The 113255-nt window shown below is 55.0% G+C and carries 109 protein-coding genes, 5 tRNA genes, 1 pseudogene and 1 riboswitch (2 of these 116 only partly in view); of the genes and pseudogenes, 52 read left to right on the top strand and 63 right to left on the bottom strand.

Annotated features, from left to right (window positions below):
• From ACR6JA_RS04240 to ACR6JA_RS04225, 4 genes are all read right to left on the bottom strand, one after another.
• Positions 1 to 699: the 5' portion of an ABC transporter permease gene (locus tag ACR6JA_RS04240; protein WP_213717050.1), read on the bottom strand. It extends 147 nt beyond the left edge of the window; the window shows 699 of its 846 coding nt (coding positions 1-699); its start codon is at positions 697 to 699; its stop codon lies beyond the left edge, outside the window.
• Positions 700 to 701: 2 nt separating this feature from the next.
• Positions 702 to 1655, bottom strand: a complete 954-nt coding sequence (locus ACR6JA_RS04235) for an ABC transporter permease (RefSeq protein ID WP_008453857.1) — start codon at positions 1653 to 1655, stop codon at positions 702 to 704.
• Positions 1656 to 1713: 58 nt separating this feature from the next.
• On the bottom strand, positions 1714 to 3303 hold the full coding sequence (locus ACR6JA_RS04230) for an ABC transporter substrate-binding protein (protein WP_494492942.1): 1590 nt from the start codon (positions 3301 to 3303) through the stop codon (positions 1714 to 1716).
• A gap of 233 nt (positions 3304 to 3536) precedes the next feature.
• A complete protein-coding gene (locus ACR6JA_RS04225) occupies positions 3537 to 4688 on the bottom strand; it encodes a methyl-accepting chemotaxis protein (protein ID WP_494492940.1) in 1152 nt (383 codons plus the stop codon).
• Positions 4689 to 5010: 322 nt separating this feature from the next.
• Between ACR6JA_RS04225 and yecR the strand changes: the two genes are divergently transcribed.
• The 3 genes from yecR (at position 5011) to ACR6JA_RS04210 (ending at position 7222) form a co-directional block, all read left to right on the top strand.
• Positions 5011 to 5370, top strand: a complete 360-nt coding sequence (gene yecR / locus ACR6JA_RS04220) for a YecR family lipoprotein (RefSeq protein WP_349773477.1) — start codon at positions 5011 to 5013, stop codon at positions 5368 to 5370.
• Positions 5371 to 5510: 140 nt separating this feature from the next.
• A complete protein-coding gene (locus ACR6JA_RS04215; protein WP_494492939.1) occupies positions 5511 to 6785 on the top strand; it encodes an MFS transporter in 1275 nt (424 codons plus the stop codon).
• A complete protein-coding gene (locus ACR6JA_RS04210; RefSeq protein ID WP_213717053.1) occupies positions 6785 to 7222 on the top strand; it encodes a DUF3574 domain-containing protein in 438 nt (145 codons plus the stop codon). Before ACR6JA_RS04215 ends, ACR6JA_RS04210 begins: the two co-directional genes overlap by 1 nt.
• A 46-nt stretch (positions 7223 to 7268) precedes the next feature.
• Here the strand turns inward: ACR6JA_RS04210 and ACR6JA_RS04205 are convergent, their stop codons facing one another.
• Positions 7269 to 8450: a NupC/NupG family nucleoside CNT transporter gene (locus ACR6JA_RS04205; RefSeq protein ID WP_039296928.1), complete on the bottom strand. Its 1182-nt coding sequence runs from the start codon at positions 8448 to 8450 to the stop codon at positions 7269 to 7271.
• 351 nt (positions 8451 to 8801) lie between these two features.
• Here ACR6JA_RS04205 and ftnA point away from each other — a divergent pair, with 351 nt between their 5' ends.
• The gene (gene ftnA / locus ACR6JA_RS04200; protein ID WP_494492938.1) at positions 8802 to 9299 is read left to right on the top strand and encodes a non-heme ferritin; all 498 of its coding nucleotides are present in this window, start codon (positions 8802 to 8804) and stop codon (positions 9297 to 9299) included.
• A gap of 42 nt (positions 9300 to 9341) precedes the next feature.
• Here the strand turns inward: ftnA and ACR6JA_RS04195 are convergent, their stop codons facing one another.
• From ACR6JA_RS04195 to uvrY, 8 genes are all read right to left on the bottom strand, one after another.
• Entirely contained in the window at positions 9342 to 9917 is a 576-nt protein-coding gene (locus tag ACR6JA_RS04195; RefSeq protein ID WP_008453841.1) for a UPF0149 family protein, read from the bottom strand.
• Between the two features lie 73 nt (positions 9918 to 9990).
• Positions 9991 to 10734, bottom strand: a complete 744-nt coding sequence (locus ACR6JA_RS04190) for an alpha/beta hydrolase (RefSeq protein ID WP_494492937.1) — start codon at positions 10732 to 10734, stop codon at positions 9991 to 9993.
• Positions 10735 to 10856: 122 nt separating this feature from the next.
• Positions 10857 to 10942 (bottom strand) — tRNA-Leu (locus ACR6JA_RS04185).
• 12 nt (positions 10943 to 10954) lie between these two features.
• Positions 10955 to 11028, bottom strand: a tRNA-Cys gene (locus ACR6JA_RS04180).
• Between the two features lie 49 nt (positions 11029 to 11077).
• Positions 11078 to 11153 (bottom strand) — tRNA-Gly (locus ACR6JA_RS04175).
• A gap of 167 nt (positions 11154 to 11320) precedes the next feature.
• Positions 11321 to 11869, bottom strand: coding sequence for a CDP-diacylglycerol--glycerol-3-phosphate 3-phosphatidyltransferase (gene pgsA, locus ACR6JA_RS04170; protein WP_008453839.1), 549 nt, complete (start codon positions 11867 to 11869; stop codon positions 11321 to 11323).
• A 57-nt stretch (positions 11870 to 11926) separates the two neighbouring features.
• A complete protein-coding gene (uvrC, locus tag ACR6JA_RS04165; protein ID WP_008453838.1) occupies positions 11927 to 13759 on the bottom strand; it encodes an excinuclease ABC subunit UvrC in 1833 nt (610 codons plus the stop codon).
• Positions 13752 to 14408 (bottom strand): UvrY/SirA/GacA family response regulator transcription factor, encoded by a 657-nt coding sequence (uvrY, locus tag ACR6JA_RS04160; RefSeq protein ID WP_008453836.1) that lies wholly within the window; start codon positions 14406 to 14408, stop codon positions 13752 to 13754. Before uvrY ends, uvrC begins: the two co-directional genes overlap by 8 nt.
• Before the next feature lie 481 nt (positions 14409 to 14889).
• On the opposite strand from uvrY, the gene ACR6JA_RS04155 reads away from it, so the two are divergent.
• Positions 14890 to 15114, top strand: coding sequence for a DUF2594 family protein (locus ACR6JA_RS04155; protein ID WP_008453834.1), 225 nt, complete (start codon positions 14890 to 14892; stop codon positions 15112 to 15114).
• A gap of 68 nt (positions 15115 to 15182) precedes the next feature.
• On the opposite strand, the gene sdiA is transcribed toward ACR6JA_RS04155, so the two are convergent.
• A complete protein-coding gene (sdiA, locus tag ACR6JA_RS04150; RefSeq protein ID WP_213717058.1) occupies positions 15183 to 15905 on the bottom strand; it encodes a quorum-sensing transcriptional regulator SdiA in 723 nt (240 codons plus the stop codon).
• Between the two features lie 153 nt (positions 15906 to 16058).
• On the opposite strand from sdiA, the gene ACR6JA_RS04145 reads away from it, so the two are divergent.
• Positions 16059 to 17420 (top strand): CoA transferase, encoded by a 1362-nt coding sequence (locus ACR6JA_RS04145; protein WP_494492936.1) that lies wholly within the window; start codon positions 16059 to 16061, stop codon positions 17418 to 17420.
• A gap of 19 nt (positions 17421 to 17439) precedes the next feature.
• Here the strand turns inward: ACR6JA_RS04145 and tcyN are convergent, their stop codons facing one another.
• From tcyN to fliA, 6 genes are all read right to left on the bottom strand, one after another.
• Positions 17440 to 18192, bottom strand: a complete 753-nt coding sequence (tcyN, locus tag ACR6JA_RS04140) for an L-cystine ABC transporter ATP-binding protein TcyN (protein WP_213716408.1) — start codon at positions 18190 to 18192, stop codon at positions 17440 to 17442.
• On the bottom strand, positions 18189 to 18857 hold the full coding sequence (tcyL, locus tag ACR6JA_RS04135) for a cystine ABC transporter permease (protein ID WP_008453825.1): 669 nt from the start codon (positions 18855 to 18857) through the stop codon (positions 18189 to 18191). The genes tcyN and tcyL overlap by 4 nt, the downstream gene beginning before the upstream one ends.
• Before the next feature lie 34 nt (positions 18858 to 18891).
• Entirely contained in the window at positions 18892 to 19878 is a 987-nt protein-coding gene (gene dcyD / locus ACR6JA_RS04130) for a D-cysteine desulfhydrase (protein WP_213716410.1), read from the bottom strand.
• A 118-nt stretch (positions 19879 to 19996) separates the two neighbouring features.
• On the bottom strand, positions 19997 to 20797 hold the full coding sequence (gene tcyJ / locus ACR6JA_RS04125) for a cystine ABC transporter substrate-binding protein (RefSeq protein WP_213716412.1): 801 nt from the start codon (positions 20795 to 20797) through the stop codon (positions 19997 to 19999).
• A gap of 85 nt (positions 20798 to 20882) precedes the next feature.
• A complete protein-coding gene (fliZ, locus tag ACR6JA_RS04120) occupies positions 20883 to 21428 on the bottom strand; it encodes a flagella biosynthesis regulatory protein FliZ (RefSeq protein ID WP_008453818.1) in 546 nt (181 codons plus the stop codon).
• 38 nt (positions 21429 to 21466) lie between these two features.
• The gene (gene fliA / locus ACR6JA_RS04115) at positions 21467 to 22186 is read right to left on the bottom strand and encodes an RNA polymerase sigma factor FliA (RefSeq protein ID WP_008453816.1); all 720 of its coding nucleotides are present in this window, start codon (positions 22184 to 22186) and stop codon (positions 21467 to 21469) included.
• Positions 22187 to 22573: 387 nt separating this feature from the next.
• Here fliA and ACR6JA_RS04110 point away from each other — a divergent pair, with 387 nt between their 5' ends.
• Positions 22574 to 23530: an ATP-grasp domain-containing protein gene (locus ACR6JA_RS04110; protein WP_494492935.1), complete on the top strand. Its 957-nt coding sequence runs from the start codon at positions 22574 to 22576 to the stop codon at positions 23528 to 23530.
• A 4-nt stretch (positions 23531 to 23534) separates the two neighbouring features.
• Positions 23535 to 24251 (top strand): methyltransferase domain-containing protein, encoded by a 717-nt coding sequence (locus tag ACR6JA_RS04105; protein ID WP_166991536.1) that lies wholly within the window; start codon positions 23535 to 23537, stop codon positions 24249 to 24251.
• 72 nt (positions 24252 to 24323) lie between these two features.
• Here ACR6JA_RS04105 and ACR6JA_RS04100 read toward each other — a convergent pair whose 3' ends face one another.
• The 4 genes from ACR6JA_RS04100 to ACR6JA_RS04085 all read right to left on the bottom strand — a co-directional run bounded on the left by ACR6JA_RS04100 (position 24324) and on the right by ACR6JA_RS04085 (position 31347).
• On the bottom strand, positions 24324 to 25451 hold the full coding sequence (locus tag ACR6JA_RS04100; RefSeq protein ID WP_213716416.1) for a DegT/DnrJ/EryC1/StrS family aminotransferase: 1128 nt from the start codon (positions 25449 to 25451) through the stop codon (positions 24324 to 24326).
• A 40-nt stretch (positions 25452 to 25491) separates the two neighbouring features.
• Complete coding sequence (locus ACR6JA_RS04095; protein ID WP_494492934.1) at positions 25492 to 28845, bottom strand: O-linked N-acetylglucosamine transferase family protein; 3354 nt, start codon at positions 28843 to 28845, stop codon at positions 25492 to 25494.
• A 39-nt stretch (positions 28846 to 28884) separates the two neighbouring features.
• Positions 28885 to 30312: a hypothetical protein gene (locus ACR6JA_RS04090; protein ID WP_494492933.1), complete on the bottom strand. Its 1428-nt coding sequence runs from the start codon at positions 30310 to 30312 to the stop codon at positions 28885 to 28887.
• 198 nt (positions 30313 to 30510) lie between these two features.
• Complete coding sequence (locus tag ACR6JA_RS04085; protein WP_213716420.1) at positions 30511 to 31347, bottom strand: flagellin N-terminal helical domain-containing protein; 837 nt, start codon at positions 31345 to 31347, stop codon at positions 30511 to 30513.
• A 400-nt stretch (positions 31348 to 31747) separates the two neighbouring features.
• Between ACR6JA_RS04085 and fliD the strand changes: the two genes are divergently transcribed.
• The 4 genes from fliD to amyA all read left to right on the top strand — a co-directional run bounded on the left by fliD (position 31748) and on the right by amyA (position 35508).
• Positions 31748 to 33169: a flagellar filament capping protein FliD gene (gene fliD / locus ACR6JA_RS04080; RefSeq protein WP_205246345.1), complete on the top strand. Its 1422-nt coding sequence runs from the start codon at positions 31748 to 31750 to the stop codon at positions 33167 to 33169.
• Between the two features lie 9 nt (positions 33170 to 33178).
• Positions 33179 to 33589: a flagellar export chaperone FliS gene (gene fliS, locus ACR6JA_RS04075; protein ID WP_008453801.1), complete on the top strand. Its 411-nt coding sequence runs from the start codon at positions 33179 to 33181 to the stop codon at positions 33587 to 33589.
• On the top strand, positions 33589 to 33951 hold the full coding sequence (gene fliT / locus ACR6JA_RS04070) for a flagella biosynthesis regulatory protein FliT (RefSeq protein WP_008453799.1): 363 nt from the start codon (positions 33589 to 33591) through the stop codon (positions 33949 to 33951). The genes fliS and fliT overlap by 1 nt, the downstream gene beginning before the upstream one ends.
• Before the next feature lie 69 nt (positions 33952 to 34020).
• Positions 34021 to 35508 carry an alpha-amylase gene (amyA, locus tag ACR6JA_RS04065; RefSeq protein ID WP_494492932.1) on the top strand — a complete coding sequence of 496 codons (1488 nt, stop codon included), beginning with the start codon at positions 34021 to 34023 and terminating at the stop codon, positions 35506 to 35508.
• A gap of 714 nt (positions 35509 to 36222) precedes the next feature.
• On the opposite strand, the gene yedD is transcribed toward amyA, so the two are convergent.
• Positions 36223 to 36642: a lipoprotein YedD gene (gene yedD / locus ACR6JA_RS04060; RefSeq protein WP_494492931.1), complete on the bottom strand. Its 420-nt coding sequence runs from the start codon at positions 36640 to 36642 to the stop codon at positions 36223 to 36225.
• Positions 36643 to 36838: 196 nt separating this feature from the next.
• Here yedD and yedE point away from each other — a divergent pair, with 196 nt between their 5' ends.
• Both yedE and yedF read left to right on the top strand, forming a co-directional pair.
• A complete protein-coding gene (yedE, locus tag ACR6JA_RS04055; protein ID WP_494492930.1) occupies positions 36839 to 38053 on the top strand; it encodes a selenium metabolism membrane protein YedE/FdhT in 1215 nt (404 codons plus the stop codon).
• A complete protein-coding gene (yedF, locus tag ACR6JA_RS04050) occupies positions 38050 to 38286 on the top strand; it encodes a sulfurtransferase-like selenium metabolism protein YedF (RefSeq protein WP_008459977.1) in 237 nt (78 codons plus the stop codon). Before yedE ends, yedF begins: the two co-directional genes overlap by 4 nt.
• A gap of 29 nt (positions 38287 to 38315) precedes the next feature.
• On the opposite strand, the gene ACR6JA_RS04045 is transcribed toward yedF, so the two are convergent.
• The gene (locus ACR6JA_RS04045) at positions 38316 to 39170 is read right to left on the bottom strand and encodes a MurR/RpiR family transcriptional regulator (RefSeq protein ID WP_494492929.1); all 855 of its coding nucleotides are present in this window, start codon (positions 39168 to 39170) and stop codon (positions 38316 to 38318) included.
• 871 nt (positions 39171 to 40041) lie between these two features.
• Between ACR6JA_RS04045 and ACR6JA_RS04040 the strand changes: the two genes are divergently transcribed.
• The gene (locus tag ACR6JA_RS04040; RefSeq protein ID WP_494492928.1) at positions 40042 to 41757 is read left to right on the top strand and encodes a rhamnan synthesis F family protein; all 1716 of its coding nucleotides are present in this window, start codon (positions 40042 to 40044) and stop codon (positions 41755 to 41757) included.
• Between the two features lie 427 nt (positions 41758 to 42184).
• Here the strand turns inward: ACR6JA_RS04040 and fliE are convergent, their stop codons facing one another.
• Positions 42185 to 42502: a flagellar hook-basal body complex protein FliE gene (gene fliE / locus ACR6JA_RS04035; protein ID WP_494492927.1), complete on the bottom strand. Its 318-nt coding sequence runs from the start codon at positions 42500 to 42502 to the stop codon at positions 42185 to 42187.
• A 229-nt stretch (positions 42503 to 42731) separates the two neighbouring features.
• On the opposite strand from fliE, the gene fliF reads away from it, so the two are divergent.
• From fliF to lpxO, 15 genes and pseudogenes are all read left to right on the top strand, one after another.
• Positions 42732 to 44423: a flagellar basal-body MS-ring/collar protein FliF gene (gene fliF / locus ACR6JA_RS04030; protein ID WP_008458145.1), complete on the top strand. Its 1692-nt coding sequence runs from the start codon at positions 42732 to 42734 to the stop codon at positions 44421 to 44423.
• Positions 44420 to 45412, top strand: coding sequence for a flagellar motor switch protein FliG (fliG, locus tag ACR6JA_RS04025; RefSeq protein ID WP_008458144.1), 993 nt, complete (start codon positions 44420 to 44422; stop codon positions 45410 to 45412). The genes fliF and fliG overlap by 4 nt, the downstream gene beginning before the upstream one ends.
• Entirely contained in the window at positions 45405 to 46100 is a 696-nt protein-coding gene (gene fliH / locus ACR6JA_RS04020; RefSeq protein ID WP_008458143.1) for a flagellar assembly protein FliH, read from the top strand. The genes fliG and fliH overlap by 8 nt, the downstream gene beginning before the upstream one ends.
• Positions 46100 to 47458, top strand: coding sequence for a flagellar protein export ATPase FliI (gene fliI / locus ACR6JA_RS04015; protein ID WP_008458141.1), 1359 nt, complete (start codon positions 46100 to 46102; stop codon positions 47456 to 47458). The genes fliH and fliI overlap by 1 nt, the downstream gene beginning before the upstream one ends.
• A gap of 12 nt (positions 47459 to 47470) precedes the next feature.
• The gene (fliJ, locus tag ACR6JA_RS04010) at positions 47471 to 47914 is read left to right on the top strand and encodes a flagellar export protein FliJ (protein ID WP_008458139.1); all 444 of its coding nucleotides are present in this window, start codon (positions 47471 to 47473) and stop codon (positions 47912 to 47914) included.
• Positions 47911 to 49152 (top strand): flagellar hook-length control protein FliK, encoded by a 1242-nt coding sequence (locus tag ACR6JA_RS04005; protein WP_494492926.1) that lies wholly within the window; start codon positions 47911 to 47913, stop codon positions 49150 to 49152. The genes fliJ and ACR6JA_RS04005 overlap by 4 nt, the downstream gene beginning before the upstream one ends.
• 121 nt (positions 49153 to 49273) lie before the next feature.
• Positions 49274 to 49741 carry a flagellar basal body-associated protein FliL gene (fliL, locus tag ACR6JA_RS04000; RefSeq protein WP_008458135.1) on the top strand — a complete coding sequence of 156 codons (468 nt, stop codon included), beginning with the start codon at positions 49274 to 49276 and terminating at the stop codon, positions 49739 to 49741.
• Positions 49742 to 49745: 4 nt separating this feature from the next.
• Entirely contained in the window at positions 49746 to 50750 is a 1005-nt protein-coding gene (gene fliM, locus ACR6JA_RS03995) for a flagellar motor switch protein FliM (protein ID WP_166872879.1), read from the top strand.
• Positions 50747 to 51157: a flagellar motor switch protein FliN gene (gene fliN, locus ACR6JA_RS03990; RefSeq protein WP_008458131.1), complete on the top strand. Its 411-nt coding sequence runs from the start codon at positions 50747 to 50749 to the stop codon at positions 51155 to 51157. The genes fliM and fliN overlap by 4 nt, the downstream gene beginning before the upstream one ends.
• Entirely contained in the window at positions 51158 to 51538 is a 381-nt protein-coding gene (fliO, locus tag ACR6JA_RS03985) for a flagellar biosynthetic protein FliO (RefSeq protein WP_166872876.1), read from the top strand. It begins immediately after the preceding gene.
• Positions 51538 to 52278: a flagellar type III secretion system pore protein FliP gene (gene fliP / locus ACR6JA_RS03980; protein ID WP_008458126.1), complete on the top strand. Its 741-nt coding sequence runs from the start codon at positions 51538 to 51540 to the stop codon at positions 52276 to 52278. Before fliO ends, fliP begins: the two co-directional genes overlap by 1 nt.
• Before the next feature lie 12 nt (positions 52279 to 52290).
• On the top strand, positions 52291 to 52560 hold the full coding sequence (gene fliQ, locus ACR6JA_RS03975; RefSeq protein ID WP_008458124.1) for a flagellar biosynthesis protein FliQ: 270 nt from the start codon (positions 52291 to 52293) through the stop codon (positions 52558 to 52560).
• Positions 52557 to 53349: pseudogene (gene fliR, locus ACR6JA_RS03970) on the top strand (flagellar biosynthetic protein FliR); the annotation flags it as partial. The gene fliQ and the pseudogene fliR, both read left to right, overlap by 4 nt.
• Positions 53350 to 53691: 342 nt before the next feature.
• Positions 53692 to 54315, top strand: a complete 624-nt coding sequence (gene rcsA, locus ACR6JA_RS03965) for a transcriptional regulator RcsA (RefSeq protein ID WP_008458120.1) — start codon at positions 53692 to 53694, stop codon at positions 54313 to 54315.
• A gap of 182 nt (positions 54316 to 54497) precedes the next feature.
• On the top strand, positions 54498 to 55406 hold the full coding sequence (gene lpxO / locus ACR6JA_RS03960) for a lipid A hydroxylase LpxO (protein WP_213716432.1): 909 nt from the start codon (positions 54498 to 54500) through the stop codon (positions 55404 to 55406).
• 106 nt (positions 55407 to 55512) lie between these two features.
• Here the strand turns inward: lpxO and dsrB are convergent, their stop codons facing one another.
• Positions 55513 to 55701: a protein DsrB gene (gene dsrB / locus ACR6JA_RS03955; protein ID WP_166863116.1), complete on the bottom strand. Its 189-nt coding sequence runs from the start codon at positions 55699 to 55701 to the stop codon at positions 55513 to 55515.
• Between the two features lie 129 nt (positions 55702 to 55830).
• Between dsrB and yodD the strand changes: the two genes are divergently transcribed.
• Positions 55831 to 56064, top strand: a complete 234-nt coding sequence (yodD, locus tag ACR6JA_RS03950; protein WP_008458114.1) for a YodD family peroxide/acid resistance protein — start codon at positions 55831 to 55833, stop codon at positions 56062 to 56064.
• Positions 56065 to 56501: 437 nt separating this feature from the next.
• Here the strand turns inward: yodD and dgcQ are convergent, their stop codons facing one another.
• The 3 genes from dgcQ to ACR6JA_RS03935 form a co-directional block, all read right to left on the bottom strand.
• On the bottom strand, positions 56502 to 58169 hold the full coding sequence (dgcQ, locus tag ACR6JA_RS03945) for a cellulose biosynthesis regulator diguanylate cyclase DgcQ (RefSeq protein WP_494492925.1): 1668 nt from the start codon (positions 58167 to 58169) through the stop codon (positions 56502 to 56504).
• A 186-nt stretch (positions 58170 to 58355) separates the two neighbouring features.
• The gene (locus tag ACR6JA_RS03940; protein ID WP_008458110.1) at positions 58356 to 58535 is read right to left on the bottom strand and encodes a YodC family protein; all 180 of its coding nucleotides are present in this window, start codon (positions 58533 to 58535) and stop codon (positions 58356 to 58358) included.
• A gap of 92 nt (positions 58536 to 58627) precedes the next feature.
• The gene (locus ACR6JA_RS03935) at positions 58628 to 59545 is read right to left on the bottom strand and encodes a DUF808 domain-containing protein (protein ID WP_494493253.1); all 918 of its coding nucleotides are present in this window, start codon (positions 59543 to 59545) and stop codon (positions 58628 to 58630) included.
• Between the two features lie 169 nt (positions 59546 to 59714).
• Between ACR6JA_RS03935 and yedA the strand changes: the two genes are divergently transcribed.
• Entirely contained in the window at positions 59715 to 60632 is a 918-nt protein-coding gene (gene yedA, locus ACR6JA_RS03930; RefSeq protein WP_494492924.1) for a drug/metabolite exporter YedA, read from the top strand.
• Here the strand turns inward: yedA and ACR6JA_RS03925 are convergent, their stop codons facing one another.
• The 8 genes from ACR6JA_RS03925 to drpB all read right to left on the bottom strand — a co-directional run bounded on the left by ACR6JA_RS03925 (position 60633) and on the right by drpB (position 70061).
• The gene (locus tag ACR6JA_RS03925; RefSeq protein ID WP_494492923.1) at positions 60633 to 61133 is read right to left on the bottom strand and encodes a very short patch repair endonuclease; all 501 of its coding nucleotides are present in this window, start codon (positions 61131 to 61133) and stop codon (positions 60633 to 60635) included.
• Positions 61134 to 61145: 12 nt separating this feature from the next.
• Positions 61146 to 62555: a DNA cytosine methyltransferase gene (locus tag ACR6JA_RS03920; RefSeq protein ID WP_166872854.1), complete on the bottom strand. Its 1410-nt coding sequence runs from the start codon at positions 62553 to 62555 to the stop codon at positions 61146 to 61148.
• Between the two features lie 97 nt (positions 62556 to 62652).
• A complete protein-coding gene (locus ACR6JA_RS03915; RefSeq protein ID WP_494492922.1) occupies positions 62653 to 63348 on the bottom strand; it encodes a phosphohydrolase in 696 nt (231 codons plus the stop codon).
• 49 nt (positions 63349 to 63397) lie between these two features.
• The gene (locus ACR6JA_RS03910; protein WP_494492921.1) at positions 63398 to 64936 is read right to left on the bottom strand and encodes a fructose PTS transporter subunit IIA; all 1539 of its coding nucleotides are present in this window, start codon (positions 64934 to 64936) and stop codon (positions 63398 to 63400) included.
• A 12-nt stretch (positions 64937 to 64948) separates the two neighbouring features.
• A complete protein-coding gene (locus ACR6JA_RS03905) occupies positions 64949 to 67537 on the bottom strand; it encodes a glycoside hydrolase family 38 N-terminal domain-containing protein (RefSeq protein WP_494492920.1) in 2589 nt (862 codons plus the stop codon).
• A 142-nt stretch (positions 67538 to 67679) separates the two neighbouring features.
• The gene (locus tag ACR6JA_RS03900; protein WP_494492919.1) at positions 67680 to 68762 is read right to left on the bottom strand and encodes a PTS fructose transporter subunit IIC; all 1083 of its coding nucleotides are present in this window, start codon (positions 68760 to 68762) and stop codon (positions 67680 to 67682) included.
• Positions 68755 to 69069: a PTS fructose transporter subunit IIB gene (locus ACR6JA_RS03895; RefSeq protein ID WP_494492918.1), complete on the bottom strand. Its 315-nt coding sequence runs from the start codon at positions 69067 to 69069 to the stop codon at positions 68755 to 68757. The genes ACR6JA_RS03900 and ACR6JA_RS03895 overlap by 8 nt, the downstream gene beginning before the upstream one ends.
• A 719-nt stretch (positions 69070 to 69788) precedes the next feature.
• On the bottom strand, positions 69789 to 70061 hold the full coding sequence (gene drpB / locus ACR6JA_RS03890) for a cell division protein DrpB (RefSeq protein WP_213716457.1): 273 nt from the start codon (positions 70059 to 70061) through the stop codon (positions 69789 to 69791).
• Between the two features lie 1492 nt (positions 70062 to 71553).
• Here drpB and mgtA point away from each other — a divergent pair.
• The 4 genes from mgtA (at position 71554) to ACR6JA_RS03870 (ending at position 76623) form a co-directional block, all read left to right on the top strand.
• On the top strand, positions 71554 to 74247 hold the full coding sequence (gene mgtA / locus ACR6JA_RS03885) for a magnesium-translocating P-type ATPase (protein ID WP_494492917.1): 2694 nt from the start codon (positions 71554 to 71556) through the stop codon (positions 74245 to 74247).
• Between the two features lie 75 nt (positions 74248 to 74322).
• On the top strand, positions 74323 to 74559 hold the full coding sequence (locus tag ACR6JA_RS03880) for a hypothetical protein (protein ID WP_008458080.1): 237 nt from the start codon (positions 74323 to 74325) through the stop codon (positions 74557 to 74559).
• A 2-nt stretch (positions 74560 to 74561) separates the two neighbouring features.
• Positions 74562 to 76214: a Na/Pi cotransporter family protein gene (locus tag ACR6JA_RS03875; RefSeq protein WP_494492916.1), complete on the top strand. Its 1653-nt coding sequence runs from the start codon at positions 74562 to 74564 to the stop codon at positions 76212 to 76214.
• 67 nt (positions 76215 to 76281) lie between these two features.
• On the top strand, positions 76282 to 76623 hold the full coding sequence (locus ACR6JA_RS03870) for a DUF2493 domain-containing protein (RefSeq protein ID WP_213716463.1): 342 nt from the start codon (positions 76282 to 76284) through the stop codon (positions 76621 to 76623).
• 44 nt (positions 76624 to 76667) lie between these two features.
• Here ACR6JA_RS03870 and ACR6JA_RS03865 read toward each other — a convergent pair whose 3' ends face one another.
• A complete protein-coding gene (locus ACR6JA_RS03865; protein WP_494492915.1) occupies positions 76668 to 78200 on the bottom strand; it encodes an amino acid ABC transporter permease/ATP-binding protein in 1533 nt (510 codons plus the stop codon).
• 24 nt (positions 78201 to 78224) lie between these two features.
• A complete protein-coding gene (locus tag ACR6JA_RS03860) occupies positions 78225 to 79052 on the bottom strand; it encodes an ABC transporter substrate-binding protein (RefSeq protein WP_081946134.1) in 828 nt (275 codons plus the stop codon).
• 531 nt (positions 79053 to 79583) lie between these two features.
• Here ACR6JA_RS03860 and ACR6JA_RS03855 point away from each other — a divergent pair.
• From ACR6JA_RS03855 to ACR6JA_RS03820, 8 genes are all read left to right on the top strand, one after another.
• On the top strand, positions 79584 to 80507 hold the full coding sequence (locus ACR6JA_RS03855; RefSeq protein ID WP_494492914.1) for a LysR substrate-binding domain-containing protein: 924 nt from the start codon (positions 79584 to 79586) through the stop codon (positions 80505 to 80507).
• A gap of 176 nt (positions 80508 to 80683) precedes the next feature.
• Positions 80684 to 81949 carry a flavin-containing monooxygenase gene (locus tag ACR6JA_RS03850; protein ID WP_494492913.1) on the top strand — a complete coding sequence of 422 codons (1266 nt, stop codon included), beginning with the start codon at positions 80684 to 80686 and terminating at the stop codon, positions 81947 to 81949.
• Positions 81950 to 81975: 26 nt separating this feature from the next.
• On the top strand, positions 81976 to 82404 hold the full coding sequence (locus ACR6JA_RS03845; RefSeq protein WP_045783033.1) for a RidA family protein: 429 nt from the start codon (positions 81976 to 81978) through the stop codon (positions 82402 to 82404).
• On the top strand, positions 82401 to 83075 hold the full coding sequence (locus tag ACR6JA_RS03840) for a DUF1028 domain-containing protein (protein ID WP_494492912.1): 675 nt from the start codon (positions 82401 to 82403) through the stop codon (positions 83073 to 83075). Before ACR6JA_RS03845 ends, ACR6JA_RS03840 begins: the two co-directional genes overlap by 4 nt.
• The gene (gene argE, locus ACR6JA_RS03835; RefSeq protein ID WP_494492911.1) at positions 83068 to 84216 is read left to right on the top strand and encodes an acetylornithine deacetylase; all 1149 of its coding nucleotides are present in this window, start codon (positions 83068 to 83070) and stop codon (positions 84214 to 84216) included. The genes ACR6JA_RS03840 and argE overlap by 8 nt, the downstream gene beginning before the upstream one ends.
• 326 nt (positions 84217 to 84542) lie before the next feature.
• Positions 84543 to 85172: a hypothetical protein gene (locus ACR6JA_RS03830; protein ID WP_494492910.1), complete on the top strand. Its 630-nt coding sequence runs from the start codon at positions 84543 to 84545 to the stop codon at positions 85170 to 85172.
• 114 nt (positions 85173 to 85286) lie between these two features.
• Positions 85287 to 86555, top strand: a complete 1269-nt coding sequence (locus ACR6JA_RS03825) for an MASE1 domain-containing protein (protein ID WP_494492909.1) — start codon at positions 85287 to 85289, stop codon at positions 86553 to 86555.
• Positions 86556 to 86592: 37 nt separating this feature from the next.
• Positions 86593 to 87918 (top strand): HdeD family acid-resistance protein, encoded by a 1326-nt coding sequence (locus ACR6JA_RS03820; RefSeq protein ID WP_008458056.1) that lies wholly within the window; start codon positions 86593 to 86595, stop codon positions 87916 to 87918.
• Positions 87919 to 87934: 16 nt separating this feature from the next.
• Here ACR6JA_RS03820 and ACR6JA_RS03815 read toward each other — a convergent pair whose 3' ends face one another.
• On the bottom strand, positions 87935 to 88270 hold the full coding sequence (locus ACR6JA_RS03815) for a DMT family transporter (protein ID WP_213716473.1): 336 nt from the start codon (positions 88268 to 88270) through the stop codon (positions 87935 to 87937).
• A gap of 175 nt (positions 88271 to 88445) precedes the next feature.
• Positions 88446 to 88535, bottom strand: a tRNA-Ser gene (locus ACR6JA_RS03810).
• A gap of 94 nt (positions 88536 to 88629) precedes the next feature.
• Here ACR6JA_RS03810 and mtfA point away from each other — a divergent pair.
• The 4 genes from mtfA (at position 88630) to ACR6JA_RS03790 (ending at position 91174) form a co-directional block, all read left to right on the top strand.
• On the top strand, positions 88630 to 89427 hold the full coding sequence (mtfA, locus tag ACR6JA_RS03805) for a DgsA anti-repressor MtfA (protein WP_494492908.1): 798 nt from the start codon (positions 88630 to 88632) through the stop codon (positions 89425 to 89427).
• 99 nt (positions 89428 to 89526) lie between these two features.
• A tRNA-Asn gene (locus ACR6JA_RS03800) sits at positions 89527 to 89602 on the top strand.
• 256 nt (positions 89603 to 89858) lie between these two features.
• On the top strand, positions 89859 to 90659 hold the full coding sequence (locus tag ACR6JA_RS03795) for an MBL fold metallo-hydrolase (RefSeq protein ID WP_494492907.1): 801 nt from the start codon (positions 89859 to 89861) through the stop codon (positions 90657 to 90659).
• A 185-nt stretch (positions 90660 to 90844) separates the two neighbouring features.
• Positions 90845 to 91174, top strand: coding sequence for a gamma-glutamylcyclotransferase family protein (locus ACR6JA_RS03790; protein ID WP_494492906.1), 330 nt, complete (start codon positions 90845 to 90847; stop codon positions 91172 to 91174).
• 41 nt (positions 91175 to 91215) lie between these two features.
• Here ACR6JA_RS03790 and ACR6JA_RS03785 read toward each other — a convergent pair whose 3' ends face one another.
• The 12 genes from ACR6JA_RS03785 to ACR6JA_RS03730 all read right to left on the bottom strand — a co-directional run bounded on the left by ACR6JA_RS03785 (position 91216) and on the right by ACR6JA_RS03730 (position 100841).
• On the bottom strand, positions 91216 to 92175 hold the full coding sequence (locus ACR6JA_RS03785) for a YbgA family protein (RefSeq protein ID WP_494492905.1): 960 nt from the start codon (positions 92173 to 92175) through the stop codon (positions 91216 to 91218).
• Positions 92176 to 92192: 17 nt separating this feature from the next.
• On the bottom strand, positions 92193 to 92720 hold the full coding sequence (locus ACR6JA_RS03780) for a DUF3833 domain-containing protein (protein ID WP_494492904.1): 528 nt from the start codon (positions 92718 to 92720) through the stop codon (positions 92193 to 92195).
• Positions 92717 to 93244 carry a chalcone isomerase family protein gene (locus ACR6JA_RS03775; RefSeq protein WP_494492903.1) on the bottom strand — a complete coding sequence of 176 codons (528 nt, stop codon included), beginning with the start codon at positions 93242 to 93244 and terminating at the stop codon, positions 92717 to 92719. Before ACR6JA_RS03775 ends, ACR6JA_RS03780 begins: the two co-directional genes overlap by 4 nt.
• Positions 93241 to 93726: a DUF2878 family protein gene (locus ACR6JA_RS03770; protein WP_494492902.1), complete on the bottom strand. Its 486-nt coding sequence runs from the start codon at positions 93724 to 93726 to the stop codon at positions 93241 to 93243. The genes ACR6JA_RS03775 and ACR6JA_RS03770 overlap by 4 nt, the downstream gene beginning before the upstream one ends.
• On the bottom strand, positions 93723 to 94943 hold the full coding sequence (locus ACR6JA_RS03765; RefSeq protein ID WP_494492901.1) for a class I SAM-dependent methyltransferase: 1221 nt from the start codon (positions 94941 to 94943) through the stop codon (positions 93723 to 93725). The genes ACR6JA_RS03770 and ACR6JA_RS03765 overlap by 4 nt, the downstream gene beginning before the upstream one ends.
• Entirely contained in the window at positions 94940 to 95662 is a 723-nt protein-coding gene (locus ACR6JA_RS03760) for a DUF1365 domain-containing protein (protein WP_213716490.1), read from the bottom strand. The genes ACR6JA_RS03765 and ACR6JA_RS03760 overlap by 4 nt, the downstream gene beginning before the upstream one ends.
• Before the next feature lies 1 nt (position 95663).
• The gene (locus ACR6JA_RS03755) at positions 95664 to 96923 is read right to left on the bottom strand and encodes an NAD(P)/FAD-dependent oxidoreductase (protein WP_213716492.1); all 1260 of its coding nucleotides are present in this window, start codon (positions 96921 to 96923) and stop codon (positions 95664 to 95666) included.
• On the bottom strand, positions 96920 to 97639 hold the full coding sequence (locus ACR6JA_RS03750; protein ID WP_213716494.1) for an SDR family NAD(P)-dependent oxidoreductase: 720 nt from the start codon (positions 97637 to 97639) through the stop codon (positions 96920 to 96922). The genes ACR6JA_RS03755 and ACR6JA_RS03750 overlap by 4 nt, the downstream gene beginning before the upstream one ends.
• On the bottom strand, positions 97636 to 98070 hold the full coding sequence (locus ACR6JA_RS03745; protein ID WP_213716496.1) for a nuclear transport factor 2 family protein: 435 nt from the start codon (positions 98068 to 98070) through the stop codon (positions 97636 to 97638). Before ACR6JA_RS03745 ends, ACR6JA_RS03750 begins: the two co-directional genes overlap by 4 nt.
• 227 nt (positions 98071 to 98297) lie before the next feature.
• Entirely contained in the window at positions 98298 to 99026 is a 729-nt protein-coding gene (locus tag ACR6JA_RS03740; RefSeq protein ID WP_085540480.1) for a MerR family transcriptional regulator, read from the bottom strand.
• A 192-nt stretch (positions 99027 to 99218) separates the two neighbouring features.
• Positions 99219 to 99794, bottom strand: a complete 576-nt coding sequence (locus tag ACR6JA_RS03735; protein ID WP_494492900.1) for a DUF1349 domain-containing protein — start codon at positions 99792 to 99794, stop codon at positions 99219 to 99221.
• A 24-nt stretch (positions 99795 to 99818) separates the two neighbouring features.
• A complete protein-coding gene (locus ACR6JA_RS03730; protein WP_213716379.1) occupies positions 99819 to 100841 on the bottom strand; it encodes an LLM class flavin-dependent oxidoreductase in 1023 nt (340 codons plus the stop codon).
• A gap of 163 nt (positions 100842 to 101004) precedes the next feature.
• A riboswitch (TPP riboswitch) is annotated at positions 101005 to 101106 on the top strand.
• Between the two features lie 59 nt (positions 101107 to 101165).
• On the opposite strand from ACR6JA_RS03730, the gene tenA reads away from it, so the two are divergent.
• The 4 genes from tenA to ACR6JA_RS03710 are packed head-to-tail and all read left to right on the top strand — an operon-like array spanning position 101166 to position 104308.
• A complete protein-coding gene (gene tenA / locus ACR6JA_RS03725) occupies positions 101166 to 101846 on the top strand; it encodes a thiaminase II (protein ID WP_213716380.1) in 681 nt (226 codons plus the stop codon).
• On the top strand, positions 101843 to 102583 hold the full coding sequence (locus ACR6JA_RS03720; RefSeq protein WP_213716381.1) for an ABC transporter ATP-binding protein: 741 nt from the start codon (positions 101843 to 101845) through the stop codon (positions 102581 to 102583). The genes tenA and ACR6JA_RS03720 overlap by 4 nt, the downstream gene beginning before the upstream one ends.
• Positions 102580 to 103350, top strand: coding sequence for an ABC transporter permease (locus ACR6JA_RS03715; RefSeq protein WP_213716382.1), 771 nt, complete (start codon positions 102580 to 102582; stop codon positions 103348 to 103350). The genes ACR6JA_RS03720 and ACR6JA_RS03715 overlap by 4 nt, the downstream gene beginning before the upstream one ends.
• 25 nt (positions 103351 to 103375) lie before the next feature.
• Complete coding sequence (locus ACR6JA_RS03710) at positions 103376 to 104308, top strand: ABC transporter substrate-binding protein (protein WP_213716383.1); 933 nt, start codon at positions 103376 to 103378, stop codon at positions 104306 to 104308.
• A 43-nt stretch (positions 104309 to 104351) separates the two neighbouring features.
• Here the strand turns inward: ACR6JA_RS03710 and zigA are convergent, their stop codons facing one another.
• The 8 genes from zigA to ACR6JA_RS03670 form a co-directional block, all read right to left on the bottom strand.
• Positions 104352 to 105572 carry a zinc metallochaperone GTPase ZigA gene (gene zigA, locus ACR6JA_RS03705; RefSeq protein ID WP_213716384.1) on the bottom strand — a complete coding sequence of 407 codons (1221 nt, stop codon included), beginning with the start codon at positions 105570 to 105572 and terminating at the stop codon, positions 104352 to 104354.
• Between the two features lie 141 nt (positions 105573 to 105713).
• Positions 105714 to 107258 carry a methyl-accepting chemotaxis protein gene (locus tag ACR6JA_RS03700; protein WP_494492899.1) on the bottom strand — a complete coding sequence of 515 codons (1545 nt, stop codon included), beginning with the start codon at positions 107256 to 107258 and terminating at the stop codon, positions 105714 to 105716.
• A 385-nt stretch (positions 107259 to 107643) separates the two neighbouring features.
• On the bottom strand, positions 107644 to 108588 hold the full coding sequence (gene cbl, locus ACR6JA_RS03695) for an HTH-type transcriptional regulator Cbl (protein ID WP_008458004.1): 945 nt from the start codon (positions 108586 to 108588) through the stop codon (positions 107644 to 107646).
• A 106-nt stretch (positions 108589 to 108694) separates the two neighbouring features.
• A complete protein-coding gene (gene nac / locus ACR6JA_RS03690) occupies positions 108695 to 109612 on the bottom strand; it encodes a nitrogen assimilation transcriptional regulator NAC (RefSeq protein ID WP_008458002.1) in 918 nt (305 codons plus the stop codon).
• Between the two features lie 251 nt (positions 109613 to 109863).
• Positions 109864 to 110367, bottom strand: coding sequence for a protein disulfide oxidoreductase (locus ACR6JA_RS03685; RefSeq protein WP_213716386.1), 504 nt, complete (start codon positions 110365 to 110367; stop codon positions 109864 to 109866).
• Positions 110357 to 110986: a DsbA family protein gene (locus ACR6JA_RS03680; RefSeq protein WP_494492898.1), complete on the bottom strand. Its 630-nt coding sequence runs from the start codon at positions 110984 to 110986 to the stop codon at positions 110357 to 110359. The genes ACR6JA_RS03685 and ACR6JA_RS03680 overlap by 11 nt, the downstream gene beginning before the upstream one ends.
• Complete coding sequence (locus ACR6JA_RS03675) at positions 110983 to 112869, bottom strand: protein-disulfide reductase DsbD family protein (protein WP_494492897.1); 1887 nt, start codon at positions 112867 to 112869, stop codon at positions 110983 to 110985. Before ACR6JA_RS03675 ends, ACR6JA_RS03680 begins: the two co-directional genes overlap by 4 nt.
• 48 nt (positions 112870 to 112917) lie before the next feature.
• Positions 112918 to 113255: the 3' portion of a hypothetical protein gene (locus tag ACR6JA_RS03670; protein WP_034808929.1), read on the bottom strand. It continues 28 nt past the right edge of the window; only the last 338 of its 366 coding nucleotides appear in the window; its start codon lies beyond the right edge, outside the window; it ends in the stop codon at positions 112918 to 112920.

Here is a 113255-nt window from a genome sequence, read left to right as displayed (position 1 = left end):
CATGCTGCCCCAGGAGGCATCCGGCTGCTGCACGCCGAGACCAAGAAAACTCAATGTTGACTCCATTAAAATCGCCGAGGCGATATTCAAAGTGGCCGCCACAATAATCGTCGGCAAAATATTCGGAATAATGTGCCGGGCGATAATCCTCAACGGATGCTCCCCGGAGGCCCGGGCATAAATCACGTATTCCCGCTCTTTCAGCGTCAACGTTTCTGCCCGCACCAGTCGCGACATATTCATCCAGGTCAGCGCGCTGATAATCAGAATGATGTTAGCGATGCCGGGCTTCAGGTAAGCATTGAGCACCAGTAGCAGGAAAAAAGCCGGGATCGCCATTAAAATGTCCACCAGCCTCATCAGCAGGTTATCAATTTTCCCGCCAAAGTAACCGCTGACGGTCCCCACCAGCGTGCCAATCAGCGTGGAAAACAGCATGGCTAAAAACCCGACCATCAGGGAAATTTGCCCGCCATAAAGCGCGCGGGTGAAGTAGTCCCGTCCATATTCATCCGTGCCAAACCAGTGACTGACATCCGGCGGCAGCATCCTTCCCTGAAGCGACATTTGATTAGGGTCCCACGGACTTAAAAAGGCCGATAATGACGCCAGCGCAAAAATCACCAGTACCGCCAGAGAAAGCTGCGCGGGACGGCTGCGTTTTAGGCCCTGTTTAACCTGATTCCATCTTCTGCTCATGGTTACCTCAGCGCCTTAATGCGCGGATCCGCCACGCGATACAGAAGATCGGCCAGCAGATTCCCCACAATTAGCATCAACGCTGAGAGCAGAATAATGGCCATGATCAGCGGGTAATCGAGGGAGGTGATGGCCTGGATCCCCAGCAGCCCCATCCCCGGCCAGGAAAAGACGCTTTCCGTCACGTAGGCGCCCACCACCAGCTCGCCAAAAGAGAGGCCAAACAGCGTGATCACCGGTAGCAGCACGTTCTTCAGCACATGACGGAACAGAATAGTTCGCCGGGTTGCCCCATAGGCCAGCTGGGTTTGCACATAGTCGGCTGACAGCTGACTAATGGTGTTCGACCGGATGTAGCGCACATAGCTGGAGAGGTTGTAAAACGTCAGCGCGATGCAGGGCAGAATGCCGTGACGAATCACATCGAGCCAGGAGTCCTCCGCGCCAATGGTTCGCATCCCCATGCTCGGCAGCCAGTTCAACTGCACCGAAAACACGGTAATCAACAGAATGCCAAACCAGAAGATCGGCACCGAGATCCCGACGTAAGCGAACAGGTTCAGAACATGGTCAAGCCAGCGGTGTTTGTACGCCCCTGCCAGCAGCCCCAGCGGGATCGCCAGCAGGATAGCTAACAACAAGGACGCGCCCATCAGGCCAAGAGTGGCCGGGATACGCTCGCCGATCATCGTCAGCACCGGGCGGTGGTAAATCAGGGAGTAGCCGAGATCGCCCTGCAGCAGATTTTTCAGCCACAGCAGGTACTGCACCGGCAGCGGCTTATCCAGCCCCATGCTCTGGCGGATGCGTTCGATATCCTCCGGGCTCATGCGCGGGGTAATATACGCCTGCACAGGATCGCCGGGGGCCAGCTTCACCAGTAAAAAAGAGACCAACGAGATAAAAAGCAGCATCGGGAGCAGCTGCAGTAAGCGCCGGAAAAGAAGGTTATTCATAGTTTCGCCTTCCTCCGCCCGGCCAACACAAACCGGCCGGGCGGAGTTTAACTCATTGTTATTGTTGATAAATTTTCGACAGATCCTGGAACATATACACGGGCTTAGGCTCGGCTTCTTTCGTGCCGCCAAAACGTTTGTCCACCGCCACAACCGCGTTGGTGTAGGCAATCGGGTACCAGGCCATATCGCTGGCGACGGTTTGCTGGATCTGCTTGTAGATAGCCGCGCGCTTCGCCGTATCCGTTTCCGTTGCGCCCTGCTCCCACAGCGCATCAAACGCCGGGTTTTTATAGTGCGCGTAGTTATAGGCTTCGTTGCTCATATACAGCGACTTATAGCCGTCCGGCTCAGCGCCCATGATGTAACCGCCCAGGCTTAGTTCATAGGCCGTGTTTTTCATGTCCTGACTGCGCTGGGACATCGCGTTCGCATCCAGCGGCAGCAGTTCAACGTTGATGCCTATCGCCTTCAGCTGCTGCTGAATGTACAGCCCCATGCTTTCCTGAGTTTTATTGCTGTTGATGTAGGCCAGGCGCAGCTTCAGGCCCTCCGGCTGCCCGGACGCTTTGAACAACGCTTTGGCTTTATCGAGATCGAACTTGTACGGTTCCACATCGCTGGTCTGGTAGAGGGTATCAGGGGTCAGAATAGAGGCCGCAGGTTTAGCGTAATCGAGAGAGGTGAACGCCGTTTGCACAAGGTCATCTTTATTCAGCGCGTAGGCAATGGCCTGACGAAGATCTTTGCTCTTCATGCTGTCAACGTTCTGGTTGAAAGTCATGTAGGCCAGGCGGCCTTCCGGGTAAATAACAAAATCAAACTTGCCGGTGGCTTTCAGGCGCGAAACATCCTGCGGATCGACCATCTTGAGATTGATCTCACCGTTCTGCAGCGCGAGGTTGGCAGAGTTGGCATCCTTCGCGAAGCGGTAGGTGACCGAGTCGAGTTTGGGTTTACCGTTCCAGTAATCATCAAACCGCGTCAGGGCGTAATACTGGCCTGCCCGGTACTCTTTAAACTTGAACGGACCGGAGCCGACGGGCGCATCATTGCGGGTGCTCTTTTCCAGATCGCCCGCTTCGCTGCCGAAGATATGCTGTGGGATCGGGAAGATTTGCACCAGCGTACCGGCAAAGGCGGCGCTGACCTGAGGCAGCGTAAATTTAACCGTGAGCGGATCCACTTTGCTCACGCTCAGGGGCTGGTTGCCATAAACAAACATGCTGCGGAAGAAGCTATGCTGCTTTTCATCCAGCAGTTTATTAAAGGTGAACACCACGTCATCGGAGGTAATCGGCTGCCCATCCTGCCATTTCAGGTCAGGCTTGAGTTTCAGCGTCCAGGTGAGGTTGTCGGCTGACGGCGTCAGGCTTTCCGCCAGGCCCCATTCGATCTTGTCGCCATTGTAGCTGTACAGCGGCGAGTAAAGCGCCTGCATGATGGTTAACGTAGTCCGATCGCTGGCGTACAGCGGGTTCATGGCCAGCGGATCGCCGGAGGTGATGCCGATTATCAGGCTGCCGCCCTGCTGCGCTTCTTTTGCCGGGGCGGGGGCCGCCGCGGTCTCTTTTTTAGCGTCATCACAGCCGCTTAAGGCCAGGGCCAGCGCGGCGACCAGCGCCGACAATACCAGAGGTTTACGCATTGCTTCAGAAACTCCTTGCTCAATAAGAGCCCGCATAGTGCGACACTCGCGATCGCTTGTAAATGTGCCTAAAAAGCATAAGCTTAGCCGATTTTTAACTATCCGCACGGTGCCTGACACCAATGCCTGCGGGGAATATTATTTCCCCCATCTGCGTCACATATTTTTGTTTCCGCGCCTGGTTAAGACGTAAAAAAAGCAGCCCGGAGGCTGCTTTGTCACATGCGTGGTTCTCAGACTGCGTTAAGCCGGAACATTGCCACCGCGTCATGCAGGTGGTGCGCCTGTTTCTCCAGTTCAACGGAAGAGAGCACCGACTTCTGGACCAGATTCACGTTCTGCTGCGTCACGCTGTCCATTTCCCGAACGGCGATCCCGACCTGCCCGATGCCCTGACTTTGCTCGAGGGACGCGCTGGCAATCTCCCCCATGATGTCATTCACCTGCTTCACGGCGCGGAGGATCTCATCCATTGCCTCCCCCGCTTTACGCACCTGCTGCGAGCCGGTGTGAATATTACTAACCGAATCGTTGAGCAGGGTTTCAATCTCTTTTGCGGCCCCGGCGCTTCTGCTGGCCAGATTACGTACCTCGCTGGCGACGACCGCAAAGCCTTTGCCCTGCTCTCCCGCCCTTGCCGCCTCCACCGCGGCATTTAGCGCCAGAATGTTGGTCTGGAACGCAATGCTGTTAATCACCGTGGTGATATCGACAATTTTGTTCGCGCTGCTGGCAATCACGTCCATGGTCTTCACTACCTGCTTCACCGAATCCCCGCCGTTTACCGCAGTGTTGGTGGCATTCTGTGCGAGGTGGCTGGCGTGATTTGCATTGTCGGCGTTCAGCTTCACCGTGCTGTTCAGCTGCGCCATGCTGGCGCTGGTCTGCTCCAGCGCGGCGGCCTGTTGCTCCGAGCGGGATGACAGGTCGGTGTTAACCCCGGACACTTCGGTGGCGTTGGTGCGAATAGCCTCGGCGCTGTCCCGGATGCGGCTCACTGCCCTTTGCCAGTTTTCCTGCATTTTTTGAATCGGCGGCACCATCAGGCCAATACAGTTGCGCCCCAAATCCGGCAGCGTGGCAGCCAGTTCTCCCTGCGCCAGGACGTGCATGTGGTGGCGGATCGTATTAACCGGCTTTACCAGGCAAAACCACAGGTAGCGTTCTGTAAAAATGACGATCGCAATGCTGATAGCAATGGAGATAATCAGCATCCGTTGGGCCGTGTTAATCCACGTGAGCTGATTCGGGCTCAGCGCAAGCTGTTGCTTGAGGTTATGTAATAGCCATAGCGTCGCGCCCGCCACGCAGATCCATGCCAGCGTGGAAAAGATTTGTATCAGCACCACCATCGCGCGAATTTTAATATTGCGAACAATGTTCATTTTTTGGTTCCCCGGTAAAAAATAAAATGCACTTCCTGTGCGGCTTTAGCGACGCGCGTCCTGATTTATTCCCTCGTATACCTGCATAAGTGAAATTAAATCGCGCCGTAGCGCTATTGTCGGCACGGTTCAGCAAAACTTGACGCGTTTTTGATCAAAAAATCGCCGCGTATTTTGTGGGGAATTTACGTTAGGTAAAAAGTTTTTATTTCGTAATTTGAATTAAGGGTTATTTAAAATTCGAAATTTATGGAATTTACGGCCCGCCTAATCGAACAGGCTTTTCTGCCCGCCACGCGTGCTACCATGAAGGCGGTTAAGTATGAGGTATGAATCAACGATGAAGCGCATTTATCTGGCCGTTACCGCCCTGTTACTGGGCGGATGCACCGTAAGCAAAACGCCTGTTCCGCTCAATGCCAATGAGCCTGCCGGTGTTGTTCGCCTCGCCTATAGCCTGCCGCCGCTGCAAACGGCCAAAGTGGATAAATTCCTCGCCCAGTCCACGGCATCGCGTCAGTGCCAGCAATGGGGCTATGCCAGCGCACTCCCTTACGGGAGCGATATCAAGACCTGTACCACTTACAGTGGCACCCTTTGCCTGAACACCCAGGTGGTGCTGGAATACCAGTGCCGCGGCGTGACCGGCCCACAGTATGCGGGCGTCACCAGCAACTGGTAATCTGTGAATACTCCTCTATTTTTAGAGACATCTGCACAAAGAGAAGCCTGACGCCAATGTAGCCCGTTCCTGACGATAAATATCTCGCGCTGCCGTTTTCCCACGGCGGCTTGACTCTATTTTTTCATCAGGAACTTAACATGCTTCTTTTATTGCTACGCGCCCTGCGCCAGCACCGCTGGTTCACGCTGCTCGGGCTGGCGCTGCTGTGTTCTTCCGTGGGTAATGGCCTGACCTACGTTCTGGTCTTCAGTCAGCTATTAAACAGCCACGCTACGCCCGCCTGGCTTTCTCTTGCTTACGTCCTCGCCCTTGCGCCCGGTTTACCTGCCAGCTTTGCTGGCGTGTGGTTATTAAAGCGCTGGCCGGCGTTTTCCGTCCTGCTTCTCGGTGAAGTTTTAGGCCTTACGGGTCTGATTCTGCCGGGCCTTGCGCTGCTGAGTGACCAGCCGGCGATACTGTTGTTAAGCCAGGCCGCCGCCGCTTTGAGCACAGGCCTCACGGTGCCGGTGCTCAGCCAGCTCTTCAAGCAAGGCTTATCTAAAGCGCTGATGCCCGCCGCCGCAGGCATTGAAACGCTGGTGTTTGCCGCCAACGTTATCTTCGGCGTGGGGCTTGGGACATTATTATATGGCCACGTCAGCCTCTGGCTGATGCTGCTGCTGGATGCGCTCAGTTTCATTTTTGCCATAGGGCTACTCTGGCGTGCCTCGGCGGCTTTTGTTGTGGCGGGAGAAGAAACCAACGCCCCCGGCGAAAGCGAAGTATTTAGCTGGCGGAACGTTACCCCTGTGCAAAAGCGCAGCCTGCTGTTGCTCCCATGTCTTGCCCTTGTCGGCGCCCCGGTAATGGCTTTGCTCCCGGCTCTGGCCCCAACGTTGCCGGGTGATGATACAAGCAACGGCCTGGCGCTGCTGTTTGCCCGCAGCGTGGGGCAACTTCTGGCCCCGCTCCTGCTAAGCGAAAAACAGGTGCGCAACCGGGCGGGTAAAAGCTTCCCGCTAATGCTGGCGCTGCTGCTTTTTACTTTGTGTTATTTCGCCGTGGGTTACTCAGGCACTTTGTGGCTGGCGGTGCCGCTGATCGTTATCGCTCATTTGTTCAGTAACTGGTTCTATCTGGTCGCCACGCTCAACGTGATGGACAGTTTCCCTGGCCCGCAGGTTGGCGCCGCTATGGCGGCAACCTGGCGACTGCAGCTCGGCATTACGTTAGTCGTCCCGCTGGTCACGGGAACGATTGCCGGATACTTCCCGGCGCAGTGGGTGCTACCCGGCAGCGGCATCTGCGGGATTATTATTGCCCTATTGATGCTCGGCGACTTGCGAAAAGTGCGGAATTGTAATTTTATATCGCGGCGGAATCATTCCGCATTTAATTTTAATAATGATGATGACAGCAAGACAGGTGGATAATGGTATTTTATAAAGCAACACTTGCCGGGGTATTAGCTCTGGCTCTGGCAGGCTGCGTCGCGCCAGCGAAAACCACATCAGTAGTAACCGCCCCGGCTAAGCAGTGCCAGGCAGGCGATCAGATGACGCAAACCACGCTCTATTTCGGTATCAGCCGCCCATCCGGCGCGGAAATTACCGCCAATGAATGGCGTAGCTTCGTGGATAAAGACGTGACCCCGCGCTTCCGCGAAGGGCTGACCGAATATGACGCCAAAGGCCAGTGGCTGAATGCTAAGGGTGAAGTGACCCACGAACCGAGCAAAGCGATCATGCTGATTCGCGGCAGCGATGCGGAGAGCAGCAAAAAGGTAGACGAACTGCGCTCTATCTATAAAACTCGCTTTGCGCAGGAATCCGTGATGCGCGTTGACCAGCCGGTCTGCGCCGCGTTCTGATGATTTTGCGTTAAAGAAACGGCGGGGAAACCCGCCGTTTTTATTTTTACAGAACCAGCCCGGCAAACGCTGCGGACAGCAGGCTTACCAGCGTCGCGCCGTACACCAGGCGCAGGCCAAAGCGAGAAACCACGTTCCCCTGCTTTTCGTTCAGCCCTTTAATAGCCCCGGCCACAATCCCGATGGAAGCAAAGTTAGCGAACGATACCAGGAAGACCGACAGGATCCCCAGCCCGCGCGGCGACAGCGTCGCCATGATCTTCTGCAACTCAATCATCGCCACAAATTCGTTCGCCACCAGCTTGGTCGCCATAATGCCGGCCGCTTTCAGCGCATCCGCCTGAGGAATACCCACCAGCCAGGCAAACGGATAGAAAACGTAGCCCAGAATTTGCTGGAAGCTCAGACCGAAGACTGTCGCGAACAGCGCATTAATGGCGCTGATAAGCGCGATAAAACCAATCAGCATCGCCAGAATAATCATCGCCACTTTGAAACCTGCGAGGATGTATTCCCCCAGCATTTCAAAGAAGCTTTGGGATTCGTGCAGCTTCTCAAGCTTGATTTCTGGCTCAGCGCCCGGGCGGGTCGGGTTAATGATCGACAGGATAATGAACGTGCTGAACATATTCAGGATCAGCGCCGCAACCACATACTTCGGCTCCAGCATCGTCATGTAGGCCCCGACGATGGACAGCGAAACCGTGGACATCGCCGTTGCGGCCATGGTGAACAGGCGGCGAGAGCTAAGGTCGCCCAGCACGCCTTTGTAGGCGATGAAGTTTTCGGACTGCCCCAGAATCAACGAGCTCACGGCGTTGAATGATTCCAGCTTGCCCAGCCCGTTCACTTTAGAAAGTAATGTGCCGACGATGCGAATAATGATCGGCAGAATACGAAAGTGCTGCAGGATCCCGATCAGTGCCGAAATAAAGATTATCGGGCACAGTACGCCGAGGAAGATAAAGGCCAGGCCCGCTTTGCTCATGCCGCCAAAGACGAAGTCGCTGCCCTGCCCGGCGAAGGTCAGAAGGTGGCCAAAGAAACCGGACACGCCGTTAATCACCCACAAGCCGCTGTCGGAGTGCAGGAAGAAGAACGCCAGCAGGCCTTCAATGACGACAAGTTGTAACAAATAGCGAATGCGGATGGTTTTACGATCGAAGCTCACCAGCCACGCCAGTCCCATGATGACAAAAAGTGCGAGAAGAAAATGAAGAATGTTCATGTGCAGTCTAATTTTGAAAGAAACGTATTTAGCCACAGCTCCCGCGTCAGGTAAATGGCGGACATAAGAATATTTAGCCATAAGATTTTCCAATGACAACATTGACTTACTCTTAGCAGGGTTACCATTTTGCGCGGCTAAATATGACTAATTCATGACACGTTATTTGGCAATAAAATAGCGAAGCGGAACAAGATTAATTCTCATTATTAATTCATTTCTTCACAAATAAAATAATAGTAACAACCATTCTCATTACACTAATATAATTAACAATTTCTTTGCATTATGGAAAATTAATAATTAAAGTAGCGCCATATTAACGCCCCTCAAAAAAATATGGAGCCTGTGATGCTGAAGACGGAAATGATTGAAAAACTGAACGAGCAGATGAACCTTGAACTCTACTCCTCCCTGCTTTACCAGCAGATGAGCGCCTGGTGCAGCTATCACAGCTTCGAAGGGGCTGCCGCGTTCCTGCGCCGCCACGCTCAGGAAGAGATGGAGCACATGCAGCGTCTGTTTGCATATTTAAGTGATACCGGGAGCATGCCGCGTATTAACGCCATTCAGTCCCCGTATTTAGAATACGCTTCACTGGACGAATTATTTAAAGCGACCTACGAGCACGAGCAGTTAATTACGCGTCAGATTAATGCTCTGGTCCATTCTGCAATGACCTCGCAGGATTATCCAACCTTTAATTTCCTGCAGTGGTATGTTGCCGAGCAGCATGAAGAAGAAAAACTGTTTAAATCCGTGCTGGATAAACTCAGCCTGGTGGGCAAAAGCGGCGAAGGCCTTTACTTTGTCGATAAAGAGCTGGCCACGCTGGACGCTCAGGGTTAATTGCCGTTAAGTAGCAGGCCATTGCGGCCTGCTATTTTCATTTTAGTGCAGCGCCCCGCCGTTTCGCTGGCTGTGCCAGTACCCGTATAACGCCAGTGCCGCAGGTTTAATCGCCTCAATGCTCGCCAGAAATGCTTCCGGCGTCAGGCTTTCAAACTTCGCTTCATTCTCTTCCAGCCCATGCAGGGCAATCGCCTCCAGCTCTGGCTGAAGTTCTGCCGGCAGCGCAGGCCAGCTTTCCAGTGACACACCGCGCATGTAGCCGTAGCACCACTCTTCCACGATGGTGATTTCGCGGTTATCCACTTCGCTGGTACCAAACAGAGGCTCAAACTGCCCCGGATACTCCGCCAGGCGTTCGGCAATGTCGTTCATATGCTGGAACACCAGTACGCTAAAGCGCGTCAGCTCTTCTTTGCTTTCCCATTCAGGCTCGACATCGCCGCCCCATACCGCCCGCAGCACGGTAGCAGGTTCGGTCACAGTTGGCCCTGACAGCAGCGCCGTGAGCAGCCCATCCAGCTCGGCTACATCAATCACCGAATGCGCGGTGCCGTACTTCAGCAGAATGTCATCCAACCAGATAATTTCGTCTTCGTTAAGCGGGCCCTGGGTCATTTTTGGCTTCCTCGTCTCGCGTTTTGAATAAAATTTGGCGTAGTGTACCCGTTCTACGCGCGACGAGTCATTTTCATTCCGCTTTCGTCAGGCACTCCACCAACAATTGACAGGTTTTGTCGTAGAGCGAGGGGTTGTGCTGCAGCGCCTGCCAGACGCTGTTGTGGTCGGCACCCGGCACTGTCAGCAAAGCATGTTTGCCCTGCCCCGACGCCGAATCATAAAGCCGTTGCGGGATCTCCGCCGGGATCACCCGGTCTTCAGCCGCGGCGATGACCAGAACATTACCGCCAAACTCAGTCACGGCCTGCCAGGCGTCACTTTCGGCCCAGCTTCGCGGCTGGCGGATAATGGCGGAAAATTCAGGCCCGAAGTTTACCCGGTAAGCCGAAGGGTGGTACACGCCCGGCACCATCAGGATAAGGGAACGCAGAGATACAGATCTGCTCAGTTGCAAAGCGTTGTACGCCCCCATGCTGACACCTATGCAGCCGGTCAGCTGAGAGCCTAAATGTTCGGCAACCGCCAGGGCCTGGTCTGTGCGGCTGATTAAAGAAGATTGAAAGAGATCGCCGCCAGTTTCCCCGTGGCCGATGCAATCAAAAGCCGTACTGCCAAAGCCCAGCTCAGCCATTAAGTACCGGTAGCGAAGGCTCGCCTCGCGGTCTTTTGAACCTCCGTGGATCATCAGGACGTGGCCTTTACTGGCGAAAATGCTGTCAGCCTTGAGCGCGCGGCCCTGGAAAGCGACATCAAATGGGTGTCGGGAGAAAATGTTCATCGTTACCAGATGGAATGCCAGGGAAGGGTTTAGCATGGCATGCTTTTAGCGGAACAGGCAGGATAATTTTCAGAATGGCAAATCGCAGGCAATAAAAAACCACCCGAAGGTGGTTTACACGACACTGCTTATCATTGATTTTATTCTTTTTATTCCCATGGTACCCGGAGCGGGACTTGAACCCGCACAGCCATAAGCCGAGGGATTTTAAATCCCTTGTGTCTACCGATTTCACCATCCGGGCTCGGGAAGAAATTGGAGGCGCGTTCCGGAGTCGAACCGGACTAGACGGATTTGCAATCCGCTACATAACCGCTTTGCTAACGCGCCAAAATCTTTTGCCTTTTCAGGCGGCAACAGAAATTCTATTACCTGAATTTGGAGCGGGAAACGAGACTCGAACTCGCGACCCCGACCTTGGCAAGGTCGTGCTCTACCAACTGAGCTATTCCCGCTTTTTGTACAAGTGATTGTTGGTGGCTATTAAGCTAATCACTTGATTTTATTATCTTCCGGCAAACCTCGCTGCCTTTCGATGCGTTGCATTCTACTTACCTGACGCAATGAGTCAATGAAATTTTCTAACACCACGAATCGTTTGCTGAATTTTGCGCCGGATAGATCACGGTTCGAGCAAATCACCACGTGCCGCGGCCAAATATTGGAACATTGACCAGAACGTTAGCACCGCCGCAACGAAGAAAAGCGCGATACCGGTGTACTCAATCCACATGTTTGGCCGCCAAAGCATGCCAATCAGCGCCAACATTTGCGCCATTGTTTTGGTTTTACCGATCCAGGAAACCGCCACACGGCTGCGCTTACCAATTTCCGCCATCCATTCACGCAGCGCGGAAATAATAATCTCTCGGGCGATCATCGTGGCCGCAGGCAACGTCACCCACCAGGCGTGATAATGCTCGACCACCAGCACCAGCGCCACCACCACCATCACCTTATCGGCAACGGGATCGAGAAACGCGCCGAAGCGGGTGCTTTGGTTCCAGCGACGCGCGAGAAAACCGTCAAACCAATCGGTTATGGCCGCCAGCCAAAAAATGAAAGCGCAAAGGAAAGGTGCCCAGTTGAACGGCAGATAAAACGCCAGCACAAAGAACGGGATAAGGATGACACGAAACAGCGTGAGCAGTGTTGGGATATTGAATCGCATAGTGCCAGTTAACTATCTGTCATAAGTGGAAATTGTCTCTATGTTGCTACAGAGCCCTTAATGTTTCAACGAGTAGTAGATCTTTTCTGCCAATGCCTGCGAGATGCCCGGCACTTTTGCGATCTCCTCGATGGAGGCGTTGATTAACGGTTGCAATCCGCCCATATACTTCAGCAGCATCTGACGGCGCTTTGGCCCGATGCCTTCAATCGTCTCCAGCGAACTGGTGCTTTTCACCTTCGCTCGTTTTTTACGGTGGCCGGAGATCGCATGATCGTGTGAATCATCGCGAATGTGCTGGATCACATGCAGCGCTGGAGAATCCGGCGGTAAAGAGAACCCCTCACCTTCCGGCTCAAAGAATAATGTTTCCAGCCCGGCTTTGCGGTCGCTGCCTTTGGCCACGCCCAACAATAAAGGATGGTGTTTATCCCAGGGCACGTCCAGCTCGGCAAACACCGCCTTCGCCTGCCCCAACTGCCCCTTCCCGCCGTCAATCAGGATCACATCCGGGATTTTGCTTTCTTCTATTGCTTTACCGTAGCGGCGGCGCAGCACCTGATTCATGGCGGCGTAGTCGTCCCCCGGCGTAATACCGGTAATATTGTAGCGGCGGTATTCCGCCCGAAGCGGGCCGTTACTGTCGAACACCACGCAGGAAGCGACGGTTTGCTCCCCCATCGTATGGCTGATATCAAAACACTCCATCCGCTTCACTTCAGGAAGTTTTAGCACTTCGGCCAGTGCTTTCAGGCGTTGCTGGATGGTGGACTGCTGAGAAAGTTTTGTCACCAGCGCCGTTGCTGCGTTGGTGCGGGCAAGCTTCAGGTAACGCGCCCGATCGCCGCGAGGTTTAGTCTGCACATTCACTTTACGCCCGGCCAGCTCGCTCAACGAATCCGCCAGCAGAGATTTGTCCGCCAGCGCGAAGTCGAGCAGGATTTCAGACGGCAGCGTGCGCATCTGGCTGCCCTGGAGATAGAACTGCCCGACAAACGTCTCCACCACTTCGCTAAGTTCGGTGCCTGCCGGGACTTTCGGGAAGTAGCTGCGGCTGCCCAATACTTTGCCCTGACGAATGAACAAGACGTGTACGCAGGCCATGCCCGCATCAAAGGAGACGCCAATAACGTCGAGATCGTCGCCGGTGTTGGAGACAAACTGCTTCTCGGTAATCCGCCGGACCGCCTGAATTTGATCGCGGATCCTCGCGGCCTCTTCAAATTCAAGATTTTTGCTCGCCGCTTCCATGCGGGAAATAAGCTGCGTCAGCACCTGATCGTCCTTCCCGGCTAAAAACAGGCGAACATAGTCCACCTGCCGGGCATAGTCTTCTTCTGTGACCAGACCTGAAACACAGGGGCCAAGACAGCGGCCGATTTGATACTGAAGGCAAGGCCGCGAGCGGTTACGGTACACGCTGTTTTCACACTGGCGAACCGGAAAGACTTTTTGCAGCAGCGCCAGCGTTTCCCGCACCGCATAGCCGTTAGGAAACGGGCCAAAGTATTCTCCCTTCGCGTGCTTCGCGCCGCGGTGCATCGCCAGCCGCGGATGGCTGTCGGCGCTCAGGAAGATAAAGGGATAGGATTTATCGTCTCGCAGCAGCACGTTGTAGCGCGGCTGATAGAGCTTGATGTAGTTATGCTCCAGCAGCAAAGCCTCGGTTTCCGTGTGGGTCACCGTGACATCAATGTGCTGGATCAACGCCACCAGCGCCTCAGTTTTACGGCTGGCAAGATTCGTGCGGAAGTAGCTGGAGAGGCGTTTCTTCAGGTCTTTAGCTTTGCCGACATAGATAACCGTGCCGCCGGCATCGTACATGCGGTAGACGCCGGGCTGGCTGGTTACCGTCTTGAGAAAAGCCCGGGAATCAAAAGGTTCACTCACTGCTGATTAACGTCTCCGCATTGAATAACCCGTGGCGAATCGCCAGGTGCGTCAGCTCCACGTCCCCGCTGATATTCAGTTTACTAAACATGCGGTAGCGGTAACTGTTCACCGTTTTAGGGCTGAGATTAAGCTGCTCAGAGATCTCATTGACCTTCTGGCCTTTGGTGATCATCAGCATAATCTGTAATTCACGCTCAGACAAACTGGCAAAGGGGGATTCTGCCTCGGGTGCTATCTGGCTTAAGGCCATCTGTTGGGCAATGTCGGAGGCGATGTAACGCTGGCCCGCATTAACGGAACGAATAGCATTTACCACGTCCTGAGGCGCTGCGCCTTTACTTAAATACCCTGCCGCACCGGCCTGCATGACTTTGGCAGGCAGCGGGTTCTCAGTGTGGATAGTCAACATGATAACTTTGATATCTGAAGAGTAGCGGGCAATTTTGCGGGTGGCTTCCAGGCCACCGATCCCCGGCATATTCATATCCATTAATACGACATCGACCGGATTACTGCGGCACCATTTGATGGCATCCTCACCGCAGTTCACTTCACCCGAGACTTTGATGCCTTTAATCTCTTCCAGAATGCGTCGTATCCCTGCGCGCACCAGTTCGTGGTCATCAACAAGAAGAACGTTGATCAAAGGGCTATTCTCCAGAAAGGGATAACGCTGCTGATAGCTAATTTGCCATATATTAACGTTTTTCCAGCAACATTAAAATCCAAATTGCGGTCAGCACATTCTGTTAACACTTAAGAAGGATATATCTTTACTTTCAGACCTTTTTCTGCGGCACACTTCAACATTCTAAACACCGTGTTCAGGCGATTATTCTCTGATTAAAAAACAGCTAATTATCAAAATGCGACCATCATCAAGAATAAAATCTTTCTTCTCTCTCTTTATTTAACGTTAGTTAAACGAGAGCGAAACAATTTTTTTAATTCTCATCTCTTCCTGCGGGAATAACCCTGAGCAAGGGTTGTTTATTACCATAAACATTCAGACGCATTCTCATTCATCGAACATGAATAATTCTGATGAATGTTATGGTATACTCCGCCGCCTTATGAATATCACTGTGCATAATGGCAGCGTACAAACTAAGCATTGAGGAAAGTAAATGAGCACTCCAGATTTTTCCACCGCCGAAAACACCCGTGAACTGGCACAAGAAGTCACCTGTCTGAAGACGCTGTTAACCCTGATGCTGCAGGCTATGGGCCAGGCCGATGCGGGCCGCGTTATCCTGAAAATGGAAAAGCAGATCGCTCAACTGGAAGACCCAACTCAGGCTGAAGTATTCAGCAATACCGTTAAGCAAATTAAACAGGCTTACCGTCAATAAGCCGGGGCGGCTGGCAGAATCCGGGTTCGCCAGCCGTCAGCACCTGACGCAACACTTGCCCTCCAGGTTCAGATAATCCCCATCGCCGCCGCATAGCAGGCTATCTGCGTCTTGTTTGGCGCGTTGAATTTCTTCTGCATATTCTTCTGATGGAAGTTCACCGTGTTCTCAGAAATGGATAGGATAATCGCAATTTCTGCCGACGTTTTCCCTTCGCCGGTCCACTGAAGAATCTCTCTTTCGCGCTTGCTGAGCTTCATGTCAATCATCCCGACCGACGGATCGTCCAGCCGATTTAACGTCGCCATACTCAGCTCGGCCAGGTAACTCAGCCGCAGCCCAAGTTCATCTTCCGACACAAGTTCCTTGCGAACGCCAGAGCGTGAAACAGAGAGAAAACCCGCAGTACGATTAGGGGCCATCACGCAATGTGTGCGCCCGGTCGCCAGACCGTGATCGCGCGCGGCATCCCAAAGCTCACGAGATTCAGCAAACAGGGCATCGCTCCAGATTATTTCACCCCGCATGAAATTAGACTGTTTCAATACCGGGTCAATGGCAAAATAGTTTTCAGTAACATACCACTCCAGCCATTTTTGCGGATAAGAACTCTGCAATGATAATTTAGGCCGCGTAAAAGGCACCGGGTGCCGAACACACAGCGAAAAATAATCAAACTCGAGGCGCTGAGTTTGTTGTTGAACTAAAGTTTGTAATTCGCTGGCTTGAGTAATTGACAGGAAAAGTTCGAGCGCTTCCCGTCGCCAGCTAAAAAAGTTACGTTCCAGCATTATATCTGGCGTCTCTCCTGGCGCTAAAAAGTATTTCATTAATAGAATGTAATAAGCTAACACATTTATTAAACTAATTAATGTGATTTATGGTTTTTCCGCCACAATTCTTCGGTTTTTACATATGTCAGGAAAAATTTACTGGAGCTCTGTATGGTTAAATCTTCGTTTTCCCTCCTCTTCGGATCAATGGTCCGGGATCTGGGGCTGGAAATCGCTCAGCCGTCAGTGGCCGTGACGGGTAAAGGTGAGCTCAGTTCCCGTTTTCCTGTGACCGAATTAGCCACCGCCAGCCTGGCGACGGCGGGTTGTGCCCTGAGAGCGCTTCTTGCTCGCCCGGATGCGCCGCTTTATATAGACCAGCGGCTTGCCTCATACTGGTTTTCAAGCAGCCATTTCCCCGTGAACCGCGCTCCCGCCGCACTGTGGGATGAGTTTGCCGGCGATTATGCCACTCGGGACGGCTGGATCCGCCTGCATACCAACGCGCCGCATCACCGCCGGGCAATGGAAAGCATCCTGGGTGTGAGCAAGGATAAATCAGCGCTCGCCCAGCGAGTTACCGCGTGGGGAAAAACTGAGCTTGAAGCGGCGATCGTTGCCGCAGGCGGATGCGCGGCAGCGATGTTAAGCCACGACGAATGGCTGAAGCATCCGCACGGGAAAACCGTTGCGGCAGAGCCATTGTTCTGGCAGCAACTCCACGCCGAAGCCCCTCGCCCTGCATTAGCATTGCCACCAGCCCGCCCACTGGCAGGCCTCCGCGTGCTGGATCTCACCCGTATTATTGCTGGCCCGGTTGCCACCCGACTTCTGGCCGGGCTTGGGGCGCAGGTGCTGCGCCTTGATCCCCCTGAATGGGAAGAGCCGACGCTGGTTGAGGAAGTTACTCTCGGGAAAAAATGCGCGAGGCTCGACCTCAGATCTGCCGAGGGCAGAGAGCAGTTCAAGGCCCTGCTCGCCGACGCCGATGTGCTGGTGCATGGCTACCGGGCGGATGCTCTGGAAGCCCTGGGCTTTGATGCCGAAACCCGACAGCAGCTCTCTCCCGGTCTGATAGACGTGTCGCTCAACGCCTGGGGATGGCACGGGCCGTGGCGTAACCGCCGTGGTTTCGACAGCCTGGTCCAGATGTCCAGCGGTATCGCCGAAGCGGGCATGCACTGGAAAAATACCGGGCGGCCACACCCGCTCCCCGTTCAGGCACTGGATCACGCCACGGGTTACCTGCTTGCCGCTGCATTGCTAAAAGGTCTCAAAGTCCGGCATGAACAGCGCCTGGGCTACAGCGCACGCCTGTCGCTCGCCCGAACGGCCGCTTTATTAATGTCTTGCCCGGCAGGAGGTCAATCAGCGCTTGCCGTTATCGGCCCGCATGATTACCAGCCGATGATGGAGTGGTCTGCCTTTGGGCTAGGAAACCGGTTGAACTTCCCGCTGAGACTGGCAGGCACGCCGGTTATCTGGGGCACACCACCGGCGGCACTCGGCTCCGCGAAAGCCGCCTGGGGGTGAAACCAGACCTACCTCGCGGTTACTGGGTCAAAAACTTCTCCAGAAATTGCCGCGTGCGCGGCTGCTGTGGGCTGGCGAAAAGCGCTTTTGCCGGCCCCTGCTCTACAATCTTGCCCTGATCCATGAATATCGCCCGGTCGGCCACATCGCGAGCGAAGCTCATTTCGTGGGTCACAATGACCATGGTGCGTTTTTCATTCGCCAGCTGGCGAATAGTATTCAGCACTTCACCCACCAGCTCAGGATCCAGCGCCGAAGTCGGTTCATCGAACAAAATAACTTCTGGCCGCATGGCTAACGCCCGGGCAATCGCCACCCGCTGCTGCTGCCCGCCTGACAGGCGACGTGGGTAGCTGTTCTCTTTTCCGCTTAAGCCCACCTTCTCCAGCAGCTCGCGCGCCCGGGCAATGGCTTCGGCTTTCGGCTCGCCCTTAACGATGACCGGGCCTTCGATAATATTTTCCAGCACCGTGCGGTGTGGAAAAAGATTGAAGCTCTGGAACACAAACCCCACCTGCTGGCGCAGCGCACGAATTTTCTCTTTCTGCTTTGCCAGAGACTGTCCGGCATCAATCGTGATATTCCCCACCTGAATCGTGCCGCTGTCCGGCTCTTCCAGCAGATTAATACTGCGCAATAGCGTGGTTTTTCCTGAGCCGCTTGGGCCGATGATCGCCACCACTTCGCCGGGTTTAACATCCAGATCTATGCCGTGCAGCACCGTCTGCCCGTGGAATTTTTTCACCAGTTTTTTAACGTCAATGGCGCTCATTTCGGCTCCCTGTCCTGGCGATTAAGCTGGTTTTCAAAATAGTTTTGCAGCGTGGAGAGCACCGTCGCCATCACCCAGTAGACCAGGGATGCGGCGAGATACATAGTGAACACTTCCAGCGTGCGGGAGGTGATAAGCTGCGCCTGGCGGAACAGCTCCGGCACCTGAATAGTGGCCGCCAGCGAGGTGTCCTTCACCAGGCTGATAAAGCTGTTTCCCAGCGGAGGCAGCGCCACGCGGGCCGACTGCGGCAGAATCGCGCGGCGCAGCGTTTGCCAGCGAGTCATCCCGATACTGGCCGCCGCTTCCCACTGGCCTTTATCAATAGAGGCAATGGCTGCCCGCAGCGTTTCAGAGGCGTAAGCCGCCGTGTTTAACGACAGGCCAATCATCGCCGACGGGATAGGATCCAGCTCAATGCCAAACTGCGGCAGCCCGTAATAAATCATAAACAGCTGGGCGATTAGCGGCGTCCCGCGAAAAATGGAAACATAAAAACGCGACAGCAGCGAAAAAGGCCAAAACGCCGACAGACGCATCAGCGCCAGCATAAACCCGAGGATCAGGCCAAAAAACATCCCGCCGATACTCAGCTGGAGCGTGAAAACCGCCCCTTTAAGCAGATAAGGTGCTGAATCCAGCACCAGTTGCAAACTTTCTTGCATGGTGATTCCTGATGATTAAGACCAGACCCGCGTCTTACAGATGCGGATGGTAGGCAAACAGCGCCGGCGCTCCGCCGGTATGAATAAAGGCAATGGGCCCCTGATCCTTAAATCTTTTTTGCGCCACGCCGTCAATAAGCCCGGCCATCGCTTTGCCGGTGTAGACCGGGTCAAGCAGGATGCCTTCAAGTCTGGCCAGCAGCTTCACCGCTTCCATCCCCTCTTCATTCGGCGTGCCGTAGCCTGGTGCGAAATAGTCATCCCACAGAATAACTTCGCTGGTCGCGCTAACCTCAAGCGACTTCGCCACGGCCTGCTGCAGGGCGACAACTTTGGGTTTTTGCTGCGCCACGGTTCTGGACACAGTGACGCCAATCAGCTCCACGTCCGGCATCAACTGCTCAAGGCCGACCGCCAGACCAGCATGCGTCCCCGCGCTGCCGGAGGCAACCACCACGGATGACAGGTTCACGGCGTTCTCACACTGCTGGGCAATTTCCAGCGCACTTTCAACATACCCCAGCGCACCTAACGCATTAGAACCGCCGACCGGAATAACATAAGGCCGGAATCCCTGCGCTTCCAGACGCGTAGCAACCGCCTCCAACTGCTTATCCGGGGCGTTCAGCGCCTCGCACATTTCAACTTCGACATTGAAAAGATCGACCAGCAGGCGGTTGCCGTTGGTCAGGTAGTTTTCGGCTTTTGTCCCGATAGGGTTTTCAAGCAGCGCAACGCAATGTAGCCCAAGCTTTGCGGCCACCGCCGCCGTCTGGCGAACGTGGTTAGACTGGATAGCGCCTGCAGTGACCAGCGTATCGGCCCCTTCCCGCAGCGCATCCGCCGCCAAAAATTCAAGCTTGCGCAGCTTGTTGCCGCCCATCGCCATCGGCGTCACGTCATCACGTTTAATATAAATTTCACGGCCAAGATAGTCCGAAAAGCGCGGCAAATATTCCAGCGGCGTCGGTGCGCCAATAAATTCCAGACGAGGAAAACGCGTTAGGTGATGCAGTGACATAGGGCCTCCTGAGCCGATATCAATATCCAGTTTTATTATGCACCAGAGAGACGACTTCATTCTCTGGTGTCAATAAAAAAAGGTGCTGAAATCAGCACCTTTTCACTGTGATACCGCGTTACTTAGTAACGTCCGCACCGAACCATTTATCGGACAGCTTAGCCAGAGATCCGTCTTTCTGCATCTCAGCAATAGCCGCGTCGATGGCTTTCAGCAGATCTTCATTGCCTTTACGCACGGCAACGCCAGCTTCCTGACGGGAGAACGCATCGCCCGCTACCGCCAGCGTATTGTTGGTTTTCTTAACCAGATCCAGCGCAGCGAGACGGTCGACCAGAATCGCGTCAATACGGCCCACGCGCAGATCCTGATATTTGGTCGGGTCATCATCATAGGTACGGATATCTACGCCCGGTACGTTTTCACGCAGCCACTGCTCGTAGTTAGTCCCAAGGCCAACGCCAACTTTTTTGCCCTTCAGGTCGGCGGCGGTTTTAATCCCACCTTCGTTGCCCTTCTTCACCAGTGCCTGAATACCGGAGATGGTGTAAGGGGTGGAGAAGTCGTATTTTTTCTTACGTTCTTCGGAAATGGTGACCTGATTAATCACCACGTCAATGCGTTTAGAATCTAAAGACGCCAGCATGCCATCCCATTTGGTCGGCTTCAGCGCGGCTTTAACCCCCAGGTGCTGAGCCAGTTGCTCGGCAAATTCGACTTCAAAGCCGGTCAGCTTGCCGTCATCGCCCTGGAAGCTGAACGGCGGATAAGTCCCTTCCAGCCCCACCAGCAGCGTGCCACGCTCTTTGACTTTATTCAGAAGATTTTCTGCCGCGAAGGTTTTCATGCTTGCGCCGGCCACCAGAGCAACGGCCAGGACGCCCATCAGCGCCTGACGCCCGATCATTTTTAATTTCATGTTTACCCCGATTATTTACGTTTTTTGTAGTGTAGCGGGCGGCTTCGGGATATATCAAAACCAGTCCGCTACAACTTATGCAAATTTAGTATATATCGGAGGTTGCGCTAATTTCCTGGCTCGGGATCGCATGTCCCTGCACCTGGAATTGCCAGTATTTGCGTAACGCAATGCGGTAATTATTGGTGCTGGTGCGGGGCAGCCAGGCGTCCAGCGTCTCGTCCAGCAGGCCTTGCAGCGAGCCGGGAAGCGGGACTTTATGTTCACTCAGATGGTTACCCAAGCGACGCAGACGAACCACATACTCACGGATCGTGCCATGGCTCATTTCGGTTTGCTCAAACAGATACTGTTTGAAGCCAATAATATCGAAGTAGTTGTTTTGTTCTTTGCAGTGTAAATCACCGCAAAAACGACACAGCGCCATCCACTCTTTCTGCTCGATAAGCCAAGTGGCTTCATCAATAAGCGTATCAAGTTGAGCAATGGTGGCTTTATTGATAATCACCCCGCTGCGCGTGAGCGTGATGCGGTCGAGCAGCTTACTGCAATGTGCACAATGTGTCTGGGTGTGTTTGAAATCTTTGAGATAGCGGCTTAATGGCCGTCTTTTTGACTGCTGCACCGTCATGATAATTCCCAGGTCGTCAGATAATTGTGCGGCACTCCCTACAACTTACCCAGTTTGGTGCGCAAACGCTTGATCGCCTGGCTATGCAACTGGCTAACCCGTGACTCACCCACATCAAGCACCGCGCCAATCTCTTTAAGATTCAGCTCTTCCTGGTAATAAAGCGTCAGCACCAGTTGTTCGCGTTCCGGTAAAGCCTCAATGGCTTCCATTACGCGCTGGCGAAGATTGCTGTCCAGTAATTGCTGTAGCGGGTTTGCCTGCTGGTGTTCCTCGGTGACCAGTTCAATGCTATCGCCATGCTCTTCCCGCCACTCGTCATAAGAGAAGAGCTGGCTGTTATTGGTGTCGAGCAACATCTGGCGATACTCTTCGAGCGGGATGTCCAGCCGCTCCGCGACTTCCGTCTCGGTAGCGTTACGCCCCAGCTCTTGCTCCAGTTGACCAATCGCCTGTGCCACACCGCGAGCGTTACGCCTGACGCTTCGCGGCACCCAATCACGGCTGCGCAACTCATCAAGCATCGCCCCACGGATGCGCTGCACCGCGTAGGTAGTAAATGCCGTTCCCTGCAGGGCATCGTAACGTTCGACTGCATTCAACAACCCGATGCCGCCTGCCTGTAGCAGATCGTCGAGCTCCACACTCGCCGGCAGACGTACCTGCAGGCGCAATGCTTCGTGACGCACAAGCGGTACATAACGCTGCCACAGCGAGTGTTTATCCATTACACCTTCAGCGGTATACAGTGAATTCACGATAAACAGCCCTGCGTTAGTTGAGTTATCGGCATGATTATCCGTTTCTGCAGGGGTTTTAATCGGATGAATAGTGGGTGAAATGGGGGGTTATTTGGAGGTTATGAAGAAATAAACCCCTGGAATTTTAACCATAATGTATGGCAAATCATGTTCTGGCTTACTTAAAAGTATCAATTGGTTGTTAAATATTAACGCCACATACTATAGCGAAACCGGAGAAATTAAGCCGGAGAATCTATCCTGCAAAAAAAGGATAAAATCATCTGTTATTCCAGGCCTGATCTCTGGCAGGTTTATCATACAGTGATAAATATACGCGTCGTTTCTCTGCGGCAAACTTTCCCCTGCCTTCAGGCTAAGCAGATTACAAGACAGGTCATTTACATGAACATTTTAATTACGGCTATAGGGTCGATGTCTGCGCCAGCCGTGATCGATGCGCTGAAACGCACATCCCACACCGTCATCGGGTGTGATATCTACCCCGAGCAATGGGTGTATGCCTCTCGTCTGGTCGACAATTTTGTTCAGGTTCCGCGTGCAACGAATAGCCAAGCCTTTATCGAAAGTATCAATGTGATTTGCGACCAGCATCGCATTGACGCCATCATCCCACTAACCGATGTTGAAGTTGACACGCTTTCTGATGCCCGTGGTGAACTGTGTTCGTCCGCCATGCTGGCGCTAATGGCAGCAGAATCTATCGCGGTTGCCAGGGATAAGCTAACCTGGAGCCAACGATTTTCCCATAACGAGGCGTTTCTCTCGCTGCCTACTGTCGCCCTCGCTAAGTCCCAAACGCTTTCATTTGGTTTCCCGATTATCCTTAAACAGAGGAATGGCCGCAGCAGCGAAGGGCTTCGCCGCGTAGAGACCCAAGCCGAACTGATTGAGCTACGTCAGCGGCTGAACGGCAACGACTGGATTGTCCAGCCGTTTCTGCCGGGAGATGTTCACGTCATTGATATTGTCCGGCAGCGCGAGACCGGCGAATGGGCGGGCGTTGCCCGCAAAGAGCTGTTGCGCACCGCGAACGGCGCCGGATTAACCGTTGAGATTATCCAGGATGAGGCACTGCTCGCCAAAGCGGCAGAAGTTGCCCGCCTGCTCGACCTGAACGGCTGCATCAATATTGAATTTATGCGCCATTCCACCGGGGATTACCTGATGGACATCAACCCCCGCTTCTCCGCCGGGGTCGAATTTTCGGTCATGGCAGGCTACGACATGATTACCAATCATCTTCACTGTTTCACCCGCCAGCCTATTCAACCCGCAGTTGCCGTACAAAACGCCGTCTTTACGCGCCACTACGTCGCTGAGAAATCATTCACAGGATAGAGATATGAGCCAAATAACAGAGCCTGAGAAGCTCACCACGGCCGAGGACTGGGACCATAAATGGCAGGGTATTTTCGACCATTACCAAAACGATCTTCGCCACGCCTACTATATTGATGCGGTCAGAAAAAGCCGTGAAAAGCGGGTTCTGGAGATTGCTGCCGGTAGCTTTCGCGATATCGTCCAGTTGACGAAGCGTGGCGCAGAGGGCCACGGAATAGACTTTTCGCCGGAATCCGTGAGTCTTGCGAAAAAGCTTTATCCTTCCCTGCAGGATCGTTTTTCCGTGATGAATGCCTTCGAGCTGCAGTACCCGGACAAGCATTTTGACATCAGTTACCACAATGGGTTTTGGGGGCTATTTGCGGATGAGGATATCCAAAAAATGGCGCTTGAGCAGGCCCGTATCACTCGCGGCAGAATGATCGTCACGGTACATAACGCCCATAATCAGTCATTTGCTGATTACTTTAACGTGAAAAAAGGGACCGACTCGCTATTTAACATCCGCTTCTTTACCGTCGAACAGATGCAGGAAATCCTCGGCAAAGTCGCCCGCAAAGTCACCATTATCCCGGTCGGCAAAGGCAAAAAAACGCACGAGGACTGGCTGATACGCCACGGACTGCATAATCCACTATTGATTAACGGCATGTTCAAGTTGTCCGGCCAGCGCTACCTTGAGCGCAGCGAGCGTTTGATGTGTATCGCCGAGCTATAACGACACCGTCGAAGCAGAAAAAAGGGCCTTGTCGCAAGACAAAGCCCTTTTTTATTCCCGCCAATCACCCTGTCAGGCAGCGACGCTTTGCCCCTGAGCAATCCGCCTGACTGCCGCAATAATACGCTGTTGCTGTTCTCCCTCGAGATCCGGGAATATCGGCAAACACAGCACCTTGTTAGCCAGGTCGTTGGCTACCGGCAGATGCTCCGCGGCGGAGGACGGTAAATGCCGATACATGGCGAAGGAGCTGATGAGCGGATAGAAATAGCGGCGGGTATAAATCCCCTCTTCTTTTAACGCGTCGTAAAGTGCGTCGCGGCTCACCGGGAACCGTTCATCTATCAGCACGGGATAGTATGCGTGGTTCCACTCGTAATCGCTTTTCTGGGTATAAAACTCAAGACCAGGAATATCGGCCAGACCTTCACAGTAGCGCTGATAAATGTCGGCCCGGGCGCTTAAGGCGCCGTCAATATGCTGGAGCTGCAGCAGGCCAAACGCCGCCTGCACCTCATTCATTTTGGCGTTAATTCCCGGCGCGATCACCGTGGTTTCGTCGGCAAAGCCAAAGTTTTTCAGGTAATCAATGCGTTTTTTAGTTCTGGCATCCGGGCAGATAATCGCCCCGCCTTCGATGGTATTAAACACTTTGGTGGCGTGGAAACTCAGGATAGACAAATCACCGCAGTTCAGGATGCTGCTGCCGTTCTGCTTCACACCAAAGGCGTGGGCCGCGTCGTAAATAACTTTGAGACCATAGGTGTCGGCGATACGTTGAATTTTATCCACGTCGCAGGGAATACCATAACAGTGCACCGGCATAATGGCCGTAGTTTGCGGGGTGATAAGCGCCTCAATCGCGTCGGCGTTAATATTGAACGTCTGCGGATCAATATCAGCAAAGACCGGCGTCAGGCCATTCCATAAGAGGCTGTGCGATGTCGCCACAAATGAGTAAGGCGTGGTTATCACTTCGCCACTCAACCGCAGCGTCTGGAAAGCGGTCAGCAACGCCAGCGTGCCGTTAGAAAACAGCGAAAGATATTTTACGCCCAGATAATCGGCCAGCGCCTGCTCAAGCTGCTGATGAAATGGCCCGTTGTTGGTCAGGTGCTTGTTCCCCCAGATTTGCTCGAGATAAGGAACAAATTCCTCCAGGGGCGGAAGCAGAGGGCTGGTAACAAAAATATTTTTCATAGTACACCTCGGTGTGAAACCAGTTGGCGCGGCCCGCGCCTTATTCCAATACTGTGAACGTACGGTGCGCTTCACCGGCACAGTAAATTCGCCATGCTTCACGCAATGCGCGTCCAAATGTACCGGCGACGTTAAAGCCATCTGCGGTTTCCGCCGGCATTCTTTCACGCATTGTCATGCGTATTTCATTCAGTTCAGGGAGTCGGTCGCCCCAGCTCAGCGCCTTCTGGATGTAATCCTCTTCGCTGTAGGCAATAAAGTTTTCCAGCCCATGAATGCGCATAATATCGACGCCCTGTCGGGCAGCCATCGTGGCACCGCACAGCGTCAGCGTTGGCACGCCCATCCAGCAGGCGTGGTTACTGGTGGTACCGCCAGAGTAGGGAAATGCATCCAGTAAAATGTCGATTTCATTGTGGTAAGCCAGATAATCAAGCAGCGGCGCTCTTTTCTTGAATATCAGGCGCGACGGTGCAATACCCAGCAGCTCGAGTTTCCTCGTCATCTCGGCCACCATTTTTTCATCGTTCATAAAACCGATAACAAATTTGGCGTCCGGAGACTGTGCCAGAATTGAGGCCCACACTCTGAGGACTTCATCGTTGATCTTTTTAGGGCGATTAAAGCTGCCGAAGGTGAGGTAACCGTTTTTAAGCGCCGGGAGAGTTTCGATATCAGGGCTTTGCGGATCGGGCTCAAAGAACTTACGCATCTCAATAAACATGATGCTTTCGGTCAGCTGCTGTTCAAGATCGGCTGGCTCAGCGAGCGTCGCGGTCACAATGCGGTAATCCATCGTTTTCAAACCGGTTGTGCCGGGGTAGCCAATCCAGGAGATTTGCACCGGTGCGGGGCGAAGCGCAAACGCCGGCAGACGGTTGTCAGAGGTGTGGCCCGAGAGATCAAACAGAATATCAATCCCGTCATGATAAACCTGTTCGGCAAGCTGCTGGTTGCTTAGCTTGTCCACCTGCCGCCATAGCACGGAACCGGCGGCAAAATGTTCGGTGACCTCATCATGAACATAAGAGGTGCTGTACCCCACCAGCTCGAAATGATTTCTGTCCAGCCCATCCCAGAACGGCGCCAGGAAGTGGCTCACGGGATGCCTGCGTAAATCTCCGGAAACAAAGCCTACGCGCAGTTTTTTGTCAGGATTCTTTATACCCCGATAAGGCAATTGCAGATGACAAGCCGCGGCCCATGCTCCTACCGTCTCACCGTATTGCAGATGTTTCAGGTAAAGCTGCTCTGCCGTGACCTTATGGTCGTGGGTCATTGCAAACAGCAGCGCAGTAAAGTAATCAAAATTACTCGGTTCCAACGCTATCGCTTTGTTAAGAAACCAGGCGGCCTCGTCAAGTTTTTGGCTATCGCTGAGAATCACCCCCATCGTGGCATAGTGAATCGCTTTCACCTCGTCGCAGCGCAACGAAACACGAGAACATTTTTCCGCCAGGGACATTTCACCCAGCTGATAATATGAGTACGCAAGGCTATGCCAGAAATTGACGTTTTTATCTTCCAGCCTTAACAACCCCTGCAGGAGAAGAATCGCGTAATAATGTTGGTTTGTTTTCTGTAGCCCTGTCGCCAGATCGTAATAAATATCCAGACTGGAGAAATAGTGTCCCATCAACCGACAAAGCACTTCTTTTGCTTCATCCCAACGATTGGACAGCACAAGCGTTCGCGAATAACAGCGCAGCGCGGCAATATCCTCCGGGTTCTCTTTCAGCAGCTTCTCAGCACAGGTTTTCGCATCCTGAATCTTTTTCTCACGAATTAAACGGTTAATCCGGTCGTAAGTGTCTTCCGCGTGCTCTGATTCACGCTGGGGTAAGTCATTAACATCTTTGCTAAGCAAGCCACCTCGCGATATGGAAACACTCAGCAGCAGCAAATTGTTCAACAGCGGCAGCAAAAATTGTGTTTTCCCCGTACGTAAAAAAAGCTGGTAGTGCTTTTTCCAGGCCGTCGGAGACCCCGTCAACGCGCCTTTTTTACGTAGCGACATAAAACACTGCCACGCATCGGCATCCACACCGGCTAAACCGTGTTGCAAATAGCGCCATTCTTCCGGCGTGACAGAAAATTCATCGCCCCAGAGGTTCCTATAAACTTGCGAAGCATTCCCTTCTTGCACGCCGTTTTTCAGCGATAAAATTGGCTGTAGCGTGTCATTTTCAGCCCGATCATACGCGCCTGGAGTACAGCGCCAGTAGAGTCCCGCCGGCTGAGTGAGATACAGATCTTCCAGCACTTTCAGCACTGCCTCGCGCACGTCGGTATTGTCTTCCGGCTTGCGGCAGTTAATGACCAACTGTTCAACGCTCAGGCTGAATGGCCAGGCAGCCCCAAGCAGATCCAGAATGCGTAAAGTGATCGGATTCTCACTACTGGATTGCTGCCCATCCCCGCCAATATGGCCGTTGTATATCGCCCCATTCTCGTTCATTTTGCGGCTAAAGTTTCCCGCCCAATGAAGTGATCCGAGGCGCGAACTGTCGGGCAATGCCGGGAAGTGTTCTTCGGCTCTGGTCGCACTGAGCAGACTAAAGCGTTCAGTACGCGATACCGCAAAATCAAGGTATTGTTGAGCGGTGATGCGCTGCTGCCCGGCGACGAGGGCGTGTAGCGTTGCGACCTTTTCACCATAAGCGCGCGGCAGCTCATACTGAGGCACGGCATCGCCAACGTAGTGCAATCCCAGGTCGCTGACCTGATGGCAAAACTCAGTAAAAGACAAGGCAGCCGTGGTCGGAGAGAGATAACGCAGGGTCAGGGCAAGATCGCTCTCTTTCTCAGCCTCTTCAACCTGGGCTTTAAGTGTCCCTTCCGGTAGCGTCATCGCCAGATAGCTCAGCATGCCTCGCGCAGCATTAACCTGAGACTCAGGATCGGCATTCGCGCCACGGGCGGCATGGTAGCTTAGCGCCTCGCGAATGGCCGTAGTGTCAGGTTCGCCGGTGGAGGGATACCAGTGCAGGCAGACCACACCGGAGGCAGAAAGATTTTGGCGGCACCAGAGCAAGAGTGCTTCTCGCTCCTGGCGGCCGAGTAAAGAGAAAACACCGCGAATCACGATGTAGTCAAACTGCCCGCCTTCGGTGGCGAGAATATCCCCAAGTCCGGCGGAGAACAGCTCAATATTGCTGAGCCCTAATGCCTGAGTATGGCGCTGCCCTGCGGCAATCAAGCTTTCATCAATATCAATCCCCATCACCTGGCTTTCCGGGCACGCCAGCGCGTGGGCCGTAATGCACCCTCCCTCGCCGCACCCTATTTCCAGCACGCGAGCGTGCGCAGGCTCCACCGTAGAAAGATGGTAGACGCAGGCCGCAGACTGAATAGCAACGGGCGAAATACGATGATCCGGGTAATACTGACTCACGTTATGCTTATCCATTATTTTGAAGAAATAAATGCAGACTCAACCGATTAACGCGCTGTACTTTTCCAACAGCGACGATTTGTATCGACGGTAATCCTCACTCTCAACCCCGGAGTGAGCCAGTATCCAACTAAACGCGTCCTCGCCGTGTGCCGCATCCACCAGCGTATGCGGCTGAACCCGGCCTATTGCCATTTTATCCAGTGCACTAAGCTCATTTTCGACAGCGGCCAGTGCCACTTGATCGAGAAACCGTTCAGCATTGTTGCGTTGTAAATTGCGATCGATAAACCGGGCCACGGCGGCCAGATATTTCGTCGACAGCTCGCCCCCTTCACAATAGAGACATGCCGCCAGAATCGATGCCCAGAACGGCGCGGTTTCATCCCAGGTCAGCAGTAAATCTTTCACATCTAACTGCCCTTCCATCCCGGCCCACGACTTCCTGATGAGGCTGTTCGCCTCGAGCAGCAGGACAGGCGTGGTCATTTTTTCCAGCGCATGAGATAAAAAGACCAGCCGGCGACTGGCATAGTGCACATTCGCTGCCGTTCCCGGAGTCACTGCCTCGCTGCTTAACGAAATAGCCAGCTCAGGCATCGCGTTGCGCAGCCCCGTAATCTGCTGGGTCAGGCCAGCATCACAGTTATAAATATGGAAATGAACGTTAAGCTCGTCGCGATTGGTGTCGAACAGAGAAAGCAGCAGCGGCAGGCCATGAGCGGTAAAACCGGCGCTATCGCAAGCGACCAGCGCGGTAGTTTTATTATTATTTACCGGCTCAATTAACCAGCTATAACGGCCAGCGTCAGGCTGCCAGTCAGGCACGTCTAACGGGCTAAAATCGATAAAGGAATCCGGGCGGCCTCCCAGCTTATAGATAGCCGTGACAACCATCAGCAGCGCCATAGGATCTTCCCCGATAAGCGCCATGTTCTCAGTGAGCTGCTGAATAATGACATAGGCCTGATTAAAATCTTCTTCCATCAGGCAGATGAGCAAGAGAATTTTTAGCGCAACGGGTGACTCACTGAGCTCGGAAAGATTATTGGAAATAAGGAAAACGGCGGAGTTTATTTCATTAATGCGGAACAGGATCTGAACGGCGGCAACCAGATAATTTTTATTCCCGTCAAGCTTAAGCGCTTCAACGATACATTGCGTGATTTTCTCAACATTCTCCGCTTCAACCGCCTGCGACTTTTCTCCAGACGGGCCGCAGAGCGCCGCATTTGACAGAATAATCGCCCCCATCATCAGCTTTAACGCTCTGTCTTGCTCGAGATTCAACTCCGTCTGTGCCTGGTTTAATTTATCGTCGAGGGCAGCAAAATCAGGATTGGCAAAATTAAGGACTTCGGTCACCAGCCACGCAGGTAAGGCATCGGCTTCCGGCAGGTGAATCGACCGGGTAAACAGATCGCGGTAATATTGATGCATTGCCCGAGTGCGGGAGAAACTATTCATAACTGTCCTTTAGGTTGCAATATTTTGCCAGACGGGTGATTGTCTGATGCTAGCACCCAGCCAGTAAGCATAATGCGCTGAACAAAACCGAAATTAACGGCTTAACCTTCATATTAAAAACGCCCTGCGCCTCCCCTTTTGGCAAAAACAAAAAAAGGCTGCTGTTTCCAGCAACCTTTCTTGTAGCGGTCTGCGAAATTAACGCAGCAGGGACAGCATCGCCTGTGGAACCTGGTTTGCCTGAGACAGTACGGAAGTACCAGCCTGCTGCAGGATCTGCGCGCGGCTCATGTTGGATACTTCGGTCGCGTAGTCAGCGTCCTGGATACGGGACTGAGCAGCAGACAGGTTGGTGATGGAGTTGTTCAGGTTGTTGATGGTAGATTCGAAACGGTTCTGAATCGCACCCATGTTAGAACGTGCAGTATCGATTTTCGCGATAGCAGCATCAGCAGCAGAAACAACAGCCTGTGCAGTAGAGTGGTCGGTAATAGCGGTGCTCAGACCAGTGCTCAGGCTACCGGAAGATGCGTTGATCAGAGAGTCGCTGCCGATAACGATGGTATCGTTAGAGGTGGTGTTAGCGCCAACCTGAATGTTCAAGCCAGTAGTTACGGAACCGTTCAGCAGGTTTTTGCCGTTGAAAGAAGCGCCGCCTGCGATGCGGTCAATTTCAGACAGACGCTGGGTGATTTCAGTCTGTACGGATGCCAGGTCAGTGGTGCCGTTGGTGTCGTTCGCGGCCTGCAGGGACAGTTCACGGATACGCTGTAAGTTGGTGTTGATCTCGTTCAGGTTACCTTCAGCGGTCTGAACCAGAGAGATACCGTCGTTAGCGTTACGAGCCGCCTGAGTCATACCCTTAACCTGGGAAGTCATACGGTTGGCAATCGCCTGACCAGCAGCATCGTCTTTCGCGCTGTTGATACGCATACCGGAAGACAGACGCTCGATAGCGGTACCCAGGGAAGACTGAGCTTTGCTCAGGTTGTTCTGAGTAGTCAGGGACAGCAGGTTAGTATTGATTACGGACATAGTATTAATTCCTTAAAAATTGGGTTTAGGTTCGGTGCCTAACACTCACGGCGTCTCTCACCGTCAACAAGGTTATCGACGCCCTCTGTGCCAACTTTAGAATTAATGATAAAAAAAAATCAAATGACTGAATTATAAAGAAATTAAATTTACAACCCGCGCTAGACTTAACCTTTCCTACACTTTTAAACGCGGCTTAGCGCATTCGAGAAAATATATCTTTGCCTCCCTTTACGCCATCGACCACGCTATTAATGTCACCGTCTTTTCCGACAATCGTCATATAAGGCCGATCCACTGCCTGCTATTCGGCTGATTATTTTTTTTCCCCGGCTGTAAACTTTTCATTGAGTCAGCCGATAAGTGAATGAAACTACCAGCGACTTAAAGGAAGACATCAATGGCATCGATTTCAAGCCTCGGGGCAGGTACCAGCCTGAACCTCCAGGATACTTACGATAAGCTTTACACGGCTGAACAAACAAAATTAACCATCTTTGATACACAAACAAAGACTTATCAAGCCCAGTTTAGCGCCTTTGGTCAGTTGAAAACCGCCATTTCCGGACTGGAAACGGCTACCGCTGCGTTAACAGCGAAGGGTTCTCTGGTGTCTACCTCCGTCACCAGTACCAACACCGCTTTTAGCGCGACCACGACCAGTGACGCTATCCTTGCTGACTATACAATTAACGTACAGCAGATGGCGAAGGCTCAGGTGCTCTCAACCGGCAGCATCAGCAGCAACACTGCGCAGCAGGGTGCGACCACCGGCGGTACACGTACGATAACGATTACTCAGCCTGGCACCACTAAGCCACTGAGCGTGACGCTTGCCGACGGCGATACCTCATTAAACGGTATTGCAAAAGCGATTAACGCCGCGGGCGGAAACGTCTCGGCATCCGTGGTTAAAGCTAACGACGGCGACTATCGCCTGATGATTGCCTCCAAGAGCACCGGCACGCAGTCAGATATGACCATCACCGTCACCGGTGATGACCAGCTCCAGGGCGTGATTGGGTACAACTCAACGAGCAAGACCGGGGCTTTAACAGAGCAAACGGCTTCGCAAAATGCTCAGGTGAAAGTGAACGGCGTCATGATTGAGCGTCAGAGCAACACCATCTCTGATGCCATGCCGGGCGTAACGTTGAACCTTAAGGCGAAGAGCACGGCCGATGAAACGCTGAGCGTGGCGCGTACCAGCGATGCCAGCAAGAAAGTGATTAATGACTGGGTTAAAGCCTATAACACCCTTCAGTCAACGATTGCTACCGTGACCAAATATGTAAAAGTTGACCCAGGTTCCGCCCAGGATCCAAACAACGGCGCACTCGTCGGGGACAGTACCGTACGCGGTATCCAGGCTGATATCCGTAGCATGCTGACCCAGGTACAGGGCGGCGATTACAGCATTATGGCGCAGTTGGGCATTACCCAGGATCCCGTACTGGCCCCGGATGGCTCCAGCCAGCTAAAAGTCAATGATACCCAATTAACCAAAGCGTTATCCGATAACCCGCAGGGCGTTATTAACTACTTTGTAGGCGACGGGAAAACGACAGGGTTTGCGACACAGCTGGATACCAAACTGAACAATATGCTGAGCACCAGCTCCATTAACGCTGGCGTGATTAAAAATGCGCAGGATGGCCTGACCTCAACATTGAAAACCGTGGCCGATCGTAAACAGGCGATGAGTGACAGCATCGACGAAACCATGGCGCGTTACAAGGCACAGTTTACTTCTCTGGCAAGCCTTGTTAACTCGATGACAAACATGGGGAACTATCTGGCGCAGCAATTCAACAAAAGCTAAGGATTTTGTATGTACAAGAGTTCTGGTGTACAAGCCTATCAACAGGTCGGTCTGGAAAGCGCCGTTATGAGTGCCAGTCCACACCAGCTCGTGGTGATGTTGTTCGATGGGGCACTCAGTGCCCTGGTTCGTGCACGCTTGTTTCTTGAACAGGAACAAATACCGCAAAAAGGCGAGGCGCTCTCAAAAGCCATTAACATTATTGATAATGGCCTGAAAGCCGGCCTGAATATGGATGTCGGAGGAGATTTGCCCGCTAACCTCGCGAATCTTTACGATTACATGGTCAGGCGTCTCCTACACGCTAATTTGCGTAATGACGTAGAGGCCATCGCCGAAGTCGAAAGATTACTTGCAAACATCGCGGATGCATGGAAGCAAATCGGCCCTACTTCCCCTACATTTCAGGATGCTATCTGATGAATGATTTCATCTCATCCCTCAATGGATGGCGTGCCCTGCTCGCCCTCAGTCAAACCATGCTTGACCTTGCCCATAGCGGAAGGTGGGATGAGCTGATTGATCATGAGGTTAAATATGTTCAACTGGTAGAGTCGATTGCCAGCAACCCAATTGCGCAGTCAAGCCAAAGAAGTCAGGAAGAAGCTAAGGCGCTGCTTGATCTGATTCTCGCCAATGAAAATGAGATTAAAGGGCTGCTTAACAGCCGTCTGAGCGAGCTTCGCGACCTGATTGACCAGAGCGGCCGTCAGAAATCACTGAACAACACCTACGGTTTTCTCTCCGGCAACGTGTTAACACCGAGCGATCTGAACCAGTAAACCTGCCGTATTTCGATTCTTATTCCATACTCCAGAGGTCAGCTAAATGACTTCTGGAGCACGGACAAGATGACGAACCCCACCCTGTTACAATTTTTTCACTGGTACACCCCCGGCGACGGAACGCTCTGGTCAGAAGTGGCCGACCGTGCGGCCAGCCTCAGCGACATCGGCATCAACATGGTTTGGCTTCCCCCTGCGTATAAAGGCAGCGCGGGCGGTTATTCGGTTGGTTACGACAGCTACGATCTCTTCGACCTCGGTGAATTTGACCAGAAAGGCAGCGTCGCCACCAAGTACGGGGATAAAGCGCAGCTGCTGGCAGCAATAAACGCCCTGCGGGACAACGGAGTTTCGGTGCTGCTGGACGTTGTCGTGAACCATAAAATGGGGGCCGACGAAAAAGAGCACATCCGCGTCAACCGGGTAAATGTCGATAATCGCAACGAGATCTCGTCCGAGGTTATCGACTGCGAGGCCTGGACCCGCTACACCTTCCCCGCCCGTGCCGGACAATACTCACAGTTCATCTGGGACTACAAATGCTTCAGCGGCGTCGATCATATTGAAAACCCCGATGAAGACGGCATCTTCAAAATCGTCAATGACTACACCGGCGACGGCTGGAACGACCAGGTGGACGACGAGCTGGGGAATTTCGATTATCTGATGGGCGCCAATATCGACTTCCGCAACCATGCAGTGACCGAAGAGCTTAAATACTGGGCACGCTGGGTGATGGCCCAGACGCAGTGCAACGGCTTTCGGCTCGATGCCGTCAAACACATTCCCGCCTGGTTTTATAAAGAGTGGATTGAGCACGTCCAGGACGTGACGGAAACGCCGCTGTTTATCGTGGCGGAATACTGGTCCCATGAAGTGGACAAACTGCTGGAATACATCGCCCAGGTAGAGGGCAAAACGATGCTGTTTGATGCCCCTCTACAAATGAAATTCCATGAGGCATCCCGGCTTGGGCGTGACTACGACATGAGCCAGATTTTCACCGGCACGCTGGTTGAGGCCGATCCGTTCCACGCCGTCACGCTGGTGGCTAACCACGACACCCAGCCGCTGCAGGCGCTTGAAGCGCCCGTAGAAGCCTGGTTTAAACCGCTGGCCTATGCGCTAATTCTGCTACGCGAAAACGGCGTACCGTCGGTGTTCTACCCGGATCTTTTTGGCGCAAGTTACGACGATAAAGGCGGCGACGGGCAGAACTACCACATTGATATGCCGGTCATCGAACAGCTGGATGACCTGATTCACGCCCGGGAACGCTTTGCCCACGGTGTGCAGACTTTATGGTTCGATCACCCTAACTGCATTGGCTTTAGCCGCAGCGGCACGGCAGAAGCCCCAGGCTGCGTAGTCATCATGTCCAACGGCGATGACGGCGAAAAGCACGTCACCTTAGGGGAAGATTTCGCTGAGAAAAACTGGCGTGATTATCTCGGCAATCGCGAGGAAACGATTCACACCGACGCGGGCGGCAGCGCAACCTTTACCTGTCACGGCGGCAGCGTTAGCGTTTGGGTGCTGGAGGATGTGCTGTGAATTTGACATCTTTTGGGAGATCTCTTTAATCCGGGAGCTGTTCCGTTCACCCGTAGGTCTGTTTTCCCTACAAGTTCAGAGCACGGTGAACGTGTCCGGGGGATTACGCCATCCCCCGAACAGCCCCGGCGCCCGGCGGGCTCATCGCCGCTGAAGCGGTAAACCCACCGGCCATCACCCAAACATTCGGGGTCGTTCGCGATTCGTTCCCGACAGCTCAACCCCGCCTTAATTGGGTCATCGCCGGGGGCGATGAGAGCCGGGAACAAGGGCGTGGCTGTGAGACTTGCAGCGACAGTGGCGTTCTGCATGGCTGCGGGTTTAAAGCGAGGCACGGTTCCGGCTTAAATCGCCTTCGTTTTCTCTCCGACTGGCCAGGGTCCGGGCGTCGGGAACGGCCGGAGGCTGAGAGCGTCGGGAACGCATCTCAGCCGACCCAGGACTGGGAGATAAAACGGAGGTTTGCCGCTCACGCGGTCGATTTATTTCGCCGGGACTCCGGGGTCTCAGGGGAGTAACGGTGACTCCCCTGAGACGTTCACAAGCTCAGAAGCTACATAGGAATTAGGACTTGAAGTGAACGGAAGCTTAGCCGTTCCTCCATAGAACTTATTGGTCACTACAAGACAGACCCAAAAAAGTAAGCGAATGAAATCGTAGCCACAGCGTTGAGCACCAGCCTTCTCACCTCTCTGGAGTGAGAGGCATTCTCCCTTAGCCTTTCGACAGTTGGCTATCTAAAGGATTTTTAGCCAGGAAATCAGCGCATTCCGGCGTCAAACGCTCCACACGCTTCAACGTCATCCCGGCGTACTCCAGCGTGTCGCCGTTTAGGCCGATGTCGTAAATCTCACGCTTGACGGTGACATTACGCAGATCGCCAGACAAATGCGTCAGCTTACCCGGAACCCCAATCACCCGCTGCCACTGGCGGCAATCCAGCGTATCGCCCTGCGGCGTGACCACCAGCGAAGCAATCGCCTCCGGGCTAACCAGCTCGCTCTGTGGCCCGCTGGACTGCCAGTAGCCCGCCATACCCGCCGGTGCTTCGGTACGAACGACCTGCTTATAATCTCTGATCTCGGTGCAGCCGCTCAGTGCTACCAGCGCCGCCAATACTAAAAGCTTCTTCATCGTCTATCCTGACTGCGGAGAAAAAATAATTCTGGCATTAAAGCCCGATGCCTGCCAGCAATTCCGCCTGGGGCACAAAAAATTGATCCAGATTGTTTTTTCGTCTTTTCAGCCTGTTAAGCCCAAAAGATGGGCGTATGATTGCGCCTTCTTTTGTCCTTCGCGGCACGTTCTTCTGAGTTCAGAGGCGAAAAAAATGACCTGGCACTCCTTTAAACACCAATACCTGGTAACCTTCTGGAAACCGATGCCCGCGGTGATCGCGGCCGGGATCCTCTCCACCTATTACTTTGGCATCACCGGCACCTTCTGGGCCGTCACCGGCGAATTCACCCGCTGGGGCGGCCAGCTCCTGCAACTGATGGGCATTCACGCCGAAGAATGGGGTTACTACAAGCTAATTCACCTCGACGGCAACCCGCTAACCCGTATCGACGGCATGATGATCATCGGCATGTTTGGCGGCTGTTTCGCCGCGGCCCTGTGGGCCAACAACGTCAAGCTTCGTTTGCCCCAGCACCGCATCCGCATCATTCAGGCCGTGCTCGGCGGGATCATTGCTGGCTTCGGCGCACGACTGGCAATGGGCTGCAACCTCGCGGCGTTCTTTACCGGGATCCCACAGTTTTCGCTGCACGCCTGGTTCTTCGCCCTTGCCACCGCCATCGGCTGCTGGTTTGGCGCGCGCTTCACGCTGCTGCCGATGTTCCGCATTCCGGTCAAACTGCAAAAAGTCTCCGCTGCCTCCCCGCTCACCCAGCAGCCGGACCGCGCTAGGCGCCGTTTCCGTATGGGAATGCTGGTGTTTATCGGCATGCTCGGCTGGGCGGGTTTCACCGCCATAAACCAGCCAAAACTCGGCCTCGCCATGCTGTTTGGCGTCGGCTTTGGCCTGCTTATCGAACGCGCACAGATTTGCTTCACCTCCGCCTTCCGCGACATGTGGATCACCGGCCGTACCCAGATGGCCAAAGCGATTATTCTGGGGATGGCGGTCAGCGCCATTGGCATCTTTAGCTATGTTCAGCTTGGCGTAGAAGCCAAAATCATGTGGGCAGGGCCAAACGCCATCATCGGCGGGCTGTTGTTTGGCTTTGGTATCGTGCTGGCCGGGGGCTGCGAAACGGGCTGGATGTATCGCGCGGTTGAAGGTCAGGTTCACTACTGGTGGGTCGGTCTCGGCAACGTGATTGGCTCTACGCTGCTGGCCTGGTTCTGGGATGATATTTCTCCGGCGCTGGCCACCAGCTGGGATAAAGTCAACCTGCTGAATACCTTTGGGCCGCTGGGCGGGCTGCTGGTGACTTACCTGATGCTGCTGGTCGCTTATCTGCTGATTGTCGGCTGGGAAAAACGCTTCTTTCGCCGTAAAAACCAGGCTATCGGCACCACAACAGGAGAAACCGCATGAGTCAGAACATTGTCCCGGATTACCGCCTGGACATGGTAGGTGAGCCTTGCCCTTACCCGGCTGTTGCCACGCTGGAGGCGATGCCGCAGCTGAAAAAAGGCGAGATCCTGGAAGTGATCAGCGACTGCCCGCAGTCCATCAATAACATCCCGCTGGACGCCAAAAACCACGGCTACACGGTGTTGGATATTCAGCAGGACGGCCCCACCATTCGCTATCTTATTCAGCGTTAATCATGCAAGGGGCAAAGCTGCCCCTTTTTTCAACGAACCGGCTTCACCCACGCCCCGGAATCCAGCAGGAAACGCTCTGCGCTGGCAATTTTCTGTACCGCCCTGTCTCCGTGTTTAGCCACCAGCATCGCCAGCAAGCACTCGGCAATGCCCATGGCCGACACTACGGAAGGAAAGAACGACGGGCTGTGCGCGGAGAAATAAAGCGTGCTGGCGGCGTGTTTCGCGAGTGGGGAGAGTGGAGAGTCTGTCAGCGCAACAATTTTGCTTCCGGCCTGCAGCGCCGCTCCCAGCACGTCAAGCGACTCACGCGAGTAAGGGGCAAATCCTATCATCAACACCACATCTTTTGGCGTCAGTTCGCGGGTGAAAATTTCGTAATTGCTCGCCTGGCCGTCGATAAGCGACACGTTCTTATTAAACAGGCGATAGATATAAAACAGCGTATAGGCCACCGAATAGCTGGCCCGAAAGCCGCACACATAAACATGTTCGGCCGCATCCAGGACATCAACCGCCTGTTCCATTGCCTGCGGATTTTCAGCCTCGGTATGGGAAAGATTTGCCGCATGGGCGTCAAACACTTCCTGATAGAGCGACGCCGTGCTGCCCCTATCGACCAGCTTTTCGGCCCTTGCCTGATGGGTTTCAATATTGAGGCCAAGCGCCTGAATAACGGCGGCTTTGAACTCTCCCCAGCCGACATAGCCCAGACGCTGAGCCAGGCGCAGCAGCGTGGCGGGCTTGACGCCAATGCGTGCGGCAAATGCCCGCATCGAAAGCGCAATTAAGTCCTTCATGTTATGCAGGCTCAACTCTGCGGCCCGCTGCAGCTCGGGGGTTAATGTCTCGTAATGTTCTTCTAGCTTTTGTTGCGGGGTCATAGGCTGACAGGACGCTCCCATTTAGACCGGAAATCCCTTCCGGTGTCTTGAAGGTATCGTCCTGATAGTGCAGTGAAATTACTTTTGACGTCAAATAAATACGAATCTTATTCTTTGATGGTAGATAAAACGGCAATTTACTCATTCAATGAGACTAGGACACTTCTTAGTCATAATCTGATATCAAATAATAATGCAGTTCTTTTTTAAACTATCGGTAAATGCTTACGCGACCTGATTATTTAATGTCGAATGTGGTCGTTATATTCCTTGATGTAGCGCAGAAAACAGGCTCTCACCATTAAGGGCCCCCAATGCATTGGCCTTTACGTCGTTGACGAAGTGTAAGTATCAGCCTCCTTAGCCCCCGTCAACGTGCCCGTTCAGGCCCTTGTTATCTGCTTTTAGACATCACAGACCTCTTTCATGGCCAACACGCCTACAGAGAAGATGAAAGCAAGACCAGGTGGCTTAGTTAGGACAGTTCGGGCTTTTAAGGGAGGGGGAGTGACAAAATTGGTGGTGCAGTTTAGTCTTTAAAATCTAGAAAAGTCCTATGTTTATCGGTATAGTTATTAAATAAATCTCTTGAAAACTATTGTGTCAGTCTTATAAGTGCTGTGCATAACATCGCCACGGCTTCCGTTTGCCGTCATGCTGCGTAAACGCTGCATATTGCGGGCCTGAATCGGTGCATACAGAGAAAACAGTTTCCATACATTGCTTTACTACACCTGGAAACAGCGAGTTTCACTCCTGCATTGCTATTCAGACACGGCCTGAAGTAAATAAAATTTAGTTGGTAATCAAAACTCTCTCGACAATGCGTCGTTACTTTCGAAAAAGCATAATTTGAACTATTAGGTAAAATATGGAAAATTTGTCTATCATCACGCGCCAGGCAAGTATTAAGCGGTTACTGGTCTATTTCTTTTGGGATGAGGACGGTATCGTTGATGATTACGTTATGCACTCTCTAAAGGCGCTAGGAGAGCACTCTTCCGAAATCATTGTTGTGGTCAATGGAGAGGTCAATCCTACCGGCTACAGAAAACTTCGTTCTGTTTCTAACCAGCTGATCATTCGTGAAAATTACGGTCTGGATGCCTGGGCATACAAAGCAGCATTCGAGACTGTAGGCTATGACTACTTAAGCGAATTTGACGAAGTTTTGGTCACCAACTTCACTTTGTTTGGGCCACTTTTCCCGCTTACCGACACATTCTCAAAAATGGACGCAACGCCTTGTGATTTCTGGGGGCTAGCCGGTTACAACGAAAAGGTCAAAGACCAGCGCGATATTCAGCACCTTCAATCGTATTTTGTGGTGTATCGTAAATCCCTTACCGCCTCACGAGACTTCCGTAACTACTGGCAAAACCTGCCAAAAATCGTAAGCTATGTCGACTCGGTTAACCTCCATGAATTAGCGCAAACGCCTTATTACACTGATAAGGGATACACTTTCGCGAGCCTCTCTCCGATGGAGAAATACGCGAATATCTCCCCGTATAACTTTGTCATTAGCTGCGCAGACCGTGTTCTTGTCGAGGATCTCTGTCCTTTCATTAAGCGCAGAGCCCTGTACTTCGCTAATGGGTACTTAGAGCAAGGCGCAAGCATCGAAAAACTCGAGCATATTTCGAACTTTATAAAAAGTCGTACCGACTACGACATTAATTTTATCCTTGAGAACATCGAGCGCACTCAAAAACCGAAGCCTCCTGAGCCGGTAATTGCACCCCCTATTGTTTACCCAGAACCCATAACTCGATATCGACACTATAAAAGGTTGCTTGGTTCATATATACACCCAAGGAAAGATGTCCGCGACCTCCTCAAGCACCTCCTCTGGGAGGAGGCTCAGCCGCGGCCTGTGATCGTCCCTCAAGTCGTGCCGCAGGTACACGAACCTCACCCCCTGTGGGAGCGATATCTCAATTGCTTTAGAAGACAAAAGCATTGTCCACACCCTGTGCAACCGGGTGCACCGCGAATCCAACACGTTGGGCGTTACACCTATGCCGCACCAGATACGCATGTTCAAAGTGTCAGCACGGTCATTGGCTCATTCTGCTCAATTGGACAGCGCGTAGTTATTGGTCACGGTAAGCACCCCAAAGACTACTTATCGTCATCTCCGTTCTTTTATTTTGATGAGCTTGGCTTCAAAACACGTGAAATGCCGACTTATGATGAATACTGGTACATTGAGCCAGTCATCATCGGCAACGATGTCTGGATTGGTGATGGTGCCTGGATAAAGAATGGGGTGACTATCGGAGATGGCGCGATTATTGGTGCAAGGGCTGTTGTCACTAAAAATGTCCCGCCTTACGCTATCGTTGCCGGGGTCCCTGCTGACGTCATCGACTATCGCTTCAATGAAGAGACTATTAGCGCTTTACTTGAAAGCAAGTGGTGGGATTTACCTGTTGATGTTATCCACCAGATCCCCTTCGATGATATCGAAAAGGCAGTAGAATTCCTGTCTGGCATTAAGCGTAAACTCACTGCCGCTGAAAATTCCGAACAGGCTAAGGTTTTGCCTTCTCGTAAGAAAGAAGCCGTCGTCAGCAGAATCTAAGTAGCATTCCCTGATATACCTCAGCATCTTTGCCGGCCTGTCTTTCCTACGAGGAAACAGGCCGGCAATTTCCAGAACAGAAACCACAGCCCGTCGAAAATCCCTGAAGAAAAGTTGGTGTGTCACTCAGTGAGATTAGTCGAACTGACGTTAATCTCTGGGCGTTTGTTTGCAACCGGCAGTTCGTAACGCACATTATACTTGCAGAGGTCATAATACGGTGGGGATAACGCGGGGTGGAATAATGCTAATATACTAGCTGACGCAAACTATATCGCTTCAGACCGGCTTGCATATCGTTAAAGGCAGCGACAGGCCAGAATATTGTTACCAGACAATCCGCGCATCCTGCGCCTCAAATTAAGCAAACCTGCCCCATCATGCCCATACTATCGGGCATGATAGTTGATGATTAGGGTGTAAAAATTTAAACCTGCATATTCATCACTTCCTGGTAAGCTGCAACCAGCTTGTTGCGCACCTGAATTCCCATCGCCAGTGAAACGGAAGATTTCTGCAAATCCACCATGACATCGTTCAGCGCCACGCCTGGCGTGCCGAGAGCAAATTTTTCCGCCTGGGCACGCGCGGTGTTGGAGGTTTCGCTTATCCGTCCCAAAGCGGCCTGCAGCTCGCCGGCAAAACTTACCGTTGGCGCGGAGGCAGCCGAAGTTGCGGGATTGGTCGCCGACAGCGCGGTCGCCTGAAGTTGTTGCAGTACGCCTTCGATACCCTGAATAGCCATTTTTACGCCCCATGTGTATTAAGCCGAGGAAGATTACCACCTTGTCAATAGGATAAAGGCGTTAAATAGACGTAAAAAATAGAGCTAATTCAGCCATCGAAAATTCCTGAAACGAAAATAATGACACTGCCATCCATATGGAACTTTTGTCGTGTTTGTCGACCCGGGAGTCAGTCTTGTTCACTCATTACTCTAAAAATTCTGTCAACGCTAAGCCGCGAGGTGTGGAATGACCACTGCTGCTCAGGCGCAAACGCCGCAAAACAAGACTCTTGAGTGGTTGAATCGCCTTCGTGCTAATCCCAGAATCCCGCTGATAGTGGGCGGTGCCGCCGCCGTTGCCGTGCTGGTGGCCCTGGTGCTTTGGGCAAAATCTCCCGATTACCGCGTGCTGTACAGCAACCTCGCCGATCAGGACGGGGGCGCGATTGTTACCCAGCTTCAACAAATGAATATTCCCTACCGCTTCTCAGACAACGGTAGCGCCATCATGGTCCCGGCAGACAACGTCTACGATCTGCGTCTGCGCCTGGCTCAGCAGGGCCTGCCTAAGGGCGGTGCCGTCGGCTTCGAGCTTCTGGATCAGGAAAAGTTTGGTATCAGTCAGTTTAGCGAGCAGGTGAACTACCAGCGGGCGCTGGAAGGCGAACTGGCCCGCACCATTGAAACGCTTGGCCCGGTGAAGAATGCCCGCGTGCATCTCGCCATGCCAAAACCATCCCTGTTTGTTCGTGAACAAAAGTCCCCTTCTGCTTCCGTTACCCTTAGCCTCGAACCTGGCCGCGCGCTGGATGAAGGGCAAATTAATGCCGTAGTGCATATGGTTTCCAGCGCCGTGGCTGGTTTGCCGCCGGGTAACGTCACGCTGGTCGATCAGGGTGGCCATTTGCTGACGCAGTCCAACAACGCAGGCCGTGACCTTAACGATGCCCAGCTCAAGTACGCGACTGACGTAGAGAGCCGCTACCAGCGCCGCATTGAATCTATCCTTGGCCCGATTGTCGGCAACGGCAACGTGCATGCTCAGGTCACCGCGCAGATCGATTTTGCCAACAAAGAACAAACCGAAGAGCAGTATCACCCTAATAGCGATCCGGCCCAGACCGCGGTCCGCTCTCGCCAGTTGAACCAGACCTCTCAGGTTAACGGTCAGTTCCCGGGCGGCGTGCCGGGCGCGCTTTCCAACCAGCCGGCGCCAGCGAACACGGCACCGATTTCGACGCCGCCGCAGAACAACCAGGCTAACCAGCAGGCCAACAACGGCCAGCAGAACCAGACCAGCACCACCGGTCAGAACGGCAGCAGCAACACTTCGCGTGACGAAACCACCAACTATGAAGTGGACCGCACCATCCGTCACACCAAGCTGAACGTAGGGGATATTCAGCGTCTTTCCGTGGCCGTGGTAGTGAACTACCGCCAGCTTGCCGACGGGAAACCTTTACCGCTCACCGCCGACCAGATGAAGCAGATCGAGAACCTGACCCGTGAAGCGATGGGCTATTCCGAATCCCGCGGCGACACCCTGAACGTGGTCAACTCTCAGTTCACCGCCACCGAAGACGACAGCGGCAGCAGCCTGCCATTCTGGAAGTCTCCGGCCTTCTTCGACATGCTGCTCTCTGCGGGTCGCTGGCTGATTGTGCTGATTGTAGGCTGGGTACTGTGGCGTAAAGCGATTCGTCCACAGCTCACCCGTCGCGCGGAAATTCTGAAAGCCGCCAGCGAAGCGAAAGAGAGCCTTAAAGCCGAAGAACAAGCCGTCGCCGTGTCGCTTAGCCGTGATGAACAGCAACAGCAGCGTAAAGCTAACCAGCGCCTGAGCGCCGAAGTCATGAGTCAGCGTATTCGTGATATGTCCGACAACGATCCTCGCGTAGTTGCGCTGGTGATCCGCCAATGGATGAGTACTGAAATATGAGTATTACCGGAACAGAAAAGAGCGCCATCCTGCTGATGACCATTGGCGAAGACCGCGCCGCTGAGGTGTTCAAGCACCTCAGCCCGCGTGAAGTACAGCATTTAAGTGCGGCGATGGCTAACACCCATCAAATTTCAAACAAACTGCTGACCGAAGTGTTGGCCGAGTTTGAACAAGAAGCCGAACAGTTCGCCGCACTGAGCATCAATGCCAACGACTATCTGCGTACCGTATTGATCAAAGCGCTGGGCGAAGAGCGTGCCTCCAGCCTGCTGGAAGATATTCTCGAAACCCGCGATACCACCAGTGGCATCGAAACGCTCAACTTTATGGAGCCGCAGAGCGCCGCCGATCTTATTCGCGACGAACACCCGCAGATCATCGCCACCATCCTGGTTCACCTCAAGCGTGGCCAGGCGGCGGACATTCTGGCGCTGTTCGACGAACGCCTGCGCAACGACGTGATGCTGCGTATCGCCACCTTTGGCGGCGTTCAGCCGGCCGCGCTGGCAGAACTGACCGAAGTGCTGAACAACCTGCTCGACGGCCAGAACCTCAAGCGCAGCAAAATGGGCGGCGTGAGAACGGCAGCGGAAATTATCAACCTGATGAAAACCCAGCAGGAAGAAGCCGTTATTACCGCCGTGCGCGACTTCGACGGCGAACTGGCGCAGAAAATCATCGACGAGATGTTCCTGTTCGAAAACCTTGTGGCCGTGGACGACCGCAGCATTCAGCGTCTTCTGCAGGAAGTGGAGTCCGAATCTCTGCTTATCGCCCTCAAAGGTGCAGAACAGGCGCTGCGCGAGAAGTTCCTGCGCAACATGTCCCAGCGTGCTGCCGACATCCTGCGCGACGACCTCGCCAACCGTGGCCCGGTACGTCTGTCGCAGGTGGAAAACGAACAGAAAGCTATCCTGCTTATCGTGCGTCGCCTGGCGGAAACCGGCGAGATGGTGATCGGCACCAGCGAGGATACCTATGTCTAATACGCTGCCATGGAAACTCTGGACGCCTGAAAACCTCGCCTTCCCTACGCCGGTGTTCGAAGAGATTGTGATGCCGGAAGCGACGGCCGAGCAGGAAGAGCCGGAAAGTGAGCCGGACCTCCAGCAAACGCTGGCGATGATGCAGGCCCAGGCCCGAGAACAGGGCCACAGCGCGGGCTTTGCCGCCGGGCACGATCAGGGCGTGGAAGAAGGCCGTAAAGCGGGCTTCCAGCAAGGCCTTGAGCAAGGCATCAATGAAGCCCGTCAGCAGCAGGCACCGGTTCACGCCCGGATGCAGCAGCTGGTGAGCGAATTCCAGTACACGCTGGATGCGCTGGACAGCGTGATTGCTTCCCGCCTGATGCAAATGGCGCTGGAAGCCGCGCGGCAGGTCATTGGCCAGACGCCGGCCGTAGATAACAACGCGCTGATCAAACAGATTCAGGGCCTGCTGATGCAGGAACCGCTGTTCAGCGGTAAGCCGCAGCTGCGCGTACACCCGGATGACTTACAGCGGGTAGAAGAGATGCTGGGTGCCACGCTAAGCCTGCACGGCTGGCGTTTGCGCGGCGACCCAAGCCTGCACCAGGGAGGCTGCAAAGTCTCCGCCGATGAAGGCGACCTTGACGCCAGCGTGGCCACTCGCTGGCAAGAGCTGTGCCGTCTGGCCGCGCCAGGAGTGCTCTGATGACCGCGCGCCTGACCCGCTGGCTGAACACGCTCGACAATTTTGAAGCGCGGATGGTCGAACTGCCGTCCGTTCGCCGCTACGGCCGACTGACCCGCGCCACTGGCCTGGTCCTGGAGGCAACTGGCCTGCAGCTGGCGCTGGGCGCGACCTGCATCATTGAACAGCACGATCGCGAAGTCGAATGTGAAGTCGTGGGCTTCAACGGTCACAAACTGTTTCTGATGCCGCTGGAAGAAGTGGAAGGCATTTTGCCTGGCGCCCGGGTTTATGCCCGCTCGGCGACGGCGGAAGGCCTGCACAGCGGTAAAAAACTGCCGCTCGGCCCCGCCTTGCTCGGCCGCGTGCTCGACGGCAGCGGCCGCCCGCTCGACGGGCTGCCTTCGCCGGATTCCGACCTGATGGGCGCGCTGGGTGCAGCCCCGTTTAACCCGCTCCAGCGTACCGCGATTGAACATGTTCTTGACGTTGGCGTTCGCCCGATTAATGCCCTGCTGACGGTAGGTCGCGGGCAGCGTATGGGCCTGTTTGCCGGTTCAGGCGTGGGGAAAAGCGTCCTGCTCGGCATGATGGCGCGTTATACCCAGGCTGACGTGATCGTCGTGGGCCTGATTGGCGAGCGTGGTCGCGAAGTAAAAGACTTTATCGAGAACATTCTCGGTGCCGAAGGCCGGGCGCGTTCCGTTGTGATTGCCGCCCCGGCGGACGTTTCTCCGCTGCTGCGTATGCAGGGTGCCGCCTATGCGACAAGAATCGCCGAAGACTTCCGCGATCGCGGCCAGCACGTCCTGCTGATCATGGATTCACTGACGCGTTACGCCATGGCCCAGCGTGAAATCGCCCTCGCTATTGGCGAACCTCCGGCGACCAAAGGCTATCCGCCTTCGGTCTTTGCCAAGCTCCCGGCACTGGTCGAGCGTGCGGGGAACGGCATACACGGCGGCGGTTCGATTACCGCCTTTTATACCGTACTCACCGAAGGCGACGATCAGCAGGACCCGATTGCCGACTCCGCGCGAGCCATTCTTGACGGCCACATTGTGCTGTCGCGCCGCCTGGCAGAAGCGGGCCACTACCCGGCCATCGACATCGAAGCTTCTATCAGCCGTGCCATGACATCGTTGATTACCGAGCAGCATTACGCCCGGGTACGTCGTTTCAAACAGTTGTTATCCAGCTTCCAGCGCAACCGTGATTTGGTGAGCGTAGGGGCTTACGCCAAAGGCAGCGATCCGATGCTCGATAAGGCCATTGAACTGTGGCCGCATCTTGAAGCCTTCCTGCAACAAGGCATTTTTGAACGCGCAAACTGGGAAGAAGCCAGCCTCGCACTGGAGACGCTTTTCCCCACGGTTTGATGAGAGGTGACCATGAACCAAAACAGCGCACTGGATACTTTGCGTGAACTCGCCGCCCAGGAAGTGGAAAAAGCGGCGATTCGTTTAGGGGAGATGCGCCGGGGTTGCCAGCAGGCGGAAGAGCAACTCAACATGCTGATTAACTATCAGTTTGAGTACAGCAACAGCCTGAATGACAACATGAGCCAGGGGATTGCCAGCACCCGCTGGCAGAACTACCAGCAATTTATACGCACGCTGGAAAAAGCCATCGAACAGCACCGCCAGCAGCTGATGCAGTGGTCCAATAAAGTTGATCAGGCATTGGGCGCGTGGCAGGAAAAACAAAAGCGCCTGCAGGCATGGCAAACCCTGCAGGACAGAAAGGCAGCGGAGCTGTTGCTCGCAGAGAACAGACTCGATCAGAAGCAGATGGACGAATACGCCCAGCGGGCCACATTGAGGAAAGGTGAATGATCACATTGCCAAAAATTCTGTTAAACACCGGGGCCGATACCGCTGCCACCGGGGATGCAAAAGTCGCGGACGGCAAAGGCTTCGGTGAAGACTTCCTGACTCTGCTGGGCAAAGCTTTGCCGGCAAACGTCGCTTTAGAGGACGGCAAATCGCTGCCTCTGGGCGCGGCGTTAAGCAAAGTTGCCGCGGCCAATGCGGCCAAAGGTGAGACCCAGGACGGCCAGGCAGCTCTCGCTGAACTGCTGAACTCACCGGAGCAACCTGAAGCGCTTTCCACCCTGCTCACCTCCCTCGGCAAAACAGAAACGGGTGATAAGCCAGAGGCGGAGCTGAAAGACGCCAAAACCGATAAGCCCCTGAGCGACGCGGAGCTGCAAACGCTTAGCGCGCTGTTTGCGATGCTGCCTCAGCCCGTGACCGCTGCACAGCCCGCGGCGCTAGCTAAAACAGCTACCGACACGGCATCGCTGTCCGCCCTGACCTCTACGGCAGGGAATACCCCAGGCAAAAATACCGCGGACAGCCTGCTGCCTGCTGGCGGCAGCGCGAAGAAAACCGCTCCGGCGGGGGCAACGCTTGCGGACAGTAAATCTGTTGCAGCCAATACCCCGGCAGCTGCTCAGCCGCAGGGGGATGACAAAGCCCAACTGGTCGCCAGTAACACGCCTGACAGTCGAGATAACGCTGCTCCGCAGGCAAATAACACCGCCCCAGCTACGGCGCAGATAACCCCGGCCATCAGCAGCGCCACCGTCGCTACCCCAACCACAACGCACATCGCTACCCCTACGGCACCGATGATCAGCGCCCAGTTAGGAAGCCATGAGTGGCAACAGCAGATTTCTCAGCACGTTACGCTGTTTACCCGTCAGGGCCAGCACAGCGCCGAGCTGAGATTGCACCCGGAAGATCTCGGTCAGGTGCAAATTAGTCTAAAACTAGAAGATAACCAGGCGCAGCTGCAGATGATGTCGCCGCACAGTCACGTGCGCGCCGCGCTTGAAGCCGCGCTGCCGTCACTGCGTACTGCGCTGGCGGAAAGCGGTATCCAGCTTGGACAGAGCAACATCAGCAGCGAAAGCTTCGCTCAGCAGCAGTCCGGCCAGCAGCAACAGCAGCAAAGCACCCGCGGCGGGGAACGTTTTTCCCTTAATGGCAATGACGTCGAACCGCTCCCGGTGGCCGATAGCCTGCAGCGTCTGGCCAGCAGCAACGGTGCGGTGGATATCTTCGCCTGAGCCCCGTTAAAGGGTAAACGCCAGAGCTAGCGACAATAAACGTGTGTTTTCCGGGCTTTGACCGCCCGGAGACACGGGATAATTGCTATTCAGCAGTACCGATACAGGAATAAAGCGTTCAATGACTGATACCGCTATCACGAAAGGCCGTAAACGCGCCATCTGGGTGCCGATACTGGTTCTTATCACACTCGCCGCGTGCGCCACCGCAGGCTACAGCTACTGGCGCATGCAGCAAACGCCAGCCACAGCCCAGGCTAAAACGCCTGAGCCGCCGCCTGCGCCAGTGTTCTTCGCTCTGGATACGTTTACCGTCAATCTGGGTGATGCGGATCGCGTGCTGTACATCGGCGTCACGCTGCGTTTGAAAGATGAAGCGACCCGCCAGCGCCTGAGCGAATTCCTGCCGGAAGTTCGCAGCCGTCTGTTGCTGCTGTTCTCTCGCCAGGACGCCAATCAGCTTGCTACCGATGCCGGTAAGCAGAAGCTGGTGGAAGCGATTAAAACTACTCTGGCGCCGCCTCTGGTCGCCGGGCAACCTCAACAGGTAGTCAGCGACGTGCTGTATACCGCCTTTATTTTGCGGTAAGTCCATGGGCGACAGTATTCTTTCTCAGGCCGAAATCGATGCGCTGTTAAACGGCGACAGTGAGAATAACGACGAGCCGAAGGCCGGGGCGCCGGGCGAATCCGATATTCGTCCCTATGACCCGAATACCCAGCGTCGCGTGGTGCGTGAGCGCCTGCAGGCGCTGGAAATTATTAACGAGCGTTTTTCTCGTCAGTTCCGTATGGGGCTGTTTAACCTGCTGCGTCGTAGCCCGGACATCACCGTCGGGGCCATCCGTATCCAGCCGTATCATGAGTTTGCCCGCAACCTGCCGGTACCAACTAACCTGAACCTGATTCACCTGAAACCGCTGCGCGGCACCGGGCTGTTCGTCTTTTCACCCAGCCTGGTGTTTATTGCGGTAGACAACCTGTTTGGCGGGGATGGCCGCTTCCCAACGAAAGTGGAAGGCCGGGAGTTTACCCACACCGAACAGCGCGTGATCAACCGTATGCTGAAGCTGGCGCTGGAATCCTACAGCGACGCGTGGAAGGCGATTTACCCGCTGGACGTGGAATACGTTCGTTCGGAGATGCAGGTTAAATTTACCAACATCACCACGTCGCCTAACGACATCGTGGTTAACACCCCGTTCCACGTCGAAATTGGCAACCTGACCGGGGAGTTCAACATCTGCCTGCCGTTCAGCATGATTGAACCGCTGCGCGAGCTGCTGGTGAACCCTCCGCTGGAGAACTCCCGTCAGGAAGATCAAAGCTGGCGCGACACCCTGGTGCGCCAGGTGCAGCATTCCGAGCTGGAATTGGTGGCGAACTTCGCCGATATCCCGCTGCGGTTATCCCAAATCCTAAAACTGAAACCTGGCGATGTGCTGCCCATCGAAAAGCCAGATCGTATTATCGCGCACGTGGATGGCGTACCGGTCCTGACCAGCCAGTACGGCACCATTAACGGCCAGTATGCCCTGCGCGTCGAACATTTGATCAACCCGATATTGAATTCGCTGAATGAGGAACAGCCCAAATGAGTGATATTAATCAACCGTCCGATGACAATGCAGGCTCAGTGGACGATCTGTGGGCTGATGCGTTAAACGAGCAGAAAAGTTCCGGGAAAAGTACCGCGGATAACGTATTCCGCGCGCTGGAAGGCAATGACATTGCCGGCAACGTGCAGGATATCGACCTGATCATGGACATTCCGGTCAAGCTGACCGTCGAACTGGGCCGTACCCGCATGACCATCAAAGAGCTGCTGCGCCTGACGCAGGGTTCCGTGGTCGCGCTTGACGGACTGGCCGGCGAACCGCTGGATATTCTGATCAATGGTTACCTGATTGCCCAGGGTGAAGTGGTTGTCGTCGCCGACAAATACGGCGTGCGAATTACCGACATCATCACCCCATCAGAACGTATGCGTCGCCTGAGCCGCTAAATGACAACCCAGGCCACCGTCACTCAGCCCAGCGTCAACGCCAGCTCGCCGCTTGTTCAGGTTAGCGGGGCGTTGGCCGGCATTGTTATTTTTATTCTGGTGGCCGCATGGCTGGCAAAGCGCTTTGGTTTTCACGGGGCGGGTGTCGGCGTAAAGAAGTCGCTGAACATTAGCGCCAGCGTGAGCGTAGGCCCACGCGAGCGCGTTGTGGTGGTGGACGTCGAAGACGCTCGTCTGGTCCTCGGCGTCACCGCCAGCCAAATCACGCACCTGCACACGCTGCCTCCTGCGCCGGTCACGGATACGGTTGAAAAAGCCCCCGCGCCTGCCGATTTCCAGAAACTGATGAAGAACCTGCTTAAACGTAACGGGAAAGATTGATGAAACGTTTGCTGACGCTCTCGTTACCCGGCCTATTTTTGCTCCTCCCTGCGGCCGCCTTCGCACAGTTACCGGGCCTGATAAGCCAGCCCCTCGCCAACGGCGGGCAGAGCTGGTCCTTGCCGGTGCAGACGCTGGTCTTTATTACCTCCCTGACCTTCCTGCCGGCCATTTTGCTGATGATGACCAGCTTTACGCGCATCATCATCGTTTTTGGCCTGCTGCGTAACGCCCTGGGCACACCGTCCGCCCCGCCTAACCAGGTGCTGGTTGGCCTGGCGCTGTTTTTGACCTTTTTTATTATGTCGCCGGTGTTCGACAAAATTTATACCGACGCCTACCAGCCCTTCAGCGAAGACAAGATCTCGATGGAAGTGGCAATGGATAAAGGCGCTCAGCCGCTGCGCGAATTTATGCTGCGCCAGACCCGTGAAGCCGATCTGGCGCTGTTTGCACGTCTGGCGAACACTCAGCCGCTGCAGGGACCGGAAGCCGTGCCGATGCGTATTCTGCTGCCTGCCTATGTCACCAGCGAGCTGAAAACCGCGTTCCAGATTGGTTTTACCGTATTTATCCCGTTCCTGATTATCGACCTCGTGATCGCCAGCGTCCTGATGGCGCTCGGGATGATGATGGTTCCCCCCGCGACAATTGCCCTGCCCTTTAAGCTGATGCTTTTCGTGCTGGTCGACGGCTGGCAGCTGTTGGTGGGTTCCTTGGCGCAAAGTTTTTACAGCTAGCGGAGAAAGAAAATGACGCCAGAATCGGTCATGATGATGGGCACCGAAGCGATGAAGGTGGCCCTAGCCCTTGCGGCCCCGCTGCTGCTGGTTGCGCTGATAAGCGGCCTGGTCATCAGCCTGCTGCAGGCGGCCACGCAGATCAACGAAATGACGCTGTCGTTTATTCCAAAAATTCTGGCCGTGTTTGTGACCATCGTCATTGCCGGGCCGTGGATGCTTAACCTGCTGCTGGATTACATGCGTTCCCTGCTGACCAATCTGCCGAACACCATTGGATGATCCACGTTGACAGCACCCAGTGGCTAAACTGGCTAAGCCTCTATTTCTGGCCGCTGCTGCGCGTGCTGGCGCTGATCATGACCGCCCCCATTCTGAGCGAGCGATCGATCCCCAAGCGGGTTAAGCTTGGGTTGGGGCTGATGATCACCTTTATCATCGCACCTTCCCTGCCCGCAACAGGGGTGACGATCTTTTCTGCCGCGGGTTTCTGGCTGGCAATACAACAAATTCTTATCGGTGTTGCGCTGGGTTTTACGATGCAGTTCGCTTTTGCTGCCGTGCGTACCGCCGGGGAACTTGTGGGCCTGCAAATGGGGCTCTCTTTCGCCACCTTCTTCGATCCGGGCAGCCGCCTCAATATGCCGGTTCTGGCCCGTTTTCTTGATATTCTGGCGATGCTGCTGTTCCTGACCTTTAACGGCCATTTATGGCTGATTTCGATGCTGGTCGATACTTTTCATACCCTGCCCATCGGCGGCGAGCCGATCAACAGCAACGCGTTTATGGCGCTGACCCGAGCGGGCGGTCTGATCTTTCTCAATGGCCTGATGCTGGCCCTGCCGTTAATCACTTTGTTACTAACGCTTAACATCGCCCTGGGACTGTTAAACCGTATGGCTCCCCAGCTATCGGTATTTGTTATCGGTTTCCCCGTCACCTTATCTATCGGCATGCTTATTTTTATGGTAATGATGCCGCTTATCGCCCCCTTTACCGAACATTTATTCGGCGAGATTTTTGATCTGCTCGCGGATATTGTCAGTGAAATCCCCGCAAATTAATAACCCTGATTTTCATACTGCCTCTCTGAGGATATTCCTAAAAAAATATGTTAATAACATCCGCCAAGATATATCTGGCGCGGAATATAAGTTTTTACCTTGCTCACAATACACAACATTCACTTTACTTTAAGAACATTCCTGGCAAATTATAGGCAACTTTCCGGGATAGTGATTTCGCCTTTTAAATTATTAATAATGGTTACCCATAAATAATTAGAACTGCGGAAAATGCGGCGGATTGGCTTTGCCCTGGGACTGACATTGTCACTCGCGGTACAAAACCAGTACAGCTTTCAATCTGCGCTCCTGATTATTACGGGTATAACGCGCTTAGTGAGGGTTTGCTATGTCAACGATTATTATGGACTTATGCAGCTATACCCGGCTGGGGCTTGTCGGCTACTTAGCCAGCCGCGGGGTTAGAAAACGGCATATTGCAGATGTAGAAACGGTAGAACAGCTGGCACAGGCATGCCAGTCGCAGGCACCCAGCGTGGTGTTTATTAATGAAGACTGTTTTATTCATGACCCGGAAAGCAGTCAGAGAATTAAGCAGATCATTAATCAACATCCAGGGACGCTATTTTTAGTCTTTATGGCGATTGCTAATATTCACTTTGATGAATATCTTCTGGTCAGAGAAAATCTGCTGATCAGTTCGAAATCCATCAAGCCAGAATCTTTAGACGATATTTTAGCGGAATACTTAGCAAAAAATGCACAATGTATTGGACATATTAATTTGCCGACACTTTCTCTTAGTCGCACAGAGTCCAGCATGCTAAAAATGTGGATGTCAGGACAGGGAACGATTCAAATCTCTGATCAAATGAACATCAAGGCAAAAACCGTTTCGTCTCATAAAGGAAATATTAAACGCAAAATCAAGACCCATAACAAGCAGGTGATATATCATGTAGTTCGCCTCACCGATAACGTCACCAACGGTATTTTTGTTAACCTCCGGTAGCTGACTTACGCTGCATCCCTACGCCACTGTGGCCGCACTATTTAATCTCTGACGCCCGTCAGAGATTAAATACAAGTTAAACGACACTCTTTTCCGTAACAAAACCGCAACCTTTGCAAAAAAAAGCAGAAAAATCTCACTAGACTTATGCCATACAAGTATACATGGAGAGATTTGTTGCTATGGTAGCCGTTATTGTTCTTGGCATTTTTATTATCAGCGTCTTTTACGCCCACTCCCGCGGTGTCGAAAAACAGAAGCTTTCCCGCCAGCTTTTTGACCACTCGACCTTTATGGCCCCGATCAATATGTTCATGACGCGTTTCTCGCGTCTGCCGCCTGAACAGCCGTATTTCCCGACCAGTGACTTTCCGGAACTGCAAAAGCTGACGGACAACTGGGAAATCATTCGAGAGGAAGCGCTGCGCCTGCAGGGCCACATCAAAGCGGCAGAAAGCCACAACGATGCCGGGTTTAATACGTTCTTCAAGCGGGGCTGGAAGCGTTTTTACCTGAAGTGGTACAGCGATGCACACCCGTCTGCGCATGAGCTTTGCCCGATCACCACAAAGCTGGTCAGCGAAATTCCGTCTGTTAAAGCGGCGATGTTCGCGGAACTCCCGGCAGGTTCTTACCTGGGCAAGCACCGGGATCCGTATGCCGGATCGGTGCGTTACCACCTTGGGCTTGCCACGCCCAACGACGACCGCTGCTTTATTGAGGTCGACCGGCAGCGCCACAGCTGGCGCGATGGCGAAGCGGTAATTTTTGATGAAACCTACGTACACTGGGCGGAAAATAAGAGCGAACAGACCCGTATTATTCTGTTCTGCGATATTGAGCGCCCGATGAAATGGCGCTGGGCGCAGGCCGTTAACCACTGGGTAGGCACCACACTGATGTCAGCCGCCAGCTCGCCAAATAGCGACAGCGACCGCACCGGCGGGCTGAACCGCATCTTCAAGTATGTTCACGCGCTGCGCGACAGCGGGCAAAACCTGAAGAAGCGAAACCGGAAAGTGTATTACGCGATGAAATATTCGGTGATTACGGTGATTTTTGCGGCGATTATTGTGCCTAGCGTGGTGTAAAGATTGCCGCTCCCCGAAAGCGAGGAGACTGTCCAGCGTTCACCTGATAGATTTCCCCCTCTCCCTTCCAGGGAGAGGGCCGGGGTGAGGTCATACATCCTTTACCCTACTCTTCGCGCTCCACAAAAATGCCGTCCGGGTGGCCTGACTCATTAAAGAACCAGATCCCCAGCGGATAATCCTCCAGCGATACAAGATACATCGTTCCTTCGTTAAATGGCTCCACCGCCAGAACGACCCCCGAACGCCGCGGGCCACCATCGGTCTTTACGGTCACCCGATCATTGATTTTCATGGTTATTTCCTCCAGAGATATTGCCTGCCATTGTAGATCAAAAACACCCTGGGCGCCCTTCCTCCTGGCCACCTTGCGCATTATCTGAAACAGCTATACTTAAGGGTGGTAGTCAGCGAGGGCAAAGTGATGAAGAGCGTGAAAATCAGCGGCAGCGCGGCGCATCAGACAACGGAAGTGGATGTCGACGCACTGCTTGCCGCCATCAACGAAATTAGCGAAAGCGATATCCGGCACGCCAGCAGCGAGGAGCACCCGCAGCGAGTGAGCGTGGATGGGCGAGACTGGCATAGCTATAAGGAGCTGGCGGATGCTTTTGAGCTGGATATTCGGGATTTTAGCGTGAATGAAATTAACCGCTAAGAAAAGCATCCCGGCCGGGGAGCCGGGATGAAAACTTGCTGAAGCAAGAAGCACTTGAAATTCGTTACATCAGGAAATCTGATGTGTTGACCACATTACCTTAAATTTTATTGAATACAAGGATATATTCTTTTCAGGAATGTCTATAACCGCACTCATTGACGCAATCAATTTGAATCCAATGCCTTGTTAAATCGTTTTTTTAAACCTGATGCCCGCATCAAAGGGCCATTTTAGCGCTGAATAAATTAAGATTTATCCTAAACTGAACATTCTGATTTCGCTTGCCGTACTGGGACGAATAAAAAATAAACGCGCCTCTGCCTCGCCCACTACGTGACAAAAACATTACGCTTGCTTTAGCGAGCCGCACCTTCAGTAACCGAATAAAACATCAGCAGTGCTTATATGATATAGCGGCCACGCCCGACGGGAAATCAGTCCTGGGTGCAAACCTGGTTGCGTCCATTCTGCTTCGCCTTGTACAACCGCCGGTCGGCAATGGACTGCAAATGCTCAAAATCATAATCGTGGCGCTCATGGGCGCAGCTCACGCCAAACGAGGCGCTGATTTTAAGGGTCTGCCCGGCCTGTAAAAGCAGCTCTTTGGTATTGATGCGGTGCCGAATCCGCTCGGCGACGGCTGCCGCCTCCGGAAGCTTCGTGCCCGGAAGCAGCACGCAGAACTCTTCCCCGCCCACGCGCCCGGCCACATCCTCTTCCCGAAGGGAGGAAGCAAGCAGCGCGGCGGCATGAGACAACACCTTGTCGCCGGCGTGATGCCCGTAGCGATCGTTAATGCCTTTAAAGAAATCGAGGTCCATCTGGATCACAGAGAACGGTTTTTCCTCGCGCTGGCAATCCAGCGCCATTCCGTGGGCAATATCGAAGAAGGCTCCGCGATTGTAGAGCCGGGTCAGGGTATCGTAATTTGCGCGCCAGCTCAGCGTTTGCTGCAGCGTCAACATATTGCTCACCAGCCGCCGAATCACCCGCCATGAGATGAACAACATCAGCGTAAAGAGCAGCCAGAGCAGCGTTAGCACAATGCTGATTCGTCCAAATTCCCCCTGCACACCCTCGCCGAGGGTATGCACTTTAATCAGCACGCCGTCAAAGTTCATCAGCTTCGCCCACGTCACGAAACGGCTGTCCATCCGCAGCTCGCCTTCATCTCCGCTTTCCATGGAGCGGGCAATCTCAGCCTGCTGTTTGGCGCTAAACACCGGCGCCTGCGGCGCGCTGTCCGCCGCGGTGGCAATGAGCGAGAAATGCCTGTCAAACAGCATCACGGTGCCTTCATAGCGATTGTGAGACAGCTCCTGAAGGAATGCATGCATTCCGCTGACGGGAAAATCCATCGCCAGCACGCCGTACCAGCGCTGATTCAGATCCAGCGGTACAGCGGCGGTAATAATCTGCCCATTTGGGCTGCCTGGGTTATAGGTATGCGTCCACTGCAGGCCACGGCCTGGGTTATTTTGCGGCGACTGAGCGCCAAAATAGGGCTGAGCAATGAGCCGATAATAGAGTGACACAAGGCCCGGATCGTTTTCCGGCGGCGTACTTGAGAGGAAAAAGCCCGCCCGCGAAGCGTAGAACACGCGCCTTTGCAGGTCTCGCTTGTCGTCGGCAAGCTGCATGATGTAGCTGAACTCCAGCGCCGCCTCCAGCTCAGGATAAAGCCAGCGCTCATCGCGGTCGAGCACGTGGCTGTGGCTGACAAACTCGTCGGAAACGCCGTTAATCGGCATCCCGCGATTAAGATCCAGCTTTAATTGCCAGTAAGGCTGCGTTCGCTGGACGGCAAAATCCGCCAACGCCTGACGTGAAATATCGGTGGAAATAGGAGACTGCAGCGCATAATGCATGGTGTTGCGGTAAAACAGCAGGCTATCAATGCTGTGCTGCAGCTGCCGGTCGAGCGCGGTGGCAATATTATCGAGGCTGTTACGCTGGTTAGAAATATAGGCGGACTCCAGCACCGCCACTTCACGCCAGGTCAGCAGCGTTGAGCATAGAAACACAACAATAAAACAGAGGTTTACCACCCGCTGCGGTCTTTTATAGCGGCTGATAAACCGCTCAAATGTAGTACCGATCAAGGGGGATCCTCCCTGGCGGACGACCCGGCCGCGGTTATCAGTTCCTTCCGAAAACCCCGGAAGAATGAATTCTTTACAGATTTTGCCACCGCGACAGCGCTTTGTCGAAGTTGGCCTGCAGAAAAACGCCTTATCCCAGGATAAAAAAACCCGGCATAGCCGGGTTCCGTTAAAAAACCAGACACATCACGCCTGCTGATGCTCTCTGGTTTCCGCTGGCGCAAGGTCATCCTCACGAAACGCCTCGCGCTTTACGCCGTATCCATCGTACCAACGGCACTCCACCATGCCACTGGAATAACCCGTGACAATCATGCGTGGGCCGCCGTTCTTACGCCGGACTTCATCGCTGACCACATAAACCATAGCCGCCTCCGGCGTTAGGGGTGAAAACCTCTAAAGGTATAGTCAATGGTCAGCGTTTTTTCCTGACTAAAGCGTTATTTTTCATCTCGAACTTAGTGTGAAGCGCCCTCGCGAAGGTGATTTATGCCGTTCACCACTAGCAGCACAATCCCGCCCGCAATAAAGCCGAGCACCAGGTTGGCAAGCGTCGGACCGGCAAGCTCAACCACGCCGCCAAACTGCCCCATCCATTGCTCAATGCCGTGATGAAGCGCGGGCACGCCGTGCACCAGGATACCGCCGCCGACGAGGAACATCGCCAGCGTCCCGACAAACGTGAGGATCTTCATTAGCCAGGGAGCAAGAATAAGCAGCCCTTTCCCCACCGCCTGTGCCAGCGCCGCACGCTTATCTGCCAGCCAGTATCCGAGATCGTCAATTTTCACGATCATCCCGACCAGGCCATACACGCCGATAGTCACCAGAATGGCTATTCCTGCCAGGATTAACACCTGATTTAGCAGCGGCGCTTCCGCCACAATGCCAAGCGTGATGGCGACGATTTCCGCCGAAAGAATAAAGTCCGTGCGCACCGCCCCTTTCACCTTATCTTTTTCAAAGGCCAGCGGGTCCTGGGCGGCAACGGCCTCCAGCCTAGCCTGCTTTTCCTCCGCGCTTTCTTTGTGCTTTCTCGCCTGCAGGCTGTGCAGCACTTTTTCCACGCCTTCAAAACATAAAAACGCTCCGCCCACCATCAGCAGCGGCGTAATTGCCCAGGGCGCAAAGGCGCTAATAACCAGTGCCAGAGGCACCAGGATAAGCTTATTTAGGAACGATCCTTTTGCCACGCTCCAGACGACAGGCAGTTCCCGATTCGCGCGCAGGCCAGAAACCTGCTGAGCATTCAGCGAGAGGTCATCGCCCAGGACGCCTGCCGTTTTTTTTGCCGCGAGTTTGCCCATAACCGAAATGTCGTCCAGCAGCGTGGCGATGTCGTCGAGCAAAGTGAGTAAGCTACTTCCAGCCAAAATATCTGTCCTTATTGATGTCGATACCCAAGAGTATGAAGCAAAAAGCGCGCCGCGAAAAATCGCCGCGCTTGTCAATAAAAATTAACATTACATCAACAAGTATAAAGCTCGCTATCCGCCCGCTTTTGGCGTTAACTGTCGGCCTGAAATTGGTGTCTGGTGAGGGATTATGCGAGCTCGTTCTGGTCAATTAGTGCCGCTGATAGCGGCACTGTTTGCGTTGTACATCATCTGGGGTTCAACCTATTTGGCGCTGGCTATCGGAGTAAAAACCTGGCCGCCGTTTATCCTCGCCGGAACGCGCTTTATGCTTGCGGGCTCGCTGCTGATGGGCATACTGCTGCTTCGCGGCCACAAGCTGCCCAAGCTGCGCCCAACGCTTAACGCCGCCCTGATCGGCGTGCTTCTGTTGGCCATCGGCAACGGCTGCGTCACGGTGGCCGAGCACCAGCACGTCCCTTCCGGCATTGCCGCCGTCATGGTCGCCACCGTGCCGCTGTTTACCCTCTGCTTCAGCCGCCTGTTTGGCATTAAAACGCGCAAGCTGGAGTGGCTCGGCATTGCCATTGGCCTCGCGGGTATTGTGTTGCTGAACAGCGGCGGCAATCTCAGCGGTAACCCCTTCGGCGCTGTCTTAATTCTTATTGGCTCCCTGAGCTGGGCGTTTGGGTCGGTTTACGGGTCGCGCATCGAACTGCCCGACGGCATGATGGCCGGCGCGGTGGAAATGCTGGCTGCCGGGATTGTGGCGCTCAGCCTCGCGGCGCTCACCGGCGAACGGCTGACAACGATGCCGGACACCTCCGGCTGGCTGGCGCTGGGCTATCTCGCGCTGTTTGGCTCGATGATCTCCATCAGCGCCTATATGTACCTGATTCGAAATGTCTCCCCGGCGGTGGCGACCAGCTATGCCTACGTCAACCCGGTTGTGGCCGTGCTGCTGGGCACCACCTTTGCGGGGGAAAGCCTGTCGGCGATGGAATGGCTGGCGCTGGGGATCATTATTTTTGCCGTGGTGCTGGTCACGCTGGGTAAATACCTGTTCCCGGCCAAACCGGTGATTGAGACGTGTGAAGTCGAAAAATAGTTAGTCAGTGGCCAGCCTCTGCTGGCCACTGTCGTGTCGCTGATGAATCCCGGTCACGTTAATTTCCGCGCTACGCCCGCCGCTGCAAATCCACTCTTCTAACCGTTCACACAGCGCCCGATCCTGCATTTTCTCACGGCCACGCAGCGCGCATTCCCAGACAATTAAAACTCGCCAGCCCTGCGCCAGCAAAAGCGCCGTGTCTCGCTTATCCCGCACAACGTTGCGCCCTATTTTTTCCAGCCAGAACTCGGTGCGCGTGGCCGGGACTTTAAACAAATAGCAGTCGTGATGATGCCAGAAACAGCCGTGGGTAAAGATAACGCAGCGGTATTCATCCACCACAAAATCAGGTTTGCCGGGCAGTGCGGCATCCTGCACGCGAAAGCTAAACCCGCACTCTGCCAGCAGCCCGGCCAGATGTTTTTCAATGGCGGTGTCACGCGTGGCAATCGCCCGCATGTTTTTACTGCGTATCGCCTTGCTGTGTACATCCGCCATTTCTTTCTCCGCTTAGCGCTTTTTCACCGCTTGCTTGATCACCGGCTCCAGCAGTTTAGCCACTGCGGCAAACGCGGGAACGACGACGGAGTTACCAAACTGGCGATAAGCCTGAGTGTCAGACACCGGGATGCGGAACGCTTTCCCTTTCGGCGCTTCAAACCCCATCAGCCTGGCGCACTCGCGCGGCGTCAGGCGACGCGGCCTGTTCACCTGGTTATCAGGATGGTTAAAATCTGCCTCGCCCAGCGCCATGTCCCAACCGCGATCGACCAGGATCTCCGCGCCATCTTTGAAATAACGAGCCGACAGCGTTCTTGCTACGCTTGCCGGGTTTTTCGGGTCAACCAGGCCGTAACCAAACCCGTTGCCCTTGGCCTGATGCTTCTTCGCGTAGTTATAGAGGTATTTCCACAGCGTTGGGGTCAGCACGTATTTCGCGTCAACCTCATCGTCCAGCAGCTCGCCAAAGGTCGGGCGACGAGCCGGATAGAACTCGCTCAGTTTCGCCAACGTCACCGCCGTATCCAGTTTCAAATCGCGGCGCGTGCCGACCAGCACAATGCGTTCCCGGTGCTGCGGCAGGAAATTTTTACCGTCGACAATTTTCGGATCGTCACGCCCGGAAACCGCGGCATCAGCCACGTCGTAACCCAGCTCGTCCAGGGTCTGCATAATAATGCGGAACGTATTGCCTTTGTCATGGCTCTTCAGGTTCTTAACGTTCTCCAGCACAAAAACCGGGGGACGTTTGGCGGCAATGATCCGCGCCACGTCGAAGAACAGCGTGCCCTGCGTTTCACAGGCAAAACCGTGCGCGCGCCCAAGGGCATTTTTCTTCGACACGCCAGCCAGAGAAAACGGCTGGCAGGGGAAACCGGCCAGCAGCACATCATGGTCGGGCAGCGTGGCCTGGATGTGGGCCGTCGCCTGCTCGTCCGTGACGTCGCCACGATTGCTGAGCGTTACGTCGCGGATGTCTTCATTAAACTGGTGCTGCGTCGGGTCGCAGTACCAGTTTGCCTTGTAGGTCCTCACCGCGTATTTATTCCATTCGCTGGTAAACACGCACTGGCCGCCGATGGCCTCAAAGCCGCTGCGGATCCCGCCTATCCCGGCAAACAGGTCGATAAAACGAAAAGCATAGCGCCCGTGATGTGCCGGCGGCGACGGCAGCATACTTTGCAGCATCTGCACTTCCACTTCGGTTAAACCACGAGGCGCAGACTTGCCGTTGTACCAGCGGTTCAGGGACTCACGCGTCCAGTCGCCTCCCACCTGACGCAGGCGGAGCGCAACGGTTTTTTGATCGTAGATTTCAAGTAAACGGCTGACCAGCGCATTGTCTTCTTCTTGTTGAGTTTGTTTGTGGCGCTGTGCCTGAAGGGAGAGGTGTTCTGCTATCGCGTCAAGATCGTTCATCGTGAACCAAAAATGGGAAAAGGGAGTGAAACTGTATCACCGATTTGACCCAGAAAAAATGAAAACAGCCCGCAGAATGGACTGCGGGCCGGAAGGATTAAGCCTGTGATTTAAAACGCTGCAGGACCTGCTCGTCCACCTGCATGTAGTCGCCTTTCAGCTCGGCGCACAGCTTTGCCATATAGCCGACGAGGAAATCCGCATTGTGCCGCGCCAGCGCGCGCCCGGCTTCGGTTTGCATTGACGCAGGCAGGCGCAGAAGCTTTTTCTGGAAATGGTCCACCGAATACTGCGTATCGTCCAGTTCACGGCGATCGGCCAGTGGATCGTCGCTGTCAAACAGCGAACGCCCCAGCGCGCCGGAAACATAAAACACCCGCGCCAGGCCTATCGCGCCCAACGACTCCAACCTGTCCGCATCCTGCACTACTTTCGCTTCCAGCGTTTGCGGCGCAATAGCCGCGCTGAAACTGTGGGCCCGCACCGCATGAGCTACATCGTCATAAAGCTCGCGGGGGAAGTCCGGGAAGTGCGTTTCCAGAATACGCAGCGTCTCCTGCGCGGCCTGCGTTGAGGCCAGATGCCGCTCCGGGTGGTTCTTGGGCAGGTTAACGATGTCGTGGAAGTAGCAGGCGGTCAGCACCACCAGCCTGTCCGCCTCCGTCCCTTCCATAATATGCTGGGCGGTTTTCCATACGCGCCGAAAATGCGCCACGTCATGGGCTTTGTCATCCTGCGCCCAGTTCTCAATCAAATAGTTCTCAAACTGCTGCTGCCAGCGGGCAATCGGCATACACGTACTCCCCTTCTCGTGAAAAGCGCCAGTCTGAGTATAACCAGATTTATGACAAGATTATGACTTCCTCGCGGAACACATCCACCACGGCCGGCACCGTAGCCGCGGCCAGCAGCTTTTCACGGAAAGATTCATGCATCAGCCGCCGGGCTAAAACTGAGAATATCTGCATATGCTGCGCCTGCTCCTGCTCGCTGAGCGTCAGCATAATCACCAGCCGCACCGCCACGCCGTCTCCCCAGTCCAGCGGGTCTGCCAGCCGCAGTACGGAAATACTGCTGCGGGAGATCGCGGCAGACTTACAGTGCGGAATGGCGATGGAAAAGCCCAGCGCGGTGGTAAAGACCGCTTCACGCTGCCAGATGGCCTGTTCGGCGAGCGTCGCAGAAAGCGCCCGCCCGTGAACGTCAAGGTTATCCGTCAGCCGTTTAATCACCTCATGCTTGTCATGAAGTTTTTCATCCAGAAACACCAGCGCCGGGCTGAACATGCCCGCTTCCTCGCTCACGGGTTCAGCAGCAAACTTTTTGCATTCCAGCGCGTACCAGCGCTGCGCCACGTCATCGGGTGCCGCCAGCACAAACCCGTGTCCGGCGCCCAGCAAGTATGTCCCCGCTCCTGCGGCAAATAGCGGCTTCGTTGAGGCCAGGCACAATAGCGGCGTCGCAAACGCTCGGGCGAGTATTGCGGTATGGGACGTTTCGCCGCCTGTCGGCATCACAATCCCCCGCAGAAATGGCCCTTGCAGCATGAGCAACTGGCCCGGCGTCAGCACGCCATCGCCAATCACCAGCGCGTCTTCATCCAGTTGCGACAGCCCCAGCCACGGGTCGCCGGTCAGTTCGGCCGCAATCCTCAGCCCCAGATCAAAAACATCCAGCTCCCGCTGGCGGAGATATTCACTGTCGCTTTGCCGGAAAGGCTCCCGCAGTGCGTCCAGCGCTTTTGCCAACGCGGCCAGCGTATTGCGGGCGTCATGCGCGTCCAGCAGGCACTCTTCAACGGTTTCATCCTCCAGAAGCTGACTTTGCGCATCCAGAATCTGCGCCGCTTCATCCGCTTGCTGGCTGATATCGTCCCGTAAACGCAGCCGCGCAGCCTGCAGGGCGACAATCAGCCGCTGTTGCTGCAGAGGAAAAGGTTCTTCATCGTGCCGCAGCGCCAGCGCGTGGAGATCGATCTGCTCAACAAAAACGGCCTTTGCCAGCGCCGCCCCCGGACTAACGCCCTTCCCTTGCCAAACAGGGGATGCACTTCGGGACAGGAACACCGGCAGCGTTTGCTCTTCTTCAACGGCAGCGGCCAACGGCGAATCACACTGCGCGAACTCATGCTCAATAAAATGGCCGAGCGCCTGCCAGGCCGCCTGCTCATCCGGGCCTTCAATCAGCAGCTGGCATTCATCACCAGCGGCAACATCCGCCCCCACCAGCGCCAGGACGCTCTTGGCATCCCCCTGGCGCGACTTAGTCTGGTTCACTAACGTCACCGCGGAAACAAAGCGTGAAGCATGCCGTTCAAGTGCGCAGGCTGGTCTGGCGTGCAGCCCGTTCACCAGCGGGCAACGAAATAACAATGTCTGCATAGGGATAGCGCCTTATTCAAATGAGCGAATTAGCCAGGAAACCGGCGTGCCTGCTGCAATGGAGTCCGTTGGCGTGGCCGGTATTTCCGCCAGCGTGATCTGCTGCGGCGAACCTGTTGCTACTGGTGGAATATTTTCCAGCGGTGCCAGGCCTGGGTTCCAGCCCCTGAGCACCAGCGCCTCTTCGTTTTGTGCTTTTTTCAGGGTGCTAAAATGCGCGGCGCTCTCCCAGCTCAATACGCTGAAGTGCGGTGGGAAGGTTTTCCCGTGGGGGTTGGTGCGAAAACGCGACCAGCCAGAATCCAGGTAGCCCGAAGCCGGGGTACGCCACTGCTCGACGGCCTGCCAGAACGCAGGGCTTTGCCCGTTATCCATCGGCATGACGGCCAAGTGAAACGCGTGATAACCGGGTATTTGCGAGTCAGGAGCAGGCAGCACCATGCCGGATGCCCGTCCAGGCCGCCATTCCAGCGCGGGCCGTCCGAGCCAGCCCACGCTGCGGAACAAGGTAATCGCCAGCGTATCAGGCTGCCCGACAGGAATTTCGTACTCCCGCAGCCCGGCGGTCACCACGCCGAGGCCGCGCCGCGAGTGGTGCATCATCACCAGGCTCTGCATCGGCCACAGTGAGGCAGGCGCTTCCGTCCAGTTTTCCTGCTGCCAGATCTCAAGCGCACGAGGGACATTGTCACGTTCTATCAGACCAAAAGGCTGATCGGCAAAATGGGTCGACTGATATAAACCGGTGGGCAGTTCAATCTGCAAACGGTGGTCACGCAGCGTGTTGTTAACTTCAACGGCAACATCCAGCCAGGCGCTTTCATGCGGCAGGGAGATGGTCATTACCACGTCCAGCCGGGCATCAAACCGCCTGGCCTCGCGTGCATCTGCATCAGCCGGGGCAGGCATGTGTAGCGTTAGCTGCAGGGTGTCTTTGAGCACGCCGCGCGTCAACATGGCCTGCTGCAGGCAGCCTTCGCTGTTAATCTTCCAGTCAACCGTCGGCGGCGAATAGTTATAGTTGTCCCCCGCGTCTTCGCCATCGACTAGCCGAAGGATGTGCGGGTAGACTTCACCCGTGCGTTTATCGGTCAGCGTAAGCTCTCCGGCGTTATGCTCCAGCCGCAGCCAGGCGTTTTCCAGGCAGTCAATCTCCCCGGCCGGTTTATCAAACCCGGCGGCTTCCCCTTCCTGCAGGTAAAAGGTCGTGTAGCCACAGGCCGGCAGCGCCTTCGCCTCCAGCAAAATATGGCATTTACGATACCAGGTGGTTGTGGTGCTGTTGGAAAGCTCCTGCACCACCAACGACATGTCCTGAAGCTCTTCGTGCAGCAGTTGCCAGCGGCACGGATCGCCCTCGCCATCCACGATGCGGAAGTCCTCTTCCGGGGTATAAAGCGTGAGGCTTACCTGCGTATCTCGCCGCGCGGGCAGCGGGTTAAAGACCACGATTTTTTTACCCTGCTGGCTCGCGGTAATCCCTTCCGCAAGCATTTTCATGTTCAGCTCAAACAGCTGCCCGGCACTCTCTTTGCCGGACTGCAAACGCCCCTTCACCATCTGGTTAACGCGGTCTGAATTACAGCCGCCGATGCTGTCGTGGGCGTGAGATTGCATCGCTTCCCGCCAGATGTGCTCCACCGCCTGCTGCGGATAAGGCAGCCCGTGCCGCCAGTTGAGCGCCAGCAAGGGCTCCAGCGTCTGGCTGACAAACTGTTCCAGCGAGGCATTAAGCTGCTTGATATCCATTCGGGTAGAGAAAATACCGCGATGAATGCGCATGTATTTGGGGCTGAGAAGCTCGCCGCGCAAAACAGGCAGGTTGTGCTCGTCGTCCCGCAGAGCGGCGAAGAAATCACTGAAGCTACTGCGCCTGAAATGGTATTCGCTCTGGCTAGCATTCAGTTTTTCCAGCGCAGCAGGCACCGCATATTCGAACGGCGACTGATCGTTGCCGTTGGGGAACAGAAGGTGATTCGTGGCGGAAAAACGCCCCTGTTTTTCCAGGATCGGCGGTAATTTTTCAGCCAGTTCCTGCGATGCCGTAGGCAGCCACTTCGCGCAGCCGTAGCCCCCGGGAAGCACGGCGGTGAGCACCTGCTGCCCGCCCTGCGCCTGCCAGCAAAATTCGCTGGTCGGCACATCATGCTCGCACCACCCGCGCCAGAGCACTGCGCTGTCAATGGCGAACTCGCTTAGAAACATCGGCAACTGCGCGCTTTGCCCGAAAGAGTCTGGCACATAGCCCACCGGCATATAGCCCCCCCAGGCTTTACAGTCCGCCAGCCCAAGCAGCAAATTGCGGGTTATCGACTCCGCGCCAACCACCAGGAAGTCACTTTGGGTGTACCACGGGCCAATCAGTACCCGCCCGCCGTCAATCAATTTTTGCAGACGAGCCTGGTGCTCTGGCGCCACCTGTAAAAAATCCTCCAGCATCACCGTTTGGCCATCCAGAATAAACGGCCCCAGCGCTTCGTCTTGTTCCAGCCGAGTGATTAAATCCAGCATAAAATAATAGAGCACGATTTTTGAATCGTTCTCGGTGAAATACCACTCTCTGTCCCAGTGCGTGTGCTGAATTAAATGCACAGTCTTCATAATGTCACCTTATTAGCGGCTGATGAGGCACATTTAAGGCGCAGTCATCCCCGGCATGAAATACCGTAAAAACGCAGCCCATACGGCCGGAAATAAATGAACCGGGCGGCTAGCGCCCTACTTTAAATTTAGGCACGGCAGCCTAAGGTTTATTTTCAACGACAGTTTCACCCCGAAACACTAATAACGATCCCACGGCAATAATCCCCGCACCGACAGCAATAGACAGCACATAAATGGGCCATTTATCTACCGCCAGCCAGCCGTAAAAGCCCGAAATCGGCGCATGGTTTACCGCACCCAGTCCGACGGCCAGCGCGGCCCCGGTGGCTGAGCCAACCACATTGATGACGATAATTTTGGGGTTTGCCAGCGCGAAAGGAATCGCCCCTTCAGATACGCCAATCAGGCCCATCAGCGTCGAAGCCTTGCCCGCCTCGCGCAGCGAAGCCGGGAAGCGCTTAGCCCAGATGAGCGTTGCAACCCCGAGGCCAATCGGCGGGACGATAATCGCCACCTGCGCGGCGGTGTTGGGGTCGTAAATTCCGGAAGCCAGCAGCGCCATGGCGGTGGTTACCGCCGCCTTGTTCACCGGGCCGCCCAGGTCAAAGCCCACCATCCCGCCCACGACGGCTGCCAGAATGATTTTGTTCGTCCCGGACATCGCCAGCAGCCAGGTTTCCATCCCGTGATTCAGCGCAGCCAGCGGGCCACCGATAATAAAAGCCATCACCATGCAGGTCAGCAGCGTGCCGCCTACGGGCAGGATAAAAATAGGGCCAGCAGAGGCCAGCGCAGCAGGCAGTTTGACCCAGGTTGCCAGCGCCCGCACGATGTATCCCGCAACAAAACCGGCGGCGAGCGCCCCAAGAAACCCGGTTCCGAGGCTGCTGGCCAGTAAGCCGCCCACCATCCCCGGCGCCAGCCCCGGCTTATTGGCGATGGCAAAGCTGATATACCCGGCGACCACCGGCAGCATCAGCGACAGCGCCAGGCCACCAAATCCATCGAATTTATGCAGCATCTGCACAATGATGCTCGCCGCCTGAGCATGGCTGGCATCCCAGATATTTTCGATGCCGTAGAGCGAAGCACCGATGCGCGCGATACCCATGATCACCGCCCCGGCAATGACAAACGGCAGCATCCATGACACCCCGGTCATAATGGCATTTTTGACCTCTTTGCCGGTCGACATCCCCGCCTCTGCCTTGAGTTTAGCCATTTGCTATCTCCGCCTCTATCGCCTCAAACACGGCCTCGCCAAACTTTATCGGGTCGGCCACGCTGCACTCCAGTTTCATCATGCCGTCAAAACGTTCTTTGCCGGTAATCGCCACATCCGTGGCGAGAATCACCGCATCGGCCCGGGCAAGATCGTCGGCGGTAATTTCGTTTTCGACACCCATGCTGCCCTGCGTTTCGACTTTCACTTCATGCCCACGCCGCTGACCCACCAGGGCCAGGGCCTCCGCAGCCATGTAAGTATGGGCGACGCCCGTAGGGCAAGCTGCAACACAAATGATATACATAACAACTCCTTATCTGGCTGAAGAAAGGCAATAAAAAAAGCACAATGGCTGAAAAGCGCATTGTGCTTTGGGGGCGAACATGGGCCAGCATCGCGGCGTCCCCGGCATCACCGCCGGCGTGAAGACACATCATCAGCTGATGCAGGCTGGAAATACGGCACATGAACGAAAGTTCATAGCGTTTGCGAACGGCCAGACGGCGCGGACGCACAACGGTATGTTCCCTTTTTAATGACGGAGAATGCGAATAGCGAAGCGAATGATATAAAACCTCAGCGCTACACCAGAGCCGGGACCAATTTACGGCACAAACGTTATCCAGCGAATCAGAATAAACGGCGTCGTCTTTTTCCAGTTCGCTCACGCTATTAAACCAGCAGCTATTATTCAACCAAACGCGCGCCCTGCTGCCGAACATCGGCAACATAGTGCGAACAAGCGTTATGATTCGAACAATATAAATGTGCATAGTTTTCCCCATAAATCTTCCCGCAGTGTAGACAGTTCGAAAAATAACAAACGTGACTTTACGCACAGTTATATAAATACGATAAACCCTCTTTTTAATGAGGAATAAATAGTATTGCATCGCAGAGAAAAATTAAATGATGCCGGTAAAGAGCATGAAATAAATAGGCTAGCTTCAGCGGGAGTTTTACAGCGGGAAGGTATCCAGCCTGAGCCACGCAAAAGCAGGTGGCTCATCGGGCAATCTGGTTTCAACGCAGCCGGTTTTCTCTGGCGCTAACAGGATAAGCACGCGGCCTTGTGTACCATGCTATCCAGCCCAGCACCGCCGCAACGGACCCGAGCACCAGCAACCCCATCAGCGCTCCGAGGAGTTTACCGCTAAAGGTGCCTAAATCGCCGCTGGTTACCCCGCTGACGACCCAAAAATAACGCACCATCGCCCAAACGATGTACAAACAAAAAGCATAGAACAGCCACAGCGCAATTTTACCGCCGGGGCTGCGAGTTGGTTTCGCATCCATAACGTTCGACCTAACTTTTCAACTGAAACAAAAACGGGTTGTCGACGGCAGTTCCCCCGCCGCCTGAATGTGATTTTTATCACACTCGCGCGCTAGATGAACCGCCAGAAGCGTTAAACTTTGTTTCAAATCAAAGCCTGTGGGGCAGAAATCGGCCTTGCCAGAGGAGTTTGATTTAGTTTAAGGAAAATATTAATGGTGACGATGTCTCTCGCCGGATGGGGTGTTTATGTTCTGTTTGTCTCGTAGTCCCACATATCCAGGCTTATGTGGGGTCGGCTAAGGTTCAGTTCACCTCAAGTACAGATTTATATGGAGCACCCGCACCGGTTCACGGCTCAGGCGGGGTTGAGCTGTCGGGAACAGCGAAAGAGAGCGATCGTCGGGAACGAATCGCGAACGACCCCGAATGTTTGGGTGATAGCCGGTGGGTTTACCGCTTCAGCGGCGATGAGCTCACCGGGCGCCGGGGGTTGTCAGGGGGCATGGCGTAATGCCCTCTGGCACGTTCACCGGTGCAGAGACTGCATAAAAAACAGGGCGGGAAGTGAACGGAATATTCGCCGTCCCTGCATAATGGTGACTAAGACAAAACTTTCGAATGAGAGATAAAAAATACCCTTTATTCCCTTCCCTCAATATTCCCTCACTGAAATATAAACGAACACATTTAATTTCCACTCGCGGGTTGACAATAGTACTGCCCATGGGTAGATTTCACGGGCCGAAGTTGCGGCCTTTCCTAACCTGACATAAGAGACTAATGGATACTGAATTTAGTAGCTGCCCGAACATGGCCTTAATGGCGGTTCGGGAAAGTAAACATGAAATCGATTGTGATCACTTCTTCGTTTTGGTGTGTCTCGCCGGAGCCTGATGCTCTCGTGTTGTCCCACCTCGACCAGGGTTTTCACGGTCCCGAGGTGTGTTATGAACTTCAAATCTACCCTTTTTCCTGGTGTCAAAACAGTGACATCAACGCTGCGTGTCCGGCCGCCCCGCGATCGGGTGCTGTCTGCACGCAAAAAACAGTCAAACTCAATTTTCTCCTCGAAAATCAGTGAGTTGAACCAACGCATCACTAACTGGCGTGTCAGTCCTGTCACCGGCCAGCTGGAGCGTCGTTGCAGCTTCTCTGATGGCGAAGACCCTCAAAGTCGACCCTTCGTAGCCTGATTCAGCCGTTACGCCGTAGGTTCGTCTGCGCGCTATGCCGCAGCCCGCTTCCGTGCGCCACGCTGAGTTACGTCACTGTTGGTACCTGTTTATTCGCTGATGCCTTCTGGCATATTTCTCAGCAGGCATAAACACGTCCCAAGAAAAGAAAATATAAATTTCTCACCTGTTTATTTTTAATAAATAAATAGCGAGAAACCCTGTGCGAAATTAATTTAAAACCGATCGCTCATGCGACATCGGGCTATTTTCGGCCGCCCTTAATCTGGCGTTTACCCTAAAGAGTCTGCTGCCGTCCGGCGACAGGAGCACCACCATGACTGTACAAACCAAGAACCGTAATAAAAAAAGCACGCTGTCTATGCGTGCCGCCCAGGAAGCCAAAAACGGCATCGCAGAAACCCTGGTCAACCTGAACACTACCCGGGAAGGGCTGCAGGAAGCCCACGCCAGCGCCCGGCTGGAGCGGGATGGCCTGAACGAAGTTGCCCATGACAAGCCGCCTCACGCGCTGGTTCAGCTACTGATGGCATTTAACAACCCGTTTATCTACGTGCTCGGTATTCTCGCCGGGATCAGCTTCTTTACCGATTACTGGCTGCCTACCAGCCACGGCGAAGACGGCGACCTGACGACGGTGATTATCATCGGCACCATGGTGGCGCTCAGCGGCCTGGTGCGTTTCTGGCAGGAACACCGCTCGGCGAAATCTGCCGAGGCGCTAAAAGCAATGGTTCGCACCACCGCCACGGTTGTGCGTCGTGAACACGCAGGGCAAAAAGGAACCCCGCGTGAAATCCCAATGCGCGAACTAGTTGTGGGCGACATCGTGCAGCTCTATGCAGGGGATATGATCCCGGCAGACGTGCGCCTGATTGAGTCCCGGGATCTATTCATCAGCCAGGCCGTGCTGACCGGTGAAGCGCTGCCGATTGAGAAATACGACACCCTGGGCGATGTGGCGCAAAAGTCCGCGCACGATAAGGCGATCGACAGCGAAAACCTGCTGGATATCCCGAACATCTGCTTTATGGGCACCAACGTGGTGAGCGGCACCGCACAGGCTGTGGTGGTCGCAACCGGGCCACGCACTTACTTTGGCTCACTGGCGAAAGCGATTGTCGGGAGCCGCGCGCAAACGGCCTTCGACCGCGGTGTGAACAGCGTCAGCTGGCTGCTGATCCGCTTTATGCTGGTGATGGTGCCGGTGGTGTTCCTGATTAACGGCCTGATGAAAGGCGAATGGTGGGATGCCCTGCTGTTTGCCCTGGCGGTGGCCGTGGGCCTGACGCCGGAAATGCTGCCGATGATCGTCAGCGCCAACCTCGCCAAAGGCGCGGTGGCGATGGCGAAGCGTAAAGTCGTGGTTAAGCGCCTGAACGCTATTCAGAACCTGGGCGCAATGGACGTGCTATGCACCGACAAAACCGGGACGCTGACGCAGGATAAGATCATCCTCGAGCACCACGTAGGCACCAACGGGCAGAAAAACGAGTCCGTGCTGGGGCTGGCCTGGCTTAACAGCTATCACCAAAGCGGCATCAAAAACCTGATGGATCAGGCGGTCATTTACTTCTCTGACAATGAGCCAAACTTCGTTAAACCGCAGGGCTACAGCAAAGTCGACGAGATGCCGTTTGATTTCGTCCGCCGCCGCCTGTCGATTGTGGTGAAGGACAGCCAGAGCAATCACCTGCTGGTGTGCAAAGGCGCCGTGGAAGAGATGCTGAGCATTGCCACCCACATGGAAGAGAACGGCAAGGTAGTCGCGCTGGATAATCAGCGCCGTGACGCCATGCTGGCAATGACCAATGACTACAACAAAGACGGTTTCCGCGTCCTGGTGGTGGCCACTCGCGATATTCCTAAAGCCGAGGCGAAAAAACAGTACGGCACCGACGATGAGCACGACCTGATTATCCGCGGTTTCCTCACCTTCCTCGACCCACCGAAAGAGAGTGCAGGCCCGGCAATTGCTGCTCTGGTGGACATTGGCGTAGCGGTGAAAGTGCTGACCGGCGATAACGCCATCGTCACCACCCGCATCTGCCGCCAGGTCGGGCTGGAGCCGGGTGAGCCGGTACTCGGCCCGCAGATTGAGCAACTGAGCGACGCCTCCCTCCAGCAGTTGGTGGAAGAGCGCACCGTGTTTGCCAAGCTGACGCCACTGCAGAAGTCTCGCGTGCTGAAGGCGCTGCAGGCCAACGGCCATACCGTGGGCTTCCTGGGCGACGGGATTAACGACGCCCCAGCCCTGCGCGATGCCGACGTCGGTATCTCGGTCGACAGCGGCACCGATATTGCCAAGGAATCCGCCGACATCATCCTGCTGGAAAAGAGCCTGATGGTGCTGGAAGAAGGCGTGATCAAAGGCCGCGAGACTTTTGGCAACATCATGAAGTACCTGAACATGACCGCCAGCTCCAACTTCGGCAACGTGTTCTCGGTGCTGGTCGCCAGCGCATTCATCCCGTTCCTGCCGATGCTTGCGATCCAGCTGCTGCTGCAAAACCTGATGTACGACATTTCCCAGCTCGCGCTGCCGTGGGACAAAACGGACAAAGAGTTCCTGAGCAAACCGCGCAAGTGGGATGCCAAAAACATTGGCCGCTTCATGGTCTGGATTGGCCCGACGTCATCCATTTTCGACATGACCACCTTCGCGCTGATGTGGTTTGTGTTCAGCGCCAACAGCGAGCACATGCAGACCCTGTTCCAGTCCGGCTGGTTCGTTGAAGGCCTGCTGTCGCAGACGCTGGTGGTACACATGCTGCGTACCCAGAAAATTCCGTTCATTCAGAGCACCGCCGCCTGGCCGGTACTCATGATGACCGGGCTGATTATGGCGATTGGGATTTACGTACCGTTCTCTCCGCTCGGGCCGTTGGTTGGGCTGCAGGCGCTGCCGTGGCAGTACTTCCCGTGGCTGGTAGCGACCCTGCTCGCCTACTGCTGCGTGGCTCAGGGCATGAAAACGTTCTACATGCGTCGCTTCAAGCAGTGGCACTAACGCTGCGTTAAGTAAGGTAAAAAAGTGCCGCTTCGGCGGCACCTTTCAGGCAAGTAACACAAGCTGGAAAGCATTATGGAAAAGCAACATTCCATTATTTTCCTGATTAAAAATAAGACCATCGCACTGGTTGTCTTATTTTTAATGAAAATAACCCGCACCCTTCGCGTCCACGCCCTGGCCTGGTTCGCCGGAGGGAAAATCAACTATCGACACGCGAAAGCGTTACTGAACCTCGCCAGCGCCATACATCGTTTTTCGATCAGGTTACTGCGTTTTGTTACACCACCCGCCCTGAAGAGGGGGAATTGATTATGTCCGGAACTACTCTGTTAATTAACCTGGCTGGCGCCATCGCTTTGCTGCTCTGGGGCAGCCATATGATTTCAACTGCGCTGCAGCGCGGCTTCGGCACGCCGCTGCGCAACTGGATGGGACGCCACCTCACCAGCCGCTGGACGGCCCTGCTCGCCGGGATAGGTATTACCGGCGTTCTGCAAAGCAGCACCGCGGTAAGCATGATGGCGACGTCGTTCACCGCCGCCGGGACGCTGAGCCTTGCCCCAGCCCTGGCGGTGATGCTCGGCGCTAATATCGGCTCCACGCTGGTGGTGCAGCTGATGAGCTTCAACATGGAAATGGCCATCCCGCTGCTTCTGCTGACCGGGTTTGTGGTCTTCAAGCTGCGCGACCATTCCAACTTTGAGAGCGTGGGCTGCGCCCTGATTGGCCTCGGCCTGATGCTGCTTGCCCTGCATTTACTGAGCGGCACGCTGGCGGAAATCGAAGTCACGCCGGTGTTTCACGCCGTGATGCAGGGGCTACAGGGAGACGTATTAATCGCCCTGCTGGTGGCCGCGATCCTGACGCTGCTGTGCCACTCCAGCGTGGCGATCATTTTGCTGATCGCTTCCCTCGCGGCCACCGGCGCGATGGGGCCAGAAACAGCGCTGATCCTGGTGATGGGAGCCAATATTGGTGGGGCGCTGCCGCCGGTGCTAAACGCGGGCTCCGCCGTGGCACGTCGCCTGCCGGTTGGCAACCTGATGGTTCGCCTGGTCGGCTGTGCGCTGGCGCTGTTACTGCTCCCGCTGCTGACTGATCTCGCGCAGAAGTCCGGGCTGAGCACGCCGCAGCTGGTGGTGTGGTTCCACACGGCCTTTAGCGCCCTGCTCGCGCTGTTGTTTATCGGTCTGACCGCGCCGATGGCTCGTTTCCTGGAGCGTTTGTTCCCAGAAGAAGAGCGCGTGGGCGACCCTGGGATGCCGATGTATCTGGACGATGCCGGCCTCGAAGTGGCTTACATCGGCCTGTCTAACTCAGTCCGTGAATCGCTGCGCGCAGCCGACATGCTGAGCATCATGCTGGACCGCCTGCTGGTGTTGTTTGTCACCCAGGAAAAGCAGGCCGCCGATGAGATTCGCCAACTTGATCAGTCGGTGGATCTGCTCAGCGCGGCAGTGCGTGCTTACCTGGCCGATATCAGCCATGACGGGCTGAATGACGCGGATGCCGATCGCGCCCAGGAGATCCTGATGTTCATCATCAACTTCGAGCATGCTGGGGACATTCTTTCCAGCAACCTGACCCAGTTAGCTACGCGCCGCGCTCGCCGTGGTGAACTGTTCAGCGACTTTGAATTACACAATATTCGCCTCCTGCACGCGGAGATCCTCACCAGCCTGCGCCTCGGCATCGCCGCGTTTATGCGTGAAGACTTATCCGCTGCCCATCAGCTGGTGCAGCGCAAGGAAACTATTCGTCAGCTCGAGGCATCCGCCAGCCGCGAGCACTTCAAAAAACTGCGAGAGGACAAAAATGCCTGGGCGGAATCCGGCGACATTTTCCAGCGAGTGCTGCGGGACTACCGTCGTGTACATCACCACATCGCGGCCGTGGCCTACCCGGTGATCGACCGCCTTGGCGATAAGTCGCTGCGCTTTATCGAAACGCCGCCGGACGCTTAAAAAACAATAACCGCCGCAAGGTGGACGAAGCATCTTTTCAAGGAAAGCAACGTTAAGGTACAGAAAAGTGAGAGTTTTAATTTGCGCAGGTCGGTTTTACGCCGACACCCATACCCTCACCCGCGTGCTGGATTTATATGCCAGCACGCAGACAATGAATGTGCTCATCCATGGGGGGCATCAGTCGCTCGGCGGCACCATTGAAACCTGGGCACGCGGCACCGACGTGCACGTCATTCGCTACCCGGCCAACTGGGCGCTGCACGGCAAATACGCGGAAACCCGCCGCAATCTGTTTATGCTGGAGGACAGCCGTCCCGACGTGCTGCTGGCCTTTCCTGGAGGAGAAGATACGGCGGAGTGCGTACGAATGGCGCGCAGCTCCGGCGTGAAGGTAATAGAGATTTAATCCACCAGGGCTGCGGCAGGATAATGTTACCGCAGCCCGTTTTTTTAGGCCGTAACAGGGGCCAGGTTTACGTCTTTCAGGAATTCGGTAATACGTGGGTTCTCTCCGCTGCGCAGCGCCTGAGGAGAGTCATCGCAAACGACTCGCCCTTTTTCCATAAACACAATTCTGTCCGACACGCTGAACGCGAAGTTCATCTCGTGGGTGACAATCACCATCGTGATGCCCTCCTCCGCCAGGTTCTCAATCACCTGCAGCACCTCATTCACCTTTTCAGGATCCAACGCCGAGGTAGGCTCATCGAAGAGCATGATTTGCGGACGCATCATTAAAGCCCGGGCAATCGCCACCCTTTGTTGCTGCCCGCCGGAAAGCTGGTGCGGGTACTTGTGGGCGTGCTCGAGCATGCCGACTTTGCGCAGCAACACGCAGGCCTCGCGCTTCAGCTCTGCATCCGTCGCCAGGCGATGGTAGTGCGGGGCCAGCATCAGGTTTTTCATCACCGTTAAGTGCGGGAACAGGTTAAAGCCCTGGAACACCATGCCGATGTTCAGCCGGTGCTCGGCGTTTTCCACATACTGCGGCTTCTGGGCCCCGTGTTTTTCCAGGCGAATAAACGGCTGGCCATTGATCAGGATCTCGCCGTTATCCAACTGCTCGAGGCCGTTCAGCAGACGAATCAGCGTGGTTTTGCCGGAGCCCGACGGGCCAATGACGGACACCACTTCACCGGGCTTGATGTCCAGGTTCACCGCGCCAAGCACCTCCACATTGTTGTAGGCCTTGTGCAGCTTGCGGGCCTGCAGCGCGGGAACATTCACTGCCAGAGCCGGGCGAGCAATCAGCCCGCTTTCCTGTGCCACCATCGCTTCCAGTTCGGCTTCCGGCAGGCGTGCGGTTTTGCGCTGGGTGACATCCAGCCGTTTTTCCAACAGCTTCAGCAAGAAATCAAAAACGGTCACGATAAACACATAATAGAAAGCCACCGCCGCCATGGTCTCCATCACCAGGAAGTTTTGCGAGTAAAGCCGCTGCCCAACCATCAGGATCTCGGTCAGTGAAATCACCGAAACCAGCGAGCTAAGTTTCACAATGGAGATGTATTCGTTCGCCAGCGACGGCAGCGCCACCCGCAGCGCCTGCGGCACAATGACCAGCCACTGAATGCCCGCGTAGCGCAGCCCCAGGGCATGGGCGGCCTCACGCTGCCCGCGAGGGATAGCCAGCAGGCCACCACGGTGAATCTCGGCAATATAGGCCGTTTCACTCAGCACCAGCGCGATAAGCCCGGCCCAGAACGGGTCGCTTAACAAGGCCGAGCTGCCGGGCAGCGCCTGAGGCAGGTTATAGACAAAAATCAGCAGCACCAGCAGCGGCAGGCTGCGGAACAGCCAGATATAGGCCCGCGCCGGTAAAGAGAGCCAGGGAGACGCCGCCTGTTTGCCCAGCGCCAGAAGAAAGCCAAAGCCAATGCTGATTACCCAACTCAGCAGGCTCAGCTTAATCACGGTCCAGGTTGCCTGCCAAAAATCGGCATTGCTAAACAGGCTGAATAAATAGTTCCAGTCAAAAGACATATCTGTACTCCCCGGCGGTAATGATTACAAACTGCTGGCCTGAATTTCGGCTTCGGACGGCTCCGCCAGGTGATACTTTTTCACTAATGCCGAGTACTTGCCGCTCGCTTTAAAGGCCGCAATGCCATCGTTCAGCGCTTTTTTCAGCTCCGGGTTGGTTTTACTCACCCCAAGCCCCACCAGCACCGGGTACAGCAGTTCGGTCGAGGTCACCGCCAGCCGCCCTTTCATTTTGTCCACCACCTGACTTGCCACGGCGGCATCGGTCATCTGCACTTCAACCGCGTGGGAAAGCAGCGCCTGGGTTGTTTGCGGGTCGGTTGAGAATTCGCTGACCGTAATCGGCTTCAGCCCCTGCTTCACGCAGTAATCCGCCGACAGCGTGTGCAGTTTTTCCAGCCAGTAAGTGCCCTGCATCGACCCGACTTTATGCCCGCAAAGTTCTTCCGGCTTGGTTGGCTTGAAGCTGGCATTGCTCAGCGTCAGCAGCGACTCGCCGGTTTTCAGGTAAGGCACCATGTCGATCACCTTCTGGCGCTCCGGGGTGATAAACAGCGCGGAGGCAATCAGCTCGAAGCGCTTTGCCTGCAGGCCGGGGATCAGGCTGGTGAAACGGGTATCCACGTAATTGGGCTTCAGCTTCATCGCCTCGGCCACGCCGTTGATAAACTCAATGTCGAAGCCCGCCGGGGTTTTGCCGTCCAGGTATTCGTAAGGCGGGAAGGTAATATCGCTGCCCACCGTAAGCTGACCGGGGGTCATCACGGCCGCCTGAGCCCCGCCGCTGAGCAGTAAAGGCAGCGCCGCCGCCATGCAGGAAAATAACGCCTTGCTGTGTGAGGATGTAAACATGCGATGACTCCAGTGCAGGTGGTTAATCATTTTTATGGATGCCCAAACGGCGGCACCTTAAACAACGTATGATTTTCACGCCGGGGAATACCTTGCAATATATTCGCCAGGACGATAATCACTCGATGAACGTTTGCGATGAGGCCATGCTGCAGGAGAAGCGCGTCGGGATAAAGGACGAAAAATATGACTTACCTCTATAAAAAATTGTTTTAATGCAATGGTTATTTTTTTGCACCAGCGCAGCGCAAGATATTAATCCCCCGAAGAAAAGCCAATAAAGACATATTTCAGGCAGATAATAGCGACTCAAAATACTCACCTGCACCATAAAGGTGCGAATTATTTTTCCTCTGCAACTTTTTGGGGATAATTCGTGGCTAATAAAAATAAAAATATTTTTTCAGGGCATAATTTTTACCGTTTGTGTCTACCTCTATTACACCTGGCATGGGCCTTGCTGCAAACTGACTGAATAGCCTGAAACTCTCTTCAAGGCTGCATTGACAATAAAAAAGCGGGGTTAGCGCCATGACACATTTCACGCTCAAGCAGCTCAAGTACTTTGTCACCGTCGTGGAGGCGCAGAGCATCGCTGAAGCCTCAAGGCAGCTGCATATCGCCCAGCCTTCCGTTTCCATTGCCATCAAAAACCTGGAAGACACTTTTGAGCAGCAGTTTTTTATTCGCCACCACGCGCAGGGCGTTTCGCTCACGCCCGGCGGGCTGCGGTTTTATGAAAAAGCCCGCGAACTGCTGCGGCTTTCATACCAGTTTGAGCAAAATGCCAAAGCGGATAACGACCTGGTTTCCGGCACTATCGCCATCGGCTGCTTCGAGTCCGCGGCCCCGCTTTATCTGCCTCGCCTTATCGCCGGGTTCCGCAAGCTTTACCCTGACATTACTATCCGGCTGTACGACGGCGAGCAAAATGAGCTGACCCACGGGCTGCACCGCGGGCGCTTCGACCTGGCGTTTATGTACAACCTGGAGTTAGAGAGCACGCTGCACACCGAAAAACTGAACGCCCCGCAGAAGCCTTACGCTCTGCTGCCTGCAGACCATCCGCTGGCGAAAAAAACCACCGTGACGCTCAAAGAACTCAGCCGTGAGCCGATGATCCTGCTGGACGTCATCCCCAGCAAAAGCTACTTCATGAACATTTTCACCGACAAAGGGCTGCACCCGGAGGTGGCCTACAGTTCGCCGTCGATTGAAATGGTGCGCTGCATGGTCGGCCAGGGCATGGGGTTCTCGGTGCTGGTGACCCGCCCCTGCACAGACGTAACCTATGACGGCCAGCGCGTTAAACAGGTGGAAATCATTGATGATATGGCAGCCTCCACGCTGGTGATGGCTTATTTACGCAATAACGAGCCGACCCGGCCGACGCGCTTATTTATGGATTACTGCCGCACCTTTGAGCTGATGCCGAAAACCCTGACCGAAAATTAAAAAGTGGTGTTTCACCGTATTAAAATACAGGAAATTCATAGCCCGTAGCTGGAGGCTACTTTATTTATACCTTATCCCTAGATTTATAATATTTTACGGAATGTCTGCCGCTTAATAACCTTGTGCCATAGCGAAGTTGCTCTGAATCATATTTCCCAGGCACCAAGGAAACAGACATGACCGAAATAAAAACACTGACAGATACCCTTGTGATTGGCGCCGGCCAGGCCGGGATCGCCATGAGCGAGCACCTGACGCGCCTAGGCATTCCCCATCTGGTGCTGGAGAAAAATCGCATCGCCGAAGCCTGGCGCAGCGGCCGCTGGGATTCGCTGGTCGCCAACGGCCCGGCCTGGCACGACCGCTTTCCTGGCCTTGAATTTGACGCCGCCGACCCGGACAGTTTTGTCCCCAAAGACGAGGTGGCGGACTACTTCCAAAACTACGCCCGGAAATTTGAAGCACCGGTAAAAACCGGCGTGGAAGTGAAAAGCGTGACGCGCAATCACGGCAGGCCGGGTTTCACGGTGGAAACCAGCGACGGTATTGTCGAAGCAAAGCATATCGTGGCTGCCACAGGGCCTTTCCAGCGCCCCGTCGTCCCGGCTATTGCCCCGGCAGATGACGGGTTGCATCAGATTCACTCTGCCGCCTACAAAAATCCTGCCCAGCTTCCGACTGGCGCGGTGCTTGTGGTGGGGGCAGGCTCTTCCGGGGTACAAATCGCCGATGAGCTACAGCGTGCTGGCAAGCAGGTTTACCTTTCCGTAGGTGCCCACGACCGCCCTCCCCGCGCTTACCGCAACCGGGACTTCTGCTGGTGGCTGGGGGTGCTTGGGCTGTGGGATGCGGCGGCCAATCAGCCTGGCAAAGAACACGTCACCATTGCGGTGAGTGGTGCTCGCGGCGGCCATACCGTTGATTTCCGGGCACTCGCACACCAGGGCATTCACCTCGTCGGCCTGACTCAGCGCTTCGCCGAGGGGAAAGTCTTTTTTGAAGATAATCTGGCACACAACATCCGCCAGGGGGATGAAAGTTACCTGGCCCTGCTGGACGCCGCCGATGCGTGGATTACCCGCAACGGGATCGATCTGCCCGAAGAGCCGCAGGCCCGTGTCTTCCCGGCCTATCCGCTTTGCGTCACCCAGCCCACGCTGGAATTGAACCTCGCCGAAGCGGGCATCACGTCGATTATCTGGGCGACCGGATACGCCCCGGACTACGGCTGGCTCAACGTGGATGCTTTTGATGCTCAGGGCAGACCACGCCACCAGCGCGGCGTTTCCAGCGAGCCGGGCGTCTATTTTCTCGGCCTGCCGTGGCTTTCCCGCCGGGGGTCAACGTTTATCTGGGGCGTGTGGCATGACGCGAAATACGTCGCCGACCACATTGAAACCCAGCGCAAGTACAGCCGCTATCTCGACGCTTCCCAGCGCTAACCTTTTTGCCAACAAGGAATTAACCGATGCCCACGCATACCCGTATTCGCATGTTTAACACCAAAGAGACTTACCCTAATCAGTCGCTGAACAACGATCTCTGCCAGGCCGTACGCGCCGGGAACACCGTGTATGTGCGCGGCCAGGTCGGGACGGATTTTGAAGGGAATTTGATTGGGCTGGGCGACCCGCAGGCGCAGGCTGAGCAGGCCATGAAAAACGTTAAGCAGCTGCTGGAGGAAGCCGGGAGCGATCTCTCCCACATAGTGAAAACCACGACTTACATTATCGACCCGCGCTACCGCGAGCCTGTGTATCAGGAAGTCGGCAAATGGCTGAGAGGCGTCTTCCCGATCTCCACCGGGCTGGTGGTTTCCGCCCTCGGCCAGCCGCAGTGGCTGATGGAAATCGACGTTATCGCAGTGATCCCGGACGATACTCAGGGGGAGAAATGACCTTTTCCATCGCCGCACGCTGCCGGGACACCGGCCAGCTTGGCATCGCCATTAGCTCGTCCAGCATCGCGGTCGGCGCTCGCTGCCCGTGGCTGCTGCCGGGCGTCGGCGCGGTGTCGAGCCAGAATATTACCCTGCCCGCGCTGGGCCCGATGGTGCTGTCGAAGCTGGGCGAAGGTGTCGCGCCGCAGGAGGCACTAAAGCTGGTCGCCAGTGAACATCTGCACGGCGACTACCGGCAGGTGACGGTCATCGACAGCAACGGCAAAACGGCCTGCCACAGTGGCGTTAATTCACTGGGCATTTACCATGCCGTGGAGGGGGACAACTGCGTGGCGGCGGGCAATATGCTGGCCGATAAGTCAGTGATTAACGCCATGATCGAACGCTTCGTACAATGCGCCGGCCCGTTGGCAGACAGGCTGATGGCCGCCCTTGAAGCGGCGCTGGAAAAAGGGGGTGAAGCCGGGCCGGTACACTCGGCGGCGTTAAAGGTAGTGGACACCGTCGCCTGGCCGGTTGTCGACCTGCGCGTGGACTGGGCGGACGAAAACCCGATTGCCGCGCTGCATTCGCTCTGGCTGGCCTATAAACCACAAATGCAGGATTACCTTATTCGGGCGCTCGACCCACGCGAAGCCCCCCGCTACGGGGTACCCGGCGATGAATAGCCAACTGATTCCTTTATTGCAGAAGTTGCTGGCACGGGACACCACCAGCCGCGAGTCCAACCTGGCGCTGATCGAGGATATTCGTGATTACCTAACCGAATGGGGTATCAGCGCGGAGCTGTTTCACAGCGCAGACGGGCGTAAAGCCAATCTTTATGCGGTGTTTGGCCCGGCAGGTGGCGGTGGCGTGATGCTCTCCGGCCATACCGACGTGGTGCCGGTGGACGGGCAACAGTGGAGCGTCCCTCCTTTCGACATGACTTACCGGGAGGGCCGCTACTACGGGCGCGGCGCGGCGGACATGAAGGGCTTTATTGCCTGCGTGCTGGCCTCCGTCCCGGCGTTTCTTGCACAGCCGCTGAGAATGCCCCTACACCTCGCCTTCTCCTACGACGAGGAAGTCGGCTGCCTCGGCGTGCGCAGTCTGGTGGAGCACCTCCGTGCCTCCAAAGAGAAACCCGCGCTTTGCATTGTCGGAGAGCCAACCGAAATGCGCCCGGTTTACGGGCACAAAGGGAAAATCGCCATGCGCTGCGAGGTGCACGGCCATGCCTGCCATTCTGCCTATGCGCCAGAAGGGGTGAACGCCATTGAATATGCCGCCCGGCTTATCGGCAAACTGGGAGAAGTTCGCGAGGCTCTGACCCAAAAGACGGATGCCCGCTTTGATCCCCCGTTCAGCACGCTCCAGGTTGGCACCATTCAAGGCGGCAGCGCGCTGAACATTGTGCCGCAGGAATGCCAGTTTGATTTTGAAATCCGCTACCTGCCGGGTGTCGAAGTCACGGCGGCGATCGCCGACATTCAGGGCTATGCGCAGCAAAACCTGGTGCCCGCCATGCAAAGCATCTCCCCGGCAAGCGCCATCCGGTTTACTCCCCTGAGCCACTACCCCGGCCTGCTGACGAACGCCCAGTCCGAGTTTGCCCGATGGCTGGCGCAGTGGTGCGGCAGCGATGACTACAGCACCGTGGCGTTTGGCACCGAGGGCGGACTTTTTGACGAAGCCGGGATCGCCACGCTGATTTGTGGCCCCGGCAGCATGGACCAGGGGCACAAGCCCGATGAGTTTGTTGCCGAAGAGCAGCTGCAAAAGTGCATGGCGATGCTGGAAAACCTGCGCCAGTGGATGCGCGCCTGATCGCTGCGTAGCGTCTGCAGGGAAAAAAAAACAGATAATTTATGCCAATCAAAAGCAAACCAACAGAACATCCCACTTAAATACATCACCATTTAAATCATTAACTCCAGGAAAGGAAAGGACAGCGGCAAATAACCAGTATAAATCTGGGTTTATTCCTTATCGTTGAGCCATTATTTACTCTTAAGGAGGATGATCGTGGAGGATTAATAGTAATAACCCTCTGCTTTCAGAGCATTTTATTCACAATAAATTAATCTAATTTTTACATAAAGGTTTTGCTGTTTCGCTTATTAAATTCGGGTTAGATGAGGGGCATTTTCTTGTTGGAAACGACCGATTCAGCCCTGGAGTTGGTTGGGATGTCCGGGTTCAAAACACGCTTATTTTTGCTTAAAAAAAACAGCCAACACCTGCTGTTATTGTGCAGTGGCTTACTGCTTAGTATGCTGGCCGCACTGATTGTCATCGGCATTTTTAAACCCACGGTAAAGCCGCTGAATGACCGAAGTGATACTGTTGCCCTGCTGGTTTATAGCTGGGAAGCTGAGGCCAGCTCGCACCTGACATCCGCGAAAATTTATCATTCGACCGATGCAGGGACCCGCAAGGATATTTTATTGATGGTCTGGAACGTGAAGCCCTGTCTTTTGGCGGGGAAAATGTCCGTCTCAGCGATGCCAAATCAGGCCATGAAATGGGTGCAACGCGAACTTCGGGAATCTCTGCGTACCGCTTTGATCCCCTCTCCCGCTTCCCACTGCGTATGCCCGGGAGCCGAAGAACGCCCCGATCTTTATAAGCAAAGCATCGTGGCAGAAACCGGGTCGCATGGGCAGACCCACGAGCAAGATATAGAAGACAATCATCAACATGAAGGGCAAATACAACCTTCAGCGGCTAACGTCAGGGCTATTTTCTCAGCAGAGAAAGTCGATGCGCGGCATGCAGTCTGAAGTCTAGTAAATGGCCCTATTTTGTGTTTTCAGCCAAGGATTGTTAGCCTTTACGTAAAATAACGCCCGACAGCGGAATGCTGCGCGCTTTCCTGAATTAAAAATGGACGAGAAATGAAAACGTATTTCCCTTCCTGGCTGCAGCAAACCGCTATCCTGCTTTTGTGGGGGCTGGTCTATTATCTGTCCGGGCTTATCTCGCTAAAATTTGACGACCCGAACTCCGCAATAGCGATTGTCTGGTTCCCATCGGGCGTTGCCGTAGCGGCTTTATTGTCTGCCCGCTGGCGTGACTACCCTGCTCTTATCCTTATCTTCGCGGTAGCAAGCATCCTGCAGGACGAAGCCTGGCACAGCCTGCCTCTTTTTTTAACCACGCTGGGTTATTCGCTGCTGGCGATGCCTGCCAACGTGCTTATTGCCTGGCTGGTACGCCGTTTCTCTCGGCCCAATGACGACCTGCACGTCATCCTGCTGTGGATCTGCGCCACCTTTATTGTCAGCCTGTTCGATGCGCTAATCGTCGGCGGAGGCTACGCGTATTTCACCGACCAGCCGATAACAAAGACCATCTGGAATGGATTCGTTGCCGACGTGACCGGGATTTTCTTCGCAACGACCATCGTCATGGGCTTCGTGAATAAGCGTGGCCTCCAGGCCGCTCTTACCTGGTCTTCCCGTCTGACAGGTCTGGCGCTGTTACTGCTGATTTGTGCCGCAACGGTGTTTATTTTCGACTACAGCGGGACCTGGCTCAGAACCGAAGCCGCCGCGCTCTATTTTGCCCTTTCTTGCTTACCGATTGTGCTGACGCTAATGCTTTCCCTGGTCTGGGGGAATCGTGGAGGCTCGATTGGCCTGCTGACACTGGGGGCGATTGTTATCCACTTTACCGACCAGCATCAGGGGCCCTTCTTTCTCCACGGCCTTAGCTTCACCGAATCCCTGCTGCTGGCGCTGAGCTATCTCTCTGCGACCGCCTTACTGGTCGTCTTTGTGCGAGTGTTAAGCCGCTCTACGACGCGTTTCAATCCGGACACTGGCCGACTGGCGGGTAATGGCATACTTTATCGACTGGAGCCTGAAACCGGTATTTTCAACTGGGAAAACGATCTCTCTTCACTCCTGGGTTCAACTTCCCCCCAAGCGTTCGACACCATCGAGCGAGTCCTGGCGCAGGTACATCCCTCAGATCGGGAAAAACTTCGGCAGCATTGGCTCTCTCCTGTTCCGAACCAAAGCAAACCCCTGATATTTCGTATCAAGGTGAATGAGGATGAATGGCTCACGCTGGTTGACAGCGGCGGCGTTGCTATGTCCAACGGCGGGACAAGCATTATTGTCGGAAACTGGCAGGTCAGCCATTATGATCTGGCTATCTAAACACGGACGTGAGCACTTTTTAAGGAGAGACAAACTTGTGATTCAGATTGCGTTGTTACTGTTCGGCGTCGACTTTATGCGCTCAAGGGTTAAATATCTGATCCTGCTGGGGAGTCTTTGGAGCCTGCTCGGACTGGCTATTTTCCTGGACGGTCTGGACGGCGTGACGTATTTCCCGTTGCGCTTTTTTGGCCTGCTTTTGCTGCTGGAAAGTCTGGTAACGCTGAGCATCGCTTCCGGCGGAGTCGGAGCGCAAAAAGCCGTGCTTTACTTTAAGGGGGGGATTTTTTGTTTCGTCTCGCTGCTTATCTTATCCAATCAGCCCTACAGCAATTTGCTGCTGGCCATCGTGTTTGGTTTTGCTTATTTCGTCATTGGCCTGTTCGTTATTTTCTCGGCGTGGATTGTACGTTTCCCCCACTGGAAGGGCACCCTGATCACCGGTTTAGCGCAAATTATGTTCGCCTTTTTTATGTTCAGCCCCTGGCCTACGCATTATAAAGCTACGGTATCGTTCTTCCTGGGAACACTGATGATTTTCAGCGGGATCCATACCGTACGTCTTGCACTTCGCGTTGCAAGGCTGCGAGAAGGTATCTCGGTCTTCGACCTTTTAGTGCCTGCAGGAATAGGTGTTGAAGTGAAAAAAGGCACGAATATCAAGCCTAACCTCGCCGAACCCGCGAACGTTGATTTTCGTGAACCGCTAACCGTACATATCTGGACCCCGGAAGGTACAGCCAGCGCGTCAACAATTCCACGGCCGGTCATCAACCGCTATATCGCCGCAGTAGACTCCGAAGGTGTTATATCAACGGGCCACGCCGCGCTTGAAGTCCCACCTGATCTTTACATCAGCCTTTATCCTGCAGAAGACATTGATAGGTCGCCAGCCGAGTTTTTGAATACGCTTAAGGCCACACGCGATAATGATGTGCCGGGAACGTATCAGCCTGACTATGCCACTGAATCCGCAGAGTGGTGCCAGTCAGATCGCAAGATCTATTTCCATCATTACAATGGCAAAGCCTTACAGCGTTTCTGGAGTGCCTACAAGCTGACAAAAACTTACAACCTCACCTACCGTAATTGCTCGAGCAGCGTTGCTTACGCTCTTGAAGCGTCGCTGGATGGCGTGCTTTCAAAACATACGCGAAGCTGGTTGTCCATACTCAGAACGCTCGCGATGCCCGAGCTCTGGATAGCCGCCCAGGTGCGTAAACGTGCCACTTCTATGGCCTGGACTCCGGGGCTGGTGATGGATTACGCCAGAGCACTACGCAGCATCGTTCACCCTGTCCCCGAGCCATGGTATCAGCGCGTCACATTCAAGTGGCGCGACAACAGTAAGGCCGGGGAATAGCCGTTATTAACGGCGGTCAGTGGGTAACAGACTTTGAGAAAAGCTGAATAATCATGATGCCCACGGCAATAAACAACATGCCTGCGATAGCCGGAAGATCGAGTTTTTGTTTATAAAACAGAAATGACATCACCGAAACCAGGAAGATCCCCATCCCCGCCCAGATCGCATAGGCGATACCAATATTCATGGTCTTCACCACTTGGGAGAGGCCATAGAATGAAATTGCGTAGCCCACAACCACCACCACGCTGGGAGCCAGACGGCTGAACCCGTCAGAGGCTTTCATCATGGTGGTCGCCAGCGTTTCTGCACATATAGAAATGGCAAGGATAACGTAAGTATTAAGCATATTTTTTCCCGTTGTACAAAATCCTCGGGAGAGTATAGAACTTAATGCGCGGCGGTATTTCAACAACAGGGAAATCGCAGCCGATGCCAGGCGTTACTGTTACATATAAGGTTATCTGTATTGCGGGAGCGAGAGATTGGTCACTGAAATGAAATGCGATAAGTGCTTGAATAATTGGCGGAGAGAGGGGGATTTGAACCCCCGGTAGAGTTACCCCTACTCCGGTTTTCGAGACCGGTCCGTTCAGCCGCTCCGGCATCTCTCCGTTCTGGTGGTTGCCATCATGCCAGGTTATGCGGCATTTTAACAGTCTGGGTTCTTTCGTTTCAGTTCAAACGATGACTTTGCGAGCAAGTAACATGATTAAGTGGCCCTGGAAAGCAAGTGATTCAAGCGCCGCCCCCGCGTTACCGTGGGAGCAAGCGTTAGCCATTCCCGTGCTGGCATCACTCAGTGAAACCGAGCAGCAGAAATTAATTGGCCTTGCGGATCGTTTTTTACAGCAAAAACGGCTGGTGCCGCTGCAGGGTTTTGAGTTGGACGATCTGAAGCGCGCCCGTATTGCGCTCCTGTTTTGCCTGCCGGTGCTGGAACTGGGCATTGAATGGCTGGACGGTTTCCACGAAATCTTGCTCTACCCCGCGCCGTTTATTGTGGATGACGAATGGCAGGACGACTTCGGCCTGGTGCATAGCCAGCGGGTGGTGCAGTCCGGGCAAAGCTGGCAGCAGGGCCCTGTCGTTCTGAACTGGCTGGACGTGCAGGACTCCTTCGACGCCTCCGGGTTCAACCTGATTGTTCATGAAGTTGCCCACAAGCTGGACAGCCGCAACGGCGACCGCGCCAGCGGTGTGCCGTTAATTGCGCTGCGGGATGTGGCCGGCTGGGAACACGACCTCCACGCCGCGATGAACAGCATCCAGGATGAAATCGACATGGTGGGCGAAAATGCCGCCAGCATCGACGCCTATGCCGCCACCGATCCAGCTGAATGTTTTGCCGTGCTTTCCGAATATTTCTTCAGCGCGCCGCAGCTTTTCACGCCGCGTTTCGCCTCGCTTTACCAGCGCTTTTGCCAGTTCTACGGGCAGGATCCGCTCCAGCGGCTGGTTGAGCGTGAAAACTCCCCCGGCACTGCCGGAAATACGGTGCATTAATCAGCAACGAGATGTAAATTTAACCATATGAATTAATACGTTACTTTTACTGTTGACAGGTTTTATGGCTAACGCTAATATTCGCCCCGTTCACACGATTCCTCTGTAGTTCAGTCGGTAGAACGGCGGACTGTTAATCCGTATGTCACTGGTTCGAGTCCAGTCAGAGGAGCCAAATTTAAGAAGCCCGCTTAAGGAAACTTAAGCGGGCTTTTTGCTTATCATACATCTCTGAATCGGGAAAAATTTGTGGTCATTAAAGCATCCCAGCTTTAGTTAGGCCCTGCCTTCCTCCTCATACATTGCTTTCAGATAAGCAAATGCTGCCTGTATATAAATCGTGTTCCCCTCCAGGAATGAAGTATTATTGACTGCGTCTCACAGAGTTATCGCCGCCTGGCGGTAACGAATCACTTCAGGGAAGAGCGAACATGTCCATAACCGTCAGCGTCCTGCTGGAAAACCGACTTAAGCCCGGAGCTAAAAATTTGCTGCGTGCTAAGGCCGGACTTAGTCTGTTGATACAGGATGAAAATGATTCAATTCTGTTTGATACCGGCCCTGATGATAGCTTCATGCACAACGCAGGTTTAATGGGCGTCGATTTGACAAACCTGACCGCGGCTGTACTTTCCCATGGTCACTATGACCATTGTGGCGGTGTTCCGTGGCTCTCAGATACATGCCGGATAATATGCCATCCCATGGTGGCGAATGAGCGCTACTCGGCAGTAAGGTTTTCAGGCTATACCGCCAGAATAAAAAAATTATCACTGGATAATGATTTTTCACGTTTTCGTATGGAGTACAGCAGAACCCCACTACATATCGGGGAACGTTTTATGTGGTCAGGAGAGATCCCTGTGGCCAAACCGCATGCCTACGGTGTTCTCGGTCGTAAAAATACGGAAACGGATTATGTAAAAGATGAAGGAGTTTTAATTTATAAATCCGACTTTGGGCTGATCATTTTTATCGGCTGTGGTCACCGTGGATTGATTGATATCGTACGCCACTGCCAGAATATAACCGGGATAAATCATATTCATGCTATTTTCGGTGGCTTTCATCTACGCTGTGCGTCACCCCTTAAGCTCTGGAAGGTAAGGAAATTTCTACATCGCCATAAACCAGATAAAATACTGGGTTGTCATTGTACGGGTAAATGGGGCAGCTTGTGGTTGCCAGAAGCAGTCTCTCCGGCAACGGGTGATGTTTATGTTCTTGGCTAGGGTTTTAATAAACAGAGTGACTATCACGACACCGCCACTGAACAGTACCAGTATGCCGACGATTTTCATCAGCATGCATCCCTTGAATTAATCCCCCTGCTTTCCCGTTGCCAGCCGCCGCAATACGCCGTATGTTGAATCCCCTGCTCTGGTCCTGATTTAGTGGCGTTACGCGTCGAGGAAAAATGGAATCACTGTTTGTTTACGGCACGCTTCGTCCCGGCCACGTTAACGTCCATATTATGGAAAACATCGGCGGCGAGTGGCTGCCGGGCTATGTGCGCGGCACTTTCTACGAACGCGGCTGGGGCGCTGCCGCCGACTTTCCCGGCATCGTGCTGGATAAAAATGGCCCGGAGGTTCACGGCTATCTGTTTTTATCCCAAAACCTGAGCGAAAACTGGCCGATGCTGGACGAGTTTGAAGACGGGTACGACAGGGTCGAAGTCGAGGTTACCACGCCTGATGGCCGCACCGTCAACGCCTGGATTTATCAGTTGCAGCCACAGCGCTAAGCGGAGACCGAATGCAGGTTCGGCCTCCTTCTTTTAGTCAGTTAATTTACGCCGAGCCGCAGCGCTAAATAATCCGGATAAGGATTAAAGTAATTCTGCGTCAGCAGATAGCGATCCGGGTACTCCGCCAGATAATGTTTCAGCAACGTCAGAGGCGCCAGGATCGGCAACAACCCGTCGCGATAATGCAGGATCACATCCCGCAGCTCACCGCGCTGGCGAGTATTCAGCCTGGGACGAAAATACCCCTGAATATGCATCAACACATTGGTGTGATTCTTCCGCGAGGCGGGCGTTTTAAGGATTGCCATCAGCTTCTCACGGTAGGCCACAAAGAAGCTGTCGAGCTCGTCCCACTCATGCATCGAGGCGACGAAAGGGCCAATCTCGCGGTAGCCCGCCTGATGGTGCGCCAGCAGTTGAAGTTTGTACCGACTATGGAAATCGAGTAACGCGCGGCGGCTCAGGCCGTTAGCCCGCAGCGTGTTCAGTTCATGCAGCGCGAAAACGCGCTCCACAAAGTTTTCCCTCAGCATCGGATCGTGCAGGCGACCATCTTCTTCCACCGGCAGCCAGGGGAATGTCTTCAGCAACGCCTGGGTGAACGTCCCCACGCCCTCCTTGCGGCCAGGGTTGCCCTTCACGTCGTACAGCCTGACACGTTCCATCCCGCAGCTCGGCGATTTAGCACAAACGATAAATCCAGCCAGCCCATCCAGACCCGAGACGTAGTTTGTGGCGAAATCAGCCATTTTCTCCGTGACGTCGTCATGCGGCGCCTGGCTAAAACGCATTCTGATCTCCCCTTCGCCCAGTTTCACCAGGCGAAGAGCGGGCCGGGGAACAGGCAGACCAATAGCCATTTCCGGGCAGACCGGTTTGAAGGTCACGCTCTGCGCCAGCTCCTCCATGACAAAGGCCATTCGCTTGTGCCCGCCATCAAATCGCACGGCAGAACCGGTTAAACAGCCGCTGATCCCAATCACAGGTTTGGTGCTCATCGCTTTATCCTCTCTGACTAAATTTTTCGGGTAAAGAACAGCGTGACTGTGCCTACGGTAACCCCGAATTTTTTCATCTCGGTTTTATTGAAGATATGTTTGTCGTCCTGGAGGTACATCCAGTCGTCAAAGTGCAGCAGCCAGGTGCTGCCGTTGGCTTTAACATTCATGCTGTAGCGCCAGTTAAAAGCGTTGCCTGCGGCCTGGCCCGTCGCCACGCCGTCGATATCCCCGGCCGTACCCTCGAAGCGTTCCGCGCTGACGCGGCGGATGCGCCACACCCGCTGCTGCTGTTCCCCATCGTCATAGAGGAAATGTTCATTCAGCGTCAGGGTGTCCCCCACCACATTGCCGTCGACCTCAACGTGAAAGCGGCGCAGCTGTTTCCCGCTGCGATCCTGCACCATGCCCCACGCCTCAGTTTTGCCCTGGAAATAATGGAAGATGTCTAGCGTAGGCTGCTGGTGACGATAATCAGTAATCTCGGTGCTACAGCCAGCCAACAGCATCAGCCCACCCAGCGCGAGTAACAGTATGCGTTTCATTTTTCACCTCCGGTCAGCTGCTGACGCAGCTCAGGATATTGCGTCCGGGGCCCCAGCCAGATGGACAGAAAGCAGGTGCTGAAATCAGCAGTCTGCCGCGGCCCTAATGGCGTAAAGTTTTTTTGCGCCGCAGAAGCTCGGTACCAGAACTGGCCCTGCCCGTCAGTCAGGACAAAAGCTAGTTGCGTATCAGCCGTGACATCCGGCCAAAGCGTTTGCAGCATCCGCAGCCAGGCTTCACTTCGCGGTTCGCTGGCCAGGATGCCCTGCGCCTGCCACTGCTCGCGGGTGGCATCCACCAACTCCTGGCTGTCGATATCGCGCTTATAGGTAATGATCAGCGCCTGATCTTGCGTCAGCCCCTGATAGCGCACATCCGGCGTCCGCAGCTGAGAGGTATAGACGGTAAACGGCCCCCAGGTCAGGGTCGCGTCCCCCACTTTGCGCCAGCTAAGCCAGTCGTCAGCGTGGGCGGCAGGCGAAAGCGCGCTTAGCCACAGCAGCATCAACAGAACGCCTCTCATGTTCGCCTCCCCGGTAAAAGATGAAAAAACAGCATGAGCGTGAACCAGCCCGCAGCCATCCAAAGCGCGACAATAAACGTCGGTGCCAGAAAGGTGATGGCGCCTAAATGTTTACCCAGCCAATAAGCTACCGGGCCGCCCAGCGTCGCCATCAGCGTCAATACCCATCCCGGCAACGTTGACAGACACGCCATCCGCATCCAGACGCTGGCAAACATCAGCCACAGTGCAACCATCCACAACGGTAAAACCCCGCCGCCGTCAAAGGCGATTAAGCCCGTTACCACCCAGAAGGCATCCAACGCGCTACCCGCAGCCGCCAGCAGTAGCACACTGACTCTGTGAGCGGGGGATAGCAGCCACCAGGCCAGTAACGACAGGACCAGCCATAAGATCAGCCCCCGCTCGCGAAACAGCACCACCAGCGTCCAGTAGAGATCGAACGCAATAGCCAACAGGCACAGCTGCAGAGGGCGTTTCATACCCGCTCTGCGGTCAACTGCACCACGCTGATGGTGCGGGCGTTGAATCCGGCCTCACAGTAGCCGAAGTAATACAGCCACATCCGGCGGAAGCGGTCGTCAAACCCCAGCGCTTCAATCTCCTGCCAGGCATGAATAAAACGCTGCCGCCAGTGCGCCAGCGTGCGGGCGTAATCGGGTCCCATGTCAAACAGGTTGCGCACGACAAAGTCGGTGTGGCGGGTCATCAGGTCACTCATCACCGTCACGCTGGGTAAGAAACCGCCGGGAAATATGTAGCGCTGAATAAAGTCGACGCTTTTGCTGTAGTCCCGGTAGCGCTGGTCCTGAATGGTGATGGCCTGAATCGCCATTTTCCCGCCGGGGCGCAGGCGTGCCTGGCAGGTGCAGAAGAACGCGGGCAGATAACGCTGCCCTACGGCCTCGATCATCTCTATCGAAACCAGCTTGTCATAGTGCCCGGTCAAATCCCGGTAATCGCAAAGCAGCACCTCGACCCTGTCCTGCAGTCCCGCACGGGCGATACGTGCCTTCGCCCAGTCGTACTGCTCCTGGGACAGCGTGGTGGTGGTCACCCGGCAGCCATAGTGAGAAGCAGCGTACTCCGCCATCGCCCCCCAACCGGTGCCAATCTCCAGCAGATGATCGCTTGCCTTTAACGTCAGCTGTTCACACAGGCGCGCCATTTTTGCACGCTGGGCTTGAACAAGATCCTGCTCATCAGAGGCAAACAGCGCGCTGGAGTAAAGCAGCTCTTGATCGAGAAATAGCGAGTAAAAGGTATTGCCCAAATCATAATGTGCGGCGATGTTTTCCCGCGCCTGCTCCCGGTGATTACGCCGCGTCCAGTGGCGAAAACGTTCCACGGGTTTACCCAGCAGGCGGAAACCGTTTTCCAGTCGCCCCAGAACACGCCCGTTTAACGCAAGAATTTGCAGCAACGGGGTTAGCTCTTCGGTCTCCCAGTCACCGTCCATCCAGGCTTCGGCGGCCGCCAGGCTCCCGCCGGTGAGCACTCGCCAGTAAACTCTCGGGGAGTTAACCTGCACCCCGGCGCTAAGTGAGGCGGTTGTATCCCCAAAATGGAAGGCCTGCGATCCTTCACGCACGGTGACAGACCCTTGCTCTATGCCGCTCAACAAGCGAAACAGCAGCCAGCGTGCGATACGGACGCTGCGCGGCATATCAGGTTCAAGCGCAAAGGCGGGATTGGTCATGAACGTTCACTCCTGCTGGCCGGATGATTGTAAACAGGCACACGTTTGAGCCACAGCCGCAGCGCCTGCCAGTAAATGGCGACCGCAGTTTTTAACGTCATAGCCGGGAAACGCAGCAGCATCGACGTCAGATTTTTGCGCGTCAGGGCCTGACGGCGCAGCAACAGCGTGGCATCAAACACTTTCGAGGCCTGATGATTTTCAATATGCATGTGCAGCGTTTTGCCGGGGGGGTTAAAACGCCAGTGGTACACCATGTCCATCGGGTTAAATGGCGAAACATGGAAGGCTTTTTCATTCGGACGTGGCGTCTGCCCATCTACAGCATAGTAGTGACGCTCGTTCCACGGAGTATTACGCACCTCGGCAAGCACCCAGCGCAGGGTGTTGTCGCCGGCATAACAGTAGTAAAAGTTGACCGGGTTAAAGTGGAAACCGTAGTAACGCAGCTGGGTCAGAAGCATAACTCGCCCTGCAGGTTGCTCCCCCGTCAGGTCTTTCAGACGCGCAAGGACTTTCTCTTTGAGCGGCGTACCCAGCGGGTAATCCGCATCGTGAAAAGCGGCAGCGGCGAAACGGTTACGGCGGATGCCAATCCCCGGCAGCGCATCAAGCTCGTCTAAATCAAGCCAGGCCATAAACACGCGGTAGGTAAAGTGGTGCGTTTTAGGCTGAAGGCGGCGGTGGCGCAAGATCCCCTCATAAAGGCAACTGTTCATCTTATTGCCCTCCTCCGGTCGCAATCCCTTGCACCACATCCAGCGCACTGTGCACGCCGTCTTCATGAAAACCGTTGTACCAATAGGCACCACAGAACCAGCTTCGCTGCTGGCCGTTTATCTCGCCGCGACGTGCCTGCGCCCGCCAGCTTTGCGGGTTAAAGAGTGGATGCTCGTAGACAAAACGCTGCCAGACGAAGCGGGGATCGATGGGCGTTTCCGGGTTCAGCGTCACGCAAAACAGCGGGGCTTCTTTCGGCAACCCCTGCAGGATGTTCATATTGTATGTGACGCAGGCGCTGGCCTGCTCCTGGGAACTCAGGCGATAGTTCCAGCTTGCCCAGGCGCGTTCGCGCACCGGCAACCAGCGGCGATCGCTGTGCAATACCACCTCGTTGCGCTGCCAGCCAATATCCCCCAACACTTCACGTTCGGCCTGAGTGGGGTGCTCAATCATCGCCAGCGCCTGAGCAGAGTGGCAGGCAAAAATCACCTGATCGAACGCCTGGTTTGAGTGTTCCAGTTGGATGGTAACGCCGTCGTGATGACGGCTAACCCGCTGGACCGGGGCGTTAAGATGCACGGTCAGCCTTTCGCCCAGTTGCGCCAGCATTGCCCGGATGTATTCCCGTGAACCACCGGGTACCACGTACCACTGGGGACGCTGGGTGATATCCAGCAGGCCGTGGTGCTCAAAGAAGCTCAGAAACAGCGCCAGAGGAAAACGGCGCATCTCATCCAGCGACGAAGACCAGATAGCGGCTCCCATGGGCAAAATGTAGTGGCGTGCAAAAAAGGCGCTGAACTGTTGCTGAGCAAGGAAGTCCTGCAACGTCGCCTGGGGATCGACCTCTCCCGTCAGCGCGGCTTTTGCCTGCCGGTTAAAACGGACAATCTCTTTTAGCAACCCCCAAAATGCCGGGTTAATCAGGTTGCGACGCTGAGCGAACAACGAGCTAAATGTGTGGCCGTTATATTCCAGCCCGTTTTGCGGATTATGTACCGAAAAACTCATCTGCGTTTTATGCCCACGGATGCCAAGCTCGCTCAGCAGGCCCATAAACCGCGGATAAGTCCTGTCGTTATAGACAATAAAACCGGTGTCGATGGCATAAGTGCCCTGCGGCGTAGCCACATCCACGGTGGCAGTGTGGCCTCCCACGGTGGAGCCAGCTTCAAAAAGGGTGACCTGATGATGCCCTGCGAGCCGCCAGGCGCAGGTCAGCCCGGCGATGCCGCTGCCGATAATAGCGATGTTCATGAGCGCACCATCCTGCGCAAAAAGAGACGCTGCAGACTGGCGGGTAACCCCGCCAACAGACGCATTACCAGGCCGAATCCCGTCGGGAAAGCAATTTCATCGCGGCCTTTAGCCAGGCCACGGCGGATCGCTTTCACCGCATCATCGACATTCACCCGGCCGGGCATGGAAAAATCGTTTTTTTGAGTTAACGGTGTGTCCACAAAGCCCGGTGAGACCACCGTGACGGCAATCCCTTTCGGCTCCCAGTCCAGGCGCAGGCTGTTGGCAAACCAGGTCAGCGCGGCTTTGGAAGCGCCATAGGCTTCTGCCCGAGGGAAAGGCAACCAGTGGGCCATCGAACTGACCAGCACTACGCGGTTGCCGGAAACAAGCTGAGGCTGAAGCGCGGCCAGGCAGTTGACCGGCCCAAGAAAATTGGTCGCCATTACCCGCTCAACCAGCGCGGCATCCACCCGACCGTTATCCAGGTACTCACAGGTTCCTGCACAGAGGATGACCAAATCAGCCCGGCAGTCGGCCAGCGCCTCACGGCTGGCATCCCGGTCGGTCATATCGAACTGGCGCACCGCGATGTTTGAACTGTGCTGTTGCAACGTGGCCAACCGCGCCGCATCTCTGCCACAGGCAATGACGCGATGCCCCTCATCGGCCCAGGATTTTGCCAGCCCACTACCGATGCCGGAGCTTGCGCCCGTAATGAGGACAGTCATCATGGGCGCACCCTGCTTTTCACGCTGCGAACCGCCCAGCCCAGCAGGGGCAAGTGTTCATACAGCATTTCTCCGGCATCGTAGTAGTCGCGCTGGCGAACGATCAGGTCATTCTCGAGATCAACGACCGAACAGCCAGGCAAAGACAGCCCTTCTCCTCCGGCGACCTTCGGGTGAGACCAGTGCATGGTCCAACTGACGGCAAAACGCGCCTCGTCGCATAGCGGAGGATCGATAGCGAAACGGCAATACGCCACGCTGGTCAACAAGTGAGCGAAGTAGCGTTGGATCTCAGCCAATCCTCGATGCTCGCCAAACGGATCGATGAGTATGGCATCGGCGGCGTAAAGCCCGGCCAGCGCCGAGAGCGGCTGCTTGTCCAGCCCGGCGTAATAATCCACAAAGCGATGAATGGCGGTTGGCATTATGCCCATGAGTTTCACCCTCGCGGTGAAGCACCTGACGTTATCGTATACTTAAAACTTGCACAAATACTTAAATTTGTCCAAGTTTAGATTGTGATATTTTTAAAAAACCAACCATTTCAATGAACTAATAACAGAAAAACGATATGGAAAATTCCATTTTTCAACAGCAAAACTCAACCCGCCGCGTTTTCAGCGGGCCGTTGGATGAGCATATTGTGGAGGGGAAAACGACCCTAGAGGGGAATTATCTCGAGCATAGCGCCCTGCTGCTGCCAGAGCTCAAGCTGCTTTTTACGGGTCGCCGTCAGCTTACCGGAGGTGACCAGCAGCCATTTTCGGTCAGGAAAGATTTCCGGGGCCAGAACGGCTGGCGGAACAGGAAGCACGTCGATGCGGTGTCCCTGGCCGGTTCGCCTGAGCGCCTCCAGCCAGATTTCGCAGGGGTCACTCAGATGCCAGCCGGTAATCAGGCAGTTGTCACCGGGCGCTCTTTTATCCCCTTCGAGGCAAAACGAGGTGTAGGCGATAATGATGCCGTCGAGAATTTCGCGCAGGGTCATGATGGCCGGCACGTTAGCCGAGACTTTACTGCGCAGGGGGCGTAGAACCTCCGTCACCAGTTCCGCGCGCGGATATTCCCGGCCTGCATCGTAGAGAAGCTGGCGAAGAGATTCGATTTTCCCCTCATTCAGCCGCTGCAGCATACTCTCCTGCAGGCCAAGCCAGTTGTTCGCCCGGCGCGTTTCAGGCCGGGCCAGCAGCGGCTTAACCTGGCTGACCGGCACCCCTTTTTTCACCCAGTCGAGAATGTTAAGCGCCTGCTGGATATCTTCGTCGCTGTACTGCCGATGACCGCCATCGGTTCGCATCGGCTTGAGCAGGCCGTAACGACGCTGCCAGGCACGGAGCGTGGTGGCGTTTATCCCGCAGAGCCGGGCAAATTCGCCGATGGAGTAAGACATGAAGAGCACCTGATAACCATGAATACTCACAATATACTACGAATTATACCGGGCTGAATGAAGCGCGAAGCGTTTGCACTTTATTTTCAATGTCCAACGGAAAAACATTTGCCCCGTTACCGGCTTTGTCCCCGCCAGGAGAAACGCTGCCTGGCAAATGTCTGGCGGGGCGCCGCCCGACTAAACGGCTGATTAACTTAAATCGTGCAGTCCTTTATCCAGCGCGGCACTCAGCATCATTTCTTCGAAGTTCACCGCCAGCCCGCCACGCTGCGGGGTGCAGCACATCACGCCTACTCTGCATGCGTCGAATCCGGGGAAATGCGCCAGTCTCAGCAACGGCCAGCTTTTGCCGTCAACGGAATACTGCAGCCGCAGGCTGTCACCTTTTCGGGTCAGGCGCATCCAGAACAGATTTGCCTGACCGGGAAATACACCGGTTGCCCAATCGGAATGGCCCTGCGTCAACACGCTGCCAATGGTGGGGGCGTTGTCGTTAAACTCGATGCCCGCTTTTAGCCAGTGGGATTCATCCCCCAGCAGCATGATACCGGCCTGGTCGTAGAGTGCGCTAAATTCAGCTTTGACCTTCACCTGGAAGGTAAAATCCTCCTGCACGTTGCAGCCATAAAAATGGCCGGAGAAACGCTCAAACCCGTACCATGTTTTGCGCCAGAAGTCGGTTTGTTCATCGGTGACAACTGTCAGCCCGCCGTCGCCTTCTTGCCAGACTTTTGGCTCATTAATCCAGTAAAAATCCGGGTTCATAGCATGACCTTTTCCCTGTTTTATTTAGCGCCAGCCCAGCTCCGGTGCAACGTGCTTCAGAATAGATTCGATCAGGTGCGCGTTATAATCCACGCCCAGCTGGTTTGGCACGGTTAACAGCAGCGTGTCGGCTTCGGCAATCGCCTCATCCTGCGCCAGTTGCTTAATGAGCAGCTCCGGTTCAGCGGCATAGCTGCGGCCGAAAATGGCCCGGGTTTGTGGCTCGATGTAGCCAACCTGATCGCCTTCTTTGCCGCTGCCGCCGAAGTAGTTGCGGTCGCGCTGGTCCATTAACGCGAAGATGCTGCGGCTGACGGAAACGCGCGGCTCACGCCTATGGCCCGCTTCTTTCCACGCGGCCCGATAAGCGCGGATTTGCTTCGCCTGCTGGATATGAAACGGCTCGCCGGATTCATCGGTTTTCAGCGTGGAGCTTTGCAGGTTCATCCCTAACTTCGCGGCCCACGCCGAAGTCGCATTGGAGCTCGCCCCCCACCAGATTCGCTCCCGCAGCCCGGCAGAAAACGGCTCCAGACGCAGCAGACCCGGTGGATTAGGAAACATTGGCTGCGGGTTCGGCTCGGCAAAACCATCCCCTTTCAGCGCCTCAAGAAAAACCTCGGTATGACGGCGCGCCATATCGGCTTCGGTTTCTCCTTCCCCTGGCACATAGCCAAAATAGCGCCAGCCGTCGATCACCTGCTCCGGCGAGCCACGGCTGATCCCAAGCTGCAGTCGGCCCCCGGCAATCAAGTCCGCGGCTCCCGCGTCCTCCACCATATAGAGCGGGTTTTCATAGCGCATGTCGATCACGCCGGTACCGATTTCAATACGTTTGGTTTTTGCCCCGATGGCCGCCAGCAGTGGGAAAGGCGAGCTTAACTGGCGAGCAAAATGGTGCACGCGGAAGTAAGCGCCGTCAGCGCCAAGCTCTTCGGCGGCAACGGCCAGGTCGATGGACTGCAGCAGCGTATCCGCCGCAGAGCGCGTGCCGGACTGGGCGGCAGGCGACCAGTGGCCAAACGAGAGAAAGCCAATCTTTTTCATCGGATATCATCCTTAGACTCGTAGGTAACCGGCCTACAGTGACAAAATTCCCGCCCCGAGTGCCAGCAAAATATTGCGATACCGCACTAAACGGATCGTCGCTTTCAGCAAGGTCAGACACAGCGCCCGGCGATTGTAATCAAAAAGTAAATGTCGTATAACAGGCACCTCCGAGGGGTGTCCTGTATGGGCTGAGATGGCGTAAGCCGAACCCTTTGAACCTGATCTGGGTCATGCCAGCGAAGGGACGGTCGGCAATCACAGCTCTGTTATTGTCTGTTCATACCTCTGCGCGCCCGGATCTCCACTTACCCAGGAGGTCCCATGTACACCCCACTTTTCGAAAACGGTCTTTACGGACGACTGCGCGAGCAGGCCGGCCAGCACTGGCAGGATTACGTCGATCACCCTTTTTTGCAGCAGCTTGCTGTCGGCACGCTGCCTGAAGCCGCATTCAAGCGCTATCTGACCCAGGATTATCTTTTCCTGATTCATTTTGCCCGCGCCTACGCCCTGCTGGTCAGCAAGCTTCGCACGCTGCCGGAAATGCGCACCGCGACCGCATCGCTGAATGCCATTGTCTCCGAGCTGCCGCTCCACGTGGCTTACTGTCGAAGTTGGGGCCTGGACGAAGCGCAAATAGTGGCCGAGGCGGAAGCGCCAGAAACCATGAATTACACCCGTTACGTGCTGGATATTGGCCATTCAGGCGACGCGCTCGATCTGCTGGCTGCCCTGTTGCCCTGCGTGGCCGGATATGCAGAAATCGGCCTTGGCCTGCTGCATAGCCCCGACACGGTGATGGCAGGCAATCCCTACGCGAACTGGATCCGTAACTATGGCGATGAAGGCTACCTCACCGGCGTGCAAGCCGCTGTGCAGTTGCTCGAAAACGTAGGCCACCAGCGTGGCGCGGAAAGCCGTTTCTCAGAGCTATCACAGATTTTTACCACCGCGACGCAGCTTGAATCCGCGTTCTGGCAGATGGGGCTGAATGCCTCATGACCGACAGCGCGACTTCGCCGGGCATTCAGGTGCGCGATCTCAGCCTGCGCTTTGGCCAGCAGACCATTTTTGAGCGGCTGAATTTTGATATTCCCGGCAGCAGCTTCGTTGCCCTGCTGGGCGCGAGCGGGGCGGGTAAAACCAGCCTGCTAAAAATTATCGCCGGGCTGGCGCGGGCCTGTGGCGGAAGCGTGACCTGCAGCGACGGCCTGCCGGTTGCCGGGCGTATCGCCTGGATGGGGCAGAAAGATTTGCTCTACCCGTGGCTCAGCATTGAGCAGAACGTGGCCCTCGGAGCTCGCCTGCGTGGTGACGCGGTCGACAGGCAATGGACGGAACATTTGATTGAGCAGGTCGGGCTGGCTGGCTATGCCAAAGCCCTGCCAGCTTCGCTATCGGGCGGGATGAGGCAACGTGCCGCCATCGCCAGAACGCTTTACGAAAAGCGCCCGATAGTGCTGATGGATGAGCCGTTTTCGGCGCTGGATGCCATCACCCGCACGGCCATTCAGGACCTGGCGGCCAGGCTGCTGGCAAAAAATACCGTGCTGCTGATCACTCACGATCCGATGGAAGCCTGTCGGCTCAGCCATCGCCTGCTGGTGCTCTCCCGCTGGCCTGCGGGCATCGACGATACGCATGTTATTGCCGGGCAGCCGCCCCGCGCGCCGGACGATGTAGATCTACTCCAAAGCCAGGCCGGGCTGCTGCAACAGTTGATCAGGGCCGCCGAATGAAGCTGACTTCAGACACCCATGCTACACGCCTGCGCCGTGGGCTGACCGTCTTTGCCGGGCTGCTGCTACTTTGGTATCTGCTTACCCTCGGCAATATTCCCGCCTTTCTTTTGCCCTCTCCCGCTTCGGTGGCACTGGCGTTATGGGATGGCCGCGATTATCTCGCCTGGCACACGCTGGTCACCGCCTCAGAGATTATCAGCGGGCTAATTCTGGGCGTGCTCCTCGGTGCGGGCCTGGCGCTGGGCATGATGTTTTCCCCCCGCCTCCAGCGCTGGCTGATGCCACTGGTACTCACCAGTCAGGCAATCCCTGTGTTTGCCCTCGCACCCCTGCTGGTGCTGTGGTTCGGCTTTGGCATGAGCGCCAAAGTGGCGATGGCGGTGCTGGTGATTTTCTTCCCGGTGGTGTCGTCGTTCTTTGACGGATTGCGCCGAGTGAATAACGACTATCTGGATTTGGCCCGCACGATGGGGGCTTCACGCTGGGCGCAGCTGAGGCACGTTCGGCTGATGGCGGCGCTGCCTGCTTTTGGCTCGGGGCTGCGCATGGCCGCCGCCGTCGCCCCCATCGGGGCAATTATTGGCGAATGGGTGGGCTCTGCCGAAGGGCTGGGCTACGTCATGCTAAACGCCAACGCCCGCATGCAAACCGACGTCTGCTTTGCCGCGCTGTTTATTTTAGTCCTGATGACCGTTCTGCTTTGGCTGGCGGTCGATGCCCTGCTGAGGCGGCTGATTGTCTGGTCGCCTGAAAACAACGAATAACCGCCTTAATTAAGGAATTAAGAAGATGAAAAAAACGCTGTGTGGCCTGCTGCTCACCGCCGCCTTTGCCGCTCAGGCCTCCGCCGCTGAAAAGCTGACCCTGGTGCTGGACTGGTACATTAACCCCGATCACGCGCCCATTATGGTGGCTGAACAAATTGGCGCTTTTAAGGCCGAAGGGCTGGACGTGAAGATCATCCCGCCATCCGACCCGGCGTTGCCGCCGCGCCTGGTTGCCGCCGGGCAGGCCGATCTGGCCATTACCTACCAGCCACAGCTGCATTTCTTTGCCGATCAGGGGCTGCCGCTGGTGCGCGTCGGGACGCTGATTAACACCCCGCTGAATACGGTGATGACGCTGGATCAGAACATCAAATCACCAGCGGATCTTAAAGGCAAAAAAATCGGCTATTCCGTCAGCGGTATCGAGCAGGCGACGCTTGCCACCATGCTTGAGCATGAGCACGTCAAACCGGAAGAGATGAAGCTCATCAACGTCAACTTCCAGCTCACCAGCGCCCTGCTGGCGGGCCAGGTGGATGCGGTGATCGGCGGCTACCGCAATATCGAAGCGCTCGAGCTGAAGCTTCAGGGTAAACCCCCGGTGGTGTTTAACGTCGAGGACTACGGCGTCCCGGCCTACGATGAGCTGATTTTTGTGGCGAATCGTAAAACGGCGAATGAACCGAAGATCAAAAAATTCTTCGCCGCGCTGAAAAAAGGCAACGAGTACCTGCAGACGCATCCGCAGGAAACCTGGCAGGCCTTTGCCAAAGCCCACGCAGAACTGAATACCGAGCTGAATAAGCAGGCCTGGCAGGCAAGCCTACCGCTGTTTGCTACCGACCCGGCTAAACTCGACCGCGCCCGCTACCAGGCCTACGAACAGTTTCTGTTTGATAACAAGCTGATCAAGAAAATCACCCCGGTGGATGACTACGCCGTAGAGCTGCACTAAGCCAGGTTGCCCGGTTGCCTGCCAACGGGCAGCCGGGCCTCAGTCAGTCGAACCAGGCATCAATCGGATCGTAATACCGTGCCCAGGCTTTAGGCCCTTCTGCCATTTCGGCATCGGTAAGTAAGGCATACTGCAGCTTCTCGCGCAGACTCGCCTCGTCCATATCAATGCCGATGAAAACAATCTCCTGGCGCGCATCGCCAATACCGTCTTCCCAGTGCTTTAAAATGTGCCTGAGGCTTTCGGCATCCTGCGGCCACTGCTCACGGGGGATGCTAGCCCACCACATCCCTGCCAGTCCCTGGCGCATCACACCGCCCGCGTGGGACCAGGATCCGGCATGCTGAGGGCGACTCGCTAGCCAGAAAAAGCCTTTGGAGCGAATAACGCCTTTAAGCCCGCCGTCGGTCACCATCTGGAAACGTGCCGGATGGAAGGGGCGCCGGGCACGAAAAACAAAATTACGAATACCGTATTCTTCGGTTTCCGGCGTATGTTCGCCGCGCAGTTCTTTTAGCCAGCCCGGCGCCTGAGCGGCGGCATCAAAGTCAAACAGCCCGGTATCCAGAACCTGATCAAGGCTAACCTGGCTAAACGCCGAAGTGATGATTTTTGCGCGTGGGTTAAGGGAATGCAGCACGGACATCAGGCGGCGTTTCTCTGCGTCGTCGATAAGATCCGTTTTGTTGAGTACAAGAACGTCGCAAAATTCTATCTGGTCAATCAGCAGGTCAACCACGGTGCGTTCGTCCTCCTCACCCATGGACTCGCCGCGAGACTGAATGCTGTCGTAAGATTCATAATCCCGAAGGAAGTTAAAACCGTCCACCACCGTCACCATGGTGTCGAGCCGGGCGATATCGGACAGGCTTTCACCCTTATCGTCCACAAAGGTGAACGTTTCCGCCACGGGCAGCGGTTCGGAAATACCGGTAGATTCGATGACCAGGTTATCAAAACGCCCTTCCCGGGCAAGCTGGCTGATTTCCACCAGCAGATCTTCACGCAGCGTGCAGCAAATACAGCCGTTGCTCATCTCCACCAGCTTTTCATCGGTGCGCGTCAGGCTTGAACCGCCCTCACGCACCAGCGCAGCGTCAATATTCACCTCGGACATATCGTTGACGATCACCGCCACCCGCCGCCCTTCCCGGTTATTTAAAATATGATTCAGCAAAGTGGTTTTTCCGGCACCCAAAAAACCGGACAGCACGGTAACGGGCAGTTTCTTTGGCCGATTGTCGGCCTGTGTTAACGATGACATTGCAACTCCTTACTGACTGCGCAGCCATTATTGATATGTTATAACATAACAACAATAAGCGACATTGTCATGCCGGAGATAAAAACCGTGCGTAGAAATGAAAAAAGCCAGCTAACGCTGGCTTTGAGAAGGAAAGCTGAATTACTGCAGGCGGAACACCCGGACCAGGTCACGCAGCTGCTTCGCCTGGTCATTCAGAGATGCCGCGGCGGCAACCGACTCTTCCACCAGCGCGGAGTTTTGCTGGGTGGTGGAATCAATCATGCCAATGGCGCTGTTGATCTGGGAAATGCCGTCGGTTTGCTCCTGGCTGGCCTGCTTGATCTCCCCGAGGATGGTGTTCATTTCCTGCACGTTTTCGATCATACCGGCAATCTGGGCATTCGCTTTTTCCACCAGCCCCATGCCCTCGCGAGTCTGGGTGGTTGAGTTCTCAATCAGGCTTCTGATCTCGCTCGCAGATGAAGCACTTTTTTGCGCCAGCTGGCGAACTTCCCCGGCAACCACGGCAAAACCACGGCCATGCTCCCCGGCACGAGCCGCTTCCACCGCCGCATTCAGCGCCAGAATGTTAGTCTGGAACGCGATGGAGTCGATGAGGTTAATGATGTCCGACATACGGTTGGAGGTTTCATTAATCACGCGCATTTTGCTGGTGACCTGAGACATCATCTGGCCGTTGTTTTTCACCACCGTTGCGGCTTCGGAAGAAAGCTTGGTTGCCTCGTTGGTGTGGTCAAAGGTGTTTTTCACCGTGGAGGTGATCTGCTCCATGGAAGCCGCCGTTTCCTCTACGGAGCTGGCCTGCTCTTCGGTGCGAGCCGCAAGATCCTGGTTCCCGGCGACAATTTGCGCGGCGGCAGAAGAGATAGTTTCCGATCCCTGCTGAACCTGATGGACAATCTCTTGCAGGCGGACTTTCATGCTCATCAGCGCCTGCAGCAGTTCGCCTGTTTCATCTTTATGGGTAACCGTGATGCTGCCCGTAAGGTCGCCTTCAGCAATCGCCCCGGCAAATTCAACGGCGCGAACCAGCGGACGAGTAATGGAACGCACCACAAACATACCGATGAGGCTGCCCAGCGCGATACTCAGCAAAGTCAGAAGCACAGTGACCAGCCGGTTAGAACGATAATCCTTGTCTACCTGTTGCCCCGCAGAAGTCATTTTTTGGTTCTGGATGGCAATAAGTTCCTGCACTTTGTCTTTGTATTTTTCCTGCACCTGAATGGTGGTAGCCATCATTTCCTGCAGGGCGGCGGCGCGATCGTTATGCTGCACCGCCTGTAAAATACGGAAACGTGAATCCAGATACTCTTTACGAATATCGGCCAGTTCTCTCAGCGCTTTTTGTGAAGCGGCGTCGGTACTGGATTTGTTCAGGTCCGCCAGCAACGCGGTAATATGAGCGCTGATCTCCGTAAGGTGTTTTTCTGATTTCTGGCGAAATGTACCCGCTTCATCCAGCAGCATCAGCTGCTGTGTATTCACAAACTCCTGGAAACTCTCAATCAGATCGTTGGCTTTAACGGTTGTCGGGTAATCATTATTAACAATCGTTTGAATGCCGGTATTTGCCCGGCTCAGGCTAAGCAAAGAAAGCCCTGAGCTGAAGATCATCAGCACAATAAAAATAGCAATAATCAGCGTTAACTTGCTGCGAATTTTTACATCATGTAGTGACATTTTTTCTCCCTTGAGAACCGTATTTTTATGAATGCACAAAATCCTCTGCGGCCAAAACAGCAGAAAATAAATAGCACAAAGGGATGGAAGCACCTCGTACAGGCTTATCGGATATATTCAGATTAACTTTATGAATTTGATCGGTTTTTTCTTATGGTCAGGCCAGACAGATAGCTGAAAGCTATTAATTGAATCTCGATTGATCGATGATTTGCGATAGGGAACGTTTTTTTAATCTATTTTGCTAAGAGCAATGCTCTCCCCCACACTATTTTTTAAAATACAGCAAGCGCGTGGCAAATATAAATTCACCACGCGCCGGTTTATTTAATTATTTAATATTTCATTAACAATTCTGAATTACCCTTTTCAGGGCAGGGAAATATCAGATTTGATAATCGATGGCGGGTTCTTCTGGCTCCAGCGCCAGGCGCTTAATTTCCTCGACCGACAGCTCAGGGTTGCACAGCTCAATAAAGCGCCAGACATAGTTCCGCTGCAGTTGCCCACGGCGGATCCCGAGCCAGACGGTGTTCGCGTCAAACAGGTGGCGAGTGTCCAGCCGTACCAGGCTCCCTTCTTCCCCACTGGCCTGGTCGGCCACCAGCCCAATACCCAGGCCGAGTTCAACGTAGGTTTTTACCACGTCGGAATCCTGCGCGCTAAGCACAACATCAGCCGTCAAACCACGCCGGGCAAACGCCTCGTCTATACGAGAACGCCCGGTGATACCCTGCCGGTAAGTGATCAGCGGCCAGCGACTGATATCGTCCAGCGTGAGCGGGCTGGTATGAATTAACGGATGTCCCTGCGGAACCAGCAAACTGTGATACCAGCGGAACCACGGGTAGGCCACCACCAGAGGATCGGTGCTCAGACGTTCGCTGGCGATGCCAATATCCGCCGCGCCGCTGTGCAGCAGCGATTCGATTTCCTGCGGCGTGCCCTGAATCAGCTCGAGGCGAACTTCAGGGAATAAGGCACGGAAGGCTTTGATCACCACCGGCAGGCTATAGCGAGCCTGAGTGTGGGTGGTGGCGATAGTCAGGACACCGCTGGTGTCGTTGGTGAAAAGATCGGCCAGGCGACGCACGTTGCTGGCTTCGTTGAGAATACGTTCGGCAATCACCAACAGGGCTTTACCCGGTTCGGTCATACCTAATAACCGTTTGCCACGGCGAATGAATATTTCAATCCCCAGCTCTTCTTCCAGCTCGCGAATATGGCGACTGACGCCAGACTGAGAGGTGAAAAGCATATTGGCGACTTCGGTGAGATTGTAGTCCCGTCGCGCCGCCTCGCGGATTATTTTTAGTTGCTGGAAATTCACATCGCCCCCGGGATCGTGACTGTTCTTTACACCATTGTTAAAGTCACAGCCCCGGCGGGACAAATAATAAAAACCAGCAACCTATTCCATTTAGTAATAAGCAGAGTTAGCCCACCAGCATCAGTTCGCGATTTTCCAGCGCCGGACGGGTGACCAGAGACATAAGAATTTCTTTTACCGCCTGGGCCTGAGGCGAAAGCGGTAAACGTGCGGACAGGTTCAGCGACAGCGGTAAATTTAACGACGGGCTGGTAATGCGTGCCATCCAGCCACCGGCTGAATCGGCAAGTGAACGCGCGGCGGATTCCGGCAGCACGGTCACGCCCATACCGCTGGCAATAGCCGCAGTTAAGGTCGAAATAGATTCGATCTCGCCGATAATTTTTGCCGTCAGGCGGCGCAGAGAGAAAGCCTCATCCACGCGCTTGCGAACCGCGCTGTAGTCTCGGGGCAGGAAAAGATTCATGGCGGCAACGTCCGACAAATCAACGCTGTTACCCGGGCAGTCACGGGTGCCCACGAGGAACAAATCCTCTTTGAGCAGCGGCTGGCTGGTCAGCCCCGCCGTTGGCGTGCGGTCATACAGCACGGCCATATCAAGCTGCCCGCTGAGCAGTTTGTCATTCAGCTGTGAACCGCTATTCTCATGCAAATACACCTGCACATCCGGCAATTCGGCACGCACGGCCTGCAGCAGCGGCATGGTAATAGAGGACGCCGCCATCCCCGGCGCAAGACCAATCGAGACGAGGCCTTGCATAGTCTGGCCCACGTTATTCACCGCCAGCTGAGCCTGCTCACACTGGCGCAGGATCGTCCGCGCGTGGGCATACAAAATCTTCCCGGCTTCCGTCGGGGTGACGCCGCGTTTGGTGCGGATCAACAGCTGCTGATCCAGCTCCCCTTCCAGAGTGGCAACCTGCTGGCTGAGCGCCGGCTGTGCGATGTGCAGTACTTCTGCGGCCTGGGTCAGGCTGCCAATATCAACAATTTTTACGAAGTACTTCAGTCGTCTTAAATTCATTTTGCCCCCTATTACGGAATGCCAGTGCCAGTCATGGCAGTGATGTCGTAAAAGGTTTTGCAATATGCTTGCCACATTTTTCGTTTACGGCGCAAACGAGATAACAGGCTGGATAATAAGAGAAACTGATAAAGCACCCTCGAGGATTAACGAAACAGGAGGCTTGCTTATGCCCCATAAGAGGTACAAATGCACCGCGATGGTGCATTTCAGGAAAAAACTGCGTGCCGGTGATAAGCCGGCACGATGAATCACACGCCGGCCCACCACAGGCGAATTTTCATTCCCCAGTAGCTCGTCCAGCCGCTGGTAGTGGACACGACCTGGCCTTTATCGACGATGACGAATGTCGGCGTGACGCCAATTTGCCAGCTGCGGGAAATGGCGCCATCGGCATCATTGACCACCGGAAACTGGACGCCTTTACGCGCCAGCCAGCGGGAAACCTCGCTTTCAGTACCTGAGCGAAGCGCAATGGTTATCACGTTCTGCCCTTCAGCCTGCAGCTTCGCCACGTCCGGCGTGGTAAAACGGCAAACTGCGCACCAGCTGGCCCAGAAATAGACCAGCAGCGGGCGTTCCGCGCTCAGCGCGCCGAGCGTGACATCCTGCCCATCCAGCGTGTGCAGCGGCGTGGCATCAAAAGCCACTGGGGACTGGGGCGCACGCCACCAGTCCATCACCAGCATCACCCCCGCCAGCAAAATCAGCAGAATTAAACCTTCCCGCAGCCAGCGCCGCAGCTTACTTGCCATGGGCAGCCGCCAGTTTTTCTTTTACTACCTCTTCCAGCGTTTCCCACGGAACCGCCCCTGGGATCATTTCATCGCCAATAATGGTGGCTGGTGTGCCCTGCACGCCCACGATACGCGCTAACTGAAGGTTGGTACTTAAGGTTTCCATGCTTTTTTCATCCGGGGTGACCGGCGTTGCTCCGCTCTTTTCAACCGCAGCCGCAATGCTCGCCGCATCGTGATAGCCCTTCTTCTGCATCAGTTTTTCATGCAGCGCCAGGAACTGTTCTGGATGCTGGCGCCAGGTCGTCAGGACAGTACGCGCCGACAGCACGGAACTTTCCCCTTTAAACGGCAGCGGCTTCACGATCACCGCCACATCCGGGTATTTCTCCACAATTTTTTCCAGCATCGGATCGAGCTGTTTGCAGTACGGGCAGTTGTAATCGGTGAAGTTCACGAGGGTTAACACGGGCTTTTTAGCACCAAATCGCGGACTGGCCGGATCGTTAAACAGCGCCTGTTCAATCAGCACTTCCAGCTGCTTTTGTTGATCGGCGGAAAACGGCGCGGGGGCTTCTTTTGCCGCCAGCGCAAGGCCGGAGAACAGCGAGAGGATTAAAATAAAAGCGTATTTCATGGTTTCGCTCCTTTGGCATCATTCAGGGTTGTCAGCACCGAATCGCGGGAGAGCAGCGTCGGCAGCACTTTGCCTTCCGGCAGGCCTGGACCATAAATTTGGTTGAACGGCACGGCAACCTGGCCGCGGCTTCTCAAAAAGTCAGTGATTTGCTGGGACGGCAGCGTCCAGTCGCCGCGCAGGGCAACCACATCCGGTGCCTGCAGTGCAGCCTGCACGTCCTCTTTGCTAAGCACGTTGTATTTGTTGGCTTTACAGGTAATGCACCAGTCAGCGGTGACATCAATAAAAACGCGCTTATGCTGCGCCAGCGCGTCCTGAATTGCCCGCTCGCTGAGCGGCTGCCAGGCGATATTTTCCTGCGCTGGCTTGCTAGCCGAAACACCTAAATGCACCAGCAGCAGGCTTGCCAGCCAAATCGCCGAGCCTAACATCAGCAGGCCAAGCACACGGCGCAGCCAGGTCATCCACTTGCCCGGGCGGGGCAAACGCATTGCCAGACCGGGACGGAGCGCTATCAGCAGCCACGGCAGACTCATCCCCAGCCCTAAGGCCAGGAACAGCCCCCACAGCACCGGATAAGAAGCCGTGAGCGCCACCGCCACCGCCGTGCCGAGGAAAGGCGCGCTACACGGCGTCGCCAGCAGCGTGGCGAAAGCGCCCTGCCAGAAATGTCCGGCCATGCCATTGCCGCCCTGCGTTGCCAGCCGGGTATTCATATTGGAAGAGAGCCTGAATTCAAACAGGCCGAACAGGTTAGCGCTGAACACCAGCATCACCAGCGCCATAAAGCCGATGAACCACGGGTTCTGGAACTGAATGCCCCAGCCCAGCGCCTGGTTGGTCAGTCGCAGGACGGTCATCAGCAGCGCCAGCGCCATAAATGAAGCGATGATCCCCGCCACCGAGGCTAAAAACTGGCGGCGCACCAGGCCCCGGTCTTTCTGCTGCACCAGCAGAATAGAGCCCAGCTTCATGCCCAGTACAGGGAGTACGCACGGCATCAGGTTAAGGATTAGGCCGCCCACCAGCGCCATCAGCACGACCTGCCAAAGCGGGAAGGCATCATTTCCCCCTGCCGCGGCGGGTGCTGAACCAATGGTGAGCGTGTTTTGCTGAGCAATGCCGTTGTCGGCCAGCACCAGGGTGACTGATTTCCCTCGCAAATCTGGCGCACCTTCTCCCCAACTGTCGCTGACCGGTACGGTGGCCTGCAGCGAGTCGCCGTCGATGCGGAACGCAGGCTTGCCAAGATCGGCCTCTTCCGGCGGGTCAAGATAAAGGCCCGGACTTGTCCAGCCTCCGGCACGCACGGCATTAATTACCAGGCTTCCCGGGCGATAATCGGCTTTGAGTGAGTCGGTCAATCCGCTTTCAACCGGCACCTGCCCCATCGCCTGAGCGAAATCATGGGCAAACTGAGCATCTGCCGTGGAAGGCGTGACGCTAAAGGAATAATCGGTCAGCAGGCAGACGTTGCTGCAGGTAGAAAGCGTCAGCACGCCGCGGATAGTCGCCGGCACCGGGCCGTGAAACACCATCGGAATGGTGACCCGATCGTGGTAGCCCTGGGTCGTGATCCCGGCGACGTCAAAACGCGCAGGCGTCGGCCAGAACCACTCTACTTTGGGCATATCACCCTGCCAGGCAATAGCTGGCGCAACGCCGCCTTCCCCTGGGGATCGCCAGTAGGTTTTCCATCCTTTTTCGAGCTTCACGTCCAGTAAAAGACGCGTTTCGTTACTGTCCGAGGTATCTGCGCGCAGCCTGACGCTGGCGTGATCGTTATCCGGCGATTGCAGCCAGCCTGACTCTGCTGCCCAGGACACGGGCAACCAAAGCATGAGCAGGCACAGCAGCGCCTGCCTGAAGCGAATAAACATGTTTTTTCTCCATAAATGATTAACTAACTGTCGGAAACAGCCGGTCTGTCATTCACGGAAGACGCAGAAACGAAGATGTACCCTGAGGGTGGGAGGTGAAGTCGCTCTTGGCGCTGAAAACGGCATTCGCGTGGAACGCACGGGCGCCAGTAAGGAAAGCAGCAGGCAAAGTGCGAACAACGCCCCATCAAACAAGACTGGCGGCACGCTCAATAATGATTTAGCGCTAAGTTCGCACGGCGTGACCGGCGAGTCAGCGTCAGCCTGCGGGTTATCCGCCTGGGCAGCAACGGCGCTGGCCGCGGTTTCCATCTGCAACGCGTGCAGGCCCGCCATGCGCTGCGCGGTACAAACCAGTACCACAACACATGCCAGGCAAAGAAACC

The organism is Cedecea sp. B1(4), from assembly GCF_059414925.1.
Note: the sequence above shows the minus strand (reverse complement) of the source record. Positions and strands in the feature narration are given on the sequence as shown.

Bases quoted from the DNA above. Each gene is read 5' to 3' on its own strand.
- ACR6JA_RS04235 (WP_008453857.1), bottom strand. From the start codon at position 1,655: ATGAATAACCTTCTTTTCCGGCGCTTACTGCAGCTGCTCCCGATGCTG.
- ACR6JA_RS04230 (WP_494492942.1), bottom strand. From the start codon at position 3,303: ATGCGTAAACCTCTGGTATTGTCGGCGCTGGTCGCCGCGCTGGCCCTG.
- ACR6JA_RS04225 (WP_494492940.1), bottom strand. From the start codon at position 4,688: ATGAACATTGTTCGCAATATTAAAATTCGCGCGATGGTGGTGCTGATA.
- yecR (WP_349773477.1), top strand. From the start codon at position 5,011: ATGAGGTATGAATCAACGATGAAGCGCATTTATCTGGCCGTTACCGCC.
- ACR6JA_RS04215 (WP_494492939.1), top strand. From the start codon at position 5,511: ATGCTTCTTTTATTGCTACGCGCCCTGCGCCAGCACCGCTGGTTCACG.
- ACR6JA_RS04210 (WP_213717053.1), top strand. From the start codon at position 6,785: ATGGTATTTTATAAAGCAACACTTGCCGGGGTATTAGCTCTGGCTCTG.
- ACR6JA_RS04205 (WP_039296928.1), bottom strand. From the start codon at position 8,450: ATGAACATTCTTCATTTTCTTCTCGCACTTTTTGTCATCATGGGACTG.
- ftnA (WP_494492938.1), top strand. From the start codon at position 8,802: ATGCTGAAGACGGAAATGATTGAAAAACTGAACGAGCAGATGAACCTT.
- ACR6JA_RS04195 (WP_008453841.1), bottom strand. From the start codon at position 9,917: ATGACCCAGGGCCCGCTTAACGAAGACGAAATTATCTGGTTGGATGAC.
- ACR6JA_RS04190 (WP_494492937.1), bottom strand. From the start codon at position 10,734: ATGCTAAACCCTTCCCTGGCATTCCATCTGGTAACGATGAACATTTTC.
- pgsA (WP_008453839.1), bottom strand. From the start codon at position 11,869: ATGCGATTCAATATCCCAACACTGCTCACGCTGTTTCGTGTCATCCTT.
- ACR6JA_RS04155 (WP_008453834.1), top strand. From the start codon at position 14,890: ATGAGCACTCCAGATTTTTCCACCGCCGAAAACACCCGTGAACTGGCA.
- sdiA (WP_213717058.1), bottom strand. From the start codon at position 15,905: ATGCTGGAACGTAACTTTTTTAGCTGGCGACGGGAAGCGCTCGAACTT.
- ACR6JA_RS04145 (WP_494492936.1), top strand. From the start codon at position 16,059: ATGGTTAAATCTTCGTTTTCCCTCCTCTTCGGATCAATGGTCCGGGAT.
- tcyN (WP_213716408.1), bottom strand. From the start codon at position 18,192: ATGAGCGCCATTGACGTTAAAAAACTGGTGAAAAAATTCCACGGGCAG.
- tcyL (WP_008453825.1), bottom strand. From the start codon at position 18,857: ATGCAAGAAAGTTTGCAACTGGTGCTGGATTCAGCACCTTATCTGCTT.
- dcyD (WP_213716410.1), bottom strand. From the start codon at position 19,878: ATGTCACTGCATCACCTAACGCGTTTTCCTCGTCTGGAATTTATTGGC.
- tcyJ (WP_213716412.1), bottom strand. From the start codon at position 20,797: ATGAAATTAAAAATGATCGGGCGTCAGGCGCTGATGGGCGTCCTGGCC.
- fliZ (WP_008453818.1), bottom strand. From the start codon at position 21,428: ATGACGGTGCAGCAGTCAAAAAGACGGCCATTAAGCCGCTATCTCAAA.
- ACR6JA_RS04110 (WP_494492935.1), top strand. From the start codon at position 22,574: ATGAACATTTTAATTACGGCTATAGGGTCGATGTCTGCGCCAGCCGTG.
- ACR6JA_RS04105 (WP_166991536.1), top strand. From the start codon at position 23,535: ATGAGCCAAATAACAGAGCCTGAGAAGCTCACCACGGCCGAGGACTGG.
- ACR6JA_RS04100 (WP_213716416.1), bottom strand. From the start codon at position 25,451: ATGAAAAATATTTTTGTTACCAGCCCTCTGCTTCCGCCCCTGGAGGAA.
- ACR6JA_RS04090 (WP_494492933.1), bottom strand. From the start codon at position 30,312: ATGAATAGTTTCTCCCGCACTCGGGCAATGCATCAATATTACCGCGAT.
- ACR6JA_RS04085 (WP_213716420.1), bottom strand. From the start codon at position 31,347: ATGTCCGTAATCAATACTAACCTGCTGTCCCTGACTACTCAGAACAAC.
- fliD (WP_205246345.1), top strand. From the start codon at position 31,748: ATGGCATCGATTTCAAGCCTCGGGGCAGGTACCAGCCTGAACCTCCAG.
- fliS (WP_008453801.1), top strand. From the start codon at position 33,179: ATGTACAAGAGTTCTGGTGTACAAGCCTATCAACAGGTCGGTCTGGAA.
- fliT (WP_008453799.1), top strand. From the start codon at position 33,589: ATGAATGATTTCATCTCATCCCTCAATGGATGGCGTGCCCTGCTCGCC.
- amyA (WP_494492932.1), top strand. From the start codon at position 34,021: ATGACGAACCCCACCCTGTTACAATTTTTTCACTGGTACACCCCCGGC.
- yedD (WP_494492931.1), bottom strand. From the start codon at position 36,642: ATGAAGAAGCTTTTAGTATTGGCGGCGCTGGTAGCACTGAGCGGCTGC.
- yedE (WP_494492930.1), top strand. From the start codon at position 36,839: ATGACCTGGCACTCCTTTAAACACCAATACCTGGTAACCTTCTGGAAA.
- yedF (WP_008459977.1), top strand. From the start codon at position 38,050: ATGAGTCAGAACATTGTCCCGGATTACCGCCTGGACATGGTAGGTGAG.
- ACR6JA_RS04045 (WP_494492929.1), bottom strand. From the start codon at position 39,170: ATGACCCCGCAACAAAAGCTAGAAGAACATTACGAGACATTAACCCCC.
- ACR6JA_RS04040 (WP_494492928.1), top strand. From the start codon at position 40,042: ATGGAAAATTTGTCTATCATCACGCGCCAGGCAAGTATTAAGCGGTTA.
- fliE (WP_494492927.1), bottom strand. From the start codon at position 42,502: ATGGCTATTCAGGGTATCGAAGGCGTACTGCAACAACTTCAGGCGACC.
- fliF (WP_008458145.1), top strand. From the start codon at position 42,732: ATGACCACTGCTGCTCAGGCGCAAACGCCGCAAAACAAGACTCTTGAG.
- fliG (WP_008458144.1), top strand. From the start codon at position 44,420: ATGAGTATTACCGGAACAGAAAAGAGCGCCATCCTGCTGATGACCATT.
- fliH (WP_008458143.1), top strand. From the start codon at position 45,405: ATGTCTAATACGCTGCCATGGAAACTCTGGACGCCTGAAAACCTCGCC.
- fliI (WP_008458141.1), top strand. From the start codon at position 46,100: ATGACCGCGCGCCTGACCCGCTGGCTGAACACGCTCGACAATTTTGAA.
- fliJ (WP_008458139.1), top strand. From the start codon at position 47,471: ATGAACCAAAACAGCGCACTGGATACTTTGCGTGAACTCGCCGCCCAG.
- ACR6JA_RS04005 (WP_494492926.1), top strand. From the start codon at position 47,911: ATGATCACATTGCCAAAAATTCTGTTAAACACCGGGGCCGATACCGCT.
- fliL (WP_008458135.1), top strand. From the start codon at position 49,274: ATGACTGATACCGCTATCACGAAAGGCCGTAAACGCGCCATCTGGGTG.
- fliM (WP_166872879.1), top strand. From the start codon at position 49,746: ATGGGCGACAGTATTCTTTCTCAGGCCGAAATCGATGCGCTGTTAAAC.
- fliN (WP_008458131.1), top strand. From the start codon at position 50,747: ATGAGTGATATTAATCAACCGTCCGATGACAATGCAGGCTCAGTGGAC.
- fliO (WP_166872876.1), top strand. From the start codon at position 51,158: ATGACAACCCAGGCCACCGTCACTCAGCCCAGCGTCAACGCCAGCTCG.
- fliP (WP_008458126.1), top strand. From the start codon at position 51,538: ATGAAACGTTTGCTGACGCTCTCGTTACCCGGCCTATTTTTGCTCCTC.
- fliQ (WP_008458124.1), top strand. From the start codon at position 52,291: ATGACGCCAGAATCGGTCATGATGATGGGCACCGAAGCGATGAAGGTG.
- rcsA (WP_008458120.1), top strand. From the start codon at position 53,692: ATGTCAACGATTATTATGGACTTATGCAGCTATACCCGGCTGGGGCTT.
- lpxO (WP_213716432.1), top strand. From the start codon at position 54,498: ATGGTAGCCGTTATTGTTCTTGGCATTTTTATTATCAGCGTCTTTTAC.
- dsrB (WP_166863116.1), bottom strand. From the start codon at position 55,701: ATGAAAATCAATGATCGGGTGACCGTAAAGACCGATGGTGGCCCGCGG.
- yodD (WP_008458114.1), top strand. From the start codon at position 55,831: ATGAAGAGCGTGAAAATCAGCGGCAGCGCGGCGCATCAGACAACGGAA.
- ACR6JA_RS03940 (WP_008458110.1), bottom strand. From the start codon at position 58,535: ATGGTTTATGTGGTCAGCGATGAAGTCCGGCGTAAGAACGGCGGCCCA.
- yedA (WP_494492924.1), top strand. From the start codon at position 59,715: ATGCGAGCTCGTTCTGGTCAATTAGTGCCGCTGATAGCGGCACTGTTT.
- ACR6JA_RS03925 (WP_494492923.1), bottom strand. From the start codon at position 61,133: ATGGCGGATGTACACAGCAAGGCGATACGCAGTAAAAACATGCGGGCG.
- ACR6JA_RS03920 (WP_166872854.1), bottom strand. From the start codon at position 62,555: ATGAACGATCTTGACGCGATAGCAGAACACCTCTCCCTTCAGGCACAG.
- ACR6JA_RS03915 (WP_494492922.1), bottom strand. From the start codon at position 63,348: ATGCCGATTGCCCGCTGGCAGCAGCAGTTTGAGAACTATTTGATTGAG.
- ACR6JA_RS03910 (WP_494492921.1), bottom strand. From the start codon at position 64,936: ATGCAGACATTGTTATTTCGTTGCCCGCTGGTGAACGGGCTGCACGCC.
- ACR6JA_RS03905 (WP_494492920.1), bottom strand. From the start codon at position 67,537: ATGAAGACTGTGCATTTAATTCAGCACACGCACTGGGACAGAGAGTGG.
- ACR6JA_RS03900 (WP_494492919.1), bottom strand. From the start codon at position 68,762: ATGGCTAAACTCAAGGCAGAGGCGGGGATGTCGACCGGCAAAGAGGTC.
- ACR6JA_RS03895 (WP_494492918.1), bottom strand. From the start codon at position 69,069: ATGTATATCATTTGTGTTGCAGCTTGCCCTACGGGCGTCGCCCATACT.
- drpB (WP_213716457.1), bottom strand. From the start codon at position 70,061: ATGGATGCGAAACCAACTCGCAGCCCCGGCGGTAAAATTGCGCTGTGG.
- mgtA (WP_494492917.1), top strand. From the start codon at position 71,554: ATGACTGTACAAACCAAGAACCGTAATAAAAAAAGCACGCTGTCTATG.
- ACR6JA_RS03880 (WP_008458080.1), top strand. From the start codon at position 74,323: ATGGAAAAGCAACATTCCATTATTTTCCTGATTAAAAATAAGACCATC.
- ACR6JA_RS03875 (WP_494492916.1), top strand. From the start codon at position 74,562: ATGTCCGGAACTACTCTGTTAATTAACCTGGCTGGCGCCATCGCTTTG.
- ACR6JA_RS03865 (WP_494492915.1), bottom strand. From the start codon at position 78,200: ATGTCTTTTGACTGGAACTATTTATTCAGCCTGTTTAGCAATGCCGAT.
- ACR6JA_RS03860 (WP_081946134.1), bottom strand. From the start codon at position 79,052: ATGTTTACATCCTCACACAGCAAGGCGTTATTTTCCTGCATGGCGGCG.
- ACR6JA_RS03855 (WP_494492914.1), top strand. From the start codon at position 79,584: ATGACACATTTCACGCTCAAGCAGCTCAAGTACTTTGTCACCGTCGTG.
- ACR6JA_RS03850 (WP_494492913.1), top strand. From the start codon at position 80,684: ATGACCGAAATAAAAACACTGACAGATACCCTTGTGATTGGCGCCGGC.
- ACR6JA_RS03845 (WP_045783033.1), top strand. From the start codon at position 81,976: ATGCCCACGCATACCCGTATTCGCATGTTTAACACCAAAGAGACTTAC.
- ACR6JA_RS03840 (WP_494492912.1), top strand. From the start codon at position 82,401: ATGACCTTTTCCATCGCCGCACGCTGCCGGGACACCGGCCAGCTTGGC.
- argE (WP_494492911.1), top strand. From the start codon at position 83,068: ATGAATAGCCAACTGATTCCTTTATTGCAGAAGTTGCTGGCACGGGAC.
- ACR6JA_RS03825 (WP_494492909.1), top strand. From the start codon at position 85,287: ATGAAAACGTATTTCCCTTCCTGGCTGCAGCAAACCGCTATCCTGCTT.
- ACR6JA_RS03815 (WP_213716473.1), bottom strand. From the start codon at position 88,270: ATGCTTAATACTTACGTTATCCTTGCCATTTCTATATGTGCAGAAACG.
- mtfA (WP_494492908.1), top strand. From the start codon at position 88,630: ATGATTAAGTGGCCCTGGAAAGCAAGTGATTCAAGCGCCGCCCCCGCG.
- ACR6JA_RS03795 (WP_494492907.1), top strand. From the start codon at position 89,859: ATGTCCATAACCGTCAGCGTCCTGCTGGAAAACCGACTTAAGCCCGGA.
- ACR6JA_RS03790 (WP_494492906.1), top strand. From the start codon at position 90,845: ATGGAATCACTGTTTGTTTACGGCACGCTTCGTCCCGGCCACGTTAAC.
- ACR6JA_RS03785 (WP_494492905.1), bottom strand. From the start codon at position 92,175: ATGAGCACCAAACCTGTGATTGGGATCAGCGGCTGTTTAACCGGTTCT.
- ACR6JA_RS03780 (WP_494492904.1), bottom strand. From the start codon at position 92,720: ATGAAACGCATACTGTTACTCGCGCTGGGTGGGCTGATGCTGTTGGCT.
- ACR6JA_RS03775 (WP_494492903.1), bottom strand. From the start codon at position 93,244: ATGAGAGGCGTTCTGTTGATGCTGCTGTGGCTAAGCGCGCTTTCGCCT.
- ACR6JA_RS03770 (WP_494492902.1), bottom strand. From the start codon at position 93,726: ATGAAACGCCCTCTGCAGCTGTGCCTGTTGGCTATTGCGTTCGATCTC.
- ACR6JA_RS03765 (WP_494492901.1), bottom strand. From the start codon at position 94,943: ATGACCAATCCCGCCTTTGCGCTTGAACCTGATATGCCGCGCAGCGTC.
- ACR6JA_RS03760 (WP_213716490.1), bottom strand. From the start codon at position 95,662: ATGAACAGTTGCCTTTATGAGGGGATCTTGCGCCACCGCCGCCTTCAG.
- ACR6JA_RS03755 (WP_213716492.1), bottom strand. From the start codon at position 96,923: ATGAACATCGCTATTATCGGCAGCGGCATCGCCGGGCTGACCTGCGCC.
- ACR6JA_RS03750 (WP_213716494.1), bottom strand. From the start codon at position 97,639: ATGATGACTGTCCTCATTACGGGCGCAAGCTCCGGCATCGGTAGTGGG.
- ACR6JA_RS03745 (WP_213716496.1), bottom strand. From the start codon at position 98,070: ATGGGCATAATGCCAACCGCCATTCATCGCTTTGTGGATTATTACGCC.
- ACR6JA_RS03740 (WP_085540480.1), bottom strand. From the start codon at position 99,026: ATGTCTTACTCCATCGGCGAATTTGCCCGGCTCTGCGGGATAAACGCC.
- ACR6JA_RS03735 (WP_494492900.1), bottom strand. From the start codon at position 99,794: ATGAACCCGGATTTTTACTGGATTAATGAGCCAAAAGTCTGGCAAGAA.
- ACR6JA_RS03730 (WP_213716379.1), bottom strand. From the start codon at position 100,841: ATGAAAAAGATTGGCTTTCTCTCGTTTGGCCACTGGTCGCCTGCCGCC.
- tenA (WP_213716380.1), top strand. From the start codon at position 101,166: ATGTACACCCCACTTTTCGAAAACGGTCTTTACGGACGACTGCGCGAG.
- ACR6JA_RS03720 (WP_213716381.1), top strand. From the start codon at position 101,843: ATGACCGACAGCGCGACTTCGCCGGGCATTCAGGTGCGCGATCTCAGC.
- ACR6JA_RS03715 (WP_213716382.1), top strand. From the start codon at position 102,580: ATGAAGCTGACTTCAGACACCCATGCTACACGCCTGCGCCGTGGGCTG.
- ACR6JA_RS03710 (WP_213716383.1), top strand. From the start codon at position 103,376: ATGAAAAAAACGCTGTGTGGCCTGCTGCTCACCGCCGCCTTTGCCGCT.
- zigA (WP_213716384.1), bottom strand. From the start codon at position 105,572: ATGTCATCGTTAACACAGGCCGACAATCGGCCAAAGAAACTGCCCGTT.
- ACR6JA_RS03700 (WP_494492899.1), bottom strand. From the start codon at position 107,258: ATGTCACTACATGATGTAAAAATTCGCAGCAAGTTAACGCTGATTATT.
- nac (WP_008458002.1), bottom strand. From the start codon at position 109,612: ATGAATTTAAGACGACTGAAGTACTTCGTAAAAATTGTTGATATTGGC.
- ACR6JA_RS03685 (WP_213716386.1), bottom strand. From the start codon at position 110,367: ATGGCAAGTAAGCTGCGGCGCTGGCTGCGGGAAGGTTTAATTCTGCTG.
- ACR6JA_RS03680 (WP_494492898.1), bottom strand. From the start codon at position 110,986: ATGAAATACGCTTTTATTTTAATCCTCTCGCTGTTCTCCGGCCTTGCG.
- ACR6JA_RS03675 (WP_494492897.1), bottom strand. From the start codon at position 112,869: ATGTTTATTCGCTTCAGGCAGGCGCTGCTGTGCCTGCTCATGCTTTGG.